The 92,601-nt window shown below is 63.9% G+C and carries 70 protein-coding genes and 6 pseudogenes; 37 read left to right on the forward strand and 39 right to left on the reverse strand.

Annotated features, from left to right (window positions below; translation table 11 throughout):
• Positions 1-132 (forward strand): annotated as a pseudogene (locus tag AWB65_RS38025) (IS6 family transposase); the annotation flags it as partial.
• Positions 133-270: 138 nt separating this feature from the next.
• Here AWB65_RS38025 and AWB65_RS21705 read toward each other — a convergent pair.
• From AWB65_RS21705 to AWB65_RS21720, 3 genes and pseudogenes are all read right to left on the reverse strand, one after another.
• Positions 271-1,809, reverse strand: coding sequence for a tyrosinase family protein (locus AWB65_RS21705; RefSeq protein WP_159907732.1), 1,539 nt, complete (start codon positions 1,807-1,809; stop codon positions 271-273).
• Between the two features lie 1,351 nt (positions 1,810-3,160).
• Complete coding sequence (locus AWB65_RS35710; protein WP_125474167.1) at positions 3,161-3,724, reverse strand: hypothetical protein; 564 nt, start codon at positions 3,722-3,724, stop codon at positions 3,161-3,163.
• A 436-nt stretch (positions 3,725-4,160) separates the two neighbouring features.
• Positions 4,161-4,476, reverse strand: a pseudogene (locus tag AWB65_RS21720) (transposase); the annotation flags it as partial.
• A gap of 306 nt (positions 4,477-4,782) precedes the next feature.
• On the opposite strand from AWB65_RS21720, the pseudogene AWB65_RS21725 reads away from it, so the two are divergent.
• Positions 4,783-5,503: pseudogene (locus AWB65_RS21725) on the forward strand (IS6 family transposase).
• 760 nt (positions 5,504-6,263) lie between these two features.
• Here AWB65_RS21725 and AWB65_RS21730 read toward each other — a convergent pair.
• Positions 6,264-7,652 carry a glycosyl hydrolase gene (locus AWB65_RS21730; protein WP_159907735.1) on the reverse strand — a complete coding sequence of 463 codons (1,389 nt, stop codon included), beginning with the start codon at positions 7,650-7,652 and terminating at the stop codon, positions 6,264-6,266.
• A gap of 564 nt (positions 7,653-8,216) precedes the next feature.
• Between AWB65_RS21730 and AWB65_RS35715 the strand changes: the two are divergent.
• From AWB65_RS35715 to AWB65_RS21750, 3 genes and pseudogenes are all read left to right on the forward strand, one after another.
• Positions 8,217-9,165 (forward strand): annotated as a pseudogene (locus AWB65_RS35715) (IS256 family transposase).
• A 338-nt stretch (positions 9,166-9,503) separates the two neighbouring features.
• On the forward strand, positions 9,504-10,226 hold the full coding sequence (locus AWB65_RS21745) for a DUF2242 domain-containing protein (protein ID WP_087669110.1): 723 nt from the start codon (positions 9,504-9,506) through the stop codon (positions 10,224-10,226).
• Between the two features lie 318 nt (positions 10,227-10,544).
• Positions 10,545-11,686, forward strand: a pseudogene (locus AWB65_RS21750) (porin); the annotation flags it as partial.
• A gap of 113 nt (positions 11,687-11,799) precedes the next feature.
• Here the strand turns inward: AWB65_RS21750 and AWB65_RS21755 are convergent.
• Together AWB65_RS21755 and AWB65_RS21760 are read right to left on the reverse strand one after the other, a co-directional pair.
• Positions 11,800-13,854, reverse strand: a complete 2,055-nt coding sequence (locus tag AWB65_RS21755) for a D-(-)-3-hydroxybutyrate oligomer hydrolase (protein ID WP_327358677.1) — start codon at positions 13,852-13,854, stop codon at positions 11,800-11,802.
• A gap of 352 nt (positions 13,855-14,206) precedes the next feature.
• Complete coding sequence (locus AWB65_RS21760) at positions 14,207-14,575, reverse strand: BON domain-containing protein (RefSeq protein WP_087669112.1); 369 nt, start codon at positions 14,573-14,575, stop codon at positions 14,207-14,209.
• 652 nt (positions 14,576-15,227) lie between these two features.
• On the opposite strand from AWB65_RS21760, the gene AWB65_RS21765 reads away from it, so the two are divergent.
• From AWB65_RS21765 to AWB65_RS21775, 3 genes are all read left to right on the forward strand, one after another.
• Entirely contained in the window at positions 15,228-16,691 is a 1,464-nt protein-coding gene (locus AWB65_RS21765; protein WP_087669113.1) for a TAXI family TRAP transporter solute-binding subunit, read from the forward strand.
• Between the two features lie 71 nt (positions 16,692-16,762).
• On the forward strand, positions 16,763-17,422 hold the full coding sequence (locus tag AWB65_RS21770; protein ID WP_087669114.1) for a 2-hydroxychromene-2-carboxylate isomerase: 660 nt from the start codon (positions 16,763-16,765) through the stop codon (positions 17,420-17,422).
• 300 nt (positions 17,423-17,722) lie between these two features.
• A complete protein-coding gene (locus tag AWB65_RS21775) occupies positions 17,723-18,670 on the forward strand; it encodes a LysR family transcriptional regulator (protein WP_087669115.1) in 948 nt (315 codons plus the stop codon).
• 1 nt (position 18,671) lies between these two features.
• Here AWB65_RS21775 and AWB65_RS21780 read toward each other — a convergent pair whose 3' ends face one another.
• The 4 genes from AWB65_RS21780 to xdhA all read right to left on the reverse strand — a co-directional run bounded on the left by AWB65_RS21780 (position 18,672) and on the right by xdhA (position 23,411).
• Positions 18,672-18,965 (reverse strand): helix-turn-helix domain-containing protein, encoded by a 294-nt coding sequence (locus AWB65_RS21780; RefSeq protein ID WP_087669116.1) that lies wholly within the window; start codon positions 18,963-18,965, stop codon positions 18,672-18,674.
• Positions 18,966-19,026: 61 nt separating this feature from the next.
• Positions 19,027-19,512 carry a xanthine dehydrogenase accessory protein XdhC gene (xdhC, locus tag AWB65_RS21785; protein ID WP_087669117.1) on the reverse strand — a complete coding sequence of 162 codons (486 nt, stop codon included), beginning with the start codon at positions 19,510-19,512 and terminating at the stop codon, positions 19,027-19,029.
• The gene (gene xdhB / locus AWB65_RS21790; protein ID WP_087669118.1) at positions 19,509-21,872 is read right to left on the reverse strand and encodes a xanthine dehydrogenase molybdopterin binding subunit; all 2,364 of its coding nucleotides are present in this window, start codon (positions 21,870-21,872) and stop codon (positions 19,509-19,511) included. Before xdhB ends, xdhC begins: the two co-directional genes overlap by 4 nt.
• Positions 21,873-21,887: 15 nt before the next feature.
• Positions 21,888-23,411, reverse strand: a complete 1,524-nt coding sequence (xdhA, locus tag AWB65_RS21795; protein ID WP_087669119.1) for a xanthine dehydrogenase small subunit — start codon at positions 23,409-23,411, stop codon at positions 21,888-21,890.
• 302 nt (positions 23,412-23,713) lie between these two features.
• On the opposite strand from xdhA, the gene AWB65_RS21800 reads away from it, so the two are divergent.
• Together AWB65_RS21800 and hfq are read left to right on the forward strand one after the other, a co-directional pair.
• Positions 23,714-24,928: an MFS transporter gene (locus tag AWB65_RS21800; RefSeq protein WP_087669120.1), complete on the forward strand. Its 1,215-nt coding sequence runs from the start codon at positions 23,714-23,716 to the stop codon at positions 24,926-24,928.
• A 473-nt stretch (positions 24,929-25,401) separates the two neighbouring features.
• Positions 25,402-25,701 carry an RNA chaperone Hfq gene (gene hfq, locus AWB65_RS21805; protein WP_087669121.1) on the forward strand — a complete coding sequence of 100 codons (300 nt, stop codon included), beginning with the start codon at positions 25,402-25,404 and terminating at the stop codon, positions 25,699-25,701.
• Between the two features lie 49 nt (positions 25,702-25,750).
• On the opposite strand, the gene AWB65_RS21810 is transcribed toward hfq, so the two are convergent.
• The 4 genes from AWB65_RS21810 to aspT (AWB65_RS21825) form a co-directional block, all read right to left on the reverse strand.
• Positions 25,751-26,014, reverse strand: coding sequence for a hypothetical protein (locus AWB65_RS21810; RefSeq protein WP_087669122.1), 264 nt, complete (start codon positions 26,012-26,014; stop codon positions 25,751-25,753).
• A 156-nt stretch (positions 26,015-26,170) separates the two neighbouring features.
• Entirely contained in the window at positions 26,171-27,016 is an 846-nt protein-coding gene (locus AWB65_RS21815) for an aldo/keto reductase (protein ID WP_087669123.1), read from the reverse strand.
• Between the two features lie 67 nt (positions 27,017-27,083).
• Positions 27,084-28,766: an aspartate-alanine antiporter gene (gene aspT / locus AWB65_RS21820; RefSeq protein WP_087669124.1), complete on the reverse strand. Its 1,683-nt coding sequence runs from the start codon at positions 28,764-28,766 to the stop codon at positions 27,084-27,086.
• A gap of 111 nt (positions 28,767-28,877) precedes the next feature.
• Complete coding sequence (gene aspT, locus AWB65_RS21825; RefSeq protein ID WP_087669125.1) at positions 28,878-30,560, reverse strand: aspartate-alanine antiporter; 1,683 nt, start codon at positions 30,558-30,560, stop codon at positions 28,878-28,880.
• Between the two features lie 560 nt (positions 30,561-31,120).
• On the opposite strand from aspT (AWB65_RS21825), the gene AWB65_RS21830 reads away from it, so the two are divergent.
• Complete coding sequence (locus AWB65_RS21830) at positions 31,121-32,131, forward strand: LysR family transcriptional regulator (protein ID WP_087669126.1); 1,011 nt, start codon at positions 31,121-31,123, stop codon at positions 32,129-32,131.
• A gap of 41 nt (positions 32,132-32,172) precedes the next feature.
• Here the strand turns inward: AWB65_RS21830 and AWB65_RS21835 are convergent, their stop codons facing one another.
• Positions 32,173-32,679 carry a plasmid fertility inhibition factor family protein gene (locus AWB65_RS21835; protein ID WP_087669127.1) on the reverse strand — a complete coding sequence of 169 codons (507 nt, stop codon included), beginning with the start codon at positions 32,677-32,679 and terminating at the stop codon, positions 32,173-32,175.
• 162 nt (positions 32,680-32,841) lie between these two features.
• Here AWB65_RS21835 and AWB65_RS21840 point away from each other — a divergent pair, with 162 nt between their 5' ends.
• From AWB65_RS21840 to pdeM, 4 genes are read left to right on the forward strand one after another with little or no spacing between them, the layout of a single operon-like run.
• Complete coding sequence (locus tag AWB65_RS21840) at positions 32,842-33,894, forward strand: ligase-associated DNA damage response exonuclease (RefSeq protein WP_087669128.1); 1,053 nt, start codon at positions 32,842-32,844, stop codon at positions 33,892-33,894.
• Positions 33,891-35,558 (forward strand): ATP-dependent DNA ligase, encoded by a 1,668-nt coding sequence (locus AWB65_RS21845; protein ID WP_087669129.1) that lies wholly within the window; start codon positions 33,891-33,893, stop codon positions 35,556-35,558. The genes AWB65_RS21840 and AWB65_RS21845 overlap by 4 nt, the downstream gene beginning before the upstream one ends.
• Positions 35,542-38,127: a ligase-associated DNA damage response DEXH box helicase gene (locus AWB65_RS21850; protein ID WP_087669130.1), complete on the forward strand. Its 2,586-nt coding sequence runs from the start codon at positions 35,542-35,544 to the stop codon at positions 38,125-38,127. The genes AWB65_RS21845 and AWB65_RS21850 overlap by 17 nt, the downstream gene beginning before the upstream one ends.
• Entirely contained in the window at positions 38,124-38,786 is a 663-nt protein-coding gene (gene pdeM, locus AWB65_RS21855) for a ligase-associated DNA damage response endonuclease PdeM (RefSeq protein WP_087669131.1), read from the forward strand. Before AWB65_RS21850 ends, pdeM begins: the two co-directional genes overlap by 4 nt.
• Before the next feature lie 10 nt (positions 38,787-38,796).
• Here the strand turns inward: pdeM and AWB65_RS21860 are convergent, their stop codons facing one another.
• Entirely contained in the window at positions 38,797-39,231 is a 435-nt protein-coding gene (locus AWB65_RS21860) for a hypothetical protein (RefSeq protein WP_087654594.1), read from the reverse strand.
• Between the two features lie 333 nt (positions 39,232-39,564).
• Here AWB65_RS21860 and AWB65_RS21865 point away from each other — a divergent pair, with 333 nt between their 5' ends.
• Together AWB65_RS21865 and AWB65_RS21870 are read left to right on the forward strand one after the other, a co-directional pair.
• A complete protein-coding gene (locus AWB65_RS21865) occupies positions 39,565-40,737 on the forward strand; it encodes an MFS transporter (protein ID WP_087654595.1) in 1,173 nt (390 codons plus the stop codon).
• Positions 40,738-40,855: 118 nt separating this feature from the next.
• Positions 40,856-42,034: an MFS transporter gene (locus tag AWB65_RS21870; RefSeq protein ID WP_087669132.1), complete on the forward strand. Its 1,179-nt coding sequence runs from the start codon at positions 40,856-40,858 to the stop codon at positions 42,032-42,034.
• A gap of 351 nt (positions 42,035-42,385) precedes the next feature.
• Here the strand turns inward: AWB65_RS21870 and fahA are convergent, their stop codons facing one another.
• Positions 42,386-43,690 carry a fumarylacetoacetase gene (gene fahA / locus AWB65_RS21875; RefSeq protein WP_200821761.1) on the reverse strand — a complete coding sequence of 435 codons (1,305 nt, stop codon included), beginning with the start codon at positions 43,688-43,690 and terminating at the stop codon, positions 42,386-42,388.
• Positions 43,687-45,024 (reverse strand): homogentisate 1,2-dioxygenase, encoded by a 1,338-nt coding sequence (gene hmgA, locus AWB65_RS21880; protein ID WP_087669134.1) that lies wholly within the window; start codon positions 45,022-45,024, stop codon positions 43,687-43,689. Before hmgA ends, fahA begins: the two co-directional genes overlap by 4 nt.
• A 231-nt stretch (positions 45,025-45,255) precedes the next feature.
• On the opposite strand from hmgA, the gene AWB65_RS21885 reads away from it, so the two are divergent.
• On the forward strand, positions 45,256-46,077 hold the full coding sequence (locus AWB65_RS21885; RefSeq protein ID WP_087654599.1) for an EAL domain-containing protein: 822 nt from the start codon (positions 45,256-45,258) through the stop codon (positions 46,075-46,077).
• Here AWB65_RS21885 and AWB65_RS36395 read toward each other — a convergent pair.
• On the reverse strand, positions 46,064-46,216 hold the full coding sequence (locus AWB65_RS36395; RefSeq protein WP_235007714.1) for a hypothetical protein: 153 nt from the start codon (positions 46,214-46,216) through the stop codon (positions 46,064-46,066). The two genes, AWB65_RS21885 and AWB65_RS36395, sit on opposite strands and share 14 nt — an antisense overlap.
• A gap of 104 nt (positions 46,217-46,320) precedes the next feature.
• Here AWB65_RS36395 and dalD point away from each other — a divergent pair, with 104 nt between their 5' ends.
• The 5 genes from dalD to AWB65_RS21910 all read left to right on the forward strand — a co-directional run bounded on the left by dalD (position 46,321) and on the right by AWB65_RS21910 (position 52,768).
• Positions 46,321-47,712 carry a D-arabinitol 4-dehydrogenase gene (gene dalD, locus AWB65_RS21890; RefSeq protein ID WP_087669164.1) on the forward strand — a complete coding sequence of 464 codons (1,392 nt, stop codon included), beginning with the start codon at positions 46,321-46,323 and terminating at the stop codon, positions 47,710-47,712.
• Positions 47,713-47,820: 108 nt separating this feature from the next.
• Positions 47,821-49,302: a xylulokinase gene (xylB, locus tag AWB65_RS21895; RefSeq protein WP_087654803.1), complete on the forward strand. Its 1,482-nt coding sequence runs from the start codon at positions 47,821-47,823 to the stop codon at positions 49,300-49,302.
• Positions 49,303-49,431: 129 nt separating this feature from the next.
• Entirely contained in the window at positions 49,432-50,379 is a 948-nt protein-coding gene (locus AWB65_RS21900; protein ID WP_087669135.1) for a sugar-binding transcriptional regulator, read from the forward strand.
• A 171-nt stretch (positions 50,380-50,550) separates the two neighbouring features.
• Positions 50,551-52,083, forward strand: a complete 1,533-nt coding sequence (locus AWB65_RS21905; protein ID WP_087669165.1) for a catalase — start codon at positions 50,551-50,553, stop codon at positions 52,081-52,083.
• 1 nt (position 52,084) lies between these two features.
• Complete coding sequence (locus AWB65_RS21910) at positions 52,085-52,768, forward strand: ankyrin repeat domain-containing protein (protein ID WP_235007716.1); 684 nt, start codon at positions 52,085-52,087, stop codon at positions 52,766-52,768.
• 31 nt (positions 52,769-52,799) lie between these two features.
• On the opposite strand, the gene AWB65_RS21915 is transcribed toward AWB65_RS21910, so the two are convergent.
• The 6 genes from AWB65_RS21915 to AWB65_RS21940 form a co-directional block, all read right to left on the reverse strand.
• Complete coding sequence (locus tag AWB65_RS21915) at positions 52,800-53,921, reverse strand: ABC transporter ATP-binding protein (RefSeq protein ID WP_087669136.1); 1,122 nt, start codon at positions 53,919-53,921, stop codon at positions 52,800-52,802.
• Positions 53,922-53,972: 51 nt separating this feature from the next.
• Complete coding sequence (locus tag AWB65_RS21920) at positions 53,973-54,641, reverse strand: HAD family hydrolase (RefSeq protein WP_087654805.1); 669 nt, start codon at positions 54,639-54,641, stop codon at positions 53,973-53,975.
• 64 nt (positions 54,642-54,705) lie between these two features.
• A complete protein-coding gene (locus tag AWB65_RS21925) occupies positions 54,706-55,554 on the reverse strand; it encodes a carbohydrate ABC transporter permease (protein WP_087654604.1) in 849 nt (282 codons plus the stop codon).
• Positions 55,551-56,486 carry a carbohydrate ABC transporter permease gene (locus tag AWB65_RS21930; RefSeq protein WP_087669137.1) on the reverse strand — a complete coding sequence of 312 codons (936 nt, stop codon included), beginning with the start codon at positions 56,484-56,486 and terminating at the stop codon, positions 55,551-55,553. The genes AWB65_RS21925 and AWB65_RS21930 overlap by 4 nt, the downstream gene beginning before the upstream one ends.
• A 91-nt stretch (positions 56,487-56,577) precedes the next feature.
• Positions 56,578-57,936, reverse strand: coding sequence for an ABC transporter substrate-binding protein (locus tag AWB65_RS21935; RefSeq protein ID WP_087669138.1), 1,359 nt, complete (start codon positions 57,934-57,936; stop codon positions 56,578-56,580).
• 218 nt (positions 57,937-58,154) lie between these two features.
• On the reverse strand, positions 58,155-58,928 hold the full coding sequence (locus AWB65_RS21940) for an L-iditol 2-dehydrogenase (protein ID WP_087669139.1): 774 nt from the start codon (positions 58,926-58,928) through the stop codon (positions 58,155-58,157).
• Positions 58,929-59,229: 301 nt separating this feature from the next.
• On the opposite strand from AWB65_RS21940, the gene AWB65_RS21945 reads away from it, so the two are divergent.
• Genes AWB65_RS21945 through AWB65_RS21960 form a run of 4 tightly spaced genes read left to right on the forward strand, consistent with a single transcriptional unit; the run spans position 59,230 to position 62,287 of the window.
• The gene (locus tag AWB65_RS21945; RefSeq protein ID WP_087669140.1) at positions 59,230-59,688 is read left to right on the forward strand and encodes a Fur family transcriptional regulator; all 459 of its coding nucleotides are present in this window, start codon (positions 59,230-59,232) and stop codon (positions 59,686-59,688) included.
• Positions 59,689-59,731: 43 nt separating this feature from the next.
• Entirely contained in the window at positions 59,732-60,616 is an 885-nt protein-coding gene (locus AWB65_RS21950; RefSeq protein ID WP_087669141.1) for a metal ABC transporter solute-binding protein, read from the forward strand.
• Entirely contained in the window at positions 60,613-61,512 is a 900-nt protein-coding gene (locus AWB65_RS21955; RefSeq protein ID WP_087669142.1) for a metal ABC transporter ATP-binding protein, read from the forward strand. The genes AWB65_RS21950 and AWB65_RS21955 overlap by 4 nt, the downstream gene beginning before the upstream one ends.
• Positions 61,505-62,287 (forward strand): metal ABC transporter permease, encoded by a 783-nt coding sequence (locus AWB65_RS21960; RefSeq protein ID WP_087669143.1) that lies wholly within the window; start codon positions 61,505-61,507, stop codon positions 62,285-62,287. The genes AWB65_RS21955 and AWB65_RS21960 overlap by 8 nt, the downstream gene beginning before the upstream one ends.
• A gap of 6 nt (positions 62,288-62,293) precedes the next feature.
• Here AWB65_RS21960 and fghA read toward each other — a convergent pair whose 3' ends face one another.
• The 4 genes from fghA to AWB65_RS21980 form a co-directional block, all read right to left on the reverse strand.
• On the reverse strand, positions 62,294-63,142 hold the full coding sequence (gene fghA / locus AWB65_RS21965) for an S-formylglutathione hydrolase (RefSeq protein ID WP_087669144.1): 849 nt from the start codon (positions 63,140-63,142) through the stop codon (positions 62,294-62,296).
• Positions 63,143-63,156: 14 nt separating this feature from the next.
• Entirely contained in the window at positions 63,157-64,263 is a 1,107-nt protein-coding gene (locus AWB65_RS21970) for an S-(hydroxymethyl)glutathione dehydrogenase/class III alcohol dehydrogenase (protein WP_087654614.1), read from the reverse strand.
• Between the two features lie 36 nt (positions 64,264-64,299).
• Positions 64,300-65,532 carry an AGE family epimerase/isomerase gene (locus tag AWB65_RS21975; protein ID WP_087669145.1) on the reverse strand — a complete coding sequence of 411 codons (1,233 nt, stop codon included), beginning with the start codon at positions 65,530-65,532 and terminating at the stop codon, positions 64,300-64,302.
• 80 nt (positions 65,533-65,612) lie between these two features.
• Entirely contained in the window at positions 65,613-67,025 is a 1,413-nt protein-coding gene (locus AWB65_RS21980; protein ID WP_087669146.1) for a xylulokinase, read from the reverse strand.
• A 335-nt stretch (positions 67,026-67,360) separates the two neighbouring features.
• On the opposite strand from AWB65_RS21980, the gene AWB65_RS21985 reads away from it, so the two are divergent.
• The 3 genes from AWB65_RS21985 (at position 67,361) to AWB65_RS21995 (ending at position 72,045) form a co-directional block, all read left to right on the forward strand.
• Positions 67,361-68,734 (forward strand): nucleobase:cation symporter-2 family protein, encoded by a 1,374-nt coding sequence (locus AWB65_RS21985; protein WP_087669147.1) that lies wholly within the window; start codon positions 67,361-67,363, stop codon positions 68,732-68,734.
• Between the two features lie 200 nt (positions 68,735-68,934).
• A complete protein-coding gene (locus AWB65_RS21990) occupies positions 68,935-69,726 on the forward strand; it encodes a hypothetical protein (RefSeq protein WP_087669148.1) in 792 nt (263 codons plus the stop codon).
• 207 nt (positions 69,727-69,933) lie between these two features.
• A complete protein-coding gene (locus AWB65_RS21995) occupies positions 69,934-72,045 on the forward strand; it encodes a PhoX family protein (RefSeq protein WP_087669149.1) in 2,112 nt (703 codons plus the stop codon).
• Between the two features lie 186 nt (positions 72,046-72,231).
• On the opposite strand, the gene AWB65_RS22000 is transcribed toward AWB65_RS21995, so the two are convergent.
• From AWB65_RS22000 to AWB65_RS22010, 3 genes are read right to left on the reverse strand one after another with little or no spacing between them, the layout of a single operon-like run.
• A complete protein-coding gene (locus AWB65_RS22000; RefSeq protein WP_087669167.1) occupies positions 72,232-73,866 on the reverse strand; it encodes an efflux transporter outer membrane subunit in 1,635 nt (544 codons plus the stop codon).
• Position 73,867: 1 nt separating this feature from the next.
• Positions 73,868-77,074, reverse strand: a complete 3,207-nt coding sequence (locus tag AWB65_RS22005; RefSeq protein WP_087669150.1) for an efflux RND transporter permease subunit — start codon at positions 77,072-77,074, stop codon at positions 73,868-73,870.
• 15 nt (positions 77,075-77,089) lie between these two features.
• Positions 77,090-78,361, reverse strand: coding sequence for an efflux RND transporter periplasmic adaptor subunit (locus AWB65_RS22010; protein ID WP_087669151.1), 1,272 nt, complete (start codon positions 78,359-78,361; stop codon positions 77,090-77,092).
• 27 nt (positions 78,362-78,388) lie between these two features.
• Between AWB65_RS22010 and AWB65_RS36400 the strand changes: the two genes are divergently transcribed.
• Positions 78,389-78,565, forward strand: a complete 177-nt coding sequence (locus AWB65_RS36400) for a hypothetical protein (protein WP_159907738.1) — start codon at positions 78,389-78,391, stop codon at positions 78,563-78,565.
• Between the two features lie 236 nt (positions 78,566-78,801).
• Positions 78,802-79,437, forward strand: a complete 636-nt coding sequence (locus tag AWB65_RS22015; RefSeq protein ID WP_087669152.1) for a TetR family transcriptional regulator — start codon at positions 78,802-78,804, stop codon at positions 79,435-79,437.
• Positions 79,438-79,440: 3 nt separating this feature from the next.
• On the opposite strand, the gene AWB65_RS22020 is transcribed toward AWB65_RS22015, so the two are convergent.
• The 7 genes from AWB65_RS22020 to AWB65_RS22050 all read right to left on the reverse strand — a co-directional run bounded on the left by AWB65_RS22020 (position 79,441) and on the right by AWB65_RS22050 (position 86,089).
• Positions 79,441-80,058: a cysteine hydrolase family protein gene (locus tag AWB65_RS22020; protein ID WP_087669153.1), complete on the reverse strand. Its 618-nt coding sequence runs from the start codon at positions 80,056-80,058 to the stop codon at positions 79,441-79,443.
• 72 nt (positions 80,059-80,130) lie between these two features.
• Positions 80,131-80,946, reverse strand: coding sequence for an SRPBCC family protein (locus AWB65_RS22025; protein WP_087669154.1), 816 nt, complete (start codon positions 80,944-80,946; stop codon positions 80,131-80,133).
• 82 nt (positions 80,947-81,028) lie between these two features.
• A complete protein-coding gene (locus AWB65_RS22030; RefSeq protein ID WP_087669155.1) occupies positions 81,029-81,397 on the reverse strand; it encodes a DUF427 domain-containing protein in 369 nt (122 codons plus the stop codon).
• Positions 81,398-81,601: 204 nt separating this feature from the next.
• Positions 81,602-82,084 (reverse strand): hypothetical protein, encoded by a 483-nt coding sequence (locus tag AWB65_RS22035; protein WP_087669156.1) that lies wholly within the window; start codon positions 82,082-82,084, stop codon positions 81,602-81,604.
• Positions 82,085-82,211: 127 nt separating this feature from the next.
• Complete coding sequence (locus AWB65_RS22040) at positions 82,212-83,732, reverse strand: DegQ family serine endoprotease (RefSeq protein WP_087669157.1); 1,521 nt, start codon at positions 83,730-83,732, stop codon at positions 82,212-82,214.
• 393 nt (positions 83,733-84,125) lie between these two features.
• Positions 84,126-85,427, reverse strand: coding sequence for an ATP-binding protein (locus AWB65_RS22045; RefSeq protein ID WP_087669158.1), 1,302 nt, complete (start codon positions 85,425-85,427; stop codon positions 84,126-84,128).
• Entirely contained in the window at positions 85,427-86,089 is a 663-nt protein-coding gene (locus AWB65_RS22050) for a response regulator (RefSeq protein WP_087669159.1), read from the reverse strand. Before AWB65_RS22050 ends, AWB65_RS22045 begins: the two co-directional genes overlap by 1 nt.
• Positions 86,090-86,390: 301 nt before the next feature.
• On the opposite strand from AWB65_RS22050, the gene AWB65_RS22055 reads away from it, so the two are divergent.
• From AWB65_RS22055 to AWB65_RS22070, 5 genes and pseudogenes are all read left to right on the forward strand, one after another.
• Positions 86,391-87,953, forward strand: coding sequence for a Tle4 family T6SS lipase effector (locus AWB65_RS22055; protein WP_087669160.1), 1,563 nt, complete (start codon positions 86,391-86,393; stop codon positions 87,951-87,953).
• A gap of 176 nt (positions 87,954-88,129) precedes the next feature.
• Positions 88,130-88,456: pseudogene (locus AWB65_RS37870) on the forward strand (Tli4 family immunity protein); the annotation flags it as partial.
• Between the two features lie 31 nt (positions 88,457-88,487).
• Positions 88,488-89,024 carry a T6SS immunity protein Tli4 family protein gene (locus AWB65_RS22060; RefSeq protein ID WP_087669161.1) on the forward strand — a complete coding sequence of 179 codons (537 nt, stop codon included), beginning with the start codon at positions 88,488-88,490 and terminating at the stop codon, positions 89,022-89,024.
• A gap of 236 nt (positions 89,025-89,260) precedes the next feature.
• On the forward strand, positions 89,261-90,850 hold the full coding sequence (gene dacB, locus AWB65_RS22065) for a D-alanyl-D-alanine carboxypeptidase/D-alanyl-D-alanine endopeptidase (protein WP_125474170.1): 1,590 nt from the start codon (positions 89,261-89,263) through the stop codon (positions 90,848-90,850).
• A 381-nt stretch (positions 90,851-91,231) separates the two neighbouring features.
• The gene (locus tag AWB65_RS22070; protein ID WP_235007717.1) at positions 91,232-92,383 is read left to right on the forward strand and encodes an SGNH/GDSL hydrolase family protein; all 1,152 of its coding nucleotides are present in this window, start codon (positions 91,232-91,234) and stop codon (positions 92,381-92,383) included.
• Positions 92,384-92,601: the final 218 nt, after the last annotated feature.

Raw genomic sequence — 92,601 nt, forward strand, 5'->3', positions numbered from 1 at the left:
ATGCTCGGGTTCAAACGCTTCCGCAACGCGGCCGTCACCATCTCTGGCATCGAGCTGATGCATCGCATTCGCAAAGGTCAATTCGATCTCACCAGTGTGCATCTCAAAGATACCACTGCGCCCTCGATTTGACGGCGGTTCTTTCAACTCGTTGAGTTCTCTAAGTTACGGGCGGTTTCTCGCCAGCCTACCGATTTGCACCACAACCCGGACGGTTACCTCGCAAGCGATCACCTATGCAGACCTTTCCACGGTCACGCGTCGGTAACCTCAATATGGGATGTCATTGCGTCCCGGTTTGACCTTCTTCGACTTGATGAACGGTGCTTCGGTTGACAACTCAACGCGCAGTTCGCCGGCCGCGATGACTTGGCCTGTCGGAGCGCTAGTGCCGTCCACCCGCACAAACGAGATTACATGTTCGCGCGTGGGCCTCGCGCGAATCTTCACCATTGCTCCTGTTGCCGGATATTCGAGCGTTACCGATCCATGATGCGCCTCGCCGGCAATTTCGAAGGCTCCGAGCGTACCGAGAAAGTGCTTTGGACCGACTGTATCGATATCTGCATTTTCTGGCAGATTGAGATACACCTTGTAGAAGTAACCGCCGGATGCGCCCGCGTTCGTGATCGCGACGTTGTCGAGCACGACTTTAGCCGAGCGGAATTTTTTCGCCTTCGATGTACTGGCCGAAGTGTCAGCGGGCGCCGACGCGCTTGTCGTTCCGGCATCGGGAAACTCCTCCTCGGTCGTCGCGATGACGTCCTGGATTGACTGCACCGAACTCGCCTCGGCCGTCACAAGCGCGCTGATCGACTGTTCGTTCAGCGCGACGCCTTTCACCCCGCCGATCGCGCGCTCGTCCGCGGTGATGTCGCGAGCTGGCGTCGCCTTGAACAAGCCGAGCGGCGGGCGTTGTCGAAGTTGCGGGCCCTCCGCCTGGACCCGAATGATGCGGCCCGCCTGTGCTTGCTGCGGCAGTGACGTGGGCCGGGAGGTGTTGTCATAGTCGTAGGCGGTGGTTCTGATGGTGCCGGCCCGGCGCGGGGAGTACGTTTCGACCTTCGGCATTGTGAGGCCCGGCGCATAAACGAAAGACGCGGGGGCACCGCTCCAGTAAGGCGAACTTGTCACCGGCATCGTACGGCCGTCGGGCAGCGCCCATGCGTGCCACAGCCTGTCGACGTTGCAGTGGTGCAGGAAAAAGATCGGATCGAGCGGCGACTGCATAGTCGCCATCGAACCGCCAATTAGGTTGTGCACAGGATTGTGCGGACGCGTTTCGAAGCGCTCTTCAAACGAGTTCACCGTGCCGCGCTGGAAATTCACCGTCGAGGCTTGGAATGGCGTCAGGTCTAATGCGCTATAGACGTTGGTGTTTACCCGAGAATTGCTCGGGTAAAGATTAGCGAGCGTAGTGAACTCGCTCGGGATTGTCGGATTTCTGTACCAATCCCAATAGGGCAGCATGAGCCTGTTATTGCCTGAGATGATCTGCAGGCGTCGTTCGAAATACCAAAGATATCCCCGGTGCCAAGCAAGAAAATACGGTGTTCTGTGGGGACAATAATTAACATGCACATTGACCCAATACTGCCACGAATTCGGGTCATTCGCGTTGTTATTGCCGCGCATGAGGCCTACGGCATAGAGGAACGAGCTGTACTGGTTGTCGGGAGCGACCTTAAATTGCTGCCATTCGAGACGGCGTTGCCCGCTTATCTGAGCAAAGCTCGGAAGCGCAGCGAGAGACAATGCCGAGGCCGCTCCACCCAGGAACGTTCGTCGGTCAAGTTTTAAATGGCTCATGAAATTCTCCAGCGGGGAGCCCTGCTCAATCATTGAATACAGGTGAACATCCTGGAAGATGGAGTGTTCTCGAAACGCCGTGAATGTTATTAGCTTTGGCGCAAGCGAGTCTCTCGCTTGGCCTGGTAAATACATTGCGACCAAGGCGCAACGTGGAAGTTGAACGGTTCATGAGACTATAGGTCGTCTCGGCCGCGACATTGATAAGGAAATCTACTCAAACTACGCTCATATTAACGTGCGCTGTCGCACATGCAATGCGGGATAAACCGACGAAATGAACTCAAGGGCCGCTGCTTGAAATAAACCCTGAAATGTGTTGATTCATTCGTTATTTGCGGCCTTGCTGGCCCCAGACGGCGCATTTGAACGGGGCTAAAACGGCCATTCCAGCGTTGATCGCAGGGTCAAGAAATCGAATTTCGCTAGGCATCAAATTTTCCATTGGATTGTCCGGTGAGAGCGTTGCGCAACGATGATGACTTGTGTCAGTTAAACACGCGTTGGACAACGCCGGACCGGGCGACGGTAATTTAAACAGAGAGCATTCGCGCACGGCCCTCGCGCACGAGCCGACCCGAGCCTGGTTTTAGACTCTGAAAGATCTGGATGGATGTTGCGTCGCGGTCCCCGAACTGAAGTCATGATGCTCTTAGTGCAAGGATAAAACGGGCGACCGATGCTCCGCAAGGAGCCCATTTTGGAATGATGCAGTTTTAGCCCGTCACCCTAAGCGACGATCTCAAGACGAAAACGCCCTATATAAGTTGGCGTAAGCGAACTTCTAACTCGCGACGTTTAGTGAAGCGTCACGCTATCCCATCCGCGCATAAGTTCATTCAGCGCATCCGCTACCGCGGCGTCTACCTCGCCGTTGGTTAGAAGACGGTGCTCACCTTGGAACCGGTTGACTAGCGTAGCCGTAGCATCGCCATACAGGGCGCGCGCACGATCGTGTGCCAGGGCGAGAGCGAACTGCGCACGATCGCGCGGGGATTCTGCAAGGAGAATTCCGAGATCTAGACATAGCTGCAAGGCGTCGTGTAGTCGCACGACCGCCGTGCCTCGCATGCCGACCTTCAAGGGGTGGCTAACCTTCTTCATTTGCTTTCTCGCAAAGTTCGTGCTGGCTGCTGCCGGGGAGCCCGACAGCGCCATTGCCCTCGTAGTGAAGCACATACATCGTGTTCCACTACTCGAAAGCTGCTCCAAGACAGAATCGTCGCCGCGCCCGTCCGGTGTTTAGCGGCTGTCGAACGTATGAGTAAGCGGAAGTATAAAAACAAAATCAAGAAACGAAAGGACTTAGTTTGTCCTCCCAAAGGCTCATCGGTCTGGAAATAGATGTTCTTCAGGGCTCAATCCGCAGTGGCTCCGGATAGTTTTGTGTCAAATCGAAGGTGCTTTCTACCGTCCATACTCCCTTTTGATATGTATAGTCGTAGTTATAACAAGTACCCGCATAGTTTTCCGAGCGCACCGTTACAAGTTGTTGAGGGGAGACGCTGCCGATGTGAAGCACGGCTGTCGCTCCGCTGCGGACGGTAGCTGTCGGGCGGAATGGTCCCGACGGATAGCCAATGTAGACCGTGCCTGAACAATTCGGAACGGTATAAGTAGGAGAATCGCCAGACCACTGCATCTGGGTTGCAGAATACAGACCCGATCCAGGAGGTGTCGTAACACGATTGATCCCTGCATAGACCAGTACGCCGTTAATCTTGAGAAGTACTCCGCCCTCACTGGACCACCCGTAATACACCACTTTGCCGACGAACTTGCCATTAGCGGCAAAAAGTTTTGCGCCTAAAAAGTCCCTATCATGACGACCGCGGTCTTCTTCCTCGGCCGCCACCGGCCAGGTTCCGTAAGCAGCTGCCAGCAATACTAAAGAATTGACAAGTATCCTGTTCACGTCGTCTCTCCACTTCGCGTAAATCCCGGAACCACACCGATGGAACCATTAGCGTTTGATCACATCTCCCACCGATAGCCAAAGTGCGCCGACGTTCGGACACCACGAACCCTAGAGAAGCTGACAAGTCGCGGCCAGAATGGGAGCGAATACGATGCCCATCGACCTCACTTTAATAGGCTACACGAAAGCATCATGCAAGCGTTTAACAAGCTTCGCACTACCAGCGGAATCCAAAGTGCACGCGGCGCGTCGAATCACTTGTGTAAATGCTATTTTCGCTATGGTGCGAGACTTGATCTTCTGTTGCCGGATTCGGTGCAGCGCAAGTGCCGCCTGCTGGGTCTCCGTCGTAACTGCCACAGATCTGCCGGGCATCTGTGCGGTCGTGCAGATGTCGAGCGCATCGGTATCCAGCAATACTTAACGCCTTGGCGAGCTTTCTGGCGTAGCTATTTCCGTTCTTGATGATGCTGCCCTGTCGGCGTTTCTCGCCCGACGAGTGTTCGGACGGCGTAACTGCCAGCCGGGCCATCAGCTGGCGTTGGTGCGCGAAGCGACAGATCTCCAAAGTGCTGCTAGCATGCCCACCGCCATGGGGAACTGCACGCCGCGCATTGTCTACAGGCTAGAGACGACGACATCCCGCAAAGCGGCTCCCGCCGGCCGCATTGCGCCTGAAGATTCTCGATCATGCGCCGATACTCCTCGGACGCCAGTTGCTGCCACGTGCTGTCGAACGGGAAGCGCGAGTTTCCGCCTCCTCCCAATGGCGCGAAACTCTAGCTCGAATTCTCGGGACGCGGCCGACATTCTCCCGTGGCCGTTTGCGTCTCGCGGAAGCGTTTTCGGAAGGCGCGAGACCAAGCTGCTTCGCCGTGCAGATCTCTAATGTCCTCTTCCTCGTACGGGACTGCATCCAAAATCCGAAAACGGCGACTGCATCTCCGGCCCGCGCGCAATCATGTAAGCTCCAGCCGCCGGCGCCCGCCGAACGGTTGTGGTGCAATTCCGATGCGTCGGTCTGTTACGCTCGATCTTTTGACCAGCACGAGCCAATGAGCAAGCTGAAGGACATCGACGGGTTGTTCAATAGGCGTCGTTTCGACCGCGAAGTCATCATCCTTTGCGTGCGCTGGTACCTGCGCTACAAGCTGAGCTTCCGAGATCTTGCTGAAATGATGGCGGAGCGCGGCCCTTTCGCTGGTGCACACGACGATCATGCGCTGAGTGAGGCGCTACACGCCGGAGTTTGTCAAACGCTGGAATCGGTTCGCCGCGGCGGCCGGTCAGTCGTGGCGAGTCGACGAGACCTATGTGAAGATCCGTGGCAAATGGACCTATCTTTACCGCGCAGTTGACCGAACGGGAAAGACGATCGATTTCCCGCCTCAGCGCCAGGCGCGATGTGGCTGCAGCAAAGGCGTTCTTCGTGAAGGCGATTAGAACTCAGGGGCGGGCTCCCGCAAAGATCACCCTGGACGGGTACGCAGCCTCGCATCGAGCCGTCCGCGAAATGAAAACTGCCGGGTGCTGCCCCAGCGAACGAAATTGCGATCCTCGAAGTACCTGAACAACCTGATCGAGCAAGATCATCGGCACATCAAATCGCGGGTGAACGTGATGCTCGGGTTCAAACGCTTCCGCAACGCGGCCGTCACCATCTCTGGCATCGAGCTGATGCATCGCATTCGCAAAGGACAATTCGATCTCACCTGTGTGCATCTCAAAGATACCACTGCTCCCTCGATTTGGACGGCGGTACTTTCAACTCGTTGAGTTCTCTGAGTTACGGGCGGTTTCTCGCCAGCCTACCGAATTTGCACCACAACCGCAAAGATCACGCGAGCATTAAGCCGGTTTGAGCAGTCGTTGTATTCAACAAACAACTCTCTGAAACAGGATAGTCTGTCCAAGGTTGCGTTGGCAATCGAGTGTATTGACAGCACAGGTAGGACCGGGACTCGTGAAACCTGGAAATTCCAACGAGCTTCGAGCTCTTCCCCGGAATGAGGCACGAGCCAGCGGATTTCATAGGGACCCGCAGCGGCGGCATGGCTGCGACAAGGTCGCATAAAGAGCTGCAACCTATCCTGCTCTGTTGTACATGAGAAAGCTGGCGCAAAAGCGGCCGTTCATATAGGGGAATTTGGGTGGCCGCCGGGGACCTCGAAACGCACTACGCGACCCCCACCGCGCTCCTCGACATTTCGAACCTTGACGCGGGTCCACGCAGTGGAGGCCAGCGGTAATGGACTTCAACTTTTGCGCGATACGGGCAGAGTGAGCGCGAGCTTGCTTTTGGCCGAAAGAGCTGCCTGCACTTCAGTTCTAACAGCTGCGTCCAACGCAGCGCGGCAATCTGCAATTAAACCGATTGTCCGCAATCCCGAGGCCTACCTACTGCACGTCATCGGTCGCATCGCCCCATCCCGCTAATCGCGTTGACGCTTGGACCCTGGCTTAGGGCAAGCTCAGCCTTAAACCCGGTCGGCCGGACTTACGTTTCCGGCCGACAAGCAAGCACGTGCCTCAGGCTTCAAACCGGATTCGCCGCGACGAAGTCTTTGAAGGCTCCGTATGCCGGGTTCTTCGTCACGCCATCAGGTTGAATCAGACCGTAGTTCGGGTCGATAATGCAGTACATCATGATGCTCTGGATGTTGTACTTATCCTTCACGGACAGGTATTGCTTCATCGAACTGGTGACGTAGACCGCGGCCGACTCGGGCGTATCCAGCGAGCCAGACCAGCCGAACTCCGTCAGCCAGATCGGCTTGCCGAACGAGTCCTTCAGCACTTGCAGAATGTCGGTTGCCGCCGTGCCGCCCGCCTTCTGAATGTCGTACGAGCTCTTGTACCAGTGATACGTTGTGTAGTCCCAGCGTATCTGGGCTGCGCCGCCGACGCCTGCTTCCGTGCCGTCCGGCGAGATGCCGTTCCACAACATCTGCTGTGCGCGATAGGCCATTGGAATGCCGACGTTCACGCCGACCTGGATCGTTGCGTCGATTGCCTTTACGCCGTCGATCATGCCGCGGATCACGCCCCGGAACGATGGCCAATAGGCGGGGCTCCAGTCGGAAGTCGAGGCACCGTTGCCCTTAATATGTAACGCCACGTCGCATTCGTTGCCGCATTCGATGTACTTCACGAGGCCCTTCAACGGTTTCGTGCAGTTGACGCCGAGGTTGTAGCCGAGGGTATAGGCCGCGGCTTCGGTGCTCGTGACGTCCCACCCTGCGGACCTCGGATTGAGCACCGGCATGATCTGAACGCCACTGCCCCTGAAAGGACCGTTCAGCGCGTCGGCTAGCACCTGAGACATACCGGCACCCGCAGTGTCACAGCGATAAATGGTTGCGCCGAGATCCTGCAGCAGTGCCAACTGCTGCGCCGGCGAGACTGTCTTATAGATGCCGGAGTTGTAGGCCATGTGGCCGTTCAGGCCGTAGAAGAGCGAGAGCGAGGCTGCATCGACCTTCGGGCGTGGGTCGTTCGCGCCGAGAGACGCCCACGGGTTGCCGTTCTTGTACCAGTTGCCGTCGGTGTTCATCGCGTAGACGCCGCCGCCGTACCAGAGCAACATCGTCAGCGCCTTGGGCGAACCGGTCGCTATCGACGTGCCGTTTCGCGTGACCCGATTGCTAACGAGCGTCCACATATTGCCGGCGTCGTCGACGATGGACGTTGCCGACGGAATTGTCGTACCGTCGGGAGATGTTGTGGCTGCCAGCTTCGAAACCCCTGCGATGTCGGCACCGTCGTCCCCGTTTCCCTCGCCGCCGCATGCGGTTAAGGCGGAAGACCCCGCCCCGGCAATCAGCAGAGCAAGAAATCGCCTACGCGGGAAATTAGACGTACGCACATCATTCGCAGCCTGATAGGTATTTATTACCTTACTAAGGTTACTTTTTGAATCATTCATTGGTAAATATTCCTGATTGACAATGTGACGCATTATATTCAGGAAATATATACCGTGCTTAGTGCCGTTAAATAACGCTAAAAACAGAAAGTAACCCGTATCAAATATTTGTATAACGAAACAAACTGTTACATTTGTTACCTTGGCACGGTAAAACGCCCTTCTTTAGGGGCTTATCGTCGAAGTCCGTTTTTGGTGCGTAGAATTCTTTCGCTATCGCTCTATCTCGCGAACGCTTTGCCTCGTATTGGCAGCACGCTGAGCGCGTCGCAACCGCCTGCTTGATTCTTTGAGTGGCTTCTTGCATTTAGCGCCACCATCAAAGGCCGTACCACTAGACCAGATCGCGCCACAAGCCGATGGCCTCCGTGTGTATCCGCAGTCAACCGATTGGCATAGATATCTGCTCACGTAGGCGCATCTATGGGTCGGCGAGCCCGGCACCCACGAGAATGGCCGCGGATCCAAGCGCTTGAACGGGTGGCAAAGCCCGGACAACAGCGGTAATGAAGCAATACAAATTTGATCCGGCGCGGCGAGTCTGCGGCGACACTCCGAGGCTCAATGGCCGCACGTGCCGCATGGGTCCCCGATCAACTGCTGGCCCAGATGCAGAACATGGGTGCCGAGTCGATTCTCGATGAATCGGGCTTGACTGGCCTGCTCAAGAAGCAACTCGCCGAGCGCATGAGCGTGCGCGAGATCCAGGGCCATCTGCTGGAGCTGTACGGGCTGTGGGTGTCGCCGGACCTGATTTCCACCGTCACCGATGAAGTGCTGGCCGAGATCGAGCAATGGCAGCAACGACCGCTCGAGGCGATGTATCCGATCGTGTATTTTGACGCGCTGCGGCTGAAGATTCGCGACGAAGGCACGGTCAAAAACAAGGCGGTGTACTGGCACTGGGTATCCGCGCCGATGGCCGCAAGGAAGTGCTGGGCCTATGGATCGAGCAAACCGAGGTCTGGCTGAAGGTCTTCAACGAGTTGAAGAACCGCGGTTTGCACGACATCCTGATTGCGGTGGTCGATGGCTTGCGCGGCTTCCCCGAAGCGATCGAGGCGGTTCATCCGGCCGCCCAGATCCAGACCTGCATCGTGCATCTGATCCGCAATTCGCTAAATCTGCCACGGCCGAAGCGGCGGCAGCCGCGCTTGACGCATTCTCTCAAAGCGACTGGGGCCGCAAATTTCCACCGTGGTGGCAATATGGCAGAGTCAATGGGAACAGGCGATCCCGTTCTTCGCCTATCCGCCCGAGGTGCGTGGCGAGGGAGCGTGAGGCACCGGCTATATCATGCCGAATACCAACGCCATTGAAAGCATGCCCATGCAGTTGCGCAAGATCGTCAAGAACCGCGGCCACTTCCCCAGCGACGAAGCCGCCAGCAAGCTGCTGTATCTGGCCTTGCGCAACATCGAAGGATTGGAAGATGCCGCCTATCACTTGGCGGCAAGCGGTCAATCAGTTCGCCATTCTGTTCGGCGAGCGGTTCACCAGCGCCATTATCTGAGGTTATTAATCGGCCTCAGCACGCGAAATTTCTGACACGCTCCTCGGCCATCATCTGCGCGGACGGCACCTAGACGATTCAAGAGTTTGAAGGCTTCCCGACGGCATACCGTACGTTTGGCGACGGCTCTGCGCCCTTTGACGAAACCCGCCCACGCCACGAACAGCTCCTCAGGCGCATCGCCGCATGGTCGTTTCCTGAAGCGAGCGCACCAAACGAAACGACCACCGCCTCCCTTGCCCGTTCCATTTTCCACGTCAAAACTCAGCCGCTTTTATGTCCGCCCCCACCCGAACTACAATCTACCCCGCCGATCCCATCCGAAAATCCCGCCGCCTATGCGCCCCCGCCTTTCACTGCTCCTCCCCCTGCTAGCCCTCGCCGCCTGCGCCAGCAAGGACGCGACTCAAGCCCCAAGCTACCAGCAGGAGCTCTTCAGCACCGGTCCGAGCCCTTACGCGCGCAACTTCGACGCCCCCGCGAGCGAAGCCTGCGAAGCCGCCCGCCGCGCGCTCTTGTCGCAGGGATTCATGACGACGCTCGCCCAGCCCGATACCGTCGATGCCAACAAAAACTTCCAGCCGTCGTCGGAGAAGCACGTGGTAGTGTCGTTTCACGTCGTCTGCACGCCGGGCGAGAACGCAACCAACACGAGCATCGCGTACGTGAACGCCGTCCAGGACGGCTACGCGCTCAAGAAAAGCGACACGTCGGCGAGCGTCGGCTTAAGCGTCCTCGGCTCGCTGTCGCTGCCGATCCGCTCGAACAGCGACGCGATGGTGAAGATTTCGAGTGAAACGGTGCCCGCAGGCAAGTTCTACGAGCGTTTTTTCACGCTGATGAGCCACTACCTGCACACCGTGCCGCGCAGCTCACCCGTCCTCGGCGACGACATCAAGACGCGCACCCTCGCGCCCTCGCTGATCCTCACCTTGCCCGAACTCACGCCGACGTCGATCGTCGTGCAAGCCCCCGCTGCCGCCGCCACGGCGATCCGCGCATCGGATGCGATCGCCGCCTCGGCGCCCGTCGCTGCGTCTTCGCCGACCACCGCGCAATAACCGCAGGCGAAGTCCTTTCGAATTGTTCCCCGTCGTGACCGCGCGTGACCCTCGTTACGCGCGTCACGCTCAGCCGCTCCCCCACGACCCGCATCGCACAAGGCCCGCGCGTCCCATCCCGCGCCGCGCCGCGCGTTACATCGCGCCGTCTCGATAAAACACCGTAACGAAAGCCGTCACAGCGCGAGCCAATCCCTGCGTTCTAATGGCGCCCTCCGATTGATCCGCGTCGACCGATCGATCGAATAACGGAGCGGCACGACCGGCACGACGCCGTCCGCCCGCTCGGTTACCCAACTGTATTTTCGGAGAACGGCAATGAAGAAATCTCTCATCACGCTCGGCGCACTTGGCGTGTTCGGCACCGTCGCGGGCGCGGCGCATGCGCAGAGCAGCGTCACGCTGTACGGCCTGATCGACGCGGGCCTCACCTACACAAACAATCAAGGCGGCGCCCACAACGTCCAGGCGACGAGCGGCGCTGTCAACGGCAGCCGCTGGGGTCTGCGCGGCGCGGAAGATCTCGGCGGCGGCCTGAAGGCGATCTTCACCCTCGAAAACGGCTTCAACATCATGAACGGCAAGCCGGCCAGAACAGCCGCGAGTTCGGCCGGCAGGCGTTCGTCGGCTTGTCGAGCACGCAATACGGCGCGGCGACGCTCGGCCGCCAGTACGATTCCGTCGTCGATTACCTCGGCCCGCTCGCGCTCACCGGCACGCAGTACGGCGGCACGCAGGCCGCCCACCCGTTCGACAATGACAACCTCGACAACTCCTTCCGCGTCAGCAACTCGGTCAAGTACCAGAGCGTGAACTACGGCGGCTTCAAGTTCGGCGGTCTGTACGGCTTCTCGAACGACGCGGGCGGCTTCGCGACGAACCGCGCGTACAGCGTCGGCACGTCGTACAACTATGGCCCGTTGAACGTGGCCGCCGGCTACATGCAGCTGAACAACTCCGGCGCGACACTCAACTCGAGCGGCGCCGTCAGCGACGACGCCACCTTCACCGCCGGCCGCCAGCGCACCTTCGGCGCGGGCATCAGCTATGCGTTCGGCGCGGCGCAGGCGGGTTTCGTCTTGACGCAGACGCGGCTCGATGACGCCACCGGCATCGGCGCATCGGCATCGGGGACGACGAACGGCATCACCCTCACCGACGGCAGCGCGCGCTTCACGAACTACGAAGTGAACGGGCGCTACAACTTCACGCCGGCGTGGTCGCTGTCGGGCGCGTACACGTTCACCGACGGCCGCATCGACGGCGTCAGTCCGAAGTGGAACCAGGTGAGCGTGCAGACGGCCTATGCGCTGTCGAAGCGGACCGATGTCTATCTGCAGGGCGTCTACCAGCACGTCAGCGACACGGGCGACTCGGGCATCACGGCGGCGATCAACGGGTTGTCGGCGTCGTCGTCGAACAGCCAGGTCGCGGCGACGGTCGGCCTGCGTCACCGGTTCCAACCCTTATCACGGGAGCGGGAGCGGAAAGCGGCGCGTCGCGCGAGAGGCGATGCGCCAGCAAAAACGGCCCGATCGGATCACTCCGATCGGGCCGTCTTCGTTAAAGAACCTCAATCTGGCACGTTCACGGCCCCATTCGTTACCGTAATCGCATCCCCGGCCGGATTCGCCGAGATCGGCGGCAGATTCGCCGTCGTCAGCGCGGGCGCCGCGCCCGGCGTGCCGCCGCGCGGCGTCGTGTGAACCACTTGCGACGGCGGCAGCGCCGTGCCGTTCTTTAGATGGTTCCACATCAGGTTCAGCGCCTGGATGTTGTAGTAATGCACCGGCACGAACCGCGTGTCGAAGCCCGCGACGCCGAGGAACGCATCGAAATGCTGTCCGTTCGTGATTTCGTAGAACGCGAGCTGGCTCGACTTGCCCTCCGCCACCTGATTCGCCCCGAGATATGGCCGCGACGCGTGGTTGATCGGCACGAGCGCATCGGCGCGTCCCTGCACGATGATCGCGGGCTTGCCGCGCAGATTCGCCTTCACGCGGATCGCGTTGACGTTCGCGAGCATCGTCGGGTTCGAGGTCGTCCAGAGCGTGCGCAGGCACGCCGCGCCCGCGTAGCTCGCGTCGGCGGTGGCGAAACGGTGATCCGCCGCGCCCGAATTCCCCGCGTTGTAGACGAGATTCACGCCGTTGGTCGGGGGCACGCCGTTACCGTTGCCGAAGACGGTCGGCATCGGCGAGACGAGCGGCGTGACGCCCGCCGCGCCCGTCAGCGGATTGGTCGTGCCGAAGCTGAAGTTGCAAAGATTGTCGGCGACGCTCGCCTGCATGTACGCGTTCGCGTACGTCACGGCGACCGCCGGCACCGCCTGCGAGTCCCACATCGGCGCCTGCAGCGTGTCGGAATCCGGCTGGTAGCCTGCCTGATGCAGCTTCGAAAGCGCATCGTTCGCCTGGCTCGCGGTGTTGCCGCCGGAGATCAGCCCGCCCACGGCCAGCGACGCGCAGCGCGCCGTGCGGATCGCGTTGGTCGTCGCGACGGGCAACGCGCTCAGATACGGCGCGCCGGCAGCGGCCGTCGCAAGCGCGGCGCACGGTTGCAGCAGGTTGGCGTAGGTCGTGTAGTCGGCGAGCGGCGAGCCGAACGCGCCGACCGGCACGCCGCCCTGCCGCACCGACACCTGCGACGGCAGCGTGAAATTGATCTGCGGCTCGCCGACGACGACCGCCGTGATCCACCCGTCGCTGTCCTGCTCGGCGGCCGCGAGCGCCGCGCCGCCGCCGTTGCTCACCGATGCCGCGATCGTCGTCACGCTCCCTTTGCCGTAACGCACCTTGCGCGTGGTGCCGTCGAGCGTGCCGTACGAGTCGTTGAGCGCCCAGTACGCGAACTGAATCGCCTGAAGTGTGTTGTTGCCCCAGTCCTTCTCGGGATTCTGCTGCGAATGCGCGTGCTTGAACGCGTAGCGGTTCGGGAAATTCGTGTTGAAAGCCGATATCGACGTCGAGCCGAGGTTCGCCGTGAAAATGCTGGTCTTGCCGGCGGCATTCGCACCGAGGAGCGTGCCGTCGATGAGCGTGACGAGGTTGGTCGCGAGTTCGTGCGCGCCGTTGCCGCTGCCCTTGTCGGTGTAGGCGAACGCGCAGCCGCGTTTCAGGCCCCATTCGCCCGCGGCCGAAATCGCGCCGTACACGCCGCGCGATCCGGACGATGCCGCCGTCACGATGCACGGCTGGTCCGGATTGAAGCTCGCCGGAATCTGCACCATCAGGCTGACGTTTTTCGTGCCGCTGCCGTCGTCGGCGAAGGCGAGGTATTCCTTGCCGGCGATCTTGCCTTCGCCGAGTGTGTCCCCGCCGTTCAGGTCGACGTTCGGCCCCCAAAATCGTCCGTAGCCGCCGTTCGCCGTCATGTCGACGAGCGCGCGGTAGTTCGAATAGATCGCGAGACGGCGGAGTTCAGCGGCCGTGGGTTGCAGCGCGTTGGCGATCGTGGGCGCTGTCGCCGAGGCGAGGCCGGTCTTGCCGAGGCCGGCGGTCAGCAGATCGTCGGTCGAGCCGTCGTAGGTCAGCGTCTTTACCGATCCAGAGACGAAATTCGGCAGCGTGTTGTTCGAGCCGGTGCCGCCGTTGTCGTCGTCGCTGCTTCCGCACGCGGCGAGCGTCATCGCGCCGGCGAGGGCGAGCGCGGTCAGGCATGGAACCCGTGAGAGTGTCGTCATTAGCAGTCTCCGTCATTTTTTTGTTGGAACCGGGCCTGACGGCTCGGTGAATGCTCGGTGAATGTTTCCGCAGAACGCGAAAACGGTGAGGCAGACGCAAATTCCACGCCCGTGCGGGCGATTTTCTTTAAAGACGCAGTCACACGCCGCGCACTCTCAGCGTGATCAAAGCCAGCCCCGACGCGCCGCCGCCACGCTTCAGACAAATCGTCTTCCGCGCGGAGGCGATCGCAGCGCAACCCGTCAGGCCGTGAGCCCCGGCGACGCCGCGCGATGCACGACGACGCCCCTCGACTCTTTAGCCCCCTCCGCCTTGCACGCCGAGCGTGATCTTGTTCGATACGGACGTGACGCCCGCGACGCCCTTCGCGACTTCCTCGGCCTGGCCGATCTGGCTGCCGTCCGGCACGGTGCCGGTCAGTGTCACTGCGCCGCCGCGCGCCCGAACGAAGACGTTCGACACGTCAAAACCCTGAGCCTTGGCCAAAGCCTTGCGCACGTCGAGACCGAGCTTGCGGTCGGTCTTCTTGGTCGCGCTCTTCTGGGCCTTGGCCGTTGCGGCGGAGTCGGTGGTCGTCGTGGCATCGCTTGACTGGGCATACGCGCTCGATGCCACCGCCACGCATACCACCACGCCCAGCGCCTTCAACATATCGACAGCTTTCATGATTTCTCCTTTTGCTTCGCTTTTGACTTCGCACAGTTGCTGCTTGAATCGGACCGCATCTACCTAGCGGCTTGGCTACGACATCGTGCGGCTCGCGCTTCGGGCTGCCTGCGCGGCCCGGCGACGGGTTCACGAACAGGCGGCCGGCGAACCGGCGGATGCGGCGACACGGTACTGCGAGAGACTGGCGAATGCAATGAATGCTCGGCCGATTGTCGGGCGTGGCCCGGCGGCTCAAATTGGGTGTGCTGCGTGTTCCTTTGCCGATTCCGTCGATCCACTCGCAGCGTCCGGCCTCGTCACCGACCCAAACTTCGGGCAGACGGCGCATGCAGGCGGACGCGCGTGCACTCGCACGGCGGCGAACGTCAATTTAATCCAGCGCGCCCAGAAGCGCAAAGCTTTTAACAAGACACGAAGCCCTTAGGCCAAAGGCGCGGGGCGTGCCAACCGGCCCATTTCGGGACGCCGGCCGAGCGGTTACCGTGATCCGGCGCCGATTCGATCTCATGTACCATCGACGGAACCGGCATCGAACGCCGCTCGATGCCACTTGCCGCGTTTTCAGCGTTTGCGTACGCGATCAGGGTTCCTTTCAGGCTGATTACGAATCAGCCGCCGCACTCCCGCCTCACGGACCACCGACGACGAGATGAGCCAGCCTTCAGCACCCGAACCCGGACGCCCCACCGGTCGCAAACCTCCGCCGCGCATCGTCGCGCGGTTCGTCGCGATCTCGTGGCGCGACCTCGCGCTCACGTTCGTGCCGATCCTGCTCGTGAGCGCCGCCGCGATCTACCTCGCCGTGCGCCTGATCCAGCCCGCGCCGCCGAATTCGCTGACGATGGCCGCGGGCACGAAAGGCAGCTCGTTCTGGAACAACGCGCAAAAGTACAAGGCGATCCTCGCGCGCAACGGCGTCACGCTGAACGTGCTGGAGACGCAAGGCTCGCTGGACAACCTGCGCCGCCTGAGCGACCCGAAATCGAAGGCGGACGTGGGCTTCGTGCAGGGCGGCATCAGCGGCCCGGGCACGACGCATGACAATCTGATGTCGCTTGGCAGCGTGTCGTACGTGCCGCTCGCGATCTTCTACCACGGCGCGCCGGTCACGCGCCTCTCCGAACTCGCGGGCAAGCGGCTCGCGATCAGCGCCGAAGGCAGCGGCACGCGCGCGCTCGCACTCGCGCTGCTGAAGGCGAACGGCATCGAGCCCGGCGGCGACACTGAGCTTTTGCCGCTCGGCGGCGACGAAGCGGCGGAAGCGCTCGTGCAAGGCGAGGTCGACGCGGTCTTCCTCACCGGCGATTCCGCCCAGCCGCCGACGATGGGCAAGCTCAACCGGACGCCCGGCGTGCGCTTTTTCGACTTCACGCAGGCCGACGCCTACTCGCGCCGCTTTCCGTACCTGAACGTGATCGAACTGCCGATGGGCGCCTTCGATTTCGCGAAAAACCTGCCGCCGCGCCCGGTCCACATGGTCGCGCCGACGGCCGAGCTGATCGCCCGCGACGGCCTGCACCCGGCGCTCTCCGACCTGCTGATCGAAGCCGCGCGCGAAGTGCACGGCCGCGCGAACCTGATGCAGCGCGCGAACGAGTTTCCGGCGCCGCTCGTGCACGAATTCCGCATCAGCGACGATGCCGAGCGTTATTACAAATCGGGTAAGAGTTTTCTGTACCGCACGCTGCCGTTCTGGCTCGCGAGCCTGGCCGATCGCGTGATCGTGCTGCTGGTGCCGATCATCGTCGTGCTGATTCCGGGCTTGCGGCTCGTGCCGGGGCTGTATCGCTGGCGGGTGAAATCGCGCATCTACCGCTGGTATGGCGCGCTGATTGCAATCGAACGCGAAGCGATGAGCGATCCCGACCCGGCGCAGCGCGAGGCGCTGATCGACCGCGTCGATGCGATCGAAAACGCCGTCAACCGCATGAAAATGCCGCTCGCGTTCGCCGACCAGTTCTACGTGCTGCGCGAGCACATCGGCTTCGTGCGGCAGCGGCTGACGAACGCGCAGGCGGTAGCGCGCGAAGCGCATGCGGCGCCGGCATCGGCGAAGGAGGCTCGGCAGGCAACGGATACGGACGGCGTGACGTCGCGGGCAGACACCGCGTGACGCAACACTTAATATAGAAACGAGCAGATCGAATAACAGCGCGCTAGCCTTAAGCGTCAGGGAGAACAAACATGAGCGCCACGCGTTCCGCCGGTCCCGGCCAGTCGTATTTTTTCTTCGATTTCATTTCGCCGTTTTCCTACCTGCTGCTCGAACAGCACGAAAAATGGCCGGCGATCCCGTTCGAATTCACGCCCGTCGAACTGTACAAGCTGCTTGACCGTTGGGGCCAGCCGCACGCCGCGACCATTCCGTCGAAGCGCGTCTTCACCTATCGGCACGCGCTTTTTCGCGCCGAGCAACTGGGCATTCCGTTCAAGATGCCGCCGTCGCATCCGTTCGATCCGGGCAAGGCGCTGCGTCTAGCGGTCGCGGCCGGGAGCAACATTACGACCGTGCGCGATATTTTTCGCTTCATCTGGCGCGACGGCCGCGATCCGTCGACTCCTGAGGGTTTTCGCGACCTGTGCGAGCGCATTGGCGTGGCGGATGGCGCGCGGCTGATCGAGCAGGAGGAAACGAAGGCGAAACTGCGCGCGAATAACGATCTCGCCGTGTCGCTCGGCGTGTTCGGCGTGCCGACCTTCGTCGTCAACGACCAGATCTTCTGGGGCGAAGATACGCTGCCGATGGTGCTCTACGTCGCGCGCTCGCCGAACTGGCTCGACGGCACGGAAGTGAAGCGCATCAGCAGCCTGCCGATGGCGCCGACGGACGCGGATTTTAGTTAGTCGCTGGCGGCTGGGGTGGGTTTGTTGAACACCGTTTGATGCGCTTAGGCTTCTATGGAACTTGCTTTCTTTTTGGTCTATCTGCTCTGCCCCGGACAGGGGCAGAGCAGATAGACCGATATCAAAACAAGTTTCATGGGAGCACAGGCGAATCAAACGGTGTAAACAACAATCCAAGCGCCAGCGAATACCCCGTCCGCCTATGCCATGCATAGCGCGCACGCTATGGCTTTGCGGGCCGGATCGGCATAACTTCACATATCCCCGCCTCCGTCCGCGCCTGCATCGAAACCGCCGTTCATGAACGAAATCGCCGACTCCCTCGACATCTGGCTGATCCGCGTCTTGCGCACCTTGCTGCTCGAACGCAGCGTGACGCAGACCGCGCAGCGCCTCAACCAGACGCAGCCGGCGATCAGCACCGCGCTCAGGCGCCTGCGCGAAATCCTGAACGATCCGATCCTGGTACGCGGCAAACAGGGCATGGTGCCGACGGAATACGGCGAATCGCTGCTCGCACCCGCGCAGCGCGCCTTGCGCGAGGTGGAATTCGTCGCGACGCCGCACGGCGATTTCGATGCCGCCAGTTCGCGCCGCACGTTCCGTCTTTCCGCGCCCGATTACCTGAACGATTTCTTCATGCCGACGCTCATCGGCGCGTTTCGCGAGGCGGCGCCGCACGCGCGGCTGGAAATCGAGTCGCTCAATCCGATGCGCGATCACGAACGCGCGCTCGACGAAGGCGAAATCGATCTGGTCGTCGCGAACTGGACGAAGCCGGAAGCGCGTTTCGCGCGCCAGGATCTTTTCACCGACGTATTCGTCTGCCTGATGCGCGCCGATCACCCGCTCGCCCGCGAGCCGCTGACGGTCGAGCGCTACGCCATGGCCGCGCATCTCGCGCCGACACCCTACAGCGGCGCAAAACGCCATCCGATCGATATCGGGCTGGAGCGCGCGGGCGTGCATCGGCGCGTCGTCGCGACGATTCCCTACTTCGGGCTCGTGCCGCAGGTGCTGATGCAATCGGACCTGATTTTCACGGCCCCGCGCCGCTTCGCGCAGCACTATGCCGAGATCCTGCCGCTCGCCGTGCTGGAATCGCCCGTGCCGTTTCCGCGCATCAAGTGCTACCAGCTTTCGCTGCCGCAGCCCGACCAGCCGACCGATGTCGCGTGGCTGCGCGGCCTGCTGGCGGAGGTATCGGAGAAAATGACGGGGAAAAAAGCCGGCGCCGTGACGGGCTAGGCTAGGCGGCGAGCAGTTCGATATGAACGCGCCGGCCGAGCGCGGTGGCGATATTGACCAGCGCGTCGAGCGAAAAGCGCGCGACGCGGCCTTGCAGCAAGTCGGTGATGCGCGGTTGCGTGACGCCGCAGCGGCGGGCCGCTTCGGCCTGCGTCCATCCGCTGCCCGCGACGATCTCCGCGAGTTGCCGGATCAGGAAGGCGCGCGCCTGCAGGTTGGCCGCCTCTTCGGGCGTGTCGCCGAGCGCGGCGCAGACGGTGGCAAAGGTATCCGGTTCGGTTCGGGCTTTCGTCATGTGAACGTTAGGAATCCAGGTGGGTGTGGATTCTAAGCGAAGTCCGAAGCCGCCAGCCCCTTTATGCCGTTACGCGCGCCGCCCCCTCCACCGTGCACTGCACGCGCAGCAACTGCGCCGTGACCGCAAGCGCAATCGACGGCGGCGCCTTGTCGACGATGCCTTCCACGCCGATCGGGCACGTCATCTCGGTGAGTCTTTCCTCGGCGACGCCGCGATCCATCAGACGGCGCTCGAACTTCACGCGCTTCGTCTTCGAGCCGATCATGCCGAAATACGTGAAGTCGTTGCGCCGCATGATGCGCTGCGCAAGCGAAAAATCGAGCGAATGGTCATGCGTCATCACGAGGAAATACGCGCCCGGCGGCGCTTCGTCGACGATCGCGTCGGGCAGGTCGGTCGGCTCGATCTGCACGTTCGCGGGCACTTCGTCGGGGAACAGTTCGTCGCGCGCATCGACCCATTGCACGACGCAGGGCAACGTGCCGAGCACCTTCACGAGCGCGTGGCCCACGTGTCCCGCGCCGAACAGCACGACGTGCATCATGACCGTGCGCTCCTCACCGCGTTGACCGCCCTCAGGATTTCCTCGGCGGTGGCCGGCGCGTTCAGCGGCGGATTCACCTTGTAATCGCCGACAGCCGCGACCGCATCGCGGATCGCGAAGAACACCGAGAACGGCAACAGCAGCGGCGGCTCGCCGACGGCCTTCGACTTGTGGATGCTGTCCTCGACGTTGCGATTCTTGAACAGGTTCACGCGGAAGTCGGCGGGCGTGTCGTTGACGGTCGGAATCTTGTAGGTCGAGGGAGCATGCGTCATCAGCTTGCCGCCCGCGTTCCACCACAGTTCCTCGGTCGTGAGCCAGCCCATGCCCTGCACGAACGCGCCTTCCACCTGGCCCTTGTCGAGCGCGGGATTGAGCGAATCGCCGACGTCGTGCAGCGCGTCCGCGCGCAACACCCGCATCTCGCCGGTGAGCGTATCGATCACGACTTCCGATACCGCCGCGCCGTACGAGTAGTAATAGAACGGCCGCCCCTGCAGCGTCGCCTGATCCCAGTACAGCTTGGGCGTCGCGTAGAAGCCGTCGGACCAGAGCTGCACGCGCGCCAGATACGCCTTCGCGACGACTTCGCCGAACGGAATCGCATCGTCGCCGACGATCACGCGGTCGCTCGCGAAGCGCACTTGCGCCGCCGTCACCTCGCCCGCGCCGAACTTCTCGGCGGCGAATTTAGCGAGCCGTTCGCGCAACTGGCGGGCGGCGTCCTGCGCGGCCTTGCCGTTGAGGTCGGTTCCCGTCGATGCCGCCGTCGCCGACGTGTTCGCCACCTTGCTCGTATCGGTCGCCGTCACGCGCACGCGCTCGAAATTGATGCCGAGTTCATGCGCGACCACCTGCGCGACCTTCGTGTTCAGACCCTGCCCCATTTCGGTGCCGCCGTGGTTCACGAGGATCGAGCCGTCGGTGTAGATGTGGACGAGCGCGCCCGCCTGGTTGAAGTGCTGCACGTTGAAAGCGATGCCGAACTTGACCGGCGTGAGCGCGAGGCCCTTCTTCAGGATCTCGTTCTTCGAGTTGAATTCGCGAACGGCCTCGCGGCGGCGGCGGTATTCGCTCGTCTCGGCGAGTTCAGCGAGCAGTTCAGGCAGGACGTTGTCCTCGACCGTCTGGCCGTACGGCGTGCGGTTGTTCTCCGTCTTGCCGTAGAGATTATTGAGACGCACGTCGAGCGAATCCATGCCGAGCGAGCGCGCGACGTTATCGACGATATATTCGATGCCGAACGCGCCCTGCGGCCCGCCGAAGCCGCGAAACGCGGTATTCGACTGCGTGTTGGTCTTCCCGCAATAGCCTTCGATATGCACGTCGGGCAGCCAGTACGCGTTGTCGAAGTGGCAGACGGCGCGCGTCATCACGGGGCCCGACAAGTCGGCGGAAAAGCCGCAGCGCGAAGTCATGTCGACCGAGACGCCGTCGATCACGCCGTCGTCCCGATAGCCGACTTCGTACGCGAAGTGGAAATCGTGGCGCTTGCCGGTGATCATCATGTCGTCGTCGCGGTCGGGGCGCAGCTTGACCGGGCACAGGAGCTTCCACGCGGCGAGCGCGGCGCAGCACGCGAAGATGCCCGACTGCGATTCCTTCCCGCCGAAGCCGCCGCCCATCCGGCGGCACTCGACCAGCACGTTATGCGACGCCACGTTCAACACGTGCGCGACGAGATGCTGCATTTCGGTCGGATGCTGCGTCGAGCAGTAGACGTGCATGCCGTCGTCGTCCTTAGGCACGGCATAGGCGATCTGGCCTTCGAGATAGAACTGCTCCTGGCCGCCGAGCAGCATTTCGCCGCGCTCGTGGTGCGCGGCGTGCGCCATCTTGCCGGCGGCGTCGCCGCGCGAGAGCTTGAGCGGCTTCAGCACATACGATTCCGCTTTGCGCGCGTCCTGCGCGGTCAGCACGGCGGGCAGGTCCTCGAATTCGATCTGCGCACGACGAGCGGCGAGCCTGGCGGCATCGTGCGAGGTAGCGACGACGATGAACATCGGCTGCCCGACGAACTGCACGATGCCGTCGGCGAGCACCGGATCGTCGTGGATGATCGGGCCGCAGTCGTTGACGCCGGGAATGTCGTCGGCGGTGAAGACGGCGACCACGCCCGGCGTCGCGCGCACGGCGTCGAACTGCATCGACACGATCTTCGCGTGCGCTTTCGTGCTCAACCCGAGCGCGGCATGCAGCGTGCCCGCGACGACTGGGATGTCGTCGGTGTAGCTGGCGCGGCCGCTGACGTGCAAATGCGCCGATTCATGCGCGCGCGATACGTGGACCTGCTTGAACGCGTCGATTTCGGTGGCGAGCGACTGCGCGTCGGTGATGAAGGCTTCGGCTTGCTGGTTCATGTTGTTGGTCTCCTCTTACTGCACTTCGACAAGCTGAATGGCGCGGACATCGAGCGCGTGCTTCGGCAGCGGGTCATGCGGACGTGTCTCCAGCCAGAAGCGATACATCAGGCTCTTCGCGGTGTCGAGGCGGTAGTTGCTGCTCGCGCGCATGTCGGTGAGCGGCGCGTAGTCCTTGCCCAGCGCGAGCATCGCGGCCTGGGCCGTGGCTTCGTGCCACAGTGCGTCGTCGAGCACGGCTTCGGCGTGCGCGGCGCGCTTGGGCGTCGCGGCCATCCCGCCGAACGCGATGCGCGGCTCGCGGATCATGTCGCCGTCCGCGATGAACGAAAACGCGGCGCAGACAGCGGAAATGTCCGAATCGAAGCGCTTCGAAAGTTTGTAGGTGCGAAATTGCAGCTTTGCACGGGCGCCGGTGCGCGTCGGCACCTTCAGGCCCGCGACGAATTCGTGCTCGGCCATGTCTCTCTTCTGATACGCGAGGTAGAGGTCTTCGAGCGGCATTTCGCGCTCGCCGTCCGCGCCATGCAACACGACACGCGCGCCCAGTGCGATCAGGCCGGGCATCGAATCGCCGATCGGCGAGCCGTTCGCGACGTTTCCGCCGATCGTGCCTGCGTTGCGGATCGGCAACGATGCAAAGCGCTGCCACATCTCGGTCAGCTCCGGATACTGCTTCGCAAGCTCCGCATACGCGCGCTCGACCGTGACGCCCGCACCTATCTCGATCCATTCGTCCGACGTTTCGCAACGCTGCAACTCGGCGATCTGGCCTACGTAGACAATGTCGCCCAGATCGCGCATCTGCTTCGTCACCCAGAGGCCCACGTCGGTGCTGCCCGCGAGGATGCGCGTTGTCGGCCGCTCGGCCTTCAGTTGCGCGAGCGCTTCGACCGTGCGCGGCGCATCGAAGCGATGGCCGGCGTGTTCGTAGTGGAAGGTGTCGTCGCGTTTGAGCGAGGCGAGCGTGCGCGCCAGGGCTTCGACATCGACCGGCGCCTTCGGGCCGGGTGTCGTGAACATCTGCTCGGCGGCATCGACGATCGGCTTGTAGCCGGTGCAGCGGCACAGGTTGCCTGTCAGCGCGTTGCTGATTTCCTCGCGCGACGGAACCGTCTTGTGCGCGCATTGTTTTGCGTTCGTCGCATGGCCGTGCTTTTCATACAGCGACCACATCGACATCACGAAGCCCGGTGTGCAGAAGCCGCACTGCGATCCATGGCACTCGACGAGCGACTGTTGCACCGGATGCAACGATCCGTCGGGTTGACGCAAATCCTCGACGGTGAAAAGCGCCTTGCCGTCGAGCGTCGGCAGGAACTGGATGCACGCGTTCACCGCCTTGAACGCGACGCCGCCCGCCGCATCCGGCTCGCCGATGACGACCGTACACGCGCCGCAGTCGCCTTCCGCGCAGCCTTCCTTCGTGCCGGTGCAGCGCGCGTCCTCGCGCAGATACTGCAGGACGGTGCGCGTTGTGGACGCGTTGCTTACTTCGCGGATCACGTTGCGGTGGTAGAAGCGGATCGGCTGGCTCATATCGTGTCTCTCGCGGGGGCGTTATTGACTGAATCTGGCTGGTTGCGCAGGGCTTGCGCAGCCTGTGGCGATGGTCCGAAAACTATCACCGACAAAAACCACAACCCATAGGCGGCACAGGATGAACGACATACTCCTGTCCCAATATGCTCGCAAGTCCTTGTGCATCAAGCGTTTGCGACCGGTCTCCAATACGCGCAAACACCTGTTTTGGTCTATCTGGTTACAAAATCCGAAGTACGCTGCATCGCAACATATGGGAGAATCATGACTCCCGGCCGAATTCAACCCGCAGTTACCCTATGCCCACCGACTCTTCCGCCACGCGTCCCAGCGACCTCGCCATCACCGGACGCATCGTGTCCGTCGTCGTCTTCACCTTCCTCTGCTATCTGACCATCGGCATCCCGCTCGCGGTGCTGCCGGGTTTCGTGCATACGGACCTCGGCTACGGATCGGTGATGGCGGGCGCGGCGATCAGCGTCCAGTACTTCGCCACGCTCGCCTCGCGTCCGCTCGCGGGCCGTACCGCTGACACGCTCGGGCCGAAGAAGACGGTGCTCTACGGCCTCACGGCGTGCGCGGTGAGCGGCGTATTCCTGCTCGGGTCGGCGCTCGCGGCGCAGTGGCACGCGGTCAGTCTCGTGCTGTTGATCGTCGGGCGCCTCGTGCTCGGCTTCGGCGAGAGCTGGGTCGGTACGGGATCGATCACGTGGGGCATCGGGCGCGTCGGGGTATCGAATAACGCGAAGGTGATTTCGTGGAACGGCATCGCCACCTATGGCGCGCTCGCGATCGGTGCGCCGCTCGGCGTCGCGATCCATAACGCGATTGGTTTCGCTGCGCTCGGGTTTATCGTGATAGGGCTCGGCCTCGTCGGCTACTGGCTCGCGACGCGCATGGCGCCCGTGCCGGTCGTGCACGGTGAGCGGCTGTCGTATCGCAGCGTGTTCTTCCGCGTGCTGCCGCACGGCATCGGCCTCGCGCTCGGCTCGGCGGGCTTCGGCGCGATCGCGACCTTCATCACGCTCTTCTACGCTGCGCACAACTGGCCGAACGCTGCGCTCTCGCTCACCGTGTTCGGCACGATGTTCGTCGGCGCGCGGCTGCTCTTCGCGAACACGATCAAGACCTACGGCGGTTTTCGCGTGGCGATCGTGTCGTTCGCGTTCGAATGCGCGGGCTTGCTGATGCTGTGGCTCTCCGCCGATCCCGCATTCGCGCTGGCCGGCGCCGCGCTGACAGGCTTCGGTTTCGCGCTCGTGTTCCCGGCGCTGGGCGTCGAGGCGGTCGGCCTCGTGCCGCCTGCGAGCCGTGGCGCGGCGCTGTCGGCTTATTCGGTATTCCTCGATTTGTCGCTCGGGCTGACCGGGCCGCTCGCGGGCTATGTCGCGGGCGAGTTCGGCTATGGCTCGGTGTTTCTGTTCGCCGCGGTGGCGGCGGCGCTGGCGGTGGCGCTGTCGATCGCGCTTTATATGCGCACCGGACGCGGCGTCGGCGGACCGGCGACGGTTTGATTGCTTGTGACTGACAGAAACGCTCGCTTCGGCGAGCGTTTTTGTTGGAGCGCGCGATTCGCATGTCGAAGCATCGGATTTCTATCCTTCACACGAATAGCAGCACCGCAAACACGCTGGACAGGGATTTGTGTCGATGAAACTATAGACGTGTAGCAGTCGCGTCGAGACCATCGATAGACGTTTACGAAACGATGCGTCGAACGAGCGCGCTTGCCCGTCGCGCCACGCACGCAACGCATTGCTTAGTCAAAAACGAAGTGAACATTTGAGTGATCGCCGGGTCCGAATGTGAAATTCGAACGAGTAGCGCAAGCCGCGCGCACGGCATTGAGATACCCTCTTGTAATTGGCTGGTGAATTGCCCCGTGCGAAGAGGGACCCTATCCCGCGGCGCCGCCGCTTCGGACAGCGCCCACGGCGTTCGCCGGATACGGCATCGACAACAACACATTCAAAACAGGTGAGCGCAAATGGTTCAGAAACCCGACGAACCTCAGTACGATCTGCTCAACGCCGCCCGGGAAGAGCGCGTGCGCGTGGCCGTATTTCTCGTCAATGGCATCCGCTTGGTGGGCTATATCGAATCGTTCGACCGGCACGTCGTGATCCTGCGCGCGCCGACGGGCGTGCAGGTCGTCTACAAGCACGCCATCTCGACGATCCAGCCGGACACCGGCAAGCCGCCGACCAACCGCCGTCACGACACGCCGCATGGCGAAGACCGGCCGCCAAGGCGCACGGGCCCCGGCGACGGACATCGACAAGGGTGAATTACAGGCAAGCGCGCGCTGTCATCCGAGTGACACGCGCGTGTCATGGCTAGTTTGTTTCGGCGGTCTCGATCCACGGACGGCGCGACAGTACTTCGCGCAGCACCGCCACCAGTTCCTTTTCGCCTGGATGGAAGCCCCATTTGCTGGTGCCGGCCGCCATCGAAATCATGCTCCACGAGTGCGGCGGAAACCATTCGAACAGCACGGCGCCATTCTCGATGACGCGCAGGCGTGCTGTATCCCGATCGAAATCCGCGCTTACGGTGGTTCCTTTGTGTTGCGTGCTTGCGCGAGTCAGGCGGTTCAGCATCGATCGCTCCTTGGTCTTACCGCGCGCGTCTGCATGGCGGTATTCACGCCGGAAAGCCAACGGTCGTCATGAAGACTTTCGGCGCGTACCGTCATCAGACACGCGACGCAAATTCGCGTCGGTGCGCTAAAGGACATAGCGCGAAATGGTGGGTATTTACAGCATTTCGAGCGAACGTTTGGCTTTCGGCGGCTTGAATTGAGCGTCGATTTTGGCGAGTTCGTCGACGGATAGTTCTAGTTCCGCCGCCGCGCGATTTTCCTTCAGATGCGCCACGTTCGACGCCTTCGGAATCGAGCACACTTGCGGCTGTTGCATCAGCCACGCGAGCGCAATCTGGAACATCGATACACCGCGCGCCGCCGCGATGTCATCGAGCACGCTCTTCTTCGGCAGACGCGCATGATCAACGGGGCTGTACGCCATTGCGGGCAATCCGCGTTCGCGCAGCCACGGCAGCAGGTCGAATTCCGGTCCGCGGCGCACGACGTTATACAGAACCTGATTCGTCGCGCAGGCGTCGCCGCTCGCGAGATCGAAGAGTTCTTCCATGTCGTCGGTGTCGAAGTTGCTCACGCCCCAGTGGCGGATCTTGCCGTCGCGCTTGAGCTTTTCGAAGCCCGCGACCGCGCCTTTCAGGTCTTCGCCGCCACGCCAGTGCAGCAGGTACAGGTCGATCCGGTCGGTTTTCAGGCGCTTCAGGCTGCGCTCGCACGCCGCCTGCACGCCGCGTTCCGTGCCGTTGTGCGGATACACCTTGCTGACGAGAAAGAGGTCGTCGCGCACGGACCCCAGCGCTTCGGCGATCAGCTTCTCGCTTTCGCCGTCGCCATACATTTCGGCGGTATCGATGAGCGTCATGCCGAGTTCGACGCCCGCGCGCAGCGCCGCGATTTCTTCCTGCCGCGCGTTGGGCCGCTCACCCATTTCCCAGGTGCCCTGCCCGAGTTTCGGAATCGCCTCGCCGGTGGGCAAGGTGACGGTTTCAATCGATCGAGTCATCGTGAGTCCTCCGTTGAACGGCTATCGTACTTCGGCCGCAACGGAGCGCATTGGTTCGCTCAAGTCGCTAAACCAGCCCGACGACGAGCGGCCCGAGCAGAGTCAGCAGGACATTGGCGAGCGCATAGGTGATCGCGAAGGGAATCGTCGGCACAGCGTTGCCGGCCTTGTCGAGCACGGCGCCGAACGCGGGATTCGCGCTGCGCGAGCCGGTGAGCGCGCCGGCTAGGATCGCTGCGTTGTCGTAGCGGAGCACGTAGCGGCCGAACAGCATCGTCAGCAGCAGCGGAAAGAGCGTGACGAACACGCCGAGCAGGAAGATCGTCATGCCGCTCTGCTGCACCGTGACGACCGCCTGCAGCCCCGAATTGATCCCGACGACCGCGACGAACGCAGCGAGCCCGAAGTCCTTCAGCAATTGCGACGCCGCCGACGGCATCACGCCGTACATCGGATGCTTGCCGCGCATCCAGCCGAACAGAAGCCCCGCCAGCAGGCATCCACCGCCCGAGCCGAGCGTAAGCGGAATGCCGCCGACATCGACCACGACGAGCCCCATCAGGAGCCCCAGCACGATGCCGACGCCCATGTAGATGAAATCCGTCTTGTTGGTGTACGGCAGCTCGTAGCCGGCGGCATCGACGGCGCGTTTCGTGTCCTGCGCCGAACCGAAGAAGGTGATCACGTCGCCGTGCTGGAGTTCGGTCTCGGGCAGCACCGGCAGCGGCCGGTCGACGCGCCGGATCTCGTGGATGAACACGCCGTGCCGCAAGTCGCGATCGACGGTGGCGCGCACGGCGGCGATCGTCGTGTGGTTCATGCCTTTGCGCGCGAACACACCCTGGCGGCGCTGCATGACGATACTCATGCCGTCGGTGTCGCCGACTTCCTCGCCGAGCTGCGACGCGGCGCCCACCATCACCTCGCGCCGCCCGACGACGAGCACGATATCGCCGGCTTCCAGCGTCAGGTCGGCACGCGGCTCGATCGCCTTGCCCGCGCGGCGGATGCGCTCGATCGTGATGAAATCGGCTTCGGCCGTCTCGACCTGCGCGACGGTGCGCCCTTTCGCGCCGAGCACGCGAAAGGCCCGGCCGACGAGCACCGGCAGCGTGGACACCTGCCCCTCGGCTGGCCCAGACGCGCCCGCGAGGGACTTTTCCGCTTCGAGCGCCGCGTCGCGCAGATTCTGGCCCATGAACTTCGGCAGGATGTTCACGCACACGATGATCGCGCCGAGCGAGCCGAACACGTAGGTCACGGCGTAGGCGATCGCGACGTCAGATTGCAACGCCTTGGTCTCGGCGGCCGGAAGACCCAGGCGCGCGATCGCATCGCCCGCGGTGCCGATGATCGCCGATTGTGTGAGCGCGCCGCCCGCCAGCCCCGCCGCGAGGCCCTTGTTCAGCCCGAAGACGCGCGCGCAGACGATCACGGTGATGAGCGCCGACGCGGCGAGGAACACGGCCATCGCGATTTCGCGCAACGTCTTGCGGTTGAGCGAGTTGAAGAACTGCGGGCCCGAGTCGTAGCCGACCGCGTAGATGAAGACGGCGAACATCACGGATTTCACGCCATTGTCGATCTGCACGCCCGCCTGGCTGATCACGACGGCCGCGAGCAGCGATCCGCCGACGCCGCCCAACTGGAACTTGCCGAAATTGATCTGGCCGATCAGATAGCCGATCGCGAGCGCGAGGAACAGCGCGACTTCGGGAGACTTCTGGAAGATCTGGTGTAGCCAGTCCATCGGGTCCTCGATATATGTCGACCAGTTGGCGCTGTCCGCCAGGGTTTCAGCGCTTACTCTGGCCCCATGCGCTTGCTTTGATCCCGTGCAACGTAGGTGCGGCAGGGCCGTTCAGCCCATCTTGCTCGCCAGCCCCACCATCAGCGGGCCCATTAGAGGCAGCAGCACGTTCGAAAGCGCATAAGTAATCGTGTAACCGATGACGGGCGTCGAGTTGCCCGTCACCCCGACGAGTGCGCTGATCGCCGGCGTGCTGCACTGCTGCCCGGCAATCGCGCCCAGCAGCATCGGCACTTCGAGCTTGAGCAGCCATCGCCCGATCACGAGCGACACGAGCGCCGGCCCGAGCGTAATCACGATGCCTGCGATCGGCAGCGCGACGCCGTATTCCCGGATCAGGCGGATCGCGTCCGCGCCGGCCGACAGCCCGACCGCCGCGATGAACGTGCAAAGACCGAAGTCCTTCAGAATCTGCGCGGCGGCCGAAGGCAGCGAGCCGATTAGCGGATAGCGCGAACGAATCCAGCCAAACAGCAGCCCCGCGAGCAGACACCCGCCGCCGGTCCCGAGCGTCACGTCGATACCGCCGACGCGCGCGCTCAGCCGCCCGAACGCGATCCCGACCAGCACGCCGAGCCCGAGGAACACGAAATCGGTTTTCTGCGTCGCGCGCACGACGTAGCCGAGTTTCGCCGCGCCGCGCGCCACGTCGTCGCGGGCGCCGACGAGCGTCAGCACGTCGCCGCGATGCAGTTGCGTGCCGGGGAGCGCCGGAATCGTGCTGTCGAGGCGCGTGACGGCCGAGATGAACACGCCGCGCGCATCGGCGGGCGCCGCGCGCTCGCGCACTTGCGCGACGGTCAGGCCGTCCACGCCGCGGTGCGTGAGCATGACGTCGAGCTTGTCGGCGTAGGCATCGGAGATATCGGCGCTGAACACTTCCTCGCCGATCTCCGGAATCGCCTGCACGACGGCTTCGCGCCGCCCGCCGATCAGAATGCGGTCGTCCGCTTTCAGCACGACCGCCGGCTGCGCCTTGATCACCGAGCGGCTGCGCATCACGCGCTGCACGCTGACGTTGTGCCCGTAACGCTTTTCGATGTCGCCAATGCTCTGTCCCGCCGCGACCGTCACCTTCAGCTCGCGTCCGACGAGCGGCGGTGCGGCGAGGCTTTGCCCCTCGCCGAGCGCGCCGTCGCCGCCCAGCTTGCGCCAGATGCGTTCAGCTTCCTCGCGCAGGTTCACGCGCAGGATGAGCGGCGCGAACTGGCTCGTGAACAGCACGATGGTGACGAGCCCGAACAGGTAGCTCACGCTGTAGGCGGTGACGATGTTCGCCTGCAGGCGCGCGGTATCGGCAGCGGAAAGCCCCAGCCGGCCGATCGCTTCCGACGCCGTGCCGACGACCGCTGATTCCGTCGCGGCGCCCGCGAGCAGGCCCGCCGCGGTGCCGGGGTCGAGCCTGAGCAGCGCGACGGCCCCGAGCACGAGCCCGATCACCACGACCATTTCCACGATGGACAAGAAGCCGTAACGCCAGCCCCGGCCGATGTTGGCGAAGAATTGCGGGCCGCCGGTAAAGCCAAGGGCGAATATGAAAAGGGCAAAAGCGATATTTTTTAAATCAGGGGAAATACGGGCGCCGCTTTGTCCGAGTATCAGCGCGACAATCAGCGTTCCGCACACGCCGCCGAGCTGAATCGGACCGATTTTGAAGGAGCCGATTAAATAGCCGATGGCAAGGCTGGCAAACAATGCGATTTCGGGCTGCGCCGCGAGCAGATGCCAAAGCATTACTTATTCTCGCTGGTGAACGGAACCGACGTCATTGACGGTAAGGTCATTGCTTGTCTCCATAATGGTGCAGATTCGTAAGGCGACTTATCCGTACATGATCGTTTAATGTTATGAAGCACCCTCTCGCGATAAATAAAATCATCTTGAAAATGACCGTCGCGCGTTTTCGCGGCTTGACGGTTATCCTGCGACGCGGACCGAATACGTAACAGCACTGCTTTTAAGCTATCTCGCTTGCGTGGAAGTGCACGCTCGTGTTTTTAACGTTCGCCTTACTGTACAAGCACGTTCATGATTTGTTAAAAACATAAAATTGTTTTTAGAATAACAATTTCGCTGGTTCAGCCGAGTAACGCAAATACTGACAGGAGTGTTCCCGCGCAATTTCGAGAAAAATGTCAAACACGTTTCAAGCCACGGTTGATAATTTCCCTCAAAATTAAATATTGTAATTTGACCCGGGTGTCAATATTATTTCCATGCCGACGCAAATAGTAAGAAGTTTGCGCGGCAGCGCCTGAGAGCACAATTTGCACACATATCCGAGGGCCTCAAACATGAATCAGATCCATGCAATGCGCGTGTTTGTCCGTGTTTCCGAGACGGAAAGCTTTCGGCGTGCAGCCCAGCAGCTCGATGTCTCCAATGCGCTGGTGACCCGATCCATTGCCATGCTGGAAGCGCATTTGCGTACCCGCCTGATCAACCGCACCACGCGTAATCTTTCTTTAACCGAAGCCGGCACGCGTTATCTGGAGGGCTGCCGGGCACTGCTGGAAGAACTCGATAATCTCGAAACCGCTCTCGCCCACACCGAGGGCGAGCCGAGCGGAACGCTGCGTGTCGTTGCATCGAGTTCGCTGTCGCTGTTGACGCTGACGCCGCTCATCGATGGCTTTCGCAAGCTCTATCCGAAGGTCAACGTGCGCCTGACGCTGGCCGAGCGCCACGTCGATCTCGTCGAGGACGGCTTCGACGTCGGCATCGTGACCGCGTTCATGGTGTCCAGCACGGCGCTCGTGGAACGGCCTGTAGGCACCAACGCGCTGATTCCCGTCGCGACCCCGGCGTTCCTCGCCGAGCACGGCACGCCTGGCGCGCCGCCCGACCTGCAAGGCTATCCTGCGGTCGGACTGCCGAACGAGATTCGCAGCTCGACGTGGCATTTCCGCCATCGCCACGGCGCCTCCGACCAGGTCACGCTAGCGCCGGTGTACACCGTGAACAACGCGTTGATGGTGCGCTTGGCGACGCTCGCCGGCATGGGTTTCTCGATCCTGCCCGAAGGCATCGTGAGCGCGGATCTCGAAGCGGGCACGCTCGTGCGCGTGCTGCCGGAGTACAGCATCGACGATCCGGACATGAAGGTGTCCGTCGTCTATCCGGGCCGGCAGTACCTGCCCGCCAAGACGCGCCTCTTCATCGACTACACGCTGGAAAAGCTCGGGCCGCAGGTGAAGAACGGCATCGAGCGACCGGACGAGATACTGACGCACGTGCCCAGCATGATGCCGATGTCGAGCGGCAACGGACAGCAGACGCATCACGTCCAGCGCTCCACGCATTAACCCTGCAAACCGGCGGAACGCGCCCGCGTTCCGCCTCTAATCTACGTCTCCCCATACTCCGCCGAAGCCTCGCCCGCCGCCGCGCACATCTGCCGCAGCAGGTTCGCCTCGCGCTCGTGCACTTCCACCGGCATGCACAGCGCGCCCGCGTGCGCGAGATACCGCGCGCGATGCTGGCCATTGCGAAACGCGACCACGCCCTCGCGATTCACGCCGAGTAAACCAAGCAGCCCCTGCCCGCGCCGCGCCGAGATCGTCACGTAGGGCATTTCGGGCACGCGCGGATTGTCAGGATCGAGGAATTCGCGGATGCCTTTCACCTTGCCCGCATGCCAGTCGTTGACGGCTTTGAGCACGTAATCGGTATCGTCGCGATTGGCGCATTCGAGCAGCTTCTTCACATCGACGAGCACGACCTCATGACGTGAGCCGGGATCGTGAAAGACGCGCTTCAGGCGCACGAAATCGTAATGTGCGTGACCTTGCAGCCGCACGATATACACCGTTTCCGCGAGTGTCGGGGCAACCATCGAAGCGTTGTTCGCCATAAGGAAGAGCCTGGCTGCGCGCGCTCGATGCGCACGCTTCACGAGTAAAACTTGTACACCCTAGCGGCCGATCGTGAAAGACTCATGACGGGCACGGTGCGTGCTCTGTTGCAAGAATCAAACTACGCAAGCCGTAGAGCACGCAGAGCAGCCGGAGCGAGGTTGAACACACAAGCCGATCTCATCATCGCGCGTCCGGAAGGGCTGTTTTGCCCGCCGGGCGATTTCTATATCGACCCCTGGCGGCCCGTCGAGCGTGCCGTCATCACGCACGCGCACGCCGATCACGCGCGCTTCGGGCATCGGCATTACCTGGCGGCCGAGCCGGGCATGGGCGTGCTGCTGTCGCGTCTGCCCGGCATCGACTTGCAAGGCGCGGCTTATGGGGAGCGCGTCGTCATCAATGGTGTGACGGTCTCGCTGCATCCGGCGGGGCACGTGCTCGGCTCGGCGCAGGTGCGCGTCGAGCACGGCGGGCGCGTGTGGGTCGCTTCCGGCGACTACAAGATCGAGCCCGATCCGACTTGCGCGCCCTTCGAACCCGTGCGCTGCGATACGTTTATCACGGAGTCCACGTTCGGCTTGCCGATCTATCGATGGGAACCGTCGCAGGTCGTGTTCGACGGCATCGATTCATGGTGGCGGCACAACGCGGCGGAAGGCCGCGCCTCCGTCCTCTTCTGCTATTCGTTCGGCAAGGCGCAGCGCGTTCTCGCGGGCGTCGACAGCGGCATCGGGCGGATCTTCTGCCACGGCGCCGTCGAGCCGCTGAATCGCGCGTACGCGCAGTCCGGCGTCGCGCTGCCGCCGACGCGCCCCGTCTCTGACATCGCCGCCCGCGACAAGGCCGCGTTCAAGGGCGCGCTGATCGTGGCGCCTCCGTCCGCGCAGGGCAGCGCGTGGATGCGCCGCTTCGGCGACTACAGCGACGCGTTCGCGTCGGGCTGGATGCGGCTGCGCGGCACACGGCGGCGTCGCGGGCTGGATCGCGGCTTCGTCCTCTCCGATCACGCCGACTGGCCCGGCTTGCAAACCGCGATCGGCGCGACGGGGGCCGAACGCGTGATCGTCACGCACGGACAGATCGAGCCGATGGTGCGCTGGCTGCGCGAGCAAGGTCTGGAAGCGGGCGCGTTCACGACCGAATACGGCGACGACGCGATCGAAGCGGATGCGGCGGAAGCGCCCTCAGCAGTTGCGAGCGACGCGCAATGAAACGGTTCGCCGCGCTCTACACCGCGCTCGATGCCACGACGTCGACGAACGACAAGCTCGAAGCGTTGAAGGCCTATTTCTCGGTCGCGGAGCCAGAAGACGCGGCGTGGGCGTCGTACTTTCTCGCAGGTGGCAAGCCGCGCCAGTCGGTCCCGACGCGCATCCTCACGGAACTCGCCCGCGAGCGCGCGGGCCTGCCCGAGTGGCTCTTCGAAGAGTCGTATCAGGCGGTCGGCGATCTCGCCGAAACCATCGCGCACATCCTGCCGCCCGCCGCGCGCGCATCCGAGCTCGGGCTCGCGCAATGGATCGAAGACCGCGTGCTGACGCTGCGCGGCGCGAATCCGGCGGAGCTGCGCGAGCGGCTCCTCGGCTACTGGGACGAACTGAACTGGGGCGAGCGCTTTCTGCTGACGAAGCTGATCGGCGGCGGTTTTCGCGTCGGCGTGGCGCGGCAGCTCGTCGTGCGTGCGCTCGCGGATGTCGCGGGCGTCGATCACAAGCGGATCGCGCAACGCATGGTCGGCTGGACCGACTCGCGGCAGGCGCCGAGCGCCGCGCGTTACTTGCGCCTCGTCGCGCCCGAGAGCACGGGCGACGATGTCGATACGCCGCACGAAAGCGACCTCGGCCTGCCCTATCCGTTCTTTCTCGCGCATCCGTTGCAGATCGATCCGGCGACGCTCGGCGCAACGGCCGACTGGCTCGTCGAATGGAAGTGGGACGGGATTCGCGCGCAGCTCGTGAAGCGCGGCGGCCGCGTGTGGCTGTGGTCGCGCGGCGAGGATCTGATCACCGAGCGCTTTCCTGAACTGGCGTCGCTCGGCGCGGCGCTGCCGGACGGCACCGTGATCGACGGCGAGATTCTCGCGTGGGAACCCGGCGCCGACGCGCCGCTGCCGTTCGCGCGCCTGCAGCCGCGCATCACGCGCAAGTCGCTGACGAAAAAGGTGCTCGCCGATTCGCCCGCCGCGCTGCTTGCCTACGATCTGCTCGAAGCCGATGGCATTGACCTGCGCACAGAGCCGCTCGCCGAGCGCCGCGCGCGGCTCGATGCGCTGGCGTCGGAGATCGGGCAGACGCTCGCCGTCGATTTGCTGCGCGTGTCGCCGCTGGTTCAGGCTGACGATTGGAACGCGCTCGCCGTCTTGCGCGACGAGAGCCGGGCGCGCGGCGTCGAAGGGTTGATGGTGAAGGAGCGGCATTCGATGTACGGCGTCGGGCGCACGAAGGCGTCGGGGACGTGGTGGAAGTGGAAGATCGACCCGTATTCCGTCGATGCCGTGCTGCTCTACGCGCAGCGCGGCCACGGCCGGCGCGCGAGCCTCTACACGGACTTCACCTTCGCCGTCTGGGACGAAGCCGACGGCGTGCGCACGCTGGTGCCGTTCGCGAAGGCCTACTCGGGCCTGACCGACGAGGAAATGCGCCAGGTCGATGCGATCGTGCGCAAGACGACGCTTGAGAAGTTCGGCCCGGTACGCAGCGTCACGCCGACGCTCGTCTTCGAAATCGGCTTCGAAGGGATTCAGGCGAGTCCGCGTCATAAATCGGGGATTGCGGTGCGCTTTCCGCGCATGCTGCGCTGGCGCACGGACAAGCAGATCGACGACGCGGACACGCTCGACATGCTCAAGGGATTTCTAGATGAACGCGCCGGATGACGCGAAGCGGCGCGCGCCTCGTCCGCGTCGCGTTCCGAAGACCCGCGAGGCGCAGGCCAAGGCCGACGCCCGTGCCGAGCTGTTCCGCCCCGCGCCCTTCGCGGTCGATCCCGAACAGGCCAGCCAACCGTTCGACGTGCGCCTTAACCACTGGTTCGCCGATAAAGCCTGGCAGCCGTTCGACTTCCAGCGCGAAGTGTGGCGCGAGGTCGCGCACGGATCGAGCGGCCTGCTCCATGCGACGACCGGCGCCGGCAAGACGTGGGCTGTCTGGCTCGGCGCGCTCGCGGCGTTCGCGGAACCGAAGGCGCGCGCGCTGCCCGCGCCGCTCACCGTGCTCTGGATCACGCCGATGCGCGCCCTCGCCGCCGATACCGCCCGCGCGTTGCAGGCGGCCGTCAGCGCGCTCGCCGTGCCGTGGAGCGTCGGCCTGCGCACCGGCGACACGCAATCGTCCGAACGCGCGCGGCAGAATCGCCGGATGCCGTCGGCGCTCGTCACGACGCCCGAGAGCTTCACGCTGATGCTCACGCGCGCTAACGCGCAGGAAGAACTCGCGCACGTGCGGATGGTGGTCGTCGACGAATGGCACGAGTTGCTCGGCAACAAGCGCGGCACGCAGACGCAGCTCGCACTCGCACGCCTCGCGCGCTGGCGCCCCGAAGTGCAGGTCTGGGGCCTCTCGGCGACGCTCGGCAACCTCGCGCTCGCGCACGACGCGCTGCTCGCCTCCGTCAAAACGCCGCGCATCACCGTGCGCGGCGCGCAGCCGAAGACGCTGATCGTCGATACGCTGATTCCCGACACGATCGAGCGCTTTCCGTGGGGCGGCCATCTCGGCGTACGGCAGGTCGTCCCGGTCGCCGACGAAATCGAGCAGGCGCGCAGTTCGCTCGTCTTCACCAACACGCGCTCGCAGTCGGAAATCTGGTATCGCGCGCTGCTGGAACTGCGCCCCGACTGGGCCGGGCTGATCGCGCTGCATCACGGCTCGCTCGATCAGGAAGTGCGCGAATGGGTCGAACTCAGCTTGAAGAACGGTCAGTTGAAGGCGGTCGTCTGCACGTCGAGCCTCGATCTCGGCGTCGATTTCCTGCCGGTCGAGCGCGTGTTCCAGATCGGCTCGCCCAAAGGCGTCGCGCGCCTGATGCAGCGCGCCGGGCGCTCCGGCCACGCGCCCGGCCGCGCCTCCCGCGTGACGATCGTCCCGACGCACGCGCTCGAACTCGTCGAGGCGGCGGCGGCGCGCTGGGCGGTCGAGGAGAAGCGCATCGAAGGCCGCGAGATGCCGTACAAGCCGCTCGACGTGCTCGTTCAACACCTCGTGACGGTGGCGATCGGCGGCGGTTTCCGGGCGCCCGAACTCTTCGACGAAGTCCGCACGGCCTACGCCTATCGCGACCTGACGCAGCAGGAATTCGACTGGGCGCTCGCGTTCGTCGAGCGCGGCGGGAGCTCGCTCGCGGCGTATCCGGATTACCACCGCGTCGCGCTCGGGGACGACGGCATCTACCGCGTGCCGCGCGAGGACCTGATCCGGCGGCATCGGAACAACGTCGGGACGATCGTCGCGAACGCGACGATCAACGTCGCGTACATGACGGGCGGGCGCATCGGCGCGATGGAGGAATCGTTCATCTCGCGCCTGAAACCCGGCGACGTCTTTACCTTCGGCGGCCGTGCGCTTGAACTCATCCGCGTGCGCGACATGACCGCCTACGTGAAGCGCGCGACCTCGTCGCGCGGCGCGATGCCGCAATGGGCCGGCAGCCGCATGCCGCTTTCGTCCGAACTCGCGGGCGCCACGCTGATGATGCTCGCGCGCGCGAACGCCGGCATTTATGACGAGCCGGAGATGCGCGCCGTGCGCCCGCTGCTGGAATTGCAGGCGAAGTGGTCGGCGCTTCCCGAACCCGGCGTGCTGCTGGTCGAAGCGATCCGCTCGCGCGAGGGGCATCATTTCTTCTGCTATCCGTTCGCGGGGCGCACCGCTCATATCGGGCTCGGCTCGCTGATCGGCTGGCGCGTCGCGCGCGACCAGCCGAGCACGTTTTCCATCTCGATGAACGACTACGGCTTCGAACTGCTCTCCGCGCGCCCGTTCGACTGGGAGACGCTGATCGAGAACGGACTCTTCTCGCCCGAGAACCTGGAGCACGACATCCTTGCGAGCCTCAATTCGTCGGAACTCGCGGCACGGCGTTTTCGCGAGATCGCGCGGGTGTCGGGGCTCGTATATCAGGGGCATCCGGGGCAGCAGAAAAGCGCGCGGCAGTTGCAGGCGTCGAGCGGACTGTTCTACGAAGTCTTTCGCAAGCACGACAGCAGTAATCTCCTGCTCACGCAGGCCGAAGAGGAAGTGATGCTGCAGGAACTGGAACTCGACCGCATCCGCGTGGCGCTCCAAAGCATGAGCGCGAGCCGCCTCGCGCTGACGCATCCCAAAAAGCCGACGCCGTTCGCATTTCCGCTCATCATCGGGCGGCTGCGGGAAAAAGTGAGCACGGAGAAGCTCTCGGATCGCGTCGAGCGGATGCTGGCCGATCTCGAAAAGGCGGCGCGCACATGACGACGGAGTCGCTGACCGTCGATATCGATGGGCACACGCTGCTGCTCTCGGCCGAGCGCGCGGCGTTCGATCCGCTGCTGGGCGCGCTTTTCATCGCCGACGCGCATTTCGGCAAGGACGCGGTGTTCCGCGCGCGCGGCATTCCGGTGCCGGCCGGATCGACCGGGGAGACGCTCGCGCGGCTCGACGCGCTGATTTCGACGCATCGGCCGGAGTCGGTCGTGTTTCTCGGCGATCTGCTGCATGCGCGCGAATCTCACGCCGATGAGACGCTGAATGCTTTGTCCGAATGGCGCGCGCGGCATCGCGAACTGGCGCTGACGCTCGTCGAAGGCAATCACGACAGGCACGCGGGCGCGCTGCCGGATGCGTTCGGCGTGTCGCTCGTGAAGGAGCCTTACGCGCTCGGACCGTGGGCGCTTTGCCATCATCCGCAAACGGTAGCTGGCGCTTATGCGCTCGCCGGGCACGAGCATCCGGTGTATCGGCTGGCGACGCGCGTTGATCGCGTGCGGCTGCCGTGCTTCCGGTTTGGCGCGCGCTCAGGCGTGCTGCCGGCGTTCGGCAGTTTCACCGGCGGCTTCGAAGTCAACGAGACGGCGCGCGGCGAAGCGATCTACGTCGTCGCGGGCGAGCGCGTGTTCGGCGTGCGGCCGTGATTGCTGCAGTTCAGTGATAAATCGTCTTCGATGACGTGAGCTTCGTCAGCTTGCCGCGCTGGAACTTGTACCAGCCGTCCGTACTTTTGAGCACGGCTTCGTCCGGCTGCCAGTACACGCCGACGAGTTTCAGCCGTCGCCCGATTTTCTCGACCACCGGCGGATTCCGGCGAAAGTCGTAAAGCACGAGATCGTCGCCCGTCTCGACGATCATCCGCGCGACGGTTTCGCGCGGTCCGGAGGTGTCATCGAAATGACGCAGTCGGCTCGCTTTCACTCGATCGAACTCGCGTCCGTCGATCTGCGCGATCTGTGCGCCATCGTTAGAGACGAACTGCAGCGCTCCACCCGAAGTCGCGATCGGCCCGGCCGCGCTGCTCTGCGCATGCGCCGCACCGCTCAAAATGAGGGCCGCTAATCCAATCCACCATCGACGACCGGCCATAAAACCGCCTCTTTGGGAAAGGACGCCTTCAACCGAAAGACGCGGCATTTCTCCAACACCTTGAATGCGCAACGTTCCCGGTTTTGTCGTCTCATAATTAAAAGAACCATTCATAGCGGGGGAATCGGCGGAAAGACTTCTGCATCATCCCGGGCTTTCGAGGTGATAACGCTTCACGCGAAAGCCGTGCCCAGACCAGATGAATTAGGGTTTTCACCAGCACGCGCTGTGACCCTTCGGTACAATTCAAGCCTTCACTCGCCGCTGACGCCTGCGTCGTTCAATCCGAAAACGCGCGCCGCAACGAGACTTCCCGCCGCCTCCGCTCCCGCCATGCCCTTGCCTCTTCTCGCTCTCGCCATTGCCGCGTTCGGCATCGGCACGACCGAATTCGTCATCATGGGCCTTCTGCCCAACGTCGCCCGCGACCTCGATGTCTCGATTCCCGCCGCCGGCATGCTCGTCTCCGGCTACGCGCTCGGCGTGACGATCGGCGCGCCGATCCTCGCGATCGTCACCGCAAAAATGCCGCGCAAGAAGGCGCTGATGAGCCTGATCGGCGTGTTCATCGTCGGTAATCTGCTGTGCGCGATCGCGCCGGGCTACTGGATTTTGATGGGCGCGCGCATCGTGACGGCGTTCTGCCACGGCGCGTTCTTCGGCATCGGCTCGGTGGTCGCCGCCGATCTCGTCGCGCCGAACCGCCGCGCACAGGCGATCGCGCTGATGTTTACCGGCCTCACGCTCGCGAACGTGCTCGGCGTGCCGCTCGGCACCGCGCTCGGCCAGGCGGCCGGCTGGCGCGCGACGTTCTGGGTCGTGACGGTGATCGGCCTCGTCGCCGCAGGCGCACTCGCTGTCTGCCTGCCGAAACATATCGAGATGCGCGAAACCAGCATCCTGCGCGAATTCGACGTGCTCAAGAACCCGCAAGTGCTGATGGTGCTCGGCATCAGCGTGCTGGCGTCGGCGAGTCTCTTCTCGGTGTTCACCTACATCACGCCGATTCTCGAGGACGTCACCGGTTTCTCGCCGCACGCGGTCACGCTCGTGCTGCTGCTGTTCGGGCTCGGGCTGACGGTCGGGAGCACGCTCGGCGGCAAGCTCGCCGACTGGAAGGTGCTGCGCTCGCTGCTGTCGTTTTTGCTCGCGATCGTCGTGATCCTCACGATCTTTGCCGCGACGATGCATTCGCCGGTCCCCGCGATGGTCACGATTTTCCTGTGGGGCGTGCTCGCGTTCGCGATCGTGCCGCCTCTGCAGATCCTGATCGTGAACCGCGCGAGCGATGCGCCGAATCTCGCCTCGACGCTCAATCAGGGCGCGTTCAACCTCGGCAACGCGACGGGCGCTTGGCTCGGCGGGATGGCGATTGGTGCGGGTGCGCCGCTTACGTCGCTGCCGTGGGTCGGCGTGCTGATGGCGTGTGGAGCGTTCGGGTTGACCCTGCTGTCGGCGTCGATGGAAAGGCGGTCGCGGCGATCGGCGATTGGGCAGGCGGCTTGACCTGATCTCGCGCCTCGCGCACCCCGGTCGCGACCACGCGATCGAAAAGGCACAATCACGGCTTTCCAGCCACACGCGCTGCTGGCGATACGCTCGCCACTAGCACGCGCGTTCTTCGATGAAACGCATTCTCTCGCGTGATTTTCTTGCACTGATATTGAGCGTAGCGGTGGTCGGGCTCGGCCTCGGCGCGACGCTGCCGCTCACCGCGCTCGCGCTGACGCAAGCCGGCTACGGCACCGACGTCGTCGGCCTGATGACGGCTATGCAGGCGGGCGGTGGCCTCGCCGTCGTGCCGCTCGCGAGCCGCGTCGCGACGCGGTTCGGCGCGCGGGAGACGATCGTCGGCACGGTGCTCTTGGTCGCGGGCGCGACGGTATTGATGCAGTTCACCGTCAACCTGTGGCTCTGGGCAGTGCTGCGCTTTCTGTGCGGGGCGGCGCTGATGCTGCTGTTCACGATCGGCGAAGCATGGGTCACGCAACTCGCCGACGATTCCACGCGGGGACGCGTCGTCGCGATCTACGCGACCAATTTCACGCTGTTCCAGATGGCGGGGCCACTGCTGGTGAGTTTTATCGGCGACTGGCAGGCAGGGCGCTTTGCTTTATGCGGCGCGATTTTTCTGTTCGCGCTGCCCGCGCTCGCGCTGATCCGCGCCGCGCCGCCTATGCACGAATCGCACGAATCGCAAGACGCGCCCGCAAACTGGCGGCACGTTCTGCCGCGGATGCCGGCGATCATCGTCGGCACCGGGTTTTTTGCGCTGTTCGATACGCTCGCGCTCTCGCTGATGCCGCTTTTCGCGATGTCGCACGGGGTATCGCCGGAGGTGGCGGTACTGTTCGCCTCGGCGCTCCTCCTCGGTGACACGACGATGCAGTTCCCGATCGGCTGGCTCGCCGATCATGTCGGGCGCAGACGCGTGCATATCGGCGCGGCGGTGGTCGTCGTGGCGTTGCTGCCGCTTTTGCCGTGGGCGGCGGCGCGGCCGTGGGTCTGCTGGCCGTTGCTGTATGTGATCGGTGCGGCGGCGGGGAGCATCTACACGCTGTCGCTGGTCGCGTGCGGGGAGCGGTTTCGCGGTGCGGCGCTCGTCTCGGCGACGTCGCTCGTCGGCGGATCGTGGAGTATCGCAAGCTTCGGCGGGCCGATGATCGCGGGCGCGCTGATGCGGCAGAGCGGCCCGAACGCGCTGATCGCGGTGCTGGTGGCGAGCGCCGCTGCGTTTCTGTTCGCGGCGGGGTGGGAAGCGCGCTCGGAGCGCGCTCGAGACACGGCGGCCCGAATGCGCTGATCCCGGGGTGGCGGGATGCATCGCCGCGTATCTGCTCGCGGCAGCGCGGGAATCGCGCGCGGAGCGCGCGCGAGACAGGGCGGCCCGCATGCGCTGGCCCCGAGGTGGCCGGATGCATCGTCGCGCTTTTGCTCGCGGCGGGCTGAGAATCGCGCTCGGAACGCGCTTGAGACAGAGCGGAATGCGCTGATCCCGGAAAGCGGGAGCGCCGCCGCGCTTCTGCTCGCGGCGGATCGACGTATGCCCGGCCGCGTTCGGGGCGCGTTGTAGACATTCAAATGTCGGGCGGTCTAACCCCTTCGGCGGTTCTTGCCGTCCAGCGAGCTCAATCATCCGAGCCGCGCCGACCTCTCACTCCGCCGCCGCACTCCGCGCCGCCAGAATCTGCCCGGCGCACTGCCCGAAGCCGATCCGATAACCGTCGCCCTGGCACCATCCGGCGAGGGTCAATTCATCGCCGTCTTCGATAAACCCGCGCTCGCCGCCCTCGTCCAGGGCAAGCGGCCGCTGTCCGTTCCACGTGCTTTCCAGCAAACTCCCGCAGGAATCCGGCGTCGGACCGCTGATCGTGCCCGAGCCCATCAAATCGCCCACGCGCGTGTTGCACCCCGCGACCGTGTGATGCGCGAGCTGCTGCGCCATCGACCAGTACATCAGCTTGAAATTGGTCCGCGAAATGCGCGTCGCCTTCGACGCCCCTTCCGGCCGCAACGTCACTTCCAGCTCGATATCGAACGCGTGATCGCCGTCGTGGCGCAGGTACGCGAGCGGCTGCGGTTCCTGCGGCGGCGTCGCGGTGCGAAACGGTTCGAGCGCGTCGAGCGTCACGATCCACGGCGAGATCGTCGTCGCGAAACCCTTTGAATTGAATGGCCCGAGCGGCACGTATTCCCACTGCTGGATGTCGCGCGCGCTCCAGTCATTGAGCAGAACCATCCCGAAAATATGCTGCTCCGCGTCGTTACAGGCAATCGGGTCGCCGAGTGCATTCCCCGCGCCGACGATGAACCCCATCTCCAGTTCGATATCCAGCTTGCGGCACGCGCTGAACACCGGCCGCTCGTCGTTCGGCAGCTTGATCTGGCCGTTCGGACGACGCACCGGCGTACCGCTCACGATCACCGACGACGCCCGCCCGTTGTACCCGATCGGCATCTCCGACCAGTTCGGCAACAGCGCGTTCTTCGGATCGCGGAACATGCAGCCGACGTTCGTCGCGTGCTCCTTTGACGAATAGAAGTCGGTATAGCCGGGAATCTCGACCGGCAGATGCAGCGTCGCGTTCGATTGCGGCACGAGCGCGCGCTGGCGCAAGGCGGCATCGTCGCGCAGCGTGGGGTTATCGTGCGCGAGCAGGCCGCTCAGCGCAATACGCACCTCGCGCCACGCGTCGCGCCCGAGCGCGATGAAGTCGTTTAGACGCGGCTTGCCGAAGACATTGGGCGTTTTCAAGAGCCCGGCCTGCTCCAGCGCTGCCAGATCGACGATCCATTCGCCGATCGCCACACCCGCGCGCCGCGCCGGGTTCGCGTCGTTGCTGAAGACGCCGAACGGCAGGTTCTGGATCGGGAAATCGCTCGCCGGGTCGTTGGCGGAATCGATCCAGCTTTTGAGCGACGGGTTCAGGGTCGCCTGGAAGGGTGCGGGCGTGCTCATCGTTGCTCCGGGTTGAAATGTTTGGTGAGGCCTTGCCAGCACTCGTAGTAATGCGCCTGCAATTGCGCGGTTTCGAGCGCGAACTGCGTCGGCTTGATCAGCGCGCGGGTTTCGAACATGAACGCCATCGTGTCGCCGACCTTCGCCGGCTTCGAGGTATCGCTCGCCGACGCCTTCTCGAACGTCCCGGCATCCGGACCGTGCCCCGACATGCAGTTGTGCAGGCTCGATCCGCCCGGCACGAAGCCTTCGGCCTTCGCGTCGTATTCGCCATGCACGAGGCCCATGAACTCGCTCGCGACGTTGCGATGGAACCAGGGCGGGCGGAACGTGTCCTCGGCGGCGAGCCAGCGCGGCGGGAAGATCACGAAGTCGATCGTATCGACGCCCGGCGTGTCGCTCACCGACTGCAGCACCAGAAAGATCGACGGATCGGGATGGTCGAAGCTGATCGAGCCGATGGTATTGAAGTGGCGCAGGTCGTACTTGTACGGCGCGTAGTTGCCGTGCCACGCGACGACGTCGAGTGGCGAGTGGCCGATGTCCGCGCGCCAGAGCACGCCGTTCATCTTCGCGACGAGTTCGAACGCGCCTTCGCGGTCCTCGTAGGCAGCTTGCGGCGTGAGGAAATCGCGCGGATTGGCGAGGCCGTTCGAGCCGATCGGGCCGAGATCCGGCAATTGCAGCAGCGCGCCGAAGTTCTCGCAGATATAGCCGCGCGCCTGATCGTCCGGCAGCGCGACGGAAAAGCGCACGCCGCGCGGGATCACCGCGATCTCGAACGGCGCGACGTCGAGCTTGCCCATTTCCGTAGAGATCGAAAGGCGCCCTTCCTGCGGCAGGATCAGCAGTTCACCGTCGGCGCTGTAGAAGTAGCGGTCCTTCATCGAGCGGTTCGCCGCGTACAGGTGGATCGCGCAGCCCGTCATCGATTCGGCCGCGCCGTTGCCGGCCATCGTCACCCAGCCGTCGACGAAATCGGTCGGCTCGGCGGGCATCGGCAGCGGGTCCCAGCGGAGCTGGTTCGGCGGCGTCGGCGGGACTTCGGCGAAATTCGCGACGAGTTTCGCGCGCGAGGCGTCGCCGGTCACCTGCGTGAACGGCATGTGGACAGCCGCCGGACGAATCCGATACAGCCACGAGCGCCGGTTATGCGCGCGCGGCGCGGTGAACGCCGTGCCGGACAACTGCTCGGCGTAGAGGCCGTAAGGCGCGCGCTGCGGCGAGTTGCGGCCAATCGGCAGCGCGCCCGGAAGCGCCTCGGTGGCGAAGTCGTTGGCGAAGCCGGACTGATAATGAAGGCTCGTGTCCGTATGGGTCTCGAACGTCGGCATGATGTATTTCCTTCGAGTGAATTCGCGGTCGTCGCGCGGCGGCGCTTTTCGAGATACGCGACAAGATTTACGAATAGTAAAACCAATTACGATTAGTTAAATCGTTGTAAACCCTAGGATGTGTATCGACGAGGCATATCAATATGTGAATATTGTGCAAAGCGCGGGATCGCGCGCTGCTACCATCGACGCATGCCGCATCGCGCCAAGCCCCCACGAGCCTTCTAATCCATGATTGCGCCGACTGTCCCCGACCTCGTCTCGAAAGCCGCCGAGCATCCGTTCCTCGGCGCGCACATCGCCCTGGGCGACGGCGAGCACGAGGGCACGGCGCTCGCGAAGTTCCACGGCGTCACGCTCGGGAGCGCCTACGAACCGATCTTCGACGTCGGCACGCACAGCTTTCCTCAGACGCTCACGGCGTCACCGGAAAGCGCCGAGCGTTTCGGCGACGAACTCGGCGTGCAGGCGCTGACGCTCCTGACCGACGGTCCGTCCTACGACCCCTTCGCGCAGATGAACGACGACCGCCAGCTTGTCGAGCTGGACCGGCTGTCGCGGGCGCTGCATGCGTTCAATTTTTTCGGAGCGCAGCGGCCGGGGCTGTTGTTTCTGCGGGTTCACGAGCGGCTGCTCAAAAGCGTGAAGTACGACCACGGACGGCATTTTTCATCGGTGCTGATCGACTTTGGGCTGAATCCGTCGCGGATCGTGATCGAGTTGCCCGCAGCGGCGGTCGCGCATAAGACTTTTCTCGGCTATCTGACGAAGAGCTATCAGCACTATGGCTTCAAGGTCGCGGGCAACCTGCCGAACGCAGGACAGATCATGTCGGTCTCGGAGATGGCGCGGCTCGATTTCATCAAGATGGATGCGGGCGCCGCGCTGCGCGATTCGGTCGTGAAGCATCTCGTCGGCTATGCGAACCGGCTCAGAATTCCCCTCATCTTCGACCACGTCACCGACGAAGCGCAGTTCGACGCGCTCCAGCAGTTCGACGTGCGCTTCGTGCAAGGCCCGGTGTTCGACGCGCATCCGGTCAATTCGCGCTGACATTGTCGTTGTGCGCTGCAGCGTCGACCACTTTCCTTTCCATCAAGCCATAACGTTCCTTCAGCGCGATTCCCTGCCGCATCGCAGCGTATAAGCCGCTGTCACGCGCCTTGACTTTCCACGATCCGGATACGATCATTCGCTCACAACGAGAGCAATTGATCGCGGCTGACACTAATGGCCGCGTCGACGCAAAAACAGCGGACGTCATCGAGCGCACGCTTCCATTCAGAGGACGACAACATGACTAGCGAACGCAATGCGGCCGCCGATGTGATCCTGCACATCGGCGCGGGATCGTTTCATCGTGCGCATCAGGCGTGGTATCTGCACCGGCTGATCGAATCCGGCGACACGCGCTGGTCGCTCTCCGTCGGCAACATTCGCGGCGACATGAACGCGGTGCTCGAAGCGCTCGCCTCGCAGAACGGCGAGTACACGCTCGAAACCGTGACGCCGCAAGGCGAACGCGCCTACGAGCGGATCAAGTCGATCACGAAGGTTGTGCCGTGGGCCGCCGATCTCGACGCACTGGTCGAAGCGGGCGCGGCGCCGGAATGCAAGATCGTGTCGTTCACGGTCACCGAAGGCGGCTATTACCTCGACGAGCACGACAAGCTCGACACGGCCAACCCGGATATCGCGGCCGATCTGAAAGGCGGACGCACGACGATTTACGGTGCGCTCGCCGCGATCCTCGATGCGCGCGCGAAGCAGAACGCAGGCAAAGTCACGCTGCAGAACTGCGACAACCTGCGCAGCAACGGCGACCGCTTCAAGGCCGGCATGCTCGAATTCCTGCAACTACGAGGCGAGTCGGCCGTGCGCGACTGGATGATCGCGAACACGTCGTGTCCGAATTCGATGGTCGATCGCATCACGCCGCGCCCGACGCCCGACGTGCGGGATCGCGTGAAAGCCGCCACCGGTGTCGACGACCAGGCGCCCGTGATGGGCGAGGCGTTCATCCAGTGGGTGATCGAGGATCACTTCTGCGCGGGGCGGCCGGCTTGGGAGAAGGTCGGCGCGGAGCTGGTCGAATCGGTGCTTCCTTACGAGGAGGCCAAGATCCGCATTTTGAACGCGAGCCATAGCTGCATCGCGTGGGCGGGGACGCTCGCCGGTCTGCAATATATCCACGAAGGCACACTCGATCCCGAGATTCGCGCGCTCGCCGAGGCTTATGTGACGGAAGACGTGATTCCGTGCCTCACGCCGAGCCCGCTCGATCTCGCGAAGTATCGCGACGTCGTGCTCGACCGCTTCAGCAATCCCTATATTCAGGACACGAACCAGCGCGTCGCCGCCGATGGCTTTTCGAAGCTGCCCGGCTTCATTGCGCCGACCCTCTCGGAATGCTTCGCGCGACAAGTCGATCCGAACGCGACGGCCGTCCTCCCCGCGCTGTTCTTCCGCTTCCTCGAACGCTGGCACGAGGGCAAGCTGCCTTACACCTATCAGGACGGCGTGATGGACCCGGCCGTCGCGCACGGCTTCTTCACGTCGTCCGATCCGCTGAAGGCGTTCGCCAGCGACAAGCTCCTGTGGGGCAGCATGGCCGCGGGCGACGGGCTCGAGCGCGTGCTGCGCGCGGCTGTAGCGCGGGTCGACGGGTGGCTCGAAAAGCGCGCCTAAGATTTCGCTCACGAGCGCTCCGTTCTTCTGCTCATGGCGCAAGAGCGGGTGCGGCGCTACATTAGCGGCTCCCGGCTTCCGCCAACGCCTTCGACCAAAGGTTCGTTCATGTATCTGGGTATCGACCTCGGCACATCCGAAGTAAAAGTCCTGCTGCTCGCAAGCGACGGCAGCGTCATCGGCACGGCGGGCACGCCGTTCACAGTCTCGCGGCCGAAGCCGCGCTGGGCGGAACAGAATCCGCTCGACTGGTGGGAAGGCACGCGCACCGCGCTCTTCGCGCTGCGCGCCAAATTCCCCGACGAGTTCGCGCAAGTGCGCGGCATCGGCCTCTCCGGGCAGATGCACGGCGCCGTGCTTCTCGATTCGAGCGACCGCGTGCTGCGCCCCGCGATCCTCTGGAACGACATGCGCAGCGACAAGGAATGCGCCGAACTCACCGAACGCGCGCCGGAGTTGCATCGCATCGCCGGGAATCTGGCGATGCCGGGCTTCACCGCGCCGAAGCTGCTCTGGGTCGCGCACAACGAGCCCGAGATCTTCAAACAGACCGCGTGCGTGCTGCTGCCGAAGGATTATCTGCGGCTGCATCTGACGGGCACCAAGGTCTCCGATCCGTCCGATGCCGCCGGCACGCTCTGGCTCGACGTCGCGCGCCGCGACTGGTCCGACGAACTGCTCGCCGCCTGCGACATGACGCGCGCGCAGATGCCCGCGCTTGCCGAAGGCAGCGAGCCGTCGGGGACGCTTCGACCCGAACTCGCGCGCGAACTGGGATTGCGCGAGGGCGTGGTCGTCGCGGCGGGCGGCGGCGACAACGCGGCGAGCGCGATCGGCATCGGCGCGACCGAACCGGGCGATGGCTTTTTGTCGCTCGGGACGTCGGGCGTGCTGTGCGTCGTCGGCGACCGCTTCCGGCCGAATCCGGCGTCGGCGGTGCATGCGTTCTGCCACGCGATTCCGGATCGCTGGCATCAGATGAGCGTGATTCTGTCGGCGGCGAGCTGCCTGCGCTGGGTCTGCAAGCTCACCTCCACCGACGAACCGACGCTGCTTGCCGAAGTCGCCGAACTCAAGCCCGAATCGACCGCGATCGCCCCGCTCTTCCTGCCGTATCTGAGCGGCGAGCGCACGCCGCACAACGATCCGTTCGCGCAAGGCGTGTTTTTCGGCATGACGCACGCGACCGATCGCGCGCTGCTCGGCTACTCGGTGCTCGAAGGCGTGACGCTCGCGCTCACCGACGGCCTCGACGCGCTGCGCTCGGGCGGCACGGAGGCGCACGCGCTCTCGCTGCTCGGCGGCGGCGCGCGAAGCGCATACTGGGGCCAGATGTTCGCCGACGCTTTCGATACGACCACGCGCACGCACGGCGGCGGTGAAACCGGCGCGGCGCTCGGCGCGGCGCGGCTCGGATGGCTCGCGGCCGGCGGCGATCCCGCGACGGTGCTCGCAAAACCGCCTGTCAAGGACGAATTCATCCCGAATCAGGAGCGTCACGAATTGTTGCGCCAGCGTCTGAAAGGCTTCCGCGAGTTGTATCAGCACGTGCGGCCGCTCTTCGATCCGGCGCGGCCCCGGCTCGCCTGACGCACGCGGCAAGTTTAGGCAAGTTTGGAAATGGCCGCCATTTCAGGGCGGCCGACCGGCAATACAGAGGCACAATAACGAGACAACGCGTGCTACGGCACAGCGAGCGCAACGATAACGACCACCACCGTGCCCAAGTCCAACGAAAAACTCGATCTCGCCACGCGAGCCGCCTGGCTTTACTACGTCGCGGGCAACACCCAGAACGAGATCGCCGAGAAACTCCAGATCTCGCGGCCGGTGGCCCAGCGGCTCGTCGCGTTCGCGGTCGAGAAGAACCTGATCCGCGTGCGCGTCGATCACCGGATCGCCGATTGCCTGGCGCTGGCCGCGCAATTGTCGAAACGCTACGGGCTGTCGATGTGCGAGGTCGTGCCCATCGACGGCGATACCACCGAGCAGGTCGACCGCAAGCTGGCCGTGGCGGGCGCGCAGGTGATGGAGCGCTTTCTCGTCGACGAGAAGCCGCTCGTCGTGTCGATCAGCAGCGGGCGCACGCTCAAGGCCGTCGTCGCGCAGATCGGGCAACTGGAGCGGCCGCAGCATCGGCTGGTTTCGATGGTCGGCGCGATCGCTCACGACGGGTCGTCGAACCGATATGACGTCGCGCAGCATCTTTCCGAGAAAACGGGCGGCAAGCACTTCATGCTGCCCGCGCCGCTCATGGCCGACAGCGAAGCCGAGCGCGCGCAGTGGTGCAACCACCGGCTGTATCGCATCGTCGATGCGCTCGCGCAGAAGGCCGATGTCGCGTTCGTCGGGATCGGAAACGTGGGGATCAACTGTCCGCTGCACGAGGACGGGTTCATTACGTCGGCCGAGGTGCAGGAGTTGATGCAGGCGGGCGCGGTGGCCGAACTGCTCGGACTTCCGATCGATGCGGATGGCGCCAGGGTGAATTCGGAGACGGGGGCGCGTGTCACGAGCTTGCGGCTCGACGCGCCACCGAAGCGCCCGACGATCGGGTTCGCCGGCGGGCAGAGGAAGCGCGAGGCGCTGATCGCGACGTTGAAGGGCAAGTGGCTGTCGGGCCTCGTCACCGACGAGTTGTGCGCGCGGGCCGCGCTCGAAGCGTAAAGCCATTTCTCGCCGCCGGATGCTCTTCCGGCGCATGGACCCCGCCCTGCTCGCGGCGGTCTATCTCAATGAAATAGTCTCCACCCCCCGCCTTAATAGGCTTACTTAATTAGACATCCTCATTCGTGTGATGGAATCATCCTAATCCCCAATAATAAGGATTCGGAAATGATGAGGATGCGGACAAAACTCTCCCAACTCGCCTGCGCGGTTGCCTTCTCGGCAGCAGCCTGTGGCTCGCTCAGCGCCGCCACCATTACGCGGGACAACGGCTCGCCGGTCGGCGACAATCAGAATTCGCAAACGGCCGGCCCGAGCGGCCCCGTTCTCCTGCAGGATTCCCAACTGATCGAGAAGCTCCAGCGCTTCGACCGCGAACGCATTCCCGAGCGCGTCGTGCACGCACGCGGCACGGGTGCATTCGGTTCGTTCGTGACGAGCGCGGACTTCTCCGACATCACGCGCGCCGACCTTTTCCGCGCAGGCAAGACCACGCCGGTGTTCGTGCGCTTTTCCACGGTCGCGGGCGCCTCGGGTACGCCGGAAACGCTGCGCGACCCGCGCGGCTTCGCGGTGAAGTTTTACACGGAGCAGGGCAACTGGGATCTGGTGGGCATCAACTTCCCGATTTTCTTCATTCGCGACGCAATCAAGTTTCCCGATTTCATCCACTCGCAAAAGCCCGATCCGGTCACGAACGTCCAGGATCCGAACCGCGCGTTCGACTTCTTCGCGCACGCGCCGGAAAGCACCGCCATGCTGACCTGGCTGTACTCGAACCGCGGCACGCCGGTTTCGTACCGCAAGATGGACGGCTTCGGGAATCACGCGTTCAAGCTGGTCAACGCGAAGGGCGAAGTGCACTACGTCAAGTTTCACTGGAAGAGCCGCCAGGGCATCGAGAACCTGACGCCGGACCAGGTCCCGCAAATGATCGCGAAGGACTGGAATTACCTGACGAACGATCTCTATGGCGCACTCGGCAAGGGCGAGAACCCGCAGTGGGACCTGATGGTCCAGGTGCTGAAGCCGGACCAGATCGACCGTTTCGACTATGACGCGCTCGACGCTACCAAGGAATGGAAGGACGTGCCCGAACGCATGGTCGGCACGCTCACGCTGAACAAGGTGCCGGCCAACTTCTTCGAATCGACGGAGCAGTCCGCGTTTGCGCCTTCGCATCTGGTGCCGGGCATCGAGCCGTCGGAAGACCGCATGTTGCAGGGCCGCCTCTTCTCGTACGCCGACACGCAGATCTACCGTCTCGGCGCGAACGGCATCAACCTGCCGATCAATCGTCCGCGCGTGCCCGTGACGAACAACAACGAGGGCGGTGGCGGCAGTGCGCTCAACCGCGCGGGCAGCACCGACTACGATCCCACGACGCTCGCAGACCTGAAGCAGGACCCGGCCTATCGCCTGATCGAAACGCCGCTCGCCGGCACCACGCAGCAGCGCGCGATCAAGAAGAAGCTGGAGTTCCGGCAGGCAGGCGAGCGTTACCGGTCGCTGTCGGCGGCGGATCAGTCGGACCTCGTCGGCAACCTCGCGGGCGACCTGAAGCGGGTCCGCAACCAGGACAACCTGTACGCCGTGTTGTCGTATCTCTACAAGGCCGATCCGGAATTGGGATCGCGTGTGGCGAAAGACGCGAATGCCGACGTGGCGCGTGTCAAGCAACTCGCCGCCAAGCTCGAGGGCTGATATGAAGCGCTCGTCCGCCGATGGCCGCATCATGCGGCGACTCACGGGCGCGCAGCGCGCGGCGGCTGCGAGTCGCGCGCTGTTCACGGGCGCGGCGCTTGCCGTCGCCTGCGCGGCGCATGCCGCGCAGGCGGACGCTGCGGGCATGCCGGCACGGACGCCTTTATCGTCCGGGATCACGGATGCGCCGCAAGGCAAGTCGCCCTATGATGCCCAATGGTTCGACGCGGCACGAATGGGACGCCTCGACATCCTTCAGCTATTGATCGACGCCCGTCAGCCACTGGATGGCAAGAACGGCGGCGGTTACACCGCGCTCATGCTGAACGCGTACCACGGCCATCGCGACGCCGTGGCGCTGCTCCTGAAAAATGGCGCCGACGCCTGCGTGGCCGACAGCCGCGGCAACACCGCGCTGATGGGCGCCATCTTCCAGGGTGAACTCGACGCCGCCCGAGCGCTGCTAGCCGCGCCGTGCGACCTGAACTACGCGAACGCGTCAGGGGCGACGGCTATCGTCTTCGCGGTACTGTTCGGCCGTATCGATTTCGTGCCGGAACTTCTGGCCCACGGCGCCGATGTGAATTTCACCGACCCTCGCGGCACCACCGCGCTCAATGTCGCGCAGTCGCAAGGAAATGCACGCGCCGTCGAGGCGCTGAAGCGCTACGGCGCGAAGTACTAACGGGCGCCTGTAGCGACATCAGCGGCAACGCTCAAGCCGCCGACAACACCTCGATGATCTTCCGCTTGAACGCCTGCCCTTCCGCGTTGAACAGATGGCAATGCTCAGGCGTCGCGCCGAGCTTCAGCGTCTCGCCGCGCGCATGCCGCTCCAGCGGCGGAATACGCGCGATCAATCCATCCGGCGCAACCGGCGTCTCGGCGTACAGGTAAGCCGCGTCGCCGAGCGATTCGACTGCCATCGTCGTGCTCGACACGCCGTGCTCGATCGTCGCCGCCGTGCCCGCATGCAGATGCTCGCCCCGAATCCCGACGGTCACCGCATCGCCGACCTTCACCGGCCCCGGCTCGACAGCAACGAGTTGCGTCTCGCCGGTCGCGTACTTCACGAGCACACCGTCGGACATCACCTGCGTGACGGTGCCGTTCAAAAAGTTCATCTTCGGCGACCCGATGAACCCCGCCACGAACTTGTTCGCCGGCGCGTGATAAAGCTGGTTCGGCGTGCCTACCTGCTCGACGTTCCCCGCCGACAGCACGACGATCTTGTCCGCCAGCGTCATCGCTTCGACCTGATCGTGCGTCACGTAGATCATCGTCGTCTTGAGCTCGTCGTGCAGGCGGGCGAATTCGAGGCGCATCTTCACGCGCAGCGCGGCGTCGAGGTTCGAGAGAGGTTCGTCGAAGAGAAACACCTTGGGCTTGCGCGTAATCGCGCGCCCGATCGCCACCCGCTGGCGCTGCCCGCCCGACAACTGTTTCGGCTTGCGGTCCAGCAAGTGATCGATGTGAAGAATCTTCGCCGCCTGCTTGACGGCGGCATCGATTGCGGGCTTTTTCTCGCCCGCGAGCTTCAGGCCGAACGCCATGTTGTCGTAGAGCGTCATGTGCGGATAGAGCGCGTACGACTGGAACACCATCGCGATGCCGCGCTTGGCGGGCGGCAGTTCGTTCACACGCGTGCCGTCGATCATCAGGTCGCCCGCGCTGATGTCCTCGAGGCCCGCGATCATGCGCATCAGCGTCGACTTGCCGCAGCCGCTCGGCCCGACGAACACGACGAACTCGCCGTCGTTGATGTCGAGGTTGACGCTCTTCATCACCTCGGTTTCTTCGTAACGCTTGTTGATGCCACGTAATGTCAGGCTAGCCATGATGTGTCTCCGTGCATCCGGTGCTGGATCGGGCCGATGGCCTTCCAGTCATTAACGAATTTCAAAGGTTGCGCTCTGCAGCCATTCGCCGACGAGCGCGGGCAGCCGCGTCATGTCGTCAAAGACGACGCTTGCGCCCACGCGCCGCAGCGCTTCGATTTGCCCTTCCGTCGCGTGCCCGCCGCCGATGAAGCCGAGCACTGCCATCCCCGCCGCCTTCGCCGCGGTGACGCCGGTCACGCTGTCCTCGACCACGAGGCAGTGTTCCGCCGATACCCGCAGCGTGCGCGCCGCCGCCAGGTACACGTCGGGCGCGGGCTTCGGGTTCGCGACCATGTCGGCGGTGAAGCGCCGTTCGCCGAAGAAGCGCACGAGGCCGGTGCGCTTCAGCACGGTCTCGACGTATGGCGCGAAGCTGTTGCTCGCGCACGCCTTGCGCACGGGAATCGCAGCGAGCGCCTCGGCGATGCCCGCGACCGCCGGCGCCTGCACCGCCGCCGCTTCGACCGCGCGCCGGATCGAGTCGATCTGCGCGGCATCGATGGTGCGGTTGAGGGTTTCCGCCGTGCTGCCAAGCACCGCTTCGATCCGCAAGCCGAGCAGCGGCATCACGACCGGCTCGACATCGACGCCCGGCCACAGCGCATGCAGTTCCTCGATGAGCACGCGCGCCGCGACGGCTTCGCTGTCGATCAGGACGCCGTCGCAGTCGCAGATCATCAGGCGGTCGGCGACGTCGGGCGGGCTCGAGGCGAGGTTCAGGTTGAGGTTCACAAGCATCGCCTCACTTCACCGCGCCGAACGTCAGGCCACGCACGAGCTGCTTCTGCGACAGCCAGCCGACGATCAGGATCGGCGCGACCGCCAGCAGCGACGCCGCCGAGAGCTTCGCCCAGAACAAGCCTTCCGGACTCGAATAAGACGCGATGAACACCGTGAGCGGCGCGGCGTTCGACGACGACAAATTGATGCTCCAGAACGCCTCGTTCCACGAGAGGATCACGAGCAGCAGACCCGTCGATGCGAGCCCCGGCAACGCCATCGGCATCAGCAGGTAGACGATCTCCTGCCAGGTCGACGCGCCGTCGATGCGTCCCGCCTCCAGGATGTCGCGCGGCACTTCGTTGAAGTACGTGAACGCCATCCACACGGCAATCGGCAAGTTGATCAGCGTGTAGACGATGATGAGGCCCGTCACGGTGTCGAGCAGGCCGCTGTTCTTCCACAGCAGGTAGATCGGCACCAGCACGCCGACCGACGGCATCATCTTCGTCGAGAGCATCCACAGCAGCACTTTCTGCGTCTTCTTCGTCGGGAAGAAGGCCATCGCGTAGGCGCACGGCACCGCGAGCAACAGGCAGATCACGGTGACGCCGAGCGAGATCAAGATCGAATTCCACGCGAAGCCGAAGTAGTTGCTGCGCGCGAACACCTCGCGGAAGCTGTCGAGCGTCGGCGTGAAGAAGAGCGACGACGCATACGCCTGCTGCTCGGTCTTGAACGCCGTGATGGTCATCCAGAAGATCGGGAAGAACAGCAGGATCGCGAAGAACCACGCGAAGATGCCGGGCAGGACGCGCTTGACCGTATCGAGGACAGGCACGGACGTGGTGGCGGTAACGGGATGGCTCATGAGTCGTACTCCCCTTTGAGGTTTTTCGCGAGCATCCGCACGAGGAAGAACGCGACGATGTTCGCCAGCACGACCGCGAGAATGCCGCCAGCGGACGCGAGGCCGACGTCGAATTGCTGCAGGCCGAGCGCGTAGATCAGGTACGACAGGTTGGTTGTCGCCGTGCCCGGGCCGCCGCCGGTGGTCGTATAGATTTCCGCGAAGATCGACAGCAGGAAAATGGTTTCCATCATCACCACGACCGCGATCGCGCGCTTCAAATGCGGCAGCGTGATGAAGAAGAACATTGCGAACGGGCCCGCGCCGTCGATGCGCGCCGCTTCCTTCTGCTCCTGGTCGAGCGATTGAATTGCCGTGAAGAGGATCAGGAACGCGAACGGCAGCCACTGCCATGCGACGATCATGATCACCGCGAAGAGCGGATACTCGGCGAACCAGTCGATCGGCTGCATGCCGAGCGCGAGCATGCCCTGCGCGATCAGCCCGTAGACCGGATGCAGGATCATGTTCTTCCAGATGAGCGCGCTGACGGTCGGCATCACGAAGAACGGCGCGATCACCAGAAGCCGCGCGATGCCCTGCCCGATGAACTTGCGGTCGAACAGCACCGCGAGCAGCGTGCCGCCGATCACCGTGATCGCCAGCACGGAGCCGATCAGCGTCAGCGTGTGGCCGATGGACGGGCCGAACGCGGGGTCGGTGGCGAGGAAGTGATAGTTGTCGAGGCCGGCGAAGCCTTTGACATCGGGATTGAGCAGGTTGTAGCGCGAGAACGAATACCAGATCGTCATCGCGAGCGGGATCGCCATCCACAGGAACAGCAGGCCGGTCGACGGGCTGATGAGCCAGCGGACCGACTTCGCGCGGCGCTTGTCGCGCTCCGCGGCGGACTCGGCGTAGTGCTCGGTCAGCGGGGGATTCAGTTGACTCATGATCGTGTCACCTCTCTGAAGCGCGAGCCGCGCCGCGCGCTTCGTTGCCGCGCGGCCCGCTTTGCTGCGATGGGTTACAGCGCCTGCATCCTTACTTTTGATAGCCCGCCTGTTTCACCGCGCGATCGGCGGCGGCATTGCCTGCCTTGAGCGCGGCATCGACGTTGCTCTGCCCTGCAACGACGCCCGCGATCGACTGGCCGACGACCGTGCCGAACGACTGGAACTCGGGAATGCCGACGAACTGGATGCCGCTATACGGCACCTTCTTCAGCGACGAGTCGTTCGGATCGGCGGATTCGATCGCCTTCAGCACGAAGTCGCCGAACGGCGCGGCCTGCTTGTACTCGGGGCGCGCGTAGGTGGATTTACGCGTGCCCGGCGGCACCGACGCCCAGCCTTCGTCCTTGCCGACCATCTCGATGTACTGCTTCGAGGTCGCCCACGTGACGAATTTCTTCGCGGCATCCTGCGACTTCGACGTCTTCGGGATCGCGAGCGACCACGACCACAGCCAGTGCGAGCCCTTCGGTGTCACGGCGACAGGCGCCGCCGCGAAGCCGATCTTGTCGGCCACCTGCGATTGCGCCTTGTTGTAGAGCATGCCGGCCGCGACCGTCGCGTCGATCCACATCGCGCATTTGCCCGAGGACATCAGCGTGAGGTTTTCGTTGAAGCCGTTCGAGCTGGCTCCCGGAGGCCCGTCGCTCTTCAGCAGGTCCGAGTAGAAGCTGACCGCCTTGTGCCACTCCGGCGTGTCGAGTTGCGCCTTCCAGTTCTCGTCGAACCAGCGGCCGCCGAACGTGTTCACGACCGTCGAGACGAACGCCATGTTCTCGCCCCAGCCTGCCTTGCCGCGCAGGCAAATTCCGTACTGGCCTTTTGACTTGTCGGTGAGCTTGTCCGCGAACTGCTTGATCTGGTCGTAGGTCGGCTGGTCGGGCATCTTGAGGCCGGCCGCCTGGAACAGGTCCTTACGGTAATACGTCATCGAGCTTTCGACGTAGAACGGCAGCGCGTACAACTGGCCGTTGTAGGACAGGCCATCGCGAGCGGTCTTCACGACGTCTTCGAGGTCGTAGTCGGCGGGGAGGTTGGTCATCGGGATGAGCCAGCCGCGCTTGCCCCACTGCGGCGCCTCATACGTGCCGATCGCCATCACGTCGAACTGGCCGCTGTTGGTCGTGATGTCGGTCGTGGCGCGCTGGCGCAGCACGTTTTCTTCGAGGATCACCCACTTGAGCTGGATGTCGGGATTCGCCTTCTCGAACGCCGGCGACAGCTTCTTCAACTCGATCATGTCCGGGTTGTTCAGCGTGGCGATCGTGACGGTGGCGGCGCGCGAGGCCACCGGCGCAAGCGCGGCGGCCGCGAACGCGGCAAGGGCTAGCGTGCGCGCAGCCGTCGTGCGGCGCGACTGGACTCGAAGGGTGAGTTGGGCGCGTTTCATGGTTGTTTCGTCTCCTTTTTCGTGAGCACGGCACGCGTGCTGCGGGGCTTGCTGATTGTTGGTGTGACGCGTTTTTGCTTCTCGCATTTGCCTCACCGGCTCCACGCGTCAAGCTCCATGCGTGAATATCGATGAGGGCGACGCCTGCGCCGTTCCAATATAGACGGCGCCGGAAGGCATTCAAGTGACCGTTGTGAAATGACCGGACCCGAGCGGGCTCAGCTCATCCAGTTGCCGCCGTCGACGTTCAACGTCTGCGCGGTGATGTAGTCCGAATCCGCCGATGCCAGGAAGAGCGCCGCGCCTGTCAGGTCGGCGGGCAGACCCATGCGTCCGAGCGGCACTTCCTCGCCCACGAGGCGTTTCTTCTCGCCGAGCGGCCGGTTCTCGTACTTTGCGAAGAGCGCATCGACCTGCTCCCACATCGGTGTATCGACGACGCCCGGCGCGATGCCGTTCACGTTGATGCGCTCCTTTGCAAGCGCGAGCGCCGCCGACTGCGTATAGCTGATGACTGCGGCCTTCGTCGCGCAATAGTGCGAGACGAGCGACTCGCCGCGCCGGCCCGCCTGCGACGCCATGTTGACGATCTTGCCGCCGCGGCCCTGCTCGACCATGCGCTGAGCCACCGCCTGCATCAGGAAGAACATGCCCTTCACGTTGACCGCGTAGAGGCGGTCGTAGACGTCCCAGGACTCGTCGAGGATCGGGCGCATATCGAACAGCGCCGCGTTGTTCAAGAGGATGTCGATGCCGCCGAAGCGCTTGACCGTCGAATCGACGATGCGCTGGATGTCTTCGCGCTTCGTCACGTCTGCGCGCAGAGCCAGCACGCGGTCCGCGGTCGCCGTGTAACGCGCGGCGAGTTCGCCTTCGTCCTTCACATCGACGACGACGACTTTCGCGCCTTCGTCGAGATACCGCTTCGCTACCGCCTCGCCAATGCCGCTCGCGGCGCCAGTGATGATCGCTACCTTGTCTTGCAGTTTCAAGGCTGTCTCCGGGTTCGTTTTCTCGTCTCGCCGCCCTGAGCGAACGCTCTGCATGCGAACAATTGCTCTCTCTTTGATCGAATGATCGGCGACGCGTCGAGCGCTGTCAAGGCGCGTTGCGATCTTTCGATGCTGCGCCGCGCCATGCGGCGCGACTCCGGGAAAACCCCTGCTGGCGCGGCTGACAGCGAAATAGAAGGGAATTGAAATGCGGGCAGCCGAAGAAAATCGGCTGCGCAAAAGGTAGTGATACGTTATATCATCTCGGAAATTTCTGAATCACGAAAACCCGCGAGAAACCATGTCAGCGTCCTACGAACACATGCTGTCCCGCGCCGAAGCGCTTGCCGCCGAACGCGGCATTGCGCTCACGCCGTTGAGGCGCCAGGTCTACGAACTCGTCCTGCGCGCGCAGAAACCGATCGGCGCCTACGACCTGATCGACGCGATGGAGCCGCATCGCGGCGGCCGCGTGCCGCCCACGACGATCTATCGCGCGCTCGACTTTCTGGTCGAGAACGGCTTCGTCCACCGGATCGCCTCGAAGAACGCGTTCTTCGCGTGCTGCGACGTGGGCCAGCCGCACGAGAGCCAGTTCCTCATCTGCGACGAATGCGGCGCGACGCTTGAAATCCCCGGCGACGAACTCGCCTCCACGCTCTCGGCGAGCGCGCCCGCGCACGGCTTCGAGGTGCGCCATCAGGTCGTCGAATTGAGCGGCCTGTGCAGCGAGTGCCAGCACAAACAACGCGACGCCTGAGCCTTCCGACAACGATCCCAAGAACAATCCGGTCGATACGAACATGAAGAACATCCTGATGGCCGCCGCGCTCTTGCTCGGCTTGTGCGGCGCTGCCGTGGCGCAGACGCAAACGCAATCCCAACGCATCGCCGTGGTCGCCGCGGAGAATTTCTACGCCGATGTCGTGAAGCAGTTGGGCGGCGATCGCGTGCAGGTGACGAGCATCCTCAACAATCCCGACGAAGACCCGCACCTCTTCGAAGCCAGCCCGAAGACGGCACGCGCGTTGCAGCACGCGGCGCTCGTCGTCTACAACGGCGCCGACTACGATCCGTGGATGGACAAGCTGCTCGCGGTATCGAAGGGTGAGAAGCGCACGACGATCGTGGTCGCCCAACTCGTCGGCAAGAAGTCCGGCGACAACCCGCACCTCTGGTACGACCCGGCGACGATGCCCGTCGTCGCGAAGGCCGTGAGCCGCTATCTCGTGGAGGCCGACCCCGCGCACAAGAGCGACTACGACGCGCGGCTTGCAACGTTTCTCGCCTCGATGAAGACGATCGACAACCGCGTCGCCGTGCTGAACTCGCACTACAAGGGCGTGCCCGTGACCGCGACCGAGCCGGTCTTCGGCTACATGGCGGACGCGATCGGCTTCGAGATGCGCAACCAGCGCTTCCAGCTCGCCGCGATGAACGAAACCGAACCGAGCGCCGCCGATATCGCCGCGTTCGAAAAAGACCTGCGCGAACGCCGCGTGCACGTGCTGATCTACAACAGCCAGGCGACGGAAGCGCTGACGAAGCGCATGCTCAAGCTATCGCAGGAATGGCGCGTGCCGAGCGTGAGCGTCACGGAGACGCTGCCCGCCGGCAAGACCTACCAGCAATGGATGACTTTCCAGCTCGACGCCCTGTCCGGCGCGCTGCAAGGATGGCAACGATGAGCGGTGCTCCTGACAACGCGATCGAAGTCGAGCACGTCACGCTCGAACTCGGCGGGCGCGCGATCCTCAATCACGCGAGCTTCACCGTGCGCACCGGCGAGTTCATCGGCGTGCTCGGGCCGAACGGCGCGGGCAAGACCACGCTGATGCGCGCGCTGCTCGGGCTTTTACCGCTGTCCGGCGGATCGATCCGCGTGGGCGGCGAGGCGGTCGTGCGCGGCAATCCGTCGATCGGGTATATGCCGCAGATTCGCAGCGGTCTGGCGGGCCGGCGCGTGCGCGGGCGCGATTTCGTCACGATGGCCGCCGACGGTCATCGCTGGGGCGTGCCGCACGCGGGCGCGGCGATTCGCGCGGACGTCGATCGCGTGCTCGATCTCGTCGATGCTCATGCGCTTGCGGCGCGGCCGCTGTCGGAGCTCTCGGGCGGCGAGCGCCAGCGCCTGCTGCTCGCGCAGTGCCTGCTCGGCAACCCGAAAGTGCTGTTGCTGGACGAGCCGCTCATCAGCCTCGATCCGCGTCATCAGACGGGCGTAGTCGATCTCGTGCGGCGCGTGCAGCGCGAGCTCAACATCACCGTGCTGTTTTCTGCGCACGAACTCAACCCGCTGCTCAATTCGCTCGATCGCGTGCTGTATCTCGGCAACGGGCGCGCGGCGCTCGGCACCGTCGATGAAGTGATCACGAAGCCGGTGCTCTCGCAACTCTACGGCTCGCCGATCGACGTGATGCGCGTGAACGGGCGCATCTTCGTGATGTCGGGCGATGTCGAGATCGACAAGCTCGATCACGCGCACGAAGAAGGCGACGACGGGCATGAGCATGAGCACGATCACGGTCATGAGCACGGACACGATCACGCTCACAAGGCCAAAGGAAAGCACACGCATGTTTGAATACGACTTCATGGTGAATGCGTTCGCGGCGTCGGGGATCGTCGCGGTGCTGGCGGGGATCGTCGGGTACTTTCTCGTGCTGCGCGGACAAACCTTCGCCGGTCACGCGCTCTCGCACGTCGGCTTCACCGGCGCGACGGGCGCGGTGCTGGTCGGCGTGTCGCCGCTGTGGGGGATGGTCGGATTCACGCTCGCGGCGGGCGTCGGCATGGGCGCGCTCGGCGAAAAGCTGTCGGGGCGCGATGTCGCGATCGGCGTGATCTTGTCGTTGTCGCTGGGGCTCGGGCTGCTGTTTCTGCACTTCTTCACCGCTTACGCGACGCAAGCGACCGCCCTGCTTTTCGGCAACGTACTCGGCGTGAATCACGAAACGCTCGCGGTGCTGGCAGGCCTCGCGGTGGTCAGTCTCGTCGCGCTCGCGGCGATCATGCGTCCGCTCTTGTTCGCGTCGCTTCAACCCGAACTGGCCGAGGCGAAGGGCGTGTCGCTGCGTTTCGTGTCGGTGCTTTTTTTGTCGATCACCGCGCTCGCCGTCGCCGCGTGCACGCAGATCGTCGGCGTGCTGCTCGTGTTCGCGCTGATGGTCGGACCGGCCGCGGCCGCGCAGAACGTGACGACGCGGCTCTGGACCGGGCTCCTGCTCGCCGCCGTGTTCGCCTTGGGGCAAGCGTGGGCGGGGCTCACGCTCGCCTACTACACCGACTGGCCGACGAGCTTCTGGATCACGATGCTCGCGGCGCTCGTCTATGGCGGAAGTCTGGTGGCGCGCCGGTGAGTTCGCCTACGCGCGCAAAACTCGCGCGTGATGCGCGATGTGCTCGCCTACAAACGTCGAGATGAAGTAATACCCGTGGTCGTAGCCTTCGTGCCGGCGCAGCGTCACCTTTTGCCCGGCTTCGGCGGCGGCCGCTTCGAACACCTCGGGATAAAGCTGCCCGGCGAGAAACTGATCGGCGAGTCCCTGATCGATCAGGATGCCTTCGGCAAAGCGCCCCGCCGACGCGCCCTTCACCAGTTCGCTTGCGTCGTAGTGCTTCCACGCTTCGCGGTCGTCGCCGAGATAGCCTGAGAACGCCTTCACGCCCCACGGACAGCGCGACGGCGCGGCAATCGGCGCGAACGCCGACACCGATCGATAAATATCAGGGTTACGCAGCGCGAGCACGAGCGCGCCGTGGCCGCCCATCGAATGCCCGAAGATGCCGAGCCGATCGCCGTTCACCGGCAGTTCCGCGAGCACCGTTTCGCGCAAATCCTGCGTCACGTACGAATACATCCGATAGTGCTTCGACCATGGCTCCTGCGTCGCATCGACGTAAAAGCCCGCGCCGACGCCAAAGTCCCATGCCGCGCTTTCGTCCGGCGCATTTGCGCCGCGCGGGCTCGTATCCGGCGAAATCAGCGCGATGCCGTGCTCCGCGGCGTAACGCTGCGCGCCGGCCTTGATCGGAAACGTCTCTTCGGTGCAAGTGAGGCCAGCGAGATAGAACAGCGCCGGCACCTTCCCCGACGATGCCGCTTCCGGCAAAAACACCGAAAAGCGCATCGGCAGGCCGATCGACTTCGAGTCGTGCCGATAGGTCCGCTGCACGCCGCCCCACGAGTGATGTTCTTCCACGAGTTCAAGCATCGTCGCCGCCTCCGTTAGTACAGCACGACCGAGCGGATCGACTCGCCCTTCTTCATCAGATCGAAGCCTTCGTTGATGCGTTCGAGCGGCAGATGGTGCGTGATCAGATCGTCGATGTTGATCTTGCCTTCCATGTACCAGTCGACGATTTTCGGAACGTCCGTGCGCCCGCGCGCGCCGCCGAACGCCGAGCCTTTCCACTCGCGGCCCGTGACGAGCTGGAACGGCCGCGTCGAGATTTCCTCGCCTGCCGCCGCCACGCCGATGATGAACGACTGTCCCCAGCCCTTGTGCGTGCATTCGAGCGCCTGCCGCATCAGCTTGACGTTGCCGACGCATTCGAACGAATAGTCGGCGCCGCCATCGGTGAGTTGCACGATGTGATCGACGACGTTCTCGACCTCCTTCGGGTTGATGAAGTGCGTCATGCCGAACTTCTTTGCAAGTTCCACGCGCCCCGGATTGATATCGACGCCGATGATCTTGTCCGCGCCGACCATCTTCGCGCCCTGAATCACGTTGAGCCCGATGCCGCCCAGCCCGAACACGACAACGTTCGCGCCCGCTTCGACCTTCGCCGAATACACGACGGCGCCGACGCCCGTCGTCACGCCGCAGCCGATGTAGCAGATCTTGTCGAACGGCGCATCCTCACGCACTTTCGCGACCGCGATTTCGGGAACCACGATGTAGTTCGAAAACGTCGACGTGCCCATGTAGTGAAAGAGCGGCTTGCCGTCGAGCGAGAAGCGCGAGGTGGCATCGGGCATGAGGCCGCGGCCTTGCGTCGAGCGGATCGCCTGACACAGGTTCGTCTTGCGCGACAGGCAGAACTTGCACTGGCGGCACTCCGGCGTGTAGAGCGGAATGACGTGGTCGCCCTTTTTCAGCGTGCCGACGCCCGGCCCCACGTCGACGATCACGCCCGCGCCTTCGTGCCCGAGGATCGCAGGGAAAATGCCTTCCGGATCGGCGCCCGAGAGTGTGTAGTAGTCGGTGTGGCAGATGCCCGTCGCCTTCACTTCGATCAGCACCTCACCGGCGCGCGGCCCTTCGAGATCGACCTCTTCGATTGTCAGCGGCTTGCCTGCTTCCCATGCGATGGCGGCTTTGGTTTTCATCGTTGCGTTCCTCGTATTCGTGACAGAGTGTTCCGTTCAGCGCGCGACGCTCAACACTTCGTAGCACGCGCCCATCGTGTGATAGTCGACCTTGCCGGCCGGGCTTTTCTCGTCGCTGTACTGGCGGTTGTCGCGCGACAGGATGCGATACCACGCGCCGTACTTGTGATCGACGAAATGCGCCCAGCTATAGGCCCAGAGCCGCTCGTAATCGTTCCAGTAGCGCTGCGCAGCGGCTTCGTCGCCTTCTTTCGACATGCGGTCGGCAAGCAGCGCGGCCGTCGCCAGCGACTCGGCCTGCACCCAGAAATACTTGTCTTCGTCGTAGAAGCGGCCTTCGGGGTCGAAACCGTAGACCATGCCGCCGTGCTCGTCGTCCCATGACAGTTCCAGCGCGCGGTCGAACAGTTCGCGCGCGCGGGTCAAATGCCATGCTTGCCGACGATGCCGGTCCAGGATAAGCAAGAGCTTTGCCCACTCCGTCTGATGCCCGGGCTGAAAGCCCCACGGACGGAAGATATTGCTGCGATCGCCCTTGTTGTACTCCCAGTCGATCGACCAGTCCGGCTTGTAGTGCTCCCACACGAGCCCGCCCGCGAGCGCGGCCTGGCGGTTCACCATGTTGTCGGCGAGGAGCGCGGCGCGGTCGAGATAGCGTGTGTCGTGCGTGGCTTCGTAGGCGGCGAGCAGTGCCTCGCACGCGTGCATGTTGGCGTTCTGTCCGCGATAGTCGGACACTTGCCAGTCGGCGGTCGCTTCGTCCTTGTAGAGGCCGTGGTCCGCGTCCCAGAAGCGGGTTTCGAGCAAATCCCACGTTTCTTCCAGATAGCCGCGCGCTTCCTCGAAGCCCGCTTCCAGCGCCTTCGCATACGCCAGCACGACGAACGCGAGGCCGTAGCAATGATTCGTGGCGTCGGTGACGTCGCGGCCGTTCAGCGTCCACGCGTAGCCGCCCGTCGCGGGATTGCGGTGGAACTCGCGCAGGTACGCGAGGCCGTGCGCGACGCCGCCGCGATATTCGTCGAGGCCGAAGTGCTTGTACGCCATCGCGTAGGTGAATATGAAGCGCGTGCTCGATACGAGATGCCGCGTCTTGCGGTCGTAGACGGAGCCATCTTTCTTGTAGAAGTGGTAGAAGCCGCCCGCCGGGTCCATGCAGTACGGGTGATAGAACGTCATCGTGCGCAGCGCGTGGTCCAGCAGGAATTCGCGCGAGCGAAAATCGGGTGCAGCGGGTGTCGTGGGCGTAGAGGATTCGATGGCGGGCATGGGCAGGGTCGAGGATTTTGTCGCGGACGCCGCGCCCTCAGGACGCGGCCGACAAGTGTAAGCGTTCGTTAAAAAATGCGTTAGAACCAGTCTTGCACGCGGCCGTACAAACCGATGAAACGCGCGTGCCGTTCGTCGAGTGCGGCATCGGGGCGCGGCGTAGCGGCGAGCGTGGCCGTCGGCGCGAGCGAGGCGAGGTCGCCCGCGTGCCAGTGACCGAGCGCGAAGCCGCCGAGGAGCGCCGCGCCGCGCGTCGCGGCGTTCGGGCAATCGACGGCATGCAGTTCCACCTTGAGCGCGTCGGCCAGCAATTGACGCCAGCGCGGATCGATCGAGCCGCCGCCCGCGAGACGCATCGTGCCGATGTTGCCGCCGCTCGCGCGGATCGCGTCGAGCCCGGCGCGCAGCGAAAACGCGACGCCTTCGAACGCCGCGCGCATCAGCGTGCCGCGCGTCTCGCCGAGACCGAGCCCGAGCCAGCCGCCGCGCGCCGACGGATTCATCCACGGCGAGCGCTCGCCGCTCAGATACGGCAGGAACGTCACGCGTTCCGACGATTGCGCCGCGAACGCTTCCTCATAGGCGCGCGGCCATGTATCGAATGCGAGCCAGCCGCGCACGGCTTCGAGCGCCACGCCGACGTTCTGCATCGCCGCCATGCGATACCACTCGTCGGTGGCGGCGCGATACGTATGCAAGCCGGCGACTGACGCCGGCGCCTCGTGCGCCATCACGAGGATCTGGCCGCCGGTGCCGGTCGTGAGGAGCGCGTCGCCGTCTGCGATGAGGCCGCTGCCGAGCGCGGCGCACGGCGTATCGCCCGCGCCGAGCGCCATCACGATGCCCGCCGTAAGCCCGAGCGCGTCCGCCGCTTCCGGCGACAGCGTTCCCGCCGCCGCATACGACGGCGCGAGTTGCGCGAACCACGCGCGCGGCAGGCCGAGCCGTTCTATCAGCGCGTCGTCCCAGAGGCCGGACGGATCGGCGAGCGCGGTTGCGCAGGCATCGGACGGATCGGTCGCGATCTCCCCGCCCAGCTTCGTGCGCAGCCAGTCCTTCGGCTGCAGCGCCCAGCGCGCGCGTGACGCGAGCGCCGCTTCGTTCAGCGCGATCCACCGCAAGAGCGGCCCCGCCATGCCGGGCGCGACGGGATTCACTTGCGGCGACGGCCATGCGTCGAGCAGATCGCGAGCGCGCGTGTCGGGCCACAGCATCGCGGGGCGCAGCGCGCGCCCTTCTTCGTCCGTCAGCACGACGCCGTGCATCTGCCCGGAAAAACCGATCGCGCGCACCGCTTCGCGTTCGTCCGCCGGCAATTTCGACGCCGCCGCGACGAGCGCGCTCCACCATGTATCGACGGATGTCTCGGCCCAGCCGGGATGATCGGTTGCCACCGGATAGGCCGCGTTCGAGAACGCGATCTCGCGTCCGTCCTCATCGACGATGGCGAGTTTCAGCGATGCCGTACCGAGATCGATGCCGAGGAATCGCATGGGAATGGCTGCCGGAAAAAGGTAAGGGAAAACACGAATTCCAGCGGGTTAACCCGCTGTCGCCGCACGAATGATCGAAAAAGGACTATGTCGCCGCACGGATAAACATCATAACGATGCGCACACAATCGTGGCCTTATGCCGCGCGACAAAAATCACGCGATGTGCGCCACGCCGCTTGCAGCAAGGCGCCAGGCGGATCGAAACCGCTTGAGAGACCTATCCCGCATATCGCTTGGCGAACGCGACGTATAGAGCCCCGCAGTCTTGTTGCGCCTATTTAAGCCGCTTACCTTTGAGGCCACACAATCGGAATGAATAGAAGGAGACACGACATGGCATCAACCACCGTACATCCCTGCGACGAGCGGCTACCCGCCGGACAATTGCTCACCCTGGGCATCCAGCACGTCCTCGTGATGTACGCGGGCGCAGTCGCCGTCCCGCTGATCCTCGGCGCCGCGATGAACCTGCCGAAGGACCAGATCGCGTTCCTCATCAGCGCCGATCTCTTCTCGTGCGGCATCGCCACGCTGATCCAGACGCTCGGCCTCTGGATCTTCGGCATTCGCCTGCCGGTGATCATGGGCTGCACGTTCGCCGCCGTCGGCCCGATGGTCGCGATCGGCACGAACCCGAGCCTCGGCATTCTCGACGTGTTCGGCTCGACCATCGCGGCGGGGGTCGTCGGCATCGTGCTCGCGCCGATGATCGGCAAGCTGCTGCGATTCTTCCCGCCGATCGTGACCGGCACCGTGATCGCGGTGATCGGCCTCTCGCTGATGGGCGTCGGCATCAACTGGGCGGCGGGCGGCGTAGGCAATCCGGATTACGGCAATCCCGTGTACCTGCTGCTGTCGCTCGTCGTGCTGATGCTGATCCTCCTGATCAACAAGTTCCTGCGCGGCTTCATCGCGAACATCTCGGTGCTGCTCGGGATGGTCGCGGGCTTCGCGATCGCCGCGGTGCTCGGCCTCGTCAACATGGACGGCGTCGCGCACGCACCGTGGGTCGGCATCGTGCTGCCGTTCCAGTTCGGGCTGCCGCACTTCGACCCGCTCTCGATCGCGACGATGATCATCGTCATGTTCGTCACGTTCATCGAATCGACCGGCATGTTCCTCGCGGTCGGCGATCTGGTGGAGCGTCCGGTCGACCAGAAGGCGCTCGTGCGCGGACTGCGTGTGGACGGGCTCGGCACGCTGATCGGCGGCGTCTTCAACTCGTTTCCGCATACGTCGTTCTCGCAGAACGTCGGCTTGATCGGCGTAACGGGCGTGAAGAGCCGCTTCGTTTGCGCGACGGGCGGCGTGATCCTCGTGCTGCTCGGCCTCTTTCCGAAGATGGCGCAGGTGGTCGCATCGGTGCCGCCGTTCGTGCTCGGCGGCGCGGGCATCGTCATGTTCGGGATGGTCGCGGCGAACGGCATCAAGGTGCTGTCGAAGGTGGATTTTGTTAAGAACCATCACAACCTGTTCATCGTCGCGGTGAGTATTGCGCTCGGGATGGTGCCGGTGGTCGCGCCGAAGTTCTTCTCGCAACTGCCGCACGCCCTCGAACCGATTCTGCACAGCGGGATTCTGCTGGCGTCGGTGACGGCGGTGGTGCTGAACGTGATCTTCAATGGCGTGCGCAAGGAACGCGATGCGCGTCGTGAGATTCGTGAGGCAGGGCATGACTTCGATGGGACGGCGAGCGAAGCGAAGTAAGACGTCGCCGTTTTTGCAAGGCGCTGCGGCGAAAGCCGCAGCGCTTTTTTTGCGTGTAAATCGCGCGCGTGAGGCAGGCGTTCGGCTTTTCGTGCTTATCCGATTGGACGTGACGTCATATTGTGTGGTGAAAACGGAGGGGTGCGCGGGTTGGCCTTTAGCATGGCGCGGCTCGAAGACAACCCACGCGAGACACCTCCATGAAACACCTCCTGCTCGTCGCAACGGCCCTCTTCGCCGCCCACGCCAGCGCAGCTCAATGCGATGCCGAACTCGCCAAGCAGTTGAGCAACCCGATCGCCGCGTTGATCCAGGTGCCGTTCCAGTTCAACTACGACACCAACATCGGCCCTTCTCGCGACGGCGACAAGTTTTACGCGAACTTCCAGCCCGTCGTCCCGACGCAGCTCAACGCCGACTGGAACGTCATTTCGCGGACCATCGTGCCGATCGTCTCGCAAAACGACATCGCGCCGGACTCCGGCTCGCAGACGGGCGTCGGCGATATTTTGCAGAGCGTCTTTTTCTCGCCGACCAGGCCGACAGCGACCGGGTTGATCTGGGGCGTCGGTCCGGCCTTCCTGCTGCCGAGCGGCACCGACCCGCTCCTGTCGCAGCGCAAATGGGGCGCCGGCCCGACTGCGGTCGCCCTGATCCAGGCGAACGGCTGGACCTACGGCATGCTCGCTAATCACATCTGGTCGTTCGCGGGTGAAGGCAGCCGGTCGGGCATCAGTTCGACGTTCCTGCAGCCGTTCGTCAGCTACACGACCAAGGATCTGTGGACCTTCGGCCTCAACACCGAATCGACCTATGACTGGAAGCATGGTCAATGGTCCACGCCGGTCAATGCCTTCGCCTCCAGGCTCGTGAAGTTCGGCAAGCAGCCGGTGAGTATCGGCGGAGGGTTGCGCTACTGGGCGGCAAGTCCGGACAGCGGGCCGCATGGCTGGGGCGGCCGCGTCATTCTCACGTTCTTGCTGCCAAAGTGAGTCGAATCTGTCAGGGCATCGTGAAAAGGCGCCCGCCCCTATCGTTTTTAGTCGCGCTTCCAGTCAGGGAATGTGTTCGAAACGCTAGCCAACGATGACTTTTGTGCCAGCTTTCACCGTCGTAATCCGACGGGAAGGCACGTTGTAATAAAACTTCCATACAAGTTCCTTACATTGTCGGTCTTCCACCCCTCGGAAAAACCCACAATGAGCAAGAACCGCTACGCCCACAATCCCGAGACCTACACCGAACCCGACGACGACAACCCCAGCGCAAACTTGCACTTCACCGACATCCTGCAAGCGCGCCTGACACGCCGGCAGACGGTGCTGGGCGGTTTGTCGGCGACGGCTGCGGCGCTGTTCGGCGCGCTTCCGCTCACCGCATGCGGCGGCAATTCCGACGACGACAACAGCAACGGCACGCCGACGACACCGCCCGTCACCAAGGCGACGCTCAATTTCGCTGCCGTGGGCCATAGTCTCGACGACATCGTGAAAGTCCCGGCAGGCTATAGCGTCGGCGTGCTGTACGCGCTCGGCGATCCGCAGCAGTTCGGCGACGCGAGCTGGTCGGGCAACGGTTCCGAGACGGCCGAATCCTACGATCGCCGCGCGGGCGATCATCACGACGGCATGCACTTCTTCGGCCTGGCCGACGACGGCACGTACGCCGCATCGCGTTCCGATCGCGGCGTGCTGTGCCTGAATCACGAGAACATCACCCAGGCGTACCTGCACGCAGCCGGCCCGACGACCGCGGCGGGCGCGCGCCCCGCCGCCGAAGTCGACAAGGAAGTGAACTGCCACGGCGTCACCGTGCTCGAACTGAAGCGCTCGACGGGCAACGCGCTGCAATACGTGCGCGGCTCCGCGCTCAACCGGCGGCTGACGGCGGCGAGCCGGTTCGCGATCGAAGGCCCGGCGGCCGGCTCGGCGCGCATGAAGACGCTCTACTCGACCGATGGCACTGCCACGCGCGGCACGGTCAACAACTGCGCGAACGGCTACACGCCGTGGGGCACGTATCTCACCTGCGAGGAAAACTGGGCCGGCTACTTCAAGCGCGCCACGACCGACGCCGCCCGCGCCGACACCGCGAGCCTCGACCGCTACGGCGTGAAGGCCGGCCAGTCGGGCAACTACGGCTGGAGCACGCCGACGGGCGACCTGTACCGCCGCTGGGACACCTCGACGACACCCGCCGCCGATGCCTCCGCCGACTATCGCAACGTCGCGAACACGTTCGGCTGGGTGGTCGAGATCGATCCGTTCAATCCGGCCTCGACGCCCGTCAAGCGCACCGCGCTCGGCCGCTTCGGACACGAAGGTTGCCAGCCCGCGAATCCGGTCGAAGGCCAGCCGCTCGTCTTCTACATGGGCGACGACAGCCGCAACGAATACATCTACAAGTTCGTGTCGAAGGCGCCGTATTCCGCCGCCGACAAGGGGCTAGCCGCCGGTGCGAAGTATCTGAACGAAGGCACGCTCTACGTCGCGAAATTCAACGCCGACGGCACCGGCAACTGGATCGCGCTGGCCAAGTCGAACGCGGCGCTCGCGGCCTTTGCGAGCGATGCCGACATCCTCATCGACACGCGGCTCGCGGCCGATCTCGTCGGGGCGACGAAGATGGACCGGCCGGAGTGGACCGCCGTACATCCGGCAAACGGCGAGGTCTACGTGACGCTGACGAACGGCACGGCTGCCGTACGTCCGCAAGGCGCGACCGATGCCGCGAATCCGCGCCCGGGCAATGTGAACGGCCACATCGTGCGCTGGCGCGAGGCGAATTCACGCGCCGACGCGACGCAATTCCAGTGGGACGTGTATCTGTTCGGCTCGCCTTCAGCGCAAGAGCCGGGATACAACCTGTCGGCGCTCACGGACAACAACGACTTTTCGAGCCCCGACGGCCTGTGGTTCGACTCGCGCGGCGTTTTGTGGATCGAAACCGACGATGGCGCGTACACGTCGACGACAAACTGCATGCTGCTCGCGGCGACGCCGGGTCAAGTCGGCGACGGCGGCGCGGTCACGGCTGGCGGCGGCACGCAGACGTTCAAGGGCGCGAATCCGGGCGAGCAGAACCTGAGGCGCTTTTTGGTGGGGCCGAAGGAATGCGAGCTGACCGGCATTGCGATGACGCCGGACAACAAGACGCTGATGGTGAACATTCAGCATCCGGGCGAAGGCGGGACGGCGTCGAAGCTGACGAGCCACTGGCCGGAGAGCCAGACGAACGGCGCGAGCACGGCGCGTCCGAGATCGGCGACGATTTTTATCACGAAGGATGATGGCGGGGTGATCGGAGTTTGAGCGGCAGGTTAGTTGTTAGGGAAGTTGCCGGGCGAACTTGCCAGGCGAAATCGGCACGCGAAGTTGCCAAGCGAACTTGCTAGGCGAACTTGCTAAGCGAGCTTGCTAGGCGAACTCGCGCCCGATAGTCGAAAAAAAAACGCAGCCTCTTCCGAGACTGCGTTTTTTTATTCAGGCGCCGGTACTTCAACCCGGCGCGTTGCTCTTCGCCACCGCGTCCGCTTGCGGCGCAGGCGGCGCAGACGGCGTCCAATGCCTTGTCGGTGTCAGCGTCGAAACCGATGCGCCGGAAGCCGCGGCCGGCGCCACTGGCGCGGTGGAAGTCGAGCCGTAGTCAACCGGCGCATCCGCCGGACGCGGCTGATCGCCCGCGTGCTCGATCCACCCGCCTCCGAGGAACTGATACAAATCGACCAGGTTGTTCAGCCGCTGCAACCGCGCGTTGATCAACAACTGCTGCGCGGAATACAAATCCGTCTGCGCGGTCAGCACCGCCAGATAACTGTCGACGCCATTGCGATACCGCAAATCCGACAGTTCCAGCCGCCGGCTCTGTGAGGCGACGAAGCGCTCCAGCGCGACGATCTGATCGTCGAACGTGCCGCGCGCCGCCAGCCCGTCCGCCACTTCGCGAAACGCGTTCTGGATCGCCTTCTCGTAGTTGGCGATCTCGATGCGCTTTTGCACCTGCGCCAGATCGAGGTTGGCAACGTTCGCACCGCCCTCGAAGATCGGCAGCGAGATCTGCGGCGCGAACGACCACGCCGCCGACCCCGGCTTGAACAGCCCGCCCAATGTCGGCGACAGCGTGCCGAAACTGCCCGTCAGCGAGACACGCGGGAAGAACGCCGCGCGCGCCGCGCCGATGTTCGCGTTAGCCGCGAGCAGCGACTGCTCGGCGGCGGCGATGTCCGGCCGGCGCGTGAGCAGGTCGGATGGCAGGCCCGCCGGGATGTCGGACAAGAGGTTCTGGCTCTCGAGCGGAACGCCCGGCGGCAGATCGTCCGGCAGCGGCTCGCCGACGAGCAGCACCAGCGCATTCACCGACTGCGCCCGCAGACGCATCTCCGTTTGCAGGTTCGCGCGCGCCTGTTCGACCACGCCCTGCGCCTGCCGCACGTCGAGCTCGGAACCCACACCGTTGTCGTACTGGAGCTTCGTGATGCGATACGACTCGTCGGCCGTCTTGAGCGTGTTGCGCGTGACGGTGAGCAGGTCGTCGAAGGCGAGCACTTGCAGGTACTGGTCCGCCACCGACGACACCAGCGAAATCTCCGCCGCCTTGCGCGTCTCGGCAAGCGACAGATACTGCGCGAGCGCCTGATCCTTCAGGCTGCGGATACGCCCGAAGAAATCGATCTCCCACGACGCGTTGACCCCGACCGAATATGTGTTCGAGATCGTCTGGTCGAAGAACGACAGGTTCTTCGGCGTGCGCGACTTGCTTTGGCTCGCGACGGCGTCGACCGTCGGGAAGAGGCCCGCGCGCGTGATCTGGTACTGCGCGCGCGCCGCTTCCATGTTCAGCACCGAGACGCGCAGGTCGCGGTTGTTCTTCAGCGCGATCTCGACGATGCGCTGCAGCCGCGCATCGGCGAAGAAATCGCGCCAGCCGATGTCGGGCGCGGCGAGCGAATTCGCCGAGCGCCCGTTGCTCGCCGTCGACGACGCATCCGGCTGGTTGGCGTAGATGCCGCCTTCCGGGAACGTCGACGTGACGGGCTCCGCCGGCCGCTCGTACTTCGGCTGCAACGTGCAACCGGCCACGAGCACCACGAGCGCCGCGCCGACAGCTGTCGCCATCAATGATTGTCTAAGCATCTCAGTGTCCTTCCTTGGCCGCGCCGCCGCCCAGACCGCCGTTGCCGTCAGTGCCGCCGCCATGCGGGCCTTCGATGTTGCCGGACGTGCCCGGCGTCGGCGTGTCCGTGCCTTTGCTGAACTTGCTGATCACGACAAAGAACATCGGGATCAGGAAAATCGCCAGGAAGGTCGCCGTGAGCATCCCGCCGATCACGCCGGTGCCGATCGCGTGCTGGCTCGCCGAGCCCGCACCGTTACTGATCGCGAGCGGCAGCACGCCGAGAATGAACGCCAGCGACGTCATCAGAATCGGTCGCAGCCGCAGTCGCGACGCCTCGATCGCAGCCTCGATCGTCGACATGCCCTGCATGCGCAGTTCGCGGGCGAATTCCACGATCAGAATCGCGTTTTTGGCCGACAAGCCCACCGTGGTCAACAAGCCGACCTGAAAGAACACGTCGTTTTCCAGACCGCGCAAGGTGGCCGCGAGCAGCGCGCCGAGCACGCCGAGCGGCACGACCATGATGACCGAGAACGGAATCGACCAGCTTTCGTACAGCGCCGCGAGACACAGGAACACGACGAGAATCGAGATGCCGTAGAGAATCGGCGCCTGCGAACCCGACTGGCGTTCCTGATACGACAGCCCCGTCCACTCGTAGCCGATGCCCGCCGGCAGCTTCGCCGCGATCGCTTCGATCGCCGTCATCGCCTGTCCCGTGGACTTGCCCGCCGCCGCCGCACCCTGGATTTCGACCGCTGAAATACCGTTGTAGCGCTCGAGCTTCGGCGACCCGTAGATCCACGTGCCCGATGCGAACGCGGAGAACGGCACCATCCCGCCCGCCGAATTGCGCACGTACCATTTGTCGAGGTCTTCCGGGTTCATGCGGAACTTGGCTTCACCCTGCAGGTAGACCTTCTTGATCCGGTTATCGACGTCGAGGAAGTTGTTCACGAATTGCGACGCCCATGCGATCGAGAACGTCTGGTCGACGTCCGCCGTCGCCACACCGAGCACGTTCGCCTTTTCGCGGTCGATGTTGACCTTGAACTGCGGCGTGTCGCTCAAACCGTTCGGGCGCACCTGCGCGAGCATCGGGTCCTTCGCCGCCATGCCGAGCAGCATGTTGCGCGCTTCCATCAGCTTCGCGTGGCCGAGACCCGCGCGGTCCTGCAGCTCGAAGTCGAAGCCCGACGCCGTGCCGAGTTCAGGAATCGACGGCGGGTTGACCGGGAACACCATCGCGTCCTTGTAGCCCGCGAAATGCCCGAACATCCGGCCGACGAGCGCCTGCACCTTGTCCTTCGATGCCTGCCGCTGCGCGTAGTCCTTCATCCGCACGAACACGAGACCCGAGTTCTGGCCACGGCCCGCGAAGCTGAAGCCGTTCACCGTGAACACAGATTCGACGATCGCTTTCTCGTCGTTCAGCAGGTAGTTCTGCACGTCGAGCAGCACCTTGGCCGTGCGCTCCTGCGTGGAGCCGACCGGCGCCTGCACGAGCACGAACATCGTGCCCTGGTCCTCGTCAGGCAAGAACGACTTCGGCAGCCGGATGAAGAGCATGCCCACCGCGACGATCACCACCAGATAGATGATGAGCCAGCGACCCGAGCGCCGAATCACGTGCTGCACGCCGCCGTGGTACTTCTGCTGGCTCTTCGCGAACGTGCGGTTGAACCAGCCGAAGAAGCCCTTCTTCTCTTCGTGATGCCCTTGCGGAATCGGCTTGAGGATGGTCGCGCAAAGCGCCGGCGTCAGAATCAACGCGACGAGCACCGACAGGATCATCGCCGCGACGATCGTGAGCGAGAACTGCCGGTAGATCGCGCCGACCGAGCCGCCCGAGAACGCCACCGGCACGAACACCGCCGAAAGCACGAGCGCCACACCGATCAGCGCGCCGGTAATCTGCTCCATCGCCTTGCGGGTGGCGTCTCGAGGCGACAAGCCCTCCTCCGCCATCACCCGCTCGACGTTTTCCACCACCACGATCGCGTCGTCCACCAGCAAGCCGATCGCGAGCACGAGCCCGAACATCGAGAGCGTGTTGATCGAGAACCCGACGATCGACATGATCGCGAACGTGCCGAGCAGCACCACCGGCACCGCGATCGTCGGGATCAGCGTGGCGCGCAGGTTCTGCAGGAACAGGTACATCACCAGGAACACGAGCACGATCCCTTCGATCAGCGTCTTGACCACTTCCTCGATCGAGAGCTTCACGAACGGCGTCGTGTCGTACGGGTACTTCACGACGAGCCCGTGCGGGAAATACCGCGACAGATCGTCGATCTTCGCCCGCACCAGTCTCGCCGTCTGCAGCGCGTTCGCGCCCGTGGCGAGCTGAATACCGAAGCCGGCCGTCGGCGCGCCGTTGTACTTGGTGTCGAAGTTGTAGTTCTCGCCGCCGAGCTCGATGCGCGAGACGTCCTTCAGGCGGACCTGCGAGCCGTCCGGATTCACCTTCAGCAGGATGTTGCCGAACTGTTCGGGCGTCTGCAAAAGGGTGGCTTCCGTGATGGTCGCCTGCAGCATCTGCCCCGGCACCGATGGCGTGCCGCCCAGACTCCCGCCCGCCACCTGCACGTTCTGGTTGGTGATTGCCGTTTTCACGTCGACCGGCGTCAGGCCGTAGTTGGTGAGCTTGACGGCGTCGAGCCAGACGCGCATCGCGTACTGCGAGCCGAAGAGCGTGACCGTGCCCACGCCGTCGATCCGGGAAAGCGGGTCCTGCACCTTCGACGCCACGTAGTTCGCGAGGTCGTACTTGTTCATGCTGCCGTCTTCGGAGACGAACGCCAGCACGAGCAGGAAGCTGCTGCTCGACTTCGTCACCTTCGTGCCCAACTGCTGCACGGCTTGCGGCAGAAGCGGCGTCGCGAGTTGCAGCTTGTTCTGCACCTGCACCTGCGCGATGTCCGGATTCGTGCCCGCCGCGAACGTGAGCGTGATGGTCGCCGTGCCGGAGTCGTCACTCGTCGAGGACAGGTACAGCAAGTGGTCGAGGCCGCTCATCTGCTGCTCGATCACCTGCGTCACCGTGTTTTCGACGGTCGTGGCCGACGCGCCCGGATACGTCGCGCTGATCTGGATGGCGGGCGGCGCGATGGTCGGGTACTGCGCGACCGGCAGGTTGAAGATCGACGCGATCCCCGCCAGCATCAGGATGATCGCAATCACCCAGGCGAAGATCGGACGATCGATAAAAAACTTTGCCATGAAACAGGCTCCCTGTTATTTCGCGCCGGAGGCGGCGGGTGCGCTCGCCGCGGCCTGCGCACCGCTCGCGGCGGCGGGTGCGGCCGATGCGCCAGATGCAGCGGGTGCAGCCGATGCTGCCGACGCGTCCGAAGCCGCACCCGGCTGCGCGGGCAATTGGGCTGCGACCGGCTTGACCGTCATGCCGGGCTTCGCTTTCTCGACGCCGTTCACGATCACGCGATCGCCCGGATTGAGGCCGCTGTCTACTACCCAGTTGGCGCCGTACGTGCCGGAGGTGACGAGCGAGCGCAATTCGACCTTGTCGTCCTTGCCGACCACGAGCGCCACCGCCTGGCCCTTCTGGTCGTGCGTGATGCCGATCTGCGGCACGACCAGCGCGCGGTCGTTCACGCCTTCCTCGATGCGCGCGCGCACGAACATGCCCGGCAGGAGCACGCGCTCCTTGTTCGGGAAAATCGCGCGCACGGTGACGGAACCCGTGCTCTGATCGACGCTCACGTCGGAGAACTGGAGCTTGCCGGGCTCGGAGTACGTGCGGCCGTCTTCGAGCACGAGCGTGACCTTCGCCGCGTGGATGCCCTGCGTCTGCAGGCGCCCTTCCTGAATCTGGCGGCGCAGCTTCAACCCATCGACGCTCGATTGCGTCAAATCGACGTACACCGGGTCGAGCTGCTGCACGGTGGTGAGCAGCGTCGCCGCGCTCGCCTGCACGTACGCGCCCGGCGTCACTTGCGAGAGCCCGGTGCGGCCGGAAATCGGCGAGACGACGTCGGTGTAGCCGAGGTTGATCTGCGCGGTATCGACGGCGGCCTTGCCCGACGCGACATCCGCAACGGCCTGGCCCTGCGAAGCGACGGCGTTGTCGTAGTCCTGCTTGCTGACCGCGTTCGCCGCGACGAGCACCTTGTAGCGCTGGGTGAGCGCGTTTTGCGTGGCGACGTTCGCCTGCGCCTTCGCAAGCGAGGCCTTCGCGCTGTTCAAGGTCGCGATGTAGGGCGCCGGATCGATCTTGTAAAGGCGCTGGCCGGCCTTCACATCGGAGCCTTCGGTGAATTCGCGGCGCAGCACGATGCCGTCGACCCGCGCGCGCACCTGTGCATTCAGGAAGGCGCTCGTGCGGCCCGGCAGTTCGGCCACGACGGGCACGGTGGTCGGCTGGACGGTGACGACGCCGACTTCGGGCGTTTGCGGCGGAGGAGCCGATTGTTTTTGTCCGCAGGCTGCAAGGATGATGGCAGCCGTCGCGGCACTGATTAAGCGGAATGGAACCCGTTCGACGCGCATGGAAGCGACCTCTGTCTAAGACTGAGTTTGAAATATAAGTGCGCGGCCGCCTTCTACGGGCAGGCCGCGCACGAGCGTCTCGACGACGCTGACCGATCGCCGGCGGCGCAGATGAAGCCGGTCGCCGACTCGTCATTCGATATCCGCGCGGGCGCTCTAGAGGCGTCGATGGCCGGAGGGACGGCCTTGGTACGGGCGGGCTGACTGAAATCTGTGTCGGATATTAACCGGTCGATGCTGCTTGGGCTATCGATCGACGGGTGGTATTGTATATACATTCACGAATGAATGTAAAAGTGACAGAATTATTTCGGTATGGCATGTGCGAGCGGATTCCGCTCCGTGGCATCGATTACTGTCGACAAATATTTGACGCCGCCGTCTGAATGGCGTTAACGAAGCAAGAGCAGAGAAGGAGCAAGCGGCTACGGCCGAAGCATATGGTCAGACGAACCAAGGAAGAGGCGCTGGAAACGCGCAACCGCATTCTCGATGCGGCCGAGCGCGTGTTTTTCGACAAAGGCGTGTCGCGCACGTCGCTCGCGGACATCGCGCAGGAAGCGGGCGTCACGCGCGGCGCGATCTACTGGCATTTCGCGAACAAGGGCGATCTGTTCACAGCGATGTTCGACCGCAGCCTCATGCCGCTCGACGAACTGATCGCGGCGACGCTGGACACGAAGGAACCCGATCCGCTCGGCCGGATGCGCGATATCTTCATCTGGTGCATGCGCAATATCGCGCTCGATGAGCAGCGCCGGCGCGTCTTCGACATTCTTTTTCTGAAGTGCGAGTTCGTCGAGGAAATGGGGCCGGTGCGCGAGCGGCATCAGAACAATATGCGCGAAGGGATCGAACGGATCGAGCGCGGGCTGCGCAACGCGATCGATCAGGGGCAGTTGCCCGTCGATCTCGATACGCGGCAGGCCACGACGCTGCTCCACGCGTTGTTCACGGGAATCCTGCACGACGCGCTCATGTTCCCCGAAGGCGTCGATCTCGATCGCGACGCCGAGCGTCTCATCGACGCGTGTTTCGACTCGCTGCGCTATAGCCCCGCGCTGCGCTCGTCATAGGGCTCAGCGGCCTGAACGCGCTTTCTGATTCGAGTCGTAGATCGTCCCGCGCTCGGGCGGATTGCCGGTTTCGAGCGCGGCGATCCACTCGTCGGTCGTGAGCACGGCCGCGAAGCGCGACTGCATCACTACACTGAACACGCGATGAATCTCCTCCGCACTCGCCTTCCCCGCACGGTTTTCATATGGCACGGCGCCGGTCGCGTCGGCGAGAAATTCCACCGATAACCCCGCGTGCACCGCCTGCTTCACCGTCGAATCGTCGCAATTGTGGGTCATGTAGCCGGCGATCACGATCGTTTCGACGTCGCGTTCGGTGAGCCAGTTGGCGAGATCGGTGCCGGTGAAGGCGCTCGGCAGCACTTTTTCGATCAGATGATCGCGCGGCCGGCTCGCGACGATTTCGTGCAGCGCGCCGCCATGCGACCCGCGCGCGAAAAGCGGCGAGGCAGCCGGCGCCATTTGCTGGACGACGACGACCGGCACGCCGCGCTGGCGGGCGGCATCGATCGCCCGGCCGATATTGGCCAGCGACACGTTGACGTCCGGATACTCGATCGGCAGGTTGCCGGTGACGTATTCATTCTGTACATCGATCACGATGAGCGCGCGGCGGGGCATGACCGGGTTCCTTTTGAGCGGTGGCGGAAGAACCCATTCTCGCAGGACAGCGCCGAAAGCGCCCAAGCGCCGTCAGTGCAACCCGACGCGCTGCGCAAAAAACGCGAACAGCGCGACGCACACGAGCATCGCCGCCCACGCCCAGCCCGGCAGGCCGAGTGGATGCGGATCGTGCGAATGATCGTGGTCGCGCCGCCCGAGCCCGTGCCCCGGCAAGCGGTGATGCAGCACACCGCTTGCGGCATCGGCGGCGGGCGGGCGGACCGGGCGCGGCGCGTTGAAGAACGGCCGGCGCGAAAACGCCGCCGACATCGTGCTCGGCCGCAGGAAAACGTGACGCCGGGAGCCGGCTTCCTGCTGCGCGCGGATCGATGGCAGGCCGTGCTTCGCGCGCACTACTTCACAGAATTCCGAGAAGAACTCGTCGGCGACTTCGCGCAGCGAGTTTTCGATCTGTCGCGACGGCAAGCCCGCGAGTGGTCCTGAAACCGTCGCCCAAACGGTGTATTCGACCCACGTCGATTCAGCGTCCGCGTCGGAATTGAGCGCCACCGCGATCTGCCCGCGCAGCGACCCGACGCCCTCGCCGCGCGCCTTGAAGCTGAGCGTGCGGGCGTAACCGCGGGTATCCGGCTCCGGCTCCGGCTTGTGCGCTTCGCCTTCCTGATGCGCCGCCTGCCGCGTGCGCCCGGCCGTGTGCGCGCGAATCTCGTAGCGCGCGCGCAACGCGCCCAAGGGCACGATCATCGTGAGCGCGTATTCGCCGCCCGGCAGTCGCGCGAACGATTCGCAATTGTCGAGGCTCGCACGCAACAGCGCGAGGTCGCCGAGTGCTTCCCTGACGTGCGTCAGGTCGAGCGGAACACGCAACGTATCGGTGACTTCCATCTGAGCCTCCCGGGCAAAGACTGCACTCGTTACTCGTTCTGTGTTTTTTGCGGCGATGTTGCGCGCTGATGAAGTAATCGGCTCAGGAAGTCACGTCGATCCGATCGACGCGCGACGCGTAAAACGCCAGATAACCCTTGATCTGCGCGGCCCCTTCGACGGGCTGTTCATAACTCCAGGCGGCGTTTTCGACCGGGCCGTCTTCGGTGAGCAAGTGGTAATAGGTAGCGTGGCCCTTGATCGGGCATTGCGACGTATGAATCGATCGTTCGAGGCGCGCCATGTTCACGTCGGCGCGCGGGAAATAGTGCACGGGCGGCAAGCCGGTCTCGGCGACCACCAGCGACGCATGCGTGTCCGCAAAGGTCACGCCCTGATGGATCACCCGGCAGCGCCGGCCGTTCAGCGTAATCTCGATGCGATGCGCGGATTGATGCGTGTCGGTGTTCATCGATGCCCTCCCGGTTCGTCTGAGCTGGAAACGCAAAGGCTGCGCGAGGCGGCGTACGCCAAGACTACAGCACAAAAAAAAGCCACGGGAAGCGTTTCCCGTGACTTCATTATGAGACAAATGGCGGCCGCCTTGTGGGTGCTTTCGCGCCTTGGCCCGATCGTTTCTTTCCGACATCCTGGCGCGGCGGGCGTTGCTAAAAAGTCACTGAATATTCCAGTGGAAGGCGCTCTTCGACTTGCCCGGACCCTCGACGCTGACCGCGTGTTTCTGCTCCTGATCCTTGTACTTCGCGAACACGGTGTACTTCCCCGGCGGCAGCTTGACGAGCATGTATGGACCCATCGCCTCGGTGTTGAGCAACTCGGCGTTCTTCCCGTCGACGATGCGCACGTGCACGCCCGACAGATAGTCCGCCGTCGGTCCGGTGAAACGCAGCGAAAGCGGCCAGTGCGACTGTTCGCGCTGCAGCGCCTTCGATTCGTCGAGCCCGACGCCGCCCGACGTATATGACACGCTGCCCTGCTGCTGGACTTGCGGCAAGCCGCCGCCGTTGGTGTTGCCGGCGCTGCTCATGTCGGTGGTATCGGTGCTCGATGCCTGCGCCCAGGCGCCGCCCGCCGCGCCGAGGGCGAGCACGGCCGCCACCGCGGCGGCCGCATGTTTTCCTGTGGTCTTGATCGTCATTGTGGTCCGCTCCTTGTGTCCGCTCGTTCGCGGATACGGTCAACCTGAAACACGCCCGATGCGCCATCACAGCGCGATGGGGCCCCAAGGTTGGCTTTAGCAACCTTCATGCCCGATTAGCCCAGATTTAGCCAAGGTCTACTGGCACGAAAATCTGCGCATCGTCGCGCTGGATCAGGAGCGCGAGGCTGTCGCCGGCGTGCGAGACCATCGCCTTGAGTTGCTGCACGCTCGACACCGGCTGGCCGTTGACCGCGAGGATCACGTCGCCCGCCTGGATGCCCGCGTTCGCCGCCGGACCGCTCGCCTGCTGCACGATCAAACCGCGCGAGAGCGAGCTGTCCTGCTTCTCTTCCGGCGACAGCGGCCGCACCGCGACACCCAGCCGCGCGTCCTGCGCCGACGCGCCGCCGTCCTCGCCCTTCGCATTGGCGCTCGCGGTCTTCGCGTCGTTGAGCGCGCCGATCGTGACCGTCAGGTCCTTCGTGCCGCGGTCACGCCACACCTGCACCTTCGCCTGGCTGCCCGGCGGCAAGCCCGCGACCTGCGACGGCAGCGACGTCGAATCGGTGACCGGCAAGCCGTTGAGCGACATGATCACGTCGCCCGGTTGCAGACCCGCCTTCGCGGCCGGCCCGTTCGTCTCGACCGAACTCACGAGCGCGCCCTGCGGCGTCTTCATGCCGAACGAATTCGCGAGCGTCTGGTTGAGCCCCTGCACCGTCACGCCGAGGCGGCCGCGATCGACGTGACCCGTCTTCACGAGCGCGTCCTTCACCTTGATCGCCTCGTTGATCGGGATCGCGAACGAAAGGCCCTGGAAACCACCCGTCTGCGAGTAGATCATCGAGTTGATACCGATCACTTCGCCTTGAAGGTTGAAGAGCGGCCCGCCCGAGTTGCCCGGGTTGACCGGCACATCGGTCTGGATGAACGGCGTGTAGTTCTCGTTCGGCAGCGAGCGCGACTTGGCGCTGATGATGCCCGAGGTCACCGTGTTGTCGAAGCCGTAGGGCGAGCCGATCGCGACCACCCATTGGCCGACCTTGCTGCCGTTCGGGTCGCCGATCTTGACGGTCGGCAGGTTCTTCGCGTCGATCTTGAGCACCGCGACGTCCGACTGCTTGTCGGCGCCGACAACCTTCGCGCGGTATTCGCGCTTGTCGGTGAGCTTGACGGTGACGACGTTCGCGCCGACGACGACGTGCGCGTTGGTCAGGATATAGCCATCGTTGCTGACGATGAAGCCCGAGCCGAGCCCTTCGCTCGGACGATCCTGTGCGCCGCCGTTGCCATTGCCGCCGCCGCCAAAGCCGGGCATGCCGCCGAAGCGCTTGAAGAACTGATAGAACGGATCGTTCGGATCGATCGGCAGTTGCGACGCGCCGCTATTGCGCGACGACGTCTTGCTGACAACGTGCTTCGCGCTGATGTTCACGACCGCCGGGCCATACGTTTCGACGAGGCCCGAGAAATCGGGGATGCCGGTCTTGGCGGCGGCTTCGGCCGGCATCATCGCGACGGCGGCTTGCGCGGGCGCGATGACCTGCGGCGCCGGAACGTTGTTGTGACCGGCCACATAGCCCGCCGACAACGCAATGGCAACGGCGGCTGCAACGGCGCTGCGGGTGAGGATCTTCGATTTCATCGTGTGCTCCTGATCGTTCTGATCGTTCGATTGCTTGCTGGCTGGGATTCGCGCGGGTTGCGCTACGTTGAATCGAAGATTAAAGGGGCGGTCTTAAAGGAGTCTTAACGCGGCGAAGAGCGATGCGCTTTTCGATAGTGGCGTGCTTGCAACGGCGTTCCAGGAGCGTGCCGATGCGCTCGAAAAACGCAGGGTTCCTACGGGATGGGCGACGTCGGGGATGTGCTGGCGGCGGAGAGTTCGTTGCGGCAAGTCGACGGGTATCGGCGCGAGGCGGAGCCCAGCGCGTCGGCAAGTCGGACGATTACGCCGTGGGTACAGCGCTAACGAGCACAGGCGGCAACATACATTTCGCGCCGGGCGGTGATTTCCCTGAAACCGCGCCTGTCGCGCTTAAAACCTCACCGTAACCAGCAGCCCGCCCGCTGGCGACTCGCCCAGCGCCACCATCGCGCCGTGCTGCAACGCGATGCGCCGCACGATCGCAAGCCCAAGCCCGCTGCCCGCGACATCCGTGCGCGCGCGGCTTGCGCCTTCACCCACGCGATAGAACCGGTCGAACACGCGTTCGCGTTCATCGGCGGCGATGCCGGGGCCGCTATCGGCGATCCGCACGACGGGGCGCCCGTCCTCCACTTTCAACGACACATCGACACGCCCGCCCTCCGGCGTGTACTTCGTCGCGTTGTCGATGAGATTGTTGAGCATCACGCGCAGCGCTTCCGGATCGCCGTCGATCGTCGCGGAATCACTCGTCTCGATGCCGAGATCGACGCCCCGCTGCTGGGCAAGCAGCACGCTCGCGCCGACGCAGTCGTCCAGCAGCGCGTGCAGATCGACGGGTTTCAGCGGCGTCTTGCTGTCCGGCTCCGAGCGGGCGAGCGCAAGCAGTTGCTCGGCCAGCCGCGTCGCGCGCGCGATGCCCGCGTGCAGGTCCGAGAGTGCTTCCTTGCGGGCGTCGTCGTCGTGCGCCCGCGCGACGAGCTGCGCCTGAATCTGCACGGCGGCGAGCGGCGTGCGCAGTTCGTGGGCGGCATCGGCGACGAAGGCTTTTTGTGTATCGAGCGCCGTCGCGAGGCGGTCGAGCAGCGCGTTCAGCGCGTGCACGACCGGCTTCACTTCCTGCGGCAAACGGTTGTCGGGCAAGGGTTCGAGCGCTTCGGGATGACGTGTGTCGAGCGCGCGCGTCACGCGCTGCAGCGGCGCGAGCCCGCGTCCGACGATCACCCACACCGCGAGCCCGAGAAACGGCAGCAGCAACACGAGCGGCCACAGCGTGCGCCACGCGACGCCCGCCGCGAGCCGGTTGCGGATCGACAGCGGCTGCGCGAGTTGCACGACGTTATCGCCGACGATCGCGCTGTACACCCGCCACACGCCGCGCGGTGTTACTTCGGTGGAGAAGCCGAGTTCCGCGTGCGGCGCGAGCGGCACACGCGGATGCGAGTAATACATCAGCGAGCCGTTGCGATTCCAGATCTGGATCACGACGCCTTCGTCGCTCTCGCTGCGCGACGTGAGCACAGACGAAAACGGCTCCGACGGCAGCGCGGCCGCGATCTGCTGCAACTGGTAATCGAAGAGTTCGTTGGCTTCGGCGAGTGCCTGCCGGTAGATCAGCCACCCCGCAAACCCCACGCCGACGATCACGAGCGAGAGCAGCCAGATGAGCAACTGGCGGCGGATCGAATGCATCAGACGTCCTTCGCGACCATGTAGCCCAAGCCACGCACGTTGCGGATCAGGTCGGCGCCGAGTTTCTTGCGCAGCGAATGAATGTAGACCTCGACCGTATTGCTGCCGATTTCCTCGCCCCAGCCGTAGATTTTCTCTTCGAGCTGGCTTTTCGAGAGCACCGAGCCCGGCCGCGCCATCAGCGCTTCGAGTAGCGCGAATTCGCGCGCGGACAACGCGATCGGCAAGCCGTCGAGCGTCACCTGATGGCCCACCGGATCGAGCGTCAGCGCGCCGTGCCGCACGAGCGACTCGCCGCGTCCCGCGTGGCGGCGGATCAGCGCGCGCATGCGGGCGCCGAGTTCGTCGAGATCGAAGGGCTTGACGAGGTAATCGTCCGCGCCGGCGTCGAGGCCTTTCACGCGATCGGCGACGGCATCGCGCGCCGTCACGATCAGCACCGGCAGCGCATTGCCGCGTGCGCGCAGGCTTTTCAGCACGTCGAGGCCGTCGCGCTTCGGCAGACCGAGATCGAGCAGCATCAGGTCGTAAGGCTCACCGCCGACTGCCGTCAACGCGGCCTCGCCGTCCTGCACCCAATCGACGGCGAAGCCATCGCTCTTCAGCGCCTTCCTCACGCCCTCGGCGATCATCCGATCATCTTCGACTAGCAGGATTCGCATTGCGTGCTCGTTTATCAGGAAATTCCGATGCATTTTAGCCGCGACACTTGCCGGGAGGATTAAGCGGGACTTAAGGGCGTTTTCACGCGATACGACAAATGTTGACGGTTTCCCTATGGACGCTGCGGAGACGACTTTCAATAATCGCGCTGAGACAAAAATAGGGCCAACACGATGAATGAGAGAAATTGCACCAAGGCACAGACGCAGCGTATCCGGACACCGCAATCGACACTCGCCCGGCACAGCATCGCGCACATGACGTCCTGCGGATGCAGCATCGACGGACGGGAGCGCTCACATGGCAACCATTGAACGCATCATCCCTGGAGTGGTGGCCGACGACGGCTCGGTGCACTACTCATCCGTCACCTCGCCTCCGGATGACAGCACCGCCGTGTGCTACATGGTCCCCGACCGAATCGTTCCGGTGATCTTCATCCCGGGGGTGATGGGGACGAATTTGAGAACGTCGGCTAAACCGTCAAAGCCGGTCTGGCTCGCCGACAGTTCGCTGAGTGTGGCGGCCAACTGGGGATTGAGGGGAGCGGACAAGCGAAAGCTAGGTCTTGATCCCAAGATCACCGAGGTTTACGACGGCGGCGCCATCCCCCAAGGCACGGCTCAGAAAGACGTCGAATTGAAACGTCGTGGCTGGGGCGAAGTGGCGAACATGAGCTACGGAACGTTCTTGCCCTGGCTTGAGAATGCGCTCAACGATGCAGACGTATGCATGACGGGCTTGCGCAACAGCCTGATGAAGAAAGTTGTAGCGAGCGCGCCTGGCGTGCAGCCGCTGTCGGCCGACGAAGTGGGGCTGTCATACAAGTATCAGTTTCCCGTGCACGCGGTCGGCTACAACTGGCTCCAGTCGAACGCCGATTCGGGTGAACGGCTGGCGGAACGCATCGAGTACTTCATGAGCTACTACCGCAAGAAGGGAAGAAGGTGCGAGAAAGTCATTCTCGTCACCCACTCGATGGGCGGGCTGGTCTCCCGCTACTACTCCGAGGTTCTCGGCGGCAGCAAAAACGTGTTGGGAATCGTGCACGGGGTCATGCCGGCGACGGGTTCGGCCACCGCGTACAAACGAGTCAAGGCCGGCACCGAGATGCCGGCGGGCGTGGTGCTGGGTATCGACGCCGCGGAGGTTACGGCTGTGTTCGCGCAATCGCCGGGCGCGTTGCAGTTGTTGCCGAGTCCGGAGTATGGGATGGGGTGGTTGAAGATCAGGGATGGCAGCCAGAACGTGACGCTACCAAAAGTTGACCCCTACACTGAGATTTACACGATGCGAGGGGCTTGGTGGGCGCTATGCGACGAAAGCCTTATCAATCCCGTGGACTCACGAAAGGCAACAGTTGACAGCGACTGGGCCCGCTACAAGGGCTTGATCCTGGATGACGTGCTGCCTTTCCATAAGTCAATTGGCAAACGCTATCACTCGAACACTTACGCGTTCTACGGCGATGATTCGGTCCACAAGACCTGGGGCGACGTAGTTTGGGAGCGCAAGATCACGAGCGTACTCAAGCGATTCGACTCGTACGCCAAGATCGACGATCTAACGGCGGGGAAGGTTCTTCAAGACTTGGGGCAAGGCGAACAGGATCTGCTTCAGCGAACGGCGAACCAACCCATTGCAACAGGGTTCGTACTCAAGAATGCAGCCGAGAACGGCGATGGAACCGTGCCGATCCGCTCGGGTGCCGCGCCCGCCGGGCACGTCAAGGTGTGTGTTCCTTACCCGGGCGTCGATCACGAGGGCGCATACAAGGCGCTGCCTCAGCAACTGTTTGCGCTGTGGGCGATTACGAAAATTGCGTACAGCATCAGGGAAACGAGCATGGCGTACAAGGAATGAACCCAAAAGCCGCCCTTTCGATACTGTGCCTCGCGCTCTGCCTGAGCGCATGCGACAAACCCAAAGCCTTGACGCCACGAGAGAATAAAACCGTGAACGACATAACCGCCAATCTTGCCCCGCGCTGTGTAGGGCGCTATCTCATCGACATGCCCCAAGATGCTTTGAGTTTCGGAATGACTGAGATACAGGGCGTGCGTCTGGAAACCTTGGCAATGACTCAAGATGCCTATCGGGACGAGATCGCAAAGCGTGAAGCCGAGTTGAAATCAACGAAGAGTGCACTGGGATATCAATATCTTTATCAGCACGGCGAGGCGCGTGGCAGTGGTACGCGTTACTTCATCCGTCTGCGCAGCTATGGCGACCCCAGCGATATGAGCCGAACGATTGAAGCCTACAAATACGATCGTGGCTTTCGCATTAAATTCGAAGTACAAGCGTTCGATTCGGCGCATTCGGTCTTCAAGGACGAACCGGCAATCAGGAACAGAGCTATTAAGAGTGACGTTTCGCCGAAGCTGGGACTAGTTCTTGACTTGCTCGAACATACTCGCGGCCGGCGCCGACGACGACATCCCGACCGAACCCGGTGTCTGCTTTCTCAACGGCTTTCTTCCCGGAAAGGCGACCGATCAGGAAAACGTCTACGCCGGTTTTGTTTTACGCGACAAGCCCGACGTCAGCTTTGTCCTTCAGACAGATTCAAATATCCGAGAACAAACGACGTTGTTACAGCGTGGCACCAGCGTCAATCAGGCGCTCAAACAGCGCGATGGACGAACGATTCGCAAGGGGCATGTCGCGCTCGCGGGAATGCAAGCAGAGGAGTGGCTGGCCGAAGGCATGACAACGGCCGCCATTCGCGGACATCACTTTGGCATGGAAGCCAATTCAAAGACGGGTAGCGCGCAGTCGCCTCTCATCAGCCTGGAGATGGACAACGGCGGAATTCCGCCTGACGACGATCCTGAACATCGTGCCGTCAAAGCATCGTTGACGGAGGGTGAAGCTGTGGGGTTATGGGACGCTATATCGCGAACCTTGCGTACGCGTCCGAATGCTTTCTGACACCCCGTTTCAAGATGAAACGCCAGCACCGCACGGCGGGTAGATAGTGGAACGCCCCGTCTCTCAATGAGCTAGCCGATGCCAGATGGACGGCCCGAGCGATTTCAAACACCGCAACGATTTCGCAAGGAAAGCTTGTCTACAATAGCCGCTTTGCCCGGACGCACCGCACGTCGTCGTGAACTGCGCGTCAGGCGCGCTCATCCTTTCGCATCAATCGCATCGAAGAAGAATTCATGCCGCTCGTCTCGTTTTCCGCTTCATTCCGTTCGATGACCGCGCGTCTGTCGGCGGGCGCGTTGACTGTTGCGCTCGCCACCGGCCTGACGCTCGCCTACACACCGGCCGCCGTCGCGCGTGGCGGCGGTTCCAAAGCCGAATCGCACGGACCGAAGCCGCATAGCGCCTTCAAAGGCAAACGCAGCGAACACATCGCCGTGCCATCGGGGCCGCTCCCGCCCACGGTCATGGCCGCGCTCGCACGCGCCCACGTGCCGATCTCGTCGATGAGCGTGGTCGTGCAGCGCATCGGCGCACCGACGCCGCTCATCGCGATCAACGCGACCGAGCCGATGCTCCCCGCCTCGACGATGAAGCTCGTCACGACCTACGCCGGCCTGTCGCTGCTCGGACCCGACTATCGCTGGAAAACGACGGCCTACGCCGACGGCCAGGTCGACACGCAAGGCGTGCTGCACGGGAATCTCTATATCCAGGGCACCGGCGACCCGAAGCTCGTGCCGGAAGAACTGATCGACCTCGTCGACCAGATCCGCCGCAACGGCATCACCGGCATCGACGGCGGGCTCGTCCTCGACAAGCGCTATTTCGACGCCGCGACGCGCGATCTCCCCGCCTTCGACAACGACGATTCCGCGCCCTACAACGTCGGCCCTGATCCTTTGCTTTACGCGTTCAAGTCGCTGTCGTTCACGCTGACGCCGAATCCCGACGGCCAGGTGTCCATCGACGTGCTTCCTCAGCTCGCGCAACTGCAGATCGACAACGAGTTGCACGTCACGCGCGGCGCGTGCGCGGGATCGCTGCCGGCGGCATCGCCGAGCGTCTCGCAGACCGCAAGCGGCTTCGTGCAGGCGTCGTTCATCGGCGACTATCCGCTGCGCTGCGGCTCGCGCACGATCAACGTCGCCGCGCTCGACCACTCGACGTTCTTCGCCGGCGGCTTCCTCGCGCTCTGGAAGCAGACGGGCGGCACGTTCAGCGGCACGACCCGCGAAGGCGCGACGCCGTCGAGCGCGCGGCTCGTCGGCACGCATCGCAGCCCGGTGCTCTCCGACGTCGTGCGCGACATCAACAAGTTCAGCAACAACGTGATGGCGCGCAACCTGTTTCTCACGATCGGCGCGGCCACCGCCAAGCCGCCCGCAACGCCTGCGAAATCCGCGCAGGCGATCCAGCAGTTCCTGCGCCACAGCGCCCTGCCGATGACCGGCCTCTCGCTCGACAACGGCTCAGGCCTCTCGCGCGACGAAAAGATCAGCGCGCTCTCGCTCGCCGAGATGCTGCAGGCGGCCAACTCGAGCCCGGTCGCGCAGGTGTTCACGGAATCGCTGCCGATCGCGGGCGTCGACGGCACGATGCGCAACCGGCTTACCAACGCCGGCGCGCTCGGTAACGCGCACATCAAGACGGGCACCCTGCGGGACGTGCGGGCGATCGCGGGCTACGTCGGCGCACAGAACGGCGAGAGCTACGTCGTCGTCAGCTTCATCAACGATCCGCGCGCGGAAGCGGCGCGCGGCGCCCACGACGCGCTTCTCGAATGGGTCTACGAAGGCGCGCGCCGAGCGGGCACCGCCGAATAGCACGAGCGTGCACGTCCTGGAATAATCCTTCTACGAAGTAGCGAGCGCCGCCGCGCGCTCGCCGTGTACGCTGTCGGGCACGGCGGCACAGACCGCTTCTTTGGAGGGAGACACCATGCAATTCGCTACCGGATTGCTTCTGCAACATCCAATCGCGCGTTTCAGCGTACCTTCATCTAACGACCGACGACGCACGACCTTCCCGCGCAATGCAGGAACGCCGTATGCGTTATCGCGCGGTCAGCGAAACATCTGATGAAGACGGGAAAGATTCGGTAAGCTGTCGCGACGCTGCATCCGCGGCGCGCGAGAACCGATAAACGCGGCGCACGACGTCGCGGCACTCACTACAAGATTCACCAAAAGATGGAGACGAGGTCGATGAGCAAGTACTACCTGACGCGCGGCAGCCTGCTGCGCCAAGCCCAGTTCGTTACCGCGAGCGCAGCGCTCGCCCTGCTCGCCGCGTGCGGCGGCGGCTCGGACGACAACAACTCGACGCCACCGGGCGGCGTCAAGCTGCAAGTCGTATCGTTCGGCGACAGCCTGTCGGACGTCGGCACGTATTCGCCCGTCGCGGCCAAGAACTTCGGCGGCGGCCGCTTCACGACGAATCCCGGCCAGGTCTGGACGCAGAACATCGCGCAGTACTACGGCGACACGCTGACGCCCGCCGTGACCGGCGGCTTCGGCGTGCCGCTCGCGTCCGCAGGCGGCTTTGGCTATGCGCAGGGCGGCGCGCGGGTCAAGTTGCAGCCGGGTCTTGGCCACGCGGCGGCTAACGTGCCGAACTCCGATTACGCGCAGGCGACGACGATCCCCATCAACGATCAGGTGTCGAACTACATCGTCGCGCACGGCAGCTTCAATGGCGGACAGCTCGTGATCATCGGCGGCGGCGCCAACGACATCCTCTACAACCTCGGAGTGGCGCAGGCCGCAGCCGCCGCAGCAGCGGCCGGGCAGATCACGCCGGCCGCGGCGCTCGCCGCCGCAACGGCCGCGCAGCAGGCCGTCGGGCAGGCGGCGCTCGATCTGGCCGCTGTCGTAGGACGTGTCGTGCAGGCGGGGGCGACGCACGTCGTGGTGTCGAACGTGCCGAACATCGGCGCGACGCCGCAAGGGGTCACGAGTTCGGACAAGGGTGCGGCGCTGACGAAGGCATCGCAGGGCTTCAACCTCGCACTGCAAACCGCGCTGACGCAAACCGGGCTGATCTCGAAGGTAGTCTACGTCGACGCCTATGCAGCCGTCGATAACGTGACCACGAACTATCAGGCGCTCGGCTTCACGGTGTCGAACACCGGCACGGCGTGCAACCTGCAGGCGATGATCGCGGCAGCGACCAAGTCGGGGCAGGCGAATCCGTCGGCGTTCGGTACTTCGCTGTTCTGCTCGCCAGAAACGCTGACCGTCGCGGGCGCGGACCAGACGTACATGTACGCGGATACCGTCCATCCGACGACACACCTTCATGCGCTCTACGCGCAGACCGCCGAGCAGGCGATCGCGAAGTCGGGCCTTGGGAAGTGATTTGCGGTTAGCTGTTCGAGAGCAAAACGCCCGGTCTCGCGACCGGGCGTTTTTGCTTGTGCTGGCGACGCGTAGTTCCATACGTGGTCGGCGCGGCGGTTCAGGAACCTGCTGTTCGCTTGCCGGTCGAGCGTTGGCGCGGTTGGCGCGGTTGGCGCGGTTGGCGCGGTTGGCGCGGTTGGCGCGGTTGGCGCGGTTGGCGCGGTTGGCGCGGTTGG

This window comes from Caballeronia humi (genome assembly GCF_001544475.1).
Taxonomy (GTDB): Bacteria; Pseudomonadota; Gammaproteobacteria; order Burkholderiales; family Burkholderiaceae; genus Caballeronia; species Caballeronia humi.

Bases quoted from the DNA above. Each gene is read 5' to 3' on its own strand.
- AWB65_RS21815 (WP_087669123.1), bottom strand. From the start codon at position 27,016: ATGACTCGATCGATTGAAACCGTCACCTTGCCCACCGGCGAGGCGATT.
- xylB (WP_087654803.1), top strand. From the start codon at position 47,821: ATGTATCTGGGTATCGACCTCGGCACATCCGAAGTAAAAGTCCTGCTG.
- AWB65_RS22055 (WP_087669160.1), top strand. From the start codon at position 86,391: ATGGCAACCATTGAACGCATCATCCCTGGAGTGGTGGCCGACGACGGC.
- fghA (WP_087669144.1), bottom strand. From the start codon at position 63,142: ATGCTTGAACTCGTGGAAGAACATCACTCGTGGGGCGGCGTGCAGCGG.
- AWB65_RS21865 (WP_087654595.1), top strand. From the start codon at position 39,565: ATGCCCTTGCCTCTTCTCGCTCTCGCCATTGCCGCGTTCGGCATCGGC.
- AWB65_RS21945 (WP_087669140.1), top strand. From the start codon at position 59,230: ATGTCAGCGTCCTACGAACACATGCTGTCCCGCGCCGAAGCGCTTGCC.
- AWB65_RS21985 (WP_087669147.1), top strand. From the start codon at position 67,361: ATGGCATCAACCACCGTACATCCCTGCGACGAGCGGCTACCCGCCGGA.
- AWB65_RS21800 (WP_087669120.1), top strand. From the start codon at position 23,714: ATGCCCACCGACTCTTCCGCCACGCGTCCCAGCGACCTCGCCATCACC.
- AWB65_RS21970 (WP_087654614.1), bottom strand. From the start codon at position 64,263: ATGAAAACCAAAGCCGCCATCGCATGGGAAGCAGGCAAGCCGCTGACA.
- AWB65_RS21980 (WP_087669146.1), bottom strand. From the start codon at position 67,025: ATGCGATTCCTCGGCATCGATCTCGGTACGGCATCGCTGAAACTCGCC.
- fahA (WP_200821761.1), bottom strand. From the start codon at position 43,690: ATGAGCACGCCCGCACCCTTCCAGGCGACCCTGAACCCGTCGCTCAAA.
- AWB65_RS22030 (WP_087669155.1), bottom strand. From the start codon at position 81,397: ATGAACACCGACACGCATCAATCCGCGCATCGCATCGAGATTACGCTG.
- xdhB (WP_087669118.1), bottom strand. From the start codon at position 21,872: ATGAACCAGCAAGCCGAAGCCTTCATCACCGACGCGCAGTCGCTCGCC.
- AWB65_RS22005 (WP_087669150.1), bottom strand. From the start codon at position 77,074: ATGGCAAAGTTTTTTATCGATCGTCCGATCTTCGCCTGGGTGATTGCG.
- AWB65_RS22010 (WP_087669151.1), bottom strand. From the start codon at position 78,361: ATGCGCGTCGAACGGGTTCCATTCCGCTTAATCAGTGCCGCGACGGCT.
- dacB (WP_125474170.1), top strand. From the start codon at position 89,261: ATGCCGCTCGTCTCGTTTTCCGCTTCATTCCGTTCGATGACCGCGCGT.
- AWB65_RS21990 (WP_087669148.1), top strand. From the start codon at position 68,935: ATGAAACACCTCCTGCTCGTCGCAACGGCCCTCTTCGCCGCCCACGCC.
- xdhA (WP_087669119.1), bottom strand. From the start codon at position 23,411: ATGAGCCAGCCGATCCGCTTCTACCACCGCAACGTGATCCGCGAAGTA.
- AWB65_RS21850 (WP_087669130.1), top strand. From the start codon at position 35,542: ATGAACGCGCCGGATGACGCGAAGCGGCGCGCGCCTCGTCCGCGTCGC.
- hmgA (WP_087669134.1), bottom strand. From the start codon at position 45,024: ATGCCGACGTTCGAGACCCATACGGACACGAGCCTTCATTATCAGTCC.
- AWB65_RS21915 (WP_087669136.1), bottom strand. From the start codon at position 53,921: ATGGCTAGCCTGACATTACGTGGCATCAACAAGCGTTACGAAGAAACC.
- AWB65_RS21775 (WP_087669115.1), top strand. From the start codon at position 17,723: ATGAACGAAATCGCCGACTCCCTCGACATCTGGCTGATCCGCGTCTTG.
- pdeM (WP_087669131.1), top strand. From the start codon at position 38,124: ATGACGACGGAGTCGCTGACCGTCGATATCGATGGGCACACGCTGCTG.
- xdhC (WP_087669117.1), bottom strand. From the start codon at position 19,512: ATGATGCACGTCGTGCTGTTCGGCGCGGGACACGTGGGCCACGCGCTC.
- AWB65_RS21780 (WP_087669116.1), bottom strand. From the start codon at position 18,965: ATGACGAAAGCCCGAACCGAACCGGATACCTTTGCCACCGTCTGCGCC.
- AWB65_RS21905 (WP_087669165.1), top strand. From the start codon at position 50,551: ATGAGGATGCGGACAAAACTCTCCCAACTCGCCTGCGCGGTTGCCTTC.
- AWB65_RS22000 (WP_087669167.1), bottom strand. From the start codon at position 73,866: ATGCTTAGACAATCATTGATGGCGACAGCTGTCGGCGCGGCGCTCGTG.
- AWB65_RS21910 (WP_235007716.1), top strand. From the start codon at position 52,085: ATGAAGCGCTCGTCCGCCGATGGCCGCATCATGCGGCGACTCACGGGC.
- AWB65_RS22025 (WP_087669154.1), bottom strand. From the start codon at position 80,946: ATGGAAGTCACCGATACGTTGCGTGTTCCGCTCGACCTGACGCACGTC.
- AWB65_RS21870 (WP_087669132.1), top strand. From the start codon at position 40,856: ATGAAACGCATTCTCTCGCGTGATTTTCTTGCACTGATATTGAGCGTA.
- AWB65_RS22035 (WP_087669156.1), bottom strand. From the start codon at position 82,084: ATGACGATCAAGACCACAGGAAAACATGCGGCCGCCGCGGTGGCGGCC.
- AWB65_RS21960 (WP_087669143.1), top strand. From the start codon at position 61,505: ATGTTTGAATACGACTTCATGGTGAATGCGTTCGCGGCGTCGGGGATC.
- aspT (WP_087669125.1), bottom strand. From the start codon at position 30,560: ATGCTTTGGCATCTGCTCGCGGCGCAGCCCGAAATCGCATTGTTTGCC.
- AWB65_RS22040 (WP_087669157.1), bottom strand. From the start codon at position 83,732: ATGAAATCGAAGATCCTCACCCGCAGCGCCGTTGCAGCCGCCGTTGCC.
- AWB65_RS22050 (WP_087669159.1), bottom strand. From the start codon at position 86,089: ATGCGAATCCTGCTAGTCGAAGATGATCGGATGATCGCCGAGGGCGTG.
- AWB65_RS21760 (WP_087669112.1), bottom strand. From the start codon at position 14,575: ATGAAAGCTGTCGATATGTTGAAGGCGCTGGGCGTGGTGGTATGCGTG.
- AWB65_RS21835 (WP_087669127.1), bottom strand. From the start codon at position 32,679: ATGGCGAACAACGCTTCGATGGTTGCCCCGACACTCGCGGAAACGGTG.
- AWB65_RS22020 (WP_087669153.1), bottom strand. From the start codon at position 80,058: ATGCCCCGCCGCGCGCTCATCGTGATCGATGTACAGAATGAATACGTC.
- AWB65_RS21975 (WP_087669145.1), bottom strand. From the start codon at position 65,532: ATGCCCGCCATCGAATCCTCTACGCCCACGACACCCGCTGCACCCGAT.
- AWB65_RS21730 (WP_159907735.1), bottom strand. From the start codon at position 7,652: ATGAATGATTCAAAAAGTAACCTTAGTAAGGTAATAAATACCTATCAG.
- AWB65_RS21845 (WP_087669129.1), top strand. From the start codon at position 33,891: ATGAAACGGTTCGCCGCGCTCTACACCGCGCTCGATGCCACGACGTCG.
- AWB65_RS21955 (WP_087669142.1), top strand. From the start codon at position 60,613: ATGAGCGGTGCTCCTGACAACGCGATCGAAGTCGAGCACGTCACGCTC.
- AWB65_RS21830 (WP_087669126.1), top strand. From the start codon at position 31,121: ATGAATCAGATCCATGCAATGCGCGTGTTTGTCCGTGTTTCCGAGACG.
- AWB65_RS21770 (WP_087669114.1), top strand. From the start codon at position 16,763: ATGAGCGCCACGCGTTCCGCCGGTCCCGGCCAGTCGTATTTTTTCTTC.
- dalD (WP_087669164.1), top strand. From the start codon at position 46,321: ATGACTAGCGAACGCAATGCGGCCGCCGATGTGATCCTGCACATCGGC.
- AWB65_RS36395 (WP_235007714.1), bottom strand. From the start codon at position 46,216: ATGATCGTATCCGGATCGTGGAAAGTCAAGGCGCGTGACAGCGGCTTA.
- AWB65_RS21950 (WP_087669141.1), top strand. From the start codon at position 59,732: ATGAAGAACATCCTGATGGCCGCCGCGCTCTTGCTCGGCTTGTGCGGC.
- hfq (WP_087669121.1), top strand. From the start codon at position 25,402: ATGGTTCAGAAACCCGACGAACCTCAGTACGATCTGCTCAACGCCGCC.
- AWB65_RS21885 (WP_087654599.1), top strand. From the start codon at position 45,256: ATGATTGCGCCGACTGTCCCCGACCTCGTCTCGAAAGCCGCCGAGCAT.
- AWB65_RS21930 (WP_087669137.1), bottom strand. From the start codon at position 56,486: ATGAGTCAACTGAATCCCCCGCTGACCGAGCACTACGCCGAGTCCGCC.
- AWB65_RS22070 (WP_235007717.1), top strand. From the start codon at position 91,232: ATGAGCAAGTACTACCTGACGCGCGGCAGCCTGCTGCGCCAAGCCCAG.
- AWB65_RS21705 (WP_159907732.1), bottom strand. From the start codon at position 1,809: ATGAGCCATTTAAAACTTGACCGACGAACGTTCCTGGGTGGAGCGGCC.
- AWB65_RS21765 (WP_087669113.1), top strand. From the start codon at position 15,228: ATGAGCCAGCCTTCAGCACCCGAACCCGGACGCCCCACCGGTCGCAAA.
- AWB65_RS22045 (WP_087669158.1), bottom strand. From the start codon at position 85,427: ATGCATTCGATCCGCCGCCAGTTGCTCATCTGGCTGCTCTCGCTCGTG.
- AWB65_RS22015 (WP_087669152.1), top strand. From the start codon at position 78,802: ATGGTCAGACGAACCAAGGAAGAGGCGCTGGAAACGCGCAACCGCATT.
- AWB65_RS21935 (WP_087669138.1), bottom strand. From the start codon at position 57,936: ATGAAACGCGCCCAACTCACCCTTCGAGTCCAGTCGCGCCGCACGACG.
- AWB65_RS21755 (WP_327358677.1), bottom strand. From the start codon at position 13,854: ATGACGCTCGCCGCGTGCGGAAGCAGCGACGACGACAACGGCGGCACC.
- AWB65_RS21995 (WP_087669149.1), top strand. From the start codon at position 69,934: ATGAGCAAGAACCGCTACGCCCACAATCCCGAGACCTACACCGAACCC.
- AWB65_RS21810 (WP_087669122.1), bottom strand. From the start codon at position 26,014: ATGCTGAACCGCCTGACTCGCGCAAGCACGCAACACAAAGGAACCACC.
- aspT (WP_087669124.1), bottom strand. From the start codon at position 28,766: ATGGACTGGCTACACCAGATCTTCCAGAAGTCTCCCGAAGTCGCGCTG.
- AWB65_RS21745 (WP_087669110.1), top strand. From the start codon at position 9,504: ATGCGCCCCCGCCTTTCACTGCTCCTCCCCCTGCTAGCCCTCGCCGCC.
- AWB65_RS21925 (WP_087654604.1), bottom strand. From the start codon at position 55,554: ATGAGCCATCCCGTTACCGCCACCACGTCCGTGCCTGTCCTCGATACG.
- AWB65_RS21860 (WP_087654594.1), bottom strand. From the start codon at position 39,231: ATGGCCGGTCGTCGATGGTGGATTGGATTAGCGGCCCTCATTTTGAGC.
- AWB65_RS21920 (WP_087654805.1), bottom strand. From the start codon at position 54,641: ATGATCTGCGACTGCGACGGCGTCCTGATCGACAGCGAAGCCGTCGCG.